At 46.9% G+C, this 100,020-nt stretch carries 88 protein-coding genes, 1 other RNA gene and 1 riboswitch (1 of these 90 only partly in view); of the genes, 38 read left to right on the top strand and 51 right to left on the bottom strand.

Translation table 11 applies throughout. The features are described from left to right. Window positions 1-11: 11 nt before the first annotated feature. The 5 genes from panC to rnpB form a co-directional block, all read right to left on the bottom strand. Window positions 12-836 (bottom strand): pantoate--beta-alanine ligase, encoded by an 825-nt coding sequence (panC, locus tag NIT79A3_RS17595; protein ID WP_013967485.1) that lies wholly within the window; start codon window positions 834-836, stop codon window positions 12-14. Between the two features lie 14 nt (window positions 837-850). Next, complete coding sequence (gene panB, locus NIT79A3_RS17590; RefSeq protein WP_013967484.1) at window positions 851-1,642, bottom strand: 3-methyl-2-oxobutanoate hydroxymethyltransferase; 792 nt, start codon at window positions 1,640-1,642, stop codon at window positions 851-853. Window positions 1,643-1,698: 56 nt separating this feature from the next. Next, window positions 1,699-2,193 carry a 2-amino-4-hydroxy-6-hydroxymethyldihydropteridine diphosphokinase gene (gene folK / locus NIT79A3_RS17585; RefSeq protein ID WP_013967483.1) on the bottom strand — a complete coding sequence of 165 codons (495 nt, stop codon included), beginning with the start codon at window positions 2,191-2,193 and terminating at the stop codon, window positions 1,699-1,701. 12 nt (window positions 2,194-2,205) lie between these two features. Further along, on the bottom strand, window positions 2,206-3,600 hold the full coding sequence (gene pcnB / locus NIT79A3_RS17580; protein WP_013967482.1) for a polynucleotide adenylyltransferase PcnB: 1,395 nt from the start codon (window positions 3,598-3,600) through the stop codon (window positions 2,206-2,208). Between the two features lie 93 nt (window positions 3,601-3,693). Further along, window positions 3,694-3,994, bottom strand: an RNA gene (rnpB, locus tag NIT79A3_RS18070) — RNase P RNA component class A. A 340-nt stretch (window positions 3,995-4,334) separates the two neighbouring features. On the opposite strand from rnpB, the gene NIT79A3_RS17575 reads away from it, so the two are divergent. Then, window positions 4,335-7,748 (top strand): mechanosensitive ion channel domain-containing protein, encoded by a 3,414-nt coding sequence (locus tag NIT79A3_RS17575; RefSeq protein ID WP_013967481.1) that lies wholly within the window; start codon window positions 4,335-4,337, stop codon window positions 7,746-7,748. Window positions 7,749-7,935: 187 nt separating this feature from the next. Here the strand turns inward: NIT79A3_RS17575 and NIT79A3_RS17570 are convergent, their stop codons facing one another. Then, window positions 7,936-9,252 (bottom strand): TolC family outer membrane protein, encoded by a 1,317-nt coding sequence (locus tag NIT79A3_RS17570; protein ID WP_013967480.1) that lies wholly within the window; start codon window positions 9,250-9,252, stop codon window positions 7,936-7,938. Window positions 9,253-9,340: 88 nt separating this feature from the next. Then, window positions 9,341-9,994: a protein-L-isoaspartate O-methyltransferase gene (locus tag NIT79A3_RS17565; protein ID WP_013967479.1), complete on the bottom strand. Its 654-nt coding sequence runs from the start codon at window positions 9,992-9,994 to the stop codon at window positions 9,341-9,343. 65 nt (window positions 9,995-10,059) lie between these two features. Beyond that, window positions 10,060-10,165: riboswitch (TPP riboswitch) on the top strand. A 38-nt stretch (window positions 10,166-10,203) separates the two neighbouring features. Between NIT79A3_RS17565 and thiC the strand changes: the two genes are divergently transcribed. The 12 genes from thiC to NIT79A3_RS17505 all read left to right on the top strand — a co-directional run bounded on the left by thiC (window position 10,204) and on the right by NIT79A3_RS17505 (window position 23,241). After that, window positions 10,204-12,099, top strand: a complete 1,896-nt coding sequence (gene thiC, locus NIT79A3_RS17560) for a phosphomethylpyrimidine synthase ThiC (protein WP_013967478.1) — start codon at window positions 10,204-10,206, stop codon at window positions 12,097-12,099. Between the two features lie 60 nt (window positions 12,100-12,159). Continuing rightward, entirely contained in the window at window positions 12,160-12,984 is an 825-nt protein-coding gene (locus NIT79A3_RS17555) for an undecaprenyl-diphosphate phosphatase (RefSeq protein WP_013967477.1), read from the top strand. Window positions 12,985-13,760: 776 nt separating this feature from the next. Then, entirely contained in the window at window positions 13,761-14,165 is a 405-nt protein-coding gene (locus tag NIT79A3_RS17550; RefSeq protein ID WP_013967476.1) for a copper resistance CopC family protein, read from the top strand. A 6-nt stretch (window positions 14,166-14,171) separates the two neighbouring features. Further along, the gene (locus NIT79A3_RS17545; protein ID WP_013967475.1) at window positions 14,172-16,193 is read left to right on the top strand and encodes a CopD family protein; all 2,022 of its coding nucleotides are present in this window, start codon (window positions 14,172-14,174) and stop codon (window positions 16,191-16,193) included. A 60-nt stretch (window positions 16,194-16,253) separates the two neighbouring features. After that, window positions 16,254-16,706, top strand: a complete 453-nt coding sequence (locus tag NIT79A3_RS17540) for a hypothetical protein (protein WP_013967474.1) — start codon at window positions 16,254-16,256, stop codon at window positions 16,704-16,706. 211 nt (window positions 16,707-16,917) lie between these two features. After that, window positions 16,918-17,193: a hypothetical protein gene (locus NIT79A3_RS17535; RefSeq protein WP_013967473.1), complete on the top strand. Its 276-nt coding sequence runs from the start codon at window positions 16,918-16,920 to the stop codon at window positions 17,191-17,193. A gap of 48 nt (window positions 17,194-17,241) precedes the next feature. Then, the gene (locus NIT79A3_RS17530; RefSeq protein ID WP_013964263.1) at window positions 17,242-17,532 is read left to right on the top strand and encodes a transposase; all 291 of its coding nucleotides are present in this window, start codon (window positions 17,242-17,244) and stop codon (window positions 17,530-17,532) included. Continuing rightward, window positions 17,523-17,870 carry an IS66 family insertion sequence element accessory protein TnpB gene (gene tnpB / locus NIT79A3_RS17525; RefSeq protein ID WP_013964262.1) on the top strand — a complete coding sequence of 116 codons (348 nt, stop codon included), beginning with the start codon at window positions 17,523-17,525 and terminating at the stop codon, window positions 17,868-17,870. The genes NIT79A3_RS17530 and tnpB overlap by 10 nt, the downstream gene beginning before the upstream one ends. A 49-nt stretch (window positions 17,871-17,919) precedes the next feature. Then, entirely contained in the window at window positions 17,920-19,503 is a 1,584-nt protein-coding gene (locus tag NIT79A3_RS17520; protein WP_013964261.1) for an IS66 family transposase, read from the top strand. Next, the gene (locus NIT79A3_RS17515; RefSeq protein ID WP_049785392.1) at window positions 19,496-19,912 is read left to right on the top strand and encodes a PAS domain S-box protein; all 417 of its coding nucleotides are present in this window, start codon (window positions 19,496-19,498) and stop codon (window positions 19,910-19,912) included. Before NIT79A3_RS17520 ends, NIT79A3_RS17515 begins: the two co-directional genes overlap by 8 nt. Window positions 19,913-19,960: 48 nt before the next feature. Then, entirely contained in the window at window positions 19,961-20,572 is a 612-nt protein-coding gene (locus NIT79A3_RS17510; RefSeq protein ID WP_013967472.1) for a Crp/Fnr family transcriptional regulator, read from the top strand. A 71-nt stretch (window positions 20,573-20,643) separates the two neighbouring features. Next, a complete protein-coding gene (locus NIT79A3_RS17505) occupies window positions 20,644-23,241 on the top strand; it encodes a chemotaxis protein CheB (RefSeq protein ID WP_013967471.1) in 2,598 nt (865 codons plus the stop codon). Window positions 23,242-23,357: 116 nt separating this feature from the next. On the opposite strand, the gene ftsZ is transcribed toward NIT79A3_RS17505, so the two are convergent. From ftsZ to mraZ, 16 genes are all read right to left on the bottom strand, one after another. After that, entirely contained in the window at window positions 23,358-24,509 is a 1,152-nt protein-coding gene (gene ftsZ / locus NIT79A3_RS17500) for a cell division protein FtsZ (RefSeq protein ID WP_013967470.1), read from the bottom strand. A gap of 68 nt (window positions 24,510-24,577) precedes the next feature. Beyond that, window positions 24,578-25,816 (bottom strand): cell division protein FtsA, encoded by a 1,239-nt coding sequence (gene ftsA, locus NIT79A3_RS17495; RefSeq protein ID WP_013967469.1) that lies wholly within the window; start codon window positions 25,814-25,816, stop codon window positions 24,578-24,580. A 20-nt stretch (window positions 25,817-25,836) separates the two neighbouring features. Next, window positions 25,837-26,613, bottom strand: a complete 777-nt coding sequence (locus NIT79A3_RS17490) for a cell division protein FtsQ/DivIB (RefSeq protein ID WP_013967468.1) — start codon at window positions 26,611-26,613, stop codon at window positions 25,837-25,839. After that, window positions 26,603-27,520 (bottom strand): D-alanine--D-alanine ligase, encoded by a 918-nt coding sequence (locus tag NIT79A3_RS17485; protein ID WP_013967467.1) that lies wholly within the window; start codon window positions 27,518-27,520, stop codon window positions 26,603-26,605. Before NIT79A3_RS17485 ends, NIT79A3_RS17490 begins: the two co-directional genes overlap by 11 nt. Beyond that, on the bottom strand, window positions 27,520-28,533 hold the full coding sequence (gene murB, locus NIT79A3_RS17480) for a UDP-N-acetylmuramate dehydrogenase (RefSeq protein ID WP_013967466.1): 1,014 nt from the start codon (window positions 28,531-28,533) through the stop codon (window positions 27,520-27,522). The genes NIT79A3_RS17485 and murB overlap by 1 nt, the downstream gene beginning before the upstream one ends. After that, window positions 28,523-29,950 carry a UDP-N-acetylmuramate--L-alanine ligase gene (gene murC, locus NIT79A3_RS17475; protein ID WP_013967465.1) on the bottom strand — a complete coding sequence of 476 codons (1,428 nt, stop codon included), beginning with the start codon at window positions 29,948-29,950 and terminating at the stop codon, window positions 28,523-28,525. Before murC ends, murB begins: the two co-directional genes overlap by 11 nt. Next, the gene (murG, locus tag NIT79A3_RS17470; RefSeq protein WP_013967464.1) at window positions 29,940-31,031 is read right to left on the bottom strand and encodes an undecaprenyldiphospho-muramoylpentapeptide beta-N-acetylglucosaminyltransferase; all 1,092 of its coding nucleotides are present in this window, start codon (window positions 31,029-31,031) and stop codon (window positions 29,940-29,942) included. The genes murC and murG overlap by 11 nt, the downstream gene beginning before the upstream one ends. Then, the gene (gene ftsW / locus NIT79A3_RS17465; RefSeq protein ID WP_013967463.1) at window positions 31,028-32,188 is read right to left on the bottom strand and encodes a putative lipid II flippase FtsW; all 1,161 of its coding nucleotides are present in this window, start codon (window positions 32,186-32,188) and stop codon (window positions 31,028-31,030) included. Before ftsW ends, murG begins: the two co-directional genes overlap by 4 nt. 3 nt (window positions 32,189-32,191) lie before the next feature. Further along, window positions 32,192-33,607 carry a UDP-N-acetylmuramoyl-L-alanine--D-glutamate ligase gene (gene murD / locus NIT79A3_RS17460; RefSeq protein WP_041360404.1) on the bottom strand — a complete coding sequence of 472 codons (1,416 nt, stop codon included), beginning with the start codon at window positions 33,605-33,607 and terminating at the stop codon, window positions 32,192-32,194. Continuing rightward, window positions 33,604-34,689 carry a phospho-N-acetylmuramoyl-pentapeptide-transferase gene (gene mraY, locus NIT79A3_RS17455; RefSeq protein ID WP_013967461.1) on the bottom strand — a complete coding sequence of 362 codons (1,086 nt, stop codon included), beginning with the start codon at window positions 34,687-34,689 and terminating at the stop codon, window positions 33,604-33,606. The genes murD and mraY overlap by 4 nt, the downstream gene beginning before the upstream one ends. Next, complete coding sequence (gene murF / locus NIT79A3_RS17450; RefSeq protein WP_013967460.1) at window positions 34,680-36,083, bottom strand: UDP-N-acetylmuramoyl-tripeptide--D-alanyl-D-alanine ligase; 1,404 nt, start codon at window positions 36,081-36,083, stop codon at window positions 34,680-34,682. The genes mraY and murF overlap by 10 nt, the downstream gene beginning before the upstream one ends. 2 nt (window positions 36,084-36,085) lie before the next feature. Beyond that, entirely contained in the window at window positions 36,086-37,627 is a 1,542-nt protein-coding gene (locus tag NIT79A3_RS17445) for a UDP-N-acetylmuramoyl-L-alanyl-D-glutamate--2,6-diaminopimelate ligase (RefSeq protein WP_013967459.1), read from the bottom strand. A 5-nt stretch (window positions 37,628-37,632) separates the two neighbouring features. Then, window positions 37,633-39,363, bottom strand: a complete 1,731-nt coding sequence (locus NIT79A3_RS17440) for a penicillin-binding transpeptidase domain-containing protein (protein WP_013967458.1) — start codon at window positions 39,361-39,363, stop codon at window positions 37,633-37,635. Next, entirely contained in the window at window positions 39,360-39,662 is a 303-nt protein-coding gene (gene ftsL / locus NIT79A3_RS17435; RefSeq protein WP_013967457.1) for a cell division protein FtsL, read from the bottom strand. The genes NIT79A3_RS17440 and ftsL overlap by 4 nt, the downstream gene beginning before the upstream one ends. A gap of 4 nt (window positions 39,663-39,666) precedes the next feature. Next, window positions 39,667-40,605: a 16S rRNA (cytosine(1402)-N(4))-methyltransferase RsmH gene (gene rsmH / locus NIT79A3_RS17430; RefSeq protein WP_013967456.1), complete on the bottom strand. Its 939-nt coding sequence runs from the start codon at window positions 40,603-40,605 to the stop codon at window positions 39,667-39,669. A 20-nt stretch (window positions 40,606-40,625) separates the two neighbouring features. After that, complete coding sequence (gene mraZ / locus NIT79A3_RS17425; protein WP_013967455.1) at window positions 40,626-41,072, bottom strand: division/cell wall cluster transcriptional repressor MraZ; 447 nt, start codon at window positions 41,070-41,072, stop codon at window positions 40,626-40,628. A gap of 317 nt (window positions 41,073-41,389) precedes the next feature. Between mraZ and NIT79A3_RS17420 the strand changes: the two genes are divergently transcribed. The 6 genes from NIT79A3_RS17420 to NIT79A3_RS17390 all read left to right on the top strand — a co-directional run bounded on the left by NIT79A3_RS17420 (window position 41,390) and on the right by NIT79A3_RS17390 (window position 48,335). Further along, window positions 41,390-42,007: a DNA-3-methyladenine glycosylase gene (locus NIT79A3_RS17420; RefSeq protein ID WP_041361256.1), complete on the top strand. Its 618-nt coding sequence runs from the start codon at window positions 41,390-41,392 to the stop codon at window positions 42,005-42,007. A gap of 430 nt (window positions 42,008-42,437) precedes the next feature. Beyond that, entirely contained in the window at window positions 42,438-44,165 is a 1,728-nt protein-coding gene (locus NIT79A3_RS17410; protein ID WP_013967453.1) for a trypsin-like peptidase domain-containing protein, read from the top strand. A 24-nt stretch (window positions 44,166-44,189) separates the two neighbouring features. Further along, window positions 44,190-45,029 carry a Stp1/IreP family PP2C-type Ser/Thr phosphatase gene (locus tag NIT79A3_RS17405; protein WP_013967452.1) on the top strand — a complete coding sequence of 280 codons (840 nt, stop codon included), beginning with the start codon at window positions 44,190-44,192 and terminating at the stop codon, window positions 45,027-45,029. Between the two features lie 28 nt (window positions 45,030-45,057). Beyond that, window positions 45,058-46,401: a serine/threonine-protein kinase gene (locus NIT79A3_RS18060; protein WP_013967451.1), complete on the top strand. Its 1,344-nt coding sequence runs from the start codon at window positions 45,058-45,060 to the stop codon at window positions 46,399-46,401. Window positions 46,402-46,430: 29 nt separating this feature from the next. Then, window positions 46,431-47,033 (top strand): hypothetical protein, encoded by a 603-nt coding sequence (locus NIT79A3_RS17395; RefSeq protein WP_013967450.1) that lies wholly within the window; start codon window positions 46,431-46,433, stop codon window positions 47,031-47,033. Window positions 47,034-47,306: 273 nt separating this feature from the next. After that, the gene (locus NIT79A3_RS17390; protein ID WP_013967449.1) at window positions 47,307-48,335 is read left to right on the top strand and encodes a toll/interleukin-1 receptor domain-containing protein; all 1,029 of its coding nucleotides are present in this window, start codon (window positions 47,307-47,309) and stop codon (window positions 48,333-48,335) included. 179 nt (window positions 48,336-48,514) lie between these two features. Here the strand turns inward: NIT79A3_RS17390 and NIT79A3_RS17385 are convergent, their stop codons facing one another. The 4 genes from NIT79A3_RS17385 to NIT79A3_RS18050 all read right to left on the bottom strand — a co-directional run bounded on the left by NIT79A3_RS17385 (window position 48,515) and on the right by NIT79A3_RS18050 (window position 54,805). Continuing rightward, on the bottom strand, window positions 48,515-50,596 hold the full coding sequence (locus NIT79A3_RS17385) for a hypothetical protein (protein WP_013967448.1): 2,082 nt from the start codon (window positions 50,594-50,596) through the stop codon (window positions 48,515-48,517). After that, window positions 50,589-52,319: an NAD-binding protein gene (locus NIT79A3_RS17380; RefSeq protein ID WP_083817983.1), complete on the bottom strand. Its 1,731-nt coding sequence runs from the start codon at window positions 52,317-52,319 to the stop codon at window positions 50,589-50,591. Before NIT79A3_RS17380 ends, NIT79A3_RS17385 begins: the two co-directional genes overlap by 8 nt. Window positions 52,320-52,323: 4 nt before the next feature. Continuing rightward, window positions 52,324-53,613 (bottom strand): hypothetical protein, encoded by a 1,290-nt coding sequence (locus tag NIT79A3_RS18055; protein ID WP_013967446.1) that lies wholly within the window; start codon window positions 53,611-53,613, stop codon window positions 52,324-52,326. Window positions 53,614-53,746: 133 nt separating this feature from the next. Further along, window positions 53,747-54,805, bottom strand: coding sequence for a toll/interleukin-1 receptor domain-containing protein (locus tag NIT79A3_RS18050; protein ID WP_013967445.1), 1,059 nt, complete (start codon window positions 54,803-54,805; stop codon window positions 53,747-53,749). A gap of 182 nt (window positions 54,806-54,987) precedes the next feature. Here NIT79A3_RS18050 and NIT79A3_RS17365 point away from each other — a divergent pair, with 182 nt between their 5' ends. The 7 genes from NIT79A3_RS17365 (at window position 54,988) to NIT79A3_RS17335 (ending at window position 61,159) form a co-directional block, all read left to right on the top strand. Beyond that, a complete protein-coding gene (locus tag NIT79A3_RS17365) occupies window positions 54,988-56,145 on the top strand; it encodes a cysteine desulfurase family protein (RefSeq protein WP_041360402.1) in 1,158 nt (385 codons plus the stop codon). A 24-nt stretch (window positions 56,146-56,169) separates the two neighbouring features. Beyond that, complete coding sequence (locus tag NIT79A3_RS17360) at window positions 56,170-56,940, top strand: phosphocholine cytidylyltransferase family protein (protein ID WP_013967443.1); 771 nt, start codon at window positions 56,170-56,172, stop codon at window positions 56,938-56,940. Then, window positions 56,937-57,398, top strand: a complete 462-nt coding sequence (locus tag NIT79A3_RS17355) for an HIT family protein (protein ID WP_013967442.1) — start codon at window positions 56,937-56,939, stop codon at window positions 57,396-57,398. Before NIT79A3_RS17360 ends, NIT79A3_RS17355 begins: the two co-directional genes overlap by 4 nt. A gap of 22 nt (window positions 57,399-57,420) precedes the next feature. Beyond that, entirely contained in the window at window positions 57,421-58,485 is a 1,065-nt protein-coding gene (locus tag NIT79A3_RS17350) for a fatty acid desaturase (RefSeq protein ID WP_013967441.1), read from the top strand. Between the two features lie 5 nt (window positions 58,486-58,490). After that, a complete protein-coding gene (locus NIT79A3_RS17345) occupies window positions 58,491-59,231 on the top strand; it encodes a 2,3-bisphosphoglycerate-dependent phosphoglycerate mutase (RefSeq protein WP_013967440.1) in 741 nt (246 codons plus the stop codon). A gap of 12 nt (window positions 59,232-59,243) precedes the next feature. After that, window positions 59,244-59,774 carry a DNA-deoxyinosine glycosylase gene (locus tag NIT79A3_RS17340; protein WP_013967439.1) on the top strand — a complete coding sequence of 177 codons (531 nt, stop codon included), beginning with the start codon at window positions 59,244-59,246 and terminating at the stop codon, window positions 59,772-59,774. A gap of 362 nt (window positions 59,775-60,136) precedes the next feature. After that, entirely contained in the window at window positions 60,137-61,159 is a 1,023-nt protein-coding gene (locus tag NIT79A3_RS17335; protein ID WP_013967438.1) for a VanZ family protein, read from the top strand. 52 nt (window positions 61,160-61,211) lie between these two features. Here NIT79A3_RS17335 and NIT79A3_RS17330 read toward each other — a convergent pair whose 3' ends face one another. From NIT79A3_RS17330 to NIT79A3_RS17305, 5 genes are all read right to left on the bottom strand, one after another. Further along, on the bottom strand, window positions 61,212-62,357 hold the full coding sequence (locus tag NIT79A3_RS17330) for a diguanylate cyclase (RefSeq protein ID WP_013967437.1): 1,146 nt from the start codon (window positions 62,355-62,357) through the stop codon (window positions 61,212-61,214). Window positions 62,358-62,497: 140 nt separating this feature from the next. Continuing rightward, on the bottom strand, window positions 62,498-63,961 hold the full coding sequence (locus tag NIT79A3_RS17325) for a DUF4139 domain-containing protein (protein WP_013967436.1): 1,464 nt from the start codon (window positions 63,959-63,961) through the stop codon (window positions 62,498-62,500). 89 nt (window positions 63,962-64,050) lie between these two features. Beyond that, entirely contained in the window at window positions 64,051-64,410 is a 360-nt protein-coding gene (locus NIT79A3_RS17320; protein ID WP_013967435.1) for a DUF3135 domain-containing protein, read from the bottom strand. Window positions 64,411-64,850: 440 nt separating this feature from the next. Continuing rightward, window positions 64,851-66,368, bottom strand: a complete 1,518-nt coding sequence (locus tag NIT79A3_RS17310; protein ID WP_013967433.1) for a PAS domain-containing methyl-accepting chemotaxis protein — start codon at window positions 66,366-66,368, stop codon at window positions 64,851-64,853. Window positions 66,369-66,833: 465 nt separating this feature from the next. After that, window positions 66,834-67,301, bottom strand: a complete 468-nt coding sequence (locus tag NIT79A3_RS17305) for a YbaN family protein (RefSeq protein WP_013967431.1) — start codon at window positions 67,299-67,301, stop codon at window positions 66,834-66,836. Window positions 67,302-67,491: 190 nt separating this feature from the next. Here NIT79A3_RS17305 and NIT79A3_RS17300 point away from each other — a divergent pair, with 190 nt between their 5' ends. Both NIT79A3_RS17300 and NIT79A3_RS17295 read left to right on the top strand, forming a co-directional pair. After that, window positions 67,492-67,956: an FKBP-type peptidyl-prolyl cis-trans isomerase gene (locus NIT79A3_RS17300; protein ID WP_013967430.1), complete on the top strand. Its 465-nt coding sequence runs from the start codon at window positions 67,492-67,494 to the stop codon at window positions 67,954-67,956. 181 nt (window positions 67,957-68,137) lie between these two features. After that, window positions 68,138-71,314, top strand: coding sequence for a DUF748 domain-containing protein (locus NIT79A3_RS17295; protein ID WP_013967429.1), 3,177 nt, complete (start codon window positions 68,138-68,140; stop codon window positions 71,312-71,314). Window positions 71,315-71,460: 146 nt separating this feature from the next. Here NIT79A3_RS17295 and NIT79A3_RS17290 read toward each other — a convergent pair whose 3' ends face one another. The 8 genes from NIT79A3_RS17290 to NIT79A3_RS17255 form a co-directional block, all read right to left on the bottom strand. After that, window positions 71,461-72,153: a DUF4276 family protein gene (locus tag NIT79A3_RS17290; RefSeq protein ID WP_041360401.1), complete on the bottom strand. Its 693-nt coding sequence runs from the start codon at window positions 72,151-72,153 to the stop codon at window positions 71,461-71,463. 4 nt (window positions 72,154-72,157) lie between these two features. Then, on the bottom strand, window positions 72,158-73,261 hold the full coding sequence (locus NIT79A3_RS17285; protein ID WP_013967427.1) for an AAA family ATPase: 1,104 nt from the start codon (window positions 73,259-73,261) through the stop codon (window positions 72,158-72,160). Next, entirely contained in the window at window positions 73,239-73,472 is a 234-nt protein-coding gene (locus NIT79A3_RS17280; RefSeq protein WP_013967426.1) for a TraY domain-containing protein, read from the bottom strand. Before NIT79A3_RS17280 ends, NIT79A3_RS17285 begins: the two co-directional genes overlap by 23 nt. Window positions 73,473-73,522: 50 nt before the next feature. After that, a complete protein-coding gene (locus tag NIT79A3_RS17275) occupies window positions 73,523-73,702 on the bottom strand; it encodes a hypothetical protein (protein WP_013967425.1) in 180 nt (59 codons plus the stop codon). Window positions 73,703-73,747: 45 nt separating this feature from the next. Further along, the gene (ettA, locus tag NIT79A3_RS17270; protein WP_013967424.1) at window positions 73,748-75,412 is read right to left on the bottom strand and encodes an energy-dependent translational throttle protein EttA; all 1,665 of its coding nucleotides are present in this window, start codon (window positions 75,410-75,412) and stop codon (window positions 73,748-73,750) included. Window positions 75,413-75,502: 90 nt separating this feature from the next. Continuing rightward, window positions 75,503-75,736 carry a DUF2835 domain-containing protein gene (locus NIT79A3_RS17265; RefSeq protein ID WP_013967423.1) on the bottom strand — a complete coding sequence of 78 codons (234 nt, stop codon included), beginning with the start codon at window positions 75,734-75,736 and terminating at the stop codon, window positions 75,503-75,505. 15 nt (window positions 75,737-75,751) lie between these two features. Further along, entirely contained in the window at window positions 75,752-77,026 is a 1,275-nt protein-coding gene (locus NIT79A3_RS17260) for a class I SAM-dependent methyltransferase (protein WP_013967422.1), read from the bottom strand. Between the two features lie 67 nt (window positions 77,027-77,093). Further along, a complete protein-coding gene (locus NIT79A3_RS17255; RefSeq protein WP_013967421.1) occupies window positions 77,094-77,825 on the bottom strand; it encodes a pseudouridine synthase in 732 nt (243 codons plus the stop codon). Window positions 77,826-77,931: 106 nt separating this feature from the next. Between NIT79A3_RS17255 and NIT79A3_RS17250 the strand changes: the two genes are divergently transcribed. Next, the gene (locus NIT79A3_RS17250) at window positions 77,932-78,384 is read left to right on the top strand and encodes a rhodanese-like domain-containing protein (protein WP_013967420.1); all 453 of its coding nucleotides are present in this window, start codon (window positions 77,932-77,934) and stop codon (window positions 78,382-78,384) included. Window positions 78,385-78,530: 146 nt separating this feature from the next. On the opposite strand, the gene NIT79A3_RS17245 is transcribed toward NIT79A3_RS17250, so the two are convergent. Both NIT79A3_RS17245 and NIT79A3_RS17240 read right to left on the bottom strand, forming a co-directional pair. Continuing rightward, a complete protein-coding gene (locus NIT79A3_RS17245) occupies window positions 78,531-78,869 on the bottom strand; it encodes a protealysin inhibitor emfourin (protein WP_013967419.1) in 339 nt (112 codons plus the stop codon). Window positions 78,870-78,893: 24 nt separating this feature from the next. Next, on the bottom strand, window positions 78,894-79,970 hold the full coding sequence (locus tag NIT79A3_RS17240) for a M4 family metallopeptidase (protein ID WP_013967418.1): 1,077 nt from the start codon (window positions 79,968-79,970) through the stop codon (window positions 78,894-78,896). 392 nt (window positions 79,971-80,362) lie between these two features. Between NIT79A3_RS17240 and NIT79A3_RS17235 the strand changes: the two genes are divergently transcribed. The 9 genes from NIT79A3_RS17235 to mutS all read left to right on the top strand — a co-directional run bounded on the left by NIT79A3_RS17235 (window position 80,363) and on the right by mutS (window position 91,546). Then, a complete protein-coding gene (locus NIT79A3_RS17235) occupies window positions 80,363-81,745 on the top strand; it encodes a hypothetical protein (RefSeq protein ID WP_013967417.1) in 1,383 nt (460 codons plus the stop codon). Between the two features lie 496 nt (window positions 81,746-82,241). Beyond that, complete coding sequence (locus NIT79A3_RS17230; protein WP_013967416.1) at window positions 82,242-83,951, top strand: hypothetical protein; 1,710 nt, start codon at window positions 82,242-82,244, stop codon at window positions 83,949-83,951. A gap of 209 nt (window positions 83,952-84,160) precedes the next feature. Further along, window positions 84,161-85,000 carry a hypothetical protein gene (locus tag NIT79A3_RS17225; protein ID WP_013967415.1) on the top strand — a complete coding sequence of 280 codons (840 nt, stop codon included), beginning with the start codon at window positions 84,161-84,163 and terminating at the stop codon, window positions 84,998-85,000. A 182-nt stretch (window positions 85,001-85,182) separates the two neighbouring features. Beyond that, a complete protein-coding gene (locus tag NIT79A3_RS17220) occupies window positions 85,183-86,235 on the top strand; it encodes a cytochrome-c peroxidase (RefSeq protein ID WP_013967414.1) in 1,053 nt (350 codons plus the stop codon). A gap of 142 nt (window positions 86,236-86,377) precedes the next feature. Continuing rightward, window positions 86,378-86,887, top strand: coding sequence for a membrane protein (locus tag NIT79A3_RS17215; RefSeq protein WP_013967413.1), 510 nt, complete (start codon window positions 86,378-86,380; stop codon window positions 86,885-86,887). An 87-nt stretch (window positions 86,888-86,974) separates the two neighbouring features. Beyond that, window positions 86,975-87,124: a hypothetical protein gene (locus NIT79A3_RS18955; protein WP_156797129.1), complete on the top strand. Its 150-nt coding sequence runs from the start codon at window positions 86,975-86,977 to the stop codon at window positions 87,122-87,124. 259 nt (window positions 87,125-87,383) lie between these two features. Then, window positions 87,384-88,490: a glutaredoxin domain-containing protein gene (locus NIT79A3_RS17210; protein ID WP_013967412.1), complete on the top strand. Its 1,107-nt coding sequence runs from the start codon at window positions 87,384-87,386 to the stop codon at window positions 88,488-88,490. A gap of 62 nt (window positions 88,491-88,552) precedes the next feature. After that, the gene (locus tag NIT79A3_RS17205) at window positions 88,553-88,696 is read left to right on the top strand and encodes a hypothetical protein (protein WP_156797128.1); all 144 of its coding nucleotides are present in this window, start codon (window positions 88,553-88,555) and stop codon (window positions 88,694-88,696) included. A 249-nt stretch (window positions 88,697-88,945) separates the two neighbouring features. Continuing rightward, window positions 88,946-91,546 (top strand): DNA mismatch repair protein MutS, encoded by a 2,601-nt coding sequence (mutS, locus tag NIT79A3_RS17200; protein WP_013967411.1) that lies wholly within the window; start codon window positions 88,946-88,948, stop codon window positions 91,544-91,546. 30 nt (window positions 91,547-91,576) lie between these two features. On the opposite strand, the gene NIT79A3_RS17195 is transcribed toward mutS, so the two are convergent. The 9 genes from NIT79A3_RS17195 to uppS form a co-directional block, all read right to left on the bottom strand. Then, window positions 91,577-92,056 carry a peptidylprolyl isomerase gene (locus tag NIT79A3_RS17195; protein ID WP_013967410.1) on the bottom strand — a complete coding sequence of 160 codons (480 nt, stop codon included), beginning with the start codon at window positions 92,054-92,056 and terminating at the stop codon, window positions 91,577-91,579. A 159-nt stretch (window positions 92,057-92,215) separates the two neighbouring features. Continuing rightward, entirely contained in the window at window positions 92,216-92,824 is a 609-nt protein-coding gene (gene rnhB, locus NIT79A3_RS17190; RefSeq protein WP_013967409.1) for a ribonuclease HII, read from the bottom strand. Window positions 92,825-93,025: 201 nt separating this feature from the next. Continuing rightward, complete coding sequence (gene fabZ / locus NIT79A3_RS17185) at window positions 93,026-93,469, bottom strand: 3-hydroxyacyl-ACP dehydratase FabZ (protein ID WP_013967408.1); 444 nt, start codon at window positions 93,467-93,469, stop codon at window positions 93,026-93,028. A gap of 65 nt (window positions 93,470-93,534) precedes the next feature. Continuing rightward, window positions 93,535-94,062, bottom strand: a complete 528-nt coding sequence (locus NIT79A3_RS17180) for an OmpH family outer membrane protein (RefSeq protein WP_013967407.1) — start codon at window positions 94,060-94,062, stop codon at window positions 93,535-93,537. 30 nt (window positions 94,063-94,092) lie between these two features. Next, window positions 94,093-96,366, bottom strand: coding sequence for an outer membrane protein assembly factor BamA (gene bamA, locus NIT79A3_RS17175; protein WP_013967406.1), 2,274 nt, complete (start codon window positions 96,364-96,366; stop codon window positions 94,093-94,095). Between the two features lie 3 nt (window positions 96,367-96,369). Then, complete coding sequence (rseP, locus tag NIT79A3_RS17170) at window positions 96,370-97,737, bottom strand: RIP metalloprotease RseP (protein ID WP_013967405.1); 1,368 nt, start codon at window positions 97,735-97,737, stop codon at window positions 96,370-96,372. A gap of 111 nt (window positions 97,738-97,848) precedes the next feature. Then, entirely contained in the window at window positions 97,849-99,036 is a 1,188-nt protein-coding gene (gene ispC / locus NIT79A3_RS17165) for a 1-deoxy-D-xylulose-5-phosphate reductoisomerase (protein ID WP_013967404.1), read from the bottom strand. Next, window positions 99,036-99,857, bottom strand: a complete 822-nt coding sequence (locus NIT79A3_RS17160; protein WP_013967403.1) for a phosphatidate cytidylyltransferase — start codon at window positions 99,855-99,857, stop codon at window positions 99,036-99,038. Before NIT79A3_RS17160 ends, ispC begins: the two co-directional genes overlap by 1 nt. 14 nt (window positions 99,858-99,871) lie before the next feature. Then, window positions 99,872-100,020: the final stretch of a polyprenyl diphosphate synthase gene (uppS, locus tag NIT79A3_RS17155; RefSeq protein WP_013967402.1), read on the bottom strand. The gene runs 619 nt beyond the window's last position; only the last 149 of its 768 coding nucleotides appear in the window; the start codon falls outside the window, past its right edge; its stop codon occupies window positions 99,872-99,874.

Below are 100,020 nucleotides of genomic sequence, written 5' to 3'. Positions count from 1 at the left end.
AATGTCTGATCTTATATTTCCAGATTATCGATCAATCGTGTTTTATCCAGCCAAGCTGCACCCAAAATTACCAAATCTACATCGTCAGCATGCGCGGGTAGCAGTGAGCTGCGTTTATGAATACTGATGTAATCAACTTTCCAGCCGCGTTGAACAAGATTGTTGGTTGCATTTTTTTGTAATGTCAGAAAATCTTTGCAACCGGAAATAATTTCTTGTTTGATCTGAAGGAGCGTTTGATAAAGATTGCAAGCTTCTGCACGCTGTACTTCGTTCAAATATTGATTGCGTGAACTCAGTGCTAACCCATCCGCTGCCCGGACGGTTTCACCTGCAACAATTTCAACGGGTAAATTCAATTGTCTTACCATTTCACGCACGATATGCAATTGCTGATAATCCTTTTTCCCGAATACAGCCAGATTCGGTTGGATAATATTGAATAATTTCAGTACTATCGTTGCAACGCCGCGAAAAAATCCCGGACGAAATGCACCTTCCAAAGTATCTGCTACAGGGGGTAATGCTAGCAAGAATTCTTGTGGTGTAGGGAAAAGAATTTTTTCATTGGGTGCAAAAACAGTCTTGACATTTAGTTCAGAAAGCAATCTGCAATCATTGTCAAAAGTCCGCGGATACCGGACGAAATCTTCATGTGGCAAGAATTGCAGCCGGTTGACAAAGATACTGACGACTACGCAATCGGATAACTGTTTTGCTTGCTTTATCAGCGCCAGGTGACCGGCGTGTAAATTTCCCATGGTTGGAACAAAAGCAATCGGTTGTTCACTTTTGAGACTGTTGCGTAGCGCGGTAATGTCATTAATTATGTTCACGCTCAGATTAGCAATTAAAATTCATGTTCTTTACCTGGAAACTGCCCGGTTTTGACAGCAGTGACATAATTTGCAATCGCTTCCTGGATGCTTTTTGCATCGGCCATAAAATCTTTCACAAAGCGGGGTTTTTTACCCTGGGACAATCCCAGCATATCATGCAGCACCAGGACCTGGCCTGAGCAATCGGCGCCTGCACCGATACCGACCGTGGGAATAGCAAGCGCCTGAGTGATCTTTTTCGCGAGTTTTGCCGGCACAACTTCCATTACCAACAGGCTTGCTCCCGATTTTTCCAGTAATTTTGCGTCACTGAGCAACTGTTTTGCTGATTTCTCCGAATTACCTTGTAATTTGTATCCGCCCAGTTGGTGAATCGATTGCGGCATCAAGCCAATATGAGCGCAAACCGGAATACCGCGCTGAGTCAAAAATTGGATTGTATCCGCCATGATTTGACCCCCTTCAATTTTAACCATTTGCGCGCCCGCAGCAAGAATTTTGGAAGCATTCTCAAAAGCTTGTTCGGGTGAAACTTGATAGCTGCCGAAGGGCATATCGGTAATGATGAATGCTTTGCTGACGCCGCGCGCAACACAACGTGTATGATAAATCATGTCGTTCAGCGAGACGGATAAGGTGGTGTTTTCTCCGTGCAAAACATTCCCTAAAGAGTCACCTACTAGCAAGACATCGATGCCCGCATTTTCCAGGATGGTTGCAAAAGTGGCATCGTAACAGGTCAGAACAGTGAATTTTTCATTGTTCTCAAGCATTTTTTGCAGAGTGGTCTGTGTAATTCTCATACTTTATACGGATGGCAAATTTTATCGAGAAAAACCAAGTAACATGATGAATTATTTCAAGCTTTGATTTGTTCTAGTTTTTGTTCATTGCACGCGGTTAGCAGTGAGGCAATGTGGCCGTGACCAGGAATGTGACAATCCGGAGCGATTTCTATCAGCGGCCTCAAGACAAAAGCGCGTTGCCACATGCGCGGGTGCGGTAAAGTCAATCCTGCATCATGATACTGCAGCGCATCATACAGCAGAATATCGAGATCCAGAGTACGCGGCGCATTCAAAGATTCGCGTACGCGCCCATGCCGGTGTTCAATAGCCAGCAATGCGTTGAGCAGCTCATGCGGTGCCAGATGCGTTTCAATCAATGCTACCGCATTGATAAAATCGGGCTGATCCAATCGTCCAACGGGAGCACTTTTATACAGCGAAGAATGGCTTATTAAGCGAGTACCTGGAAGTTGTTTTAATTCATCAAATGCTTGCTGTATCTGGGAAATCGGATTTTCCAGATTACTGCCCAAAGCAATAAAAGCCTGGCTCGGTGTTTTGCTCATGGGAAATATAAATTAACCGTCTTCATTTTTGGCGGAATCATCCGGAGGAACAGCGAGACTGGATGAAGATTTTTTACGGCTGCGTTTTCTCTTGCGTTTTATAGGCGAAGTTTGGTTGAGCAACAATTTTTCCCGGTCTGCGTTATCCGCGGATAGAAATGATTTCCACCATTCACCGAGTTCCATGTTCAATTCACCGCTTTCACAACGCAGCAGCATGAAATCATAAGCCGCGCGAAAACGCGGATGAGTGATCAACCGGAAGGGTTTACGCCCGCTGCGGGCTTCAAAGCGCGGCTGCATGGACCAAATTTCTTGGATGATTGCATCAAAGCGGCGAGGAATCGCAAGTTTCTTATGTTGTATCGCAAGGATCTGATCCATTGCCTTAAATAAGGCAGGTAAAGGTTTCTCACCGGCAGCCTGGAATGAATCCCAAGCGGAAAGCACTTCATGCCATAGCAGTATGGCAAACAAGAATCCGGGAGAAACCGGTTTATCTTGTCTGATCCGCTCGTCGGTATTCTTCAGGGCAATGGTGATGAAGCGTTCGCCCAAAGGTTGTTCGAGTATGACGTCCAGCATCGGCAGAAGACCGTGATGCAAACCACGCGCCCGTAATTCAACAACACAAGCCAGCGCATGTCCCGACAATAACAGCTTCAACATTTCATCAAACAAGCGGGACGGCGGGACGTTTTGCAGTAGCGGTGCCAGATCGCCAATGGGTTTGGCGGTTTCCGTTTCTATTTGCATGTCCAGTTTAGAGGCCAGACGGACGGCGCGTAACATGCGTACCGGATCTTCGCGGAAGCGTATTATCGGATCTCCGATAATACGCATCTTTTTAGCTTTGATATCTTCATAACCATTCAGGTAATCAAGAATCTCTTCCTTGGCAGGGTCATAGAACAGCGCATTGACTGTGAAATCACGGCGAACGGCATCTTCTTCCTGGCTGCCAAAAACATTATCATGTAAAAGACGGCCGTGTTGGTCAGTTAGTTGCACCGATGCGTGATCATTACCATCGTCGGGAGATTGTCCGCGAAAAGTTGAAACTTCCACGGTTTCGGCGCCACACATCACGTGCACCAAGCGAAAACGCCGCCCGATAATGCGCGACCGGCGAAAAAGCTGGTATACCTGCTCGGGTGTCGCATTGGTCGCCACATCGAAATCTTTCGGTGTCAATCCCAATAGCAAATCCCGCACGGCGCCGCCGACGATATAAGCTGAAAATCCCGCCTGCTGAAGGGCGGTGGCAGTTTTAAGTGCACAGGGAGTGATCTGGTTGCGCCGGATGCCGTGGTGTTTGAAAGGAATAATACTCAGACTCAGCTTTGCGTTCGGTTCGGAAGCAGGCGCTTTGCGGCTGAATACTTTACGGAGAAATTTACGGATCATTGCGATTGTTAAAAGTATCCGGCGCTAATCGTGTAACGGATATCTGATTTGCATGAGAGTTTCAATCTATTTGGGTCAGTTAAATAATAAATTTGGTGAAGCCAGCCGGTAAGCCGGGTTCTGTCGTGGACAGTCATTCCTCTAGATGTACAGTTACCTGTACACTCAAGCAACCTACCCGCAGGCTCTGCGAGCAACATCATCGCCTGCCTATTTGGTCTTGCTCCGGATGGAGGTTACCGCGTTTCACCGTAACTAAATACGCTCGTCTCTGTGGCCCTATTCCTCACCTCACGGTGGACGGCCGTTAGCCGTCATCCTGCTCTATGGAGCCCGGACTTTCCTCCCCCTGCGTTCTAAACGAACGACAAGCGGCGACTGTCTAGCCAGCTTCGCCGGTCATTTTATCACTTGCAAGAATGATAAGTTAGCGAAATAATCAGCCTATAGTTCGTACGGCATCTGGACAAAATATAAAGCAAGCTGCTTGCGTGCAGGTGAAATGATGTGCCGGATTGGATGATACACAATTGTTTTTTTACTTTTGCGCAGATTAGAATTATATTGAGCGCTACGCTTCTCAGTTTTCTTGCTAAGATTTTGAGTTTTTAGAGATGCTTTTCAAAAGAAGCATTTGCAATTCTTATCTGTTGCTCAGTGTACGGTAGAACAGCCTTATCGGGCTAGTAATACGCTCCGGATAACTACTCCCTCTTTTCCACGATTATACATTCATGCTGTTAAAACCCTTGTTGAACTTTAAATCGTTTTTTTACATTCTCTGGTTCAGCGCGCTAGTGCTTCCGTTATTGTCACCTGCAACTGCCGGCGCAAAAACTCAGCCATCGGTGTTTAATGCTATTGATACCGCACGCACGGCTATTGATCGCAGTAAGATGGAAGAAACCCAGCGGCAGGCAGCCATTGATCATCTTGAAGCCGCACGTGCTTACGAGCGTGAAGCAGAAACGCTGAAAGAGCGTTTGACAGCGCTACGTGCTGAGACTGTTGATCAGCCAAAAAGAATAGAGCGCTTACAAAAAGCTCTGACAATAAATCGTGAACAGGAGTTACTTGAATGGTCCAAGCGTATACCGGCTGATACCGATGGAGAAACGCTCGAACAGTTCTTGGAGCAGGAACGTACGGTTATTAGCGATCTGCGTGCGCAGATCGATGCGGTTGGTACCGATTTGGCTCAAGCGTTATCGCGTCCGGCTCAAGCCACAGATGAAATTACCGCATTACGCCGCCGTATCGAAGAGCTGTCAGTGTCTTTCTTGGCTCAGAAAGATGAACCTACCGTATTGTTTGAAGCGCGGCGCTTGCGTCGTAGCGGTGAGCAACATCAGCTACAAGTAACTCTGGAATTACGCCTCGCTGAGCAGGATACCGCCACGCAGCGCCAGAATTTTTACGAACTGACGCTACGTGAGCTACGCTATCGGCTGGGATTACATGAAAAACGGGTAAAACATTTACAGCAACGTATCGCCAATCGCGGCCGGAATGAACTGGAGTCGCTGGTTGAGCGATTAATTAAACGAGAGCGAGAGCTGGCAGGCGCCGCTGCGATTCTGGCATCCGCAGCCACTACGAATCGTGCGATGGGTGAGGAACTCATACAACAAAATGAAAATTTGGCACATGATCGTGCTGCTTTGGCCAGTATCGAAGGAGCTCGCGAACGCACTGCAGTAGCCTTGCGTGATAGCCGAACCAGGCTTGATGTGGGGGGTGCCAGCGAACGCGTTGGCCGCTGGTTGTGGAGTGAGCGACGACGGCTGGAATCTCTGGTTCGACTTGAAAACCGGTTGAAATTGATTCGCAATGACTTGGCTGATTTACGCTTGGAACGGGTCGTGCTAAGCGAACAGCAACGAAGCCTGGTCGATATTGATGCTGTTGCCCGGACATTGACGGAGGCGCGCCCGGAAACAAGCGACGAGGGTCACGCCGAAGAAAATGCTAATAACCAGTTACTCCCTTTGCTGCAAAAACGTGCCGAACTTTTAGTCTTGCTGGAGCCTTTACTGCAACGGCGTATCTCGGCACTGGAAAAGAGCGAGCAAACCCTGCAGGAGCAGATCCAGGCTACCGAAGAATTGCAACAAATGCTCGATCGCCACCTGTTATGGATTCCAAGCCATAGTGCCATCGATGCAGACTGGCTGCAACGGCTCCCCGAAGGATTCCTCGACTTGGTCAAGCCATCGCGTTTTATTACCACGGCCAAGCTCGGTCTGCGCAGCTTCCGCCAGCAACCCCTAACCTGGCTTGGCAGCCTGCTGTTAATGCTGGTCTTGCTGGAACTGCGGCGCCGCGCCCCAGCGCATATTGAGACCTTAGCAATTGATACCTATCAGATTCGCAAAGATAGCTACCAGACGACTATTAAAGCCTTAGGATGGACACTGCTGGCTGCTTTGCCAGGACCTGTCATGTTGCTCTTGCTGGGGCAATTGCTACAAGGTATCGGTGATCCCGGACGATTCAGTCATTCCGTGGGCCAGGCTTGCATGTTGCTGGTAATTCCGTTACTGGTAGTGCAACTGCTGCGCTGGATCAGTATTGAACGTGGCCTTGGTCACGCGCATTTTCGCTGGACCCGGCAACGCCGTGCCGCATTGCGCGATGGTTTGCCGAGAATTGCTGTGGTAGTGCTACCGCTGTATTTCATCGATTCGCTGGCATTCATCCGTAAACTCGACTTGGCTATTGATGTGCAGGCGCGCGTTGCTATCGTGCTTTGTTGCGTGGGACTTGCTTGGTCCCTCTGGCGCCTGCTGGATGTTGGACGTCTCTGGGTTGTTCGAGGCGAAACCGGTGAATCGTCGAAGCTGCGCAAGCTGCTGCGTCTGATTCTGCCGGTGTTATTGCTGGCTATCGCAACATTGGCGCTAGCCGGTTATATCTATTCTGCGGGTATGATGCTGCAGTCGTTATTGGCAAGCTTTGGTGTAATCGTAACGATTGCTATCGTGCAGGGAATGCTCTCGCGCTGGTTTCTGCTTGGAGAACGGCGTCTTATGTTGCAGCGGCTAGAGGAACGCCGCGCAAAGGCAGCTCAAGATAGCGTGGTAGCCGGCGAGGTAACAGCAGAGCCAGAAGAAAATATCACGCTCGAACAAGTTAACGCGCAAACCCGGCGGCTGCTGCGGACGCTGCGTTTGAGCCTGCTCGCGCTGGGTCTGATTTGGGTCTGGTCTGGAGTGCTGCCAGCCATCGCGCGTTTAGACGAGATCGCGCTGTGGTACTTCAGTGACAGCGGTCCGGATGGAACCACGATCCAGCAACCGGTTACTTTGATGGCTGTATTGCTGGGTATTTTTACTTTGATTCTGACTACGGTTGGTGCCAGAAACCTGCCGGGATTGATCGAGATTAGCCTATTGTCACATATCAGCATCGATGCAGCTTCACGTTATGCCATCACCAGCGTGTTACGCTACGCTATCGTTATTGGAGGAACCCTGGTGGGATTCGGTTTTCTGGGCATGCGTTGGTCACAGTTGCAGTGGATGGCGGCAGCTTTAACGGTCGGACTTGGATTTGGCCTGCAGGAAATCTTTGCTAACTTTGTGTCCGGCATCATTTTGTTGTTTGAGCGGCCGTTCCGGGTGGGTGATGTAATCACGGTCGGCGATCTTTCCGGCCGGGTCACCCGTATCCGTACCCGCGCGACCACTGTTCTTGATTTCGATAACAAAGAAATCGTGATTCCTAATAAAACCTTCATTACTGGCCAGATCATCAACTGGACATTGACTGATACGATTACTCGTGTTGTTATCCGGGTTGGGGTTGCTTACAGCGCTGATGCTGACAAAGTACGTACGTTGCTATTGCAGGCCGCCAGGGAAGATGAGCGGGTGCTGGCGGAACCAGAACCTTCATGCTGGTTATTGACTTTCGGTGCAAGCTCTCTCGATTTTGAGCTTCGCGTATTCGTTAACACAGTAATTCATCGGCTGGAAGTCCAGAATGCGCTGAATACAAGAATCATGGCATTATTTGCCGAGCATGGCGTTGAAATTGCTTTTCCACAACTCGATTTGCATGTGCGTGATCTGCCAGCTGAATTGACACGTAGCCAAACTTCTAATGCAATAAGGCAGGAAGAAGCGAAGACAGATCAATCGGGCTAACAAGGCCGTTGAAAACTATCGGATTTGTCGTTGTGATGCTAAAAACAAGCTAGAATTCTCATTTATCGCGATCAACTACACTTTTTCACCTGCTTTTTCCGTGCTCGTTTGGCAGGTTTAACCGCCCAGAGATTGTCCTCGTTAGCGTGTTTGGAATCATCCTGCCTTCATTTCGAGGAATTGCCGATTACTTGGTCAGCATCGCGTTAATTTGCGTCAGCATATCCTCGTCCAGTTCACCCGCTTCCGCGCTCAGACGTAATCTGGACATTAAATAGCTGTGATAAGCTTTGGCTAAGTCGCGTTTGGCAGAGTAAAGTTGTTGCTGTACATTCAGCACATCCACTTCGGTTCTAACGCCGACTTGTTGTCCAAGAATAGTTGAATCTAACTGGCTTTGACTGGATATCAAAGCTTGTTTAAGTGCTTTTACCTGCGCAATACCATTCGTGACATTCAGATATTGCTGGCGTATTTGGAGCGTGATGTTACGCCGGGTGTTCTCCAGATCGTGTAATGCTCTATTCTGTAGAGCCAATGCCTCGCGCACTTGGGACTGCACAGAAAAGCCCTGGAATATGGGAAAATTAAGTTGAACACCGATTGATTTTGATGTGAGATCAATTCCACGGCCAGTAATCGCACCACCAACACCGGTCTGATCACTGTATTGAGCGACCAGATCCACTGTCGGGTAATGTTGCGCCCAGACTTTTTTTACATCCTGTTGCGCTATTTCATACGCAGCTTGCTGGATTTTCAGAGCAAAGTTCTTTTCTTCAGCCACACGCACCCATTCGTCCATGCTGCTATAGCGCAAATTAGTCAAATCGGCGGCAATTTCTTTAGCGCCCACGAGATTTTCAGGGAAGCGGTCAATAATGCCTTGTAACGTGCGTTTCTTGATTTCAAGTGCATTGCGCGCAGCGATTTCTTGCGAAATAATCAGATCATGACGTGCTTGCGCTTCATTGGTATCCACAATGGTGGATACGCCTACTTCAAAGTTACGCTTGGCTTGTTCCAGTTGTATCAGAATCGCTTTTTTCTGTGCCTCGGCGACTTCGACATCAATCTGAGCATCCAAAACATCAAAATACGCTTGCGCAACCCGCAAAATCAAATCCTGTGCAGCAACGACAAATTGCGCATCGGCTTTGCTAACTTCTATTTTTGATTGCTGATAAATGACAATATTCTGCATCCGGAAGAGCGGTTGCGTCGCGGAAAGCACTAGACCCCGATTTTGAATAATATTAGTACCGGCGAAACTGGTTTCCACTTCCTGCACCTGGCGTGTTGCGGAGAAAGTAATATTCGGTAAAAATCCAGCTCTACCTTGCGGTAATTTTTCTTCTGCAGCTTGATAAGCAGCCCGTGCCGATCGATACTGCGGATCCTGGGATAAAGCCTCCTGATAGATATCCATCAAATCGGCAGCTTGCAGAGCGGGATGCCATATAAAGCTTATAAAGACAGCAAAAACAAATTGCAAGAGTTTCATGGGTTGTTCCGATAGGAATTCGGAGCTGATGAGACTTCAGCGATTAGTTGCATGCTGCGTTGGATGACACACGTAATTTCTTTTATACTCAAAAGGTAAACCTTGACGGTTGCAGTACATTGATGAGCGGTGCTGTACTGGTTTCAAACAGCTTGGTTGTGGTGAATTCGCCAGGCGCTACACAAGTGATCAGCAAAGCTTCCATGACCGGATCTTCTCCGACAATCGCAAATAACCGTCCGCCCGGATACAGACTTTTCTGAAAAGCATCGGGTAAAACAGGTGTCGATGCGGTTAAAACAATCACATCATAAGGTTCATGCTTCGGCCATCCGCGCGCAGCATCACCTTGTTCGACAGTTACATTCGTAATTTCATGCGCTTTAAGATTATTTTCTGCCATTGCTTTCAGTTCTGGAATAATTTCAACACTGTAAACATGTGCGCCTCTATCAGCCAGTAGCGCCGTTAAGTACCCGCTGCCGCTGCCGACTTCCAGAATTTTGTCTGTTTTCTTAACATGAAGTTCCTGTACTATGCGCGCTTCCATTTTGGGGGTAAGCATTACTTGGCCATAACCCAGCGGAATTTCCATATCCACAAAAGCCATTGCGCGATTTTCGGCTGGAACAAATTCTTCACGCTTTATTTTGTACAGTAAATCCAGTACGTTGTCATCCAATACACTCCATGTCCGGATTTGCTGGGCAACCATATTAAACCGAGTTTGTTCGAGATTCATTTCTTGATCCATATTCTTAAATTGGTGTAAGACTTGCAATTATTTCACATTTCCATTAGCTTCACAGCATCAGCTAGGGGTCCGTTTTCAGAATTGTCTGATATTTGGTGAGATAGTCCCTTAATACCTGACGCGGATAATGCCGCCGTAGGGAAGCTGGGATTTATCTTCCCGCTCTTTATGGCATTTAACTAAGGAGCAACATTATTATGAGCATTACAGTTTTAAATCCCAAAAGTTTTTCCAATACAACCGCCGAAGTCGATGCGGCAGCCGTAAAACCGCTACCGAATTCACGCAAAATCTATGTACAAGGCTCGCGAACCGACATTCAGATACCGATGCGGGAAATCCGGCAGAGCGATACTACCACTAGTACCGGCGCGGAAAAAAATCCGCCGATCTGGGTTTACGATACTTCCGGTCCTTATTCCGATCCGGCAACAAAGATAGATATCCGCTCCGGATTGCCTGCGCTGCGTGAAAAGTGGGTCGCAGAGCGTAATGATACCGAAATATTATCCGGCCTTAATTCGGCATACAGCTTGGAACGTTTAAATGACCCTAAGCTTGCGGACATGCGTTTTAATTTGCAACGGCAGCCGCGCCGCAGCAAGGCTGGATTGAATGTTACGCAGATGCATTATGCGCGCCGTGGCATCATTACACCAGAAATGGAGTTTATCGCCATTCGTGAGAATCAGTGCGTTGAGGCTTTCAGTGCGCAAAATCATGAGCTGTTTACACGCCAGCATCCCGGGCAGGATTTTGGCGCATCACTTCCCAAACGGATAACACCGGAGTTTGTGCGCGATGAAGTAGCACGCGGGCGCGCCATCATTCCAGCGAATATCAACCACCCTGAATCCGAACCAATGATTATCGGACGTAATTTTCTGGTGAAGATCAACGCGAATATCGGTAATTCCGCATTGGGTTCCAGTATTCAGGAAGAAGTGGAAAAAATGACCTGGGCGATCCGTTGGGGCGGTGACACGGTGATGGATCTGTCTACCGGCAAGAACATTCATGAAACGCGCGAATGGATTATCCGCAACAGCCCGGTCCCGATTGGCACAGTGCCTATTTATCAGGCATTGGAAAAAGTTGACGGCAAAGCGGAGGAATTAACCTGGGAAATTTTCCGTGACACGCTGATCGAACAGGCCGAGCAGGGTGTTGATTACTTTACTATCCATGCCGGTGTGCGCCTCGCGTATGTGCCAATGACCGCAAAACGCATGACCGGCATCGTTTCCCGCGGCGGCTCGATTATGGCCAAATGGTGTTTGTCGCATCATCAAGAAAGTTTCCTGTACACGCACTTTGAAGAAATTTGCGAGATCATGAAGGCTTATGATGTCAGTTTCTCGCTCGGCGATGGGTTACGTCCCGGTTCAATCTATGACGCCAATGATGAAGCGCAATTTGCCGAACTGAAAACCTTGGGTGAATTAACTAAGGTAGCTTGGAAACATGATGTGCAAACCATGATCGAAGGACCCGGCCATGTGCCGATGCACTTGATCAAGGAAAATATGGAATTGCAATTGAAGTATTGCGATGAGGCGCCTTTTTATACGCTGGGTCCGCTAACGACGGACATTGCTCCTGGTTATGATCACATTACTTCTGCCATCGGTGCGGCCATGATTGGCTGGTACGGTACAGCGATGTTGTGTTATGTAACGCCTAAAGAGCATCTGGGCCTTCCGGACAAGGATGATGTCAAGGACGGTATCATTACCTACAAGATCGCCGCGCATGCAGCGGATCTGGCAAAAGGACATCCCGGCGCGCAAATTCGGGATAACGCGCTGTCCAAAGCACGTTTTGAATTCCGTTGGGAAGACCAATTTAATCTCAGTCTTGATCCGGATAAAGCGCAACAGTTCCATGATGAGACCTTGCCACAGGATGGCGCAAAGGTGGCGCATTTCTGTTCTATGTGCGGCCCGCATTTCTGTTCCATGAAAATTACTCAGGATGTGCGGGAGTATGCGGCGAATCAGGGGGTTGCTGAAGAAGAAGCCTTGAAGCTGGGGCTGGCGCAAAAATCAGCAGAGTTTAAGGAAAAGGGTGCGGAAATTTACAGTAAATTGTAAATTTGGCCTGCTTATCTTATTGTCAATTTTAATTTTATAAAAGCATAACAACAACGCGATATGGATTTAATTTTACTGTTTAAAGCGTTGATCCTGGGCGTTGTTGAGGGATTGACCGAGTTTCTGCCGGTTTCTTCTACCGGTCATCTGATTTTGGTTGGTGATTTGCTTGATTTTAACGATGAACGTGCTATGGTTTTTACTATCGCGATTCAATTGGGTGCGATTTTGGCGGTTTGTTGGGAATATCGCAGTAAGATCATAGACGTGATTCGTGGTATCGGGTCCAATCCGGCAGCCAATCGTTTTGTGATCAACTTGCTGATTGCGTTTCTGCCGGCTGCGATCATGGGTTTACTGTTCATTAAAACCATCAAATACTATTTGTTTCATCCGGTACCGGTTGCGCTGGCGTTGATCATCGGCGGTTTCCTAATTTTGTGGGCGGAGCGCAGGAAACATGTGATTGAAGTGGAACAAGTCGATGATATGGATTGGAAGCACGCATTGAAAGTCGGTCTGGCCCAATGCCTCGCATTGATTCCGGGCACTTCGCGCTCGGGTGCTACGATTATTGGCGGGTTGTTTTTTGGTTTGTCGCGCAAAGCTGCTACCGAATTCTCATTTTTCCTGGCAATTCCCATCATGTTTGCAGCCACCTTTTATGATGTCTATAAACACCGCGAGTTTTTAGAATGGGATGATTTAGGTCTGTTTGCAGTGGGTTTTGTTGCTGCATTCCTCAGTGCGCTGTTGGCGGTGCGCGGGCTGCTCCGCTTTATCAGTAATCATGATTTTACTGTATTTGCCTGGTATCGCATTGTGTTTGGCATCATCATTCTGCTAACAGCTTATACAGGTGTCATTGGTTGGTCAGAGATGTAAGCATACTGCATTATTAAGAAAGCGGTGATCGTGTCAGAGCGAGTTCGCACTGCACGTAAGTCTTATTCCTAATGGCAGGAAAAATAGGCCATCGCCATTAAATGGCGAAAGCGGTGTGCTTAATTCTCTGGCAACACTATGATAGCTATGAAGGTAAGCTGACATGTGTTTTCAGTAATTCCGAAAGCTTCATATTTCAAAATGTTAGCGAATAATGGAATTGTCCACTTTCACTCTTCGTGTATTCTTACATTCCCATAATCGTTTTGACAGTCCCATGCCAAGGTTGCAATTATGGATAAAGTTGTTGACGATTATAATATTCAGCTAGTAAATTAGCTATTCTGTTTGGAACTTAAGTCACTGTTCACGCAGAGTAACTTTCTGCAAGATATCGCGAGTGCTTTTGGACCGGAGAAACGGCTTCAGGACAATATTTACCGGTGAGTAATGTACTTTATTGCAAATAAAGGGAATATGTACCGCAGAAATGTACGGCTATTTGCGGATATTGTGGAACTTGGGGATCATTCCACTATTTACAGATTAGTTGGGAAAGATCATTATGTATCATGACTTCTTACTGTAAGTATGAATAGGGTAAACGCCGAATTTATTTTATATTTTTAAGGTGTTTGTTTTGGATCGCCGCTGGTGAATTATTCTGGCTTACAGTAATCAAATCCAACAAAAGCTATTTGGTTTTAGCTATTTGTAACTAAATTAAAACTGTTCTCGCACAAGATAATATAACAAATCTGAAAGGAATATTTCGAATGAAAATAATAGGGACTGTCCACATTATTAAGCGATTTATAGCACTATCTGTAATAGTAGTGGCAATGACGCTTATGCATGCAAATCAAGTATTAGCGCATGCTTCCCTGGTTAAAGCCGAACCTGCTCGCCGTGCAGTGCTTTCCACACCGCCCGCACGGATTCATCTCTGGTTCAATGAGGAAATTGAACCCGCGTATGCAGCTCTTTCGGTACTCAATGAGGATAAAAAATCGATAACAGATAACAAAGTGGAAGTTGATTCAAAGGATCCGAAGTCCGTTGTGTTGGAATTACCGGATATGCAACCGGGACGCTATACAGTTAAATTCCGGGTGCTTTCTGTAGATGGCCACGTGGTTGATTCAGAATACAATTTTACAATTTCAGACATAAAAAAGTAAAATAAGATGATTGAGATCGTTGCTACATTTGCTCGCTGGTCACAGCTTATTGCCAATCTGATATTGTTCGGTAGCTGTATTTTTCTTGCTATCGCTGGGCAACAAAAAGCTGTATTTGAAAGCATTTGGGTAATCCGGCTGGAAAAAATATTTCCATGGCTGGGTGGCGTCATTTTACTGGGATTGCTAGTTATTCTAGCGACAACAACAGGCGAAGCAACCGGTATTGCGGCTAATACCTGGCGGCCTGAAGCTTGGCTGGAAGTCGTGCAACAGACTCGCGTAGGAAAAATATGGGCGGCTCGTGCGGTATTTGCAGCAGTTTTGTTAGGAGTCGCGCTATATATTCAGTATGCTTACAGAGTGAGGTGGCATTACATCCTATGCGCGTTTGTAGCGTCTTTACCTTTGATTATAGGGTCGCTGGTAAGCCATTCTGCAGCCGATGAAATGTCTGTCGTTTCAATACTTCCCTATGCGCTGCATATTCTTTTCGCGGGTATCTGGTTTGGCGCTTTGCCTGCTTTTCTATTAATCATATTTAGTAAGAAAGGCTCAGATAAAGCATGGGATTTGCTGAGCATAGATAGCCTGAAAAAGTTTTCGTCGCTGGCTTTGCCAGTTATGGCCGTGATCATGCTTACAGGTATTATTGTTGCCGACCGCATGATTGAGGAAGACTACCATGCGCTGGTTGCCAGTTCGTATGGCTGGTTATTAAACATAAAACTCACCTTATTAGCGATCATTCTAATCATTGCGTATCAAGCACGTTCCAGATGGCTGCCCTTGTTGATCCGGGCTAATAATGGCGAGGAAACTCAAAGCGGCGGCCCGCAAATGAAGCGGTGGGTAAGCGTTGAATTTGTTTTAGCGATGATCTTGGTATTATTGGCGACGATCATATCGAATACCAAACCAGCAAAGCATGCTATGGTTGAAAACTGGCCATATCCTTTTAGATTCTCAATCGATGCTACCTGGGAAGAATCCAATGTTCAGATATTTTTCTGGGCGGGTGTGACACTCTTTATAATGGCAGCAGGCTCAATAGGGTTAGGTATTAAAAGCAAATGGGATATAAAAAAACGGATTGGAGTACCGCTTGTATTAATAATTGCATCCTTCGCAATAGCATTACCAAAACTAGCGGTGGTTGCTTATCCGGAAACTTACCAAAGTACGCCTGTTCCCTTTGATGCGATCTCTATCTCTAATGGATCGAAATTGTTCTCGCAGAATTGTACGACTTGTCATGGTCCGCAAGGTAAAGGCAACGGAATAATTGCTAAAACTTTTAATCCGCCACCCACTGATTTATTGACAGAAGCGCACACGGCAAAACATACCGCCGGAGATTTCTTCCATTGGTTAACGCACGGAATAAGTGAGCGGGGTATGCCTAGTTTCTCCAGTAAATTGTCTGAAGAGGATCGCTGGGATGTTGTCAATTACATTCATGCCATGTCGCGTGGCTATAAAGCACGCTTACAGAGCCCTGAGGTTGTTCCTGAGAGACCATCCATCGGTCCGCCCATTTTTTCATATTTTGCACATGACGGTTCCAGTGGTGTTCTAAAGGATTTTCGTCAGAAGCAAAATGTAATGCTAGTATTATTCACTTGGCCGCAATCACAAGAACGACTGCAAGAGTTGAAAGCAACTTATGATCGGCTGCAGAAACTCAATACGATTATTCTGGCCGTCCCGATGAATAATCTGGATAAACAAGAAATCATGGGTATTGCAGCAGATATTCCTTTTCCGGTTGTAACAGAGGGCTCGTTAGAGATAAAAAATAGCTATGCGTTATTTCGGCGAACGCTAACTAATCCGGATATATTAAATGAAGGCGTGATTCCGGAGCACCTTGAGTTTTTGATAGATCGCTTTGGCTATTTGCGTGCCAGGTGGATACCTGCGATAGACGAAAGCGGATGGGCAGATATCAGTGTTCTAACAAAACAGCTCATTCAACTGAATAGTGAAAAGGAAATTCTTCCGCCACCGAGCGACCATGTGCATTAATGCAGTAAATTTATATGGCTTTGACTATCTTTACCTTAATTAATAGTCTATGAGAAATTGATGACTAGACAAATCATTACATCAATTCTGCTAAGCGCTATGGTGATGTTGTCACATCTCGTTTGGGCGCATACTGATGTGTATTTAACTACAGTTGAAGCACCTCATGGCGGTCAACTTCGTGCAGCAGGTCCTTTTCATTTAGAGCTAGTCGCCAGGGATGGCGAATTGACATTGTATGTAACCGATCATCGGGATATACCAATTCCAGTGCAGGGTGGGCACGGTAAAGCAAATATTCAAGCAGGCAAGGATGGTGAGCGGATAGCCGTTTCACTTAAGCCGGAGAATGGAAATATAATGAGAGCTAGCGGTGCGTTTAAAATTACACCAGACACTTCAATTGCTATTTTTATAGCAATTCCGGAATATGAAACGCAAGGCGCACGTTTTACCCCGCTCGTGTTTAAAGGAGAGGGTGGTGATCGCGGTCATGACCACGAGGATCATTAAGTAGAGTCACCTCAGAAAGTCAGCAAACTTAGTGACTATAATCAAATCTATCCTTGAGATTTTGAAATAGTTTTAAGCAGCAACGAACCATCAAATGGCAATATTGATAGCGCATGTGCAAAGGCAATAAAAGCCTTCAAAAACACCCCCAAATTCATAATCAGAATTTGATAAAAAAGTTGTTTATACTTTCTATATCTCCGGAGTTTATATGAACGGCCCCCCCATTCAAAACGTCAAACTTGAACACCAAACGAATCTGCGCCAACGGGCTGAAGCTTTAATTAAAGAAGGCACTGCTAAACCCATGCTGGGATGGTTGCCCGGTATCAATGCACTGTCAACGCTGTATGACCTGGCTAGGACTCCAGAAACCGCTGGCGATGCACTCAAATTTCTTCACGAGCTACAGGTCCATCAAGTGGAACTGGATCTGCAGCATGAACAGATGGAACAGAACCGTAAGCCTCCAATCCATCCACATTAACACCCTGATACGTCATCGCTATCCTCAAACCTTTTACAAGGAGGGACGATGTCATCATCAGAAGCGCGACGAATTCATATCGAAGCATGGCAAACCAGCGGTAAGTCTCAGGCGGCTTATTGCCGGGAACATGGTTTGAATACCAAGACGTTTGGCAATTGGGTTCGCAAGCATCGTGCCGGTCAGGTTATCCGGCCGCCTGCGTTGGTCCCGGTCACGATCAAACCGATGCCTGCACCGACGAGCACGCTACGTCTTCGCGGTCAAGGCAATCATGTGTTGGAGCTGCCATCGACGGTTTCGCCGCATTGGCTGGGGGAGTTGTTGAAGTGTCTTTGATTGCGAATCCAGGGAAGATTTGGTTGATGGTTGAGCCGGTGGATATGCGTCGCGGCATTGACGGATTGTCGGTATTGGTGGAGCAGGCGTTGCAGCGCTCGCCTTGTGCGGGTTCGGCGTTTGTGTTTTGCAATCGCGCGGGCAATCGCATCAAAGTGCTGCTGTGGGACGGCACCGGCGTGTGGTTGTGCCAGCGGCGCTTGCATCAGGGACGGTTCGTTTGGGGGCGTTCGGATACGGGCGGGATGGAACTGACTGCGTTGCAATGGGAGTGGTTGATTGCCGGGGTGGATTGGTGTCGTTTGGGGTTGCAATCCTGCGCAAGAAAATATAGCTGAAAGCCAATACTGGAATCACTTTGCGCAAGTTTTGCAGTATAATAACGCCATGAAAACGCACGCAAAACAGTCAATCGAATTAGATCATTTGAACCTCACGCCGGAAGCTAAAACCGAGGTATCGAACCTTATTCAATCACTGCTTACGCAAGCACAAAACGAGCTCAAACTGCTGGAAGCGAAGAATCAGGCACTGAAGCTGGAACTGGCACATTTGCGCCGCATTCGTTTCGGCGCGAAGAGCGAAGCACTGTCGCAGCCACAATTCAGCCTGTTCGAAGAAGACTGGCAAACTGATGCGGCGGCGATCGAAGCGGAAATCGAGCAACTGCCGCTGCCGGTTCCGCAAAAACCCAAGCGTGCACGCGCTGGGCGCCAACCTCTGCCGGATCACCTGCCACGCATCGAACACCGGCATGAACCGGAATCTTGCCAATGCAAACAGTGCGGCAGCGATCTGGTAAAAATCGGCGAAGACGTCAGCGAACAACTGGACGTCAAACCCGCCGAATTCTTCGTGCACCGTCACATCCGCCCGCAATACGCCTGCCGGGCTTGCGAAACCGTGGTCGCGGAACCGGTTCCGCCCGCGGTGATCGACGGCAGTATGGCAACACCCGGACTGCTTGCTTGGATCACGATCTGCAAATACCTCGATCACCTGCCGCTGTATCGCATCGCACAAATCGCCGCCCGGGAAGGTGTCACTTTATCGCTTTCCACGTTGGCGGAATGGATCGGACGTGTAGGCGTGGCACTACAACCGCTGGTTGACCGGCTGATTTTGCACTTATTGCATGGCTCTGTGTTACACGCCGACGAAACCCCGGTGGCGCAACTTGATCCCGGCAGCGGAAGAACGCAACGCGCCTATCTGTGGGCGTATCGCAGTAACGATTTTGAGTTGGGGCCGCGCATCATCGTATTCGACTACCAAACCAGCCGTAGTGGCAAACATGCGCAAAACTTCCTCAACAGCTGGCAAGGCCACTTGCTGGTAGACGACTATGGCGGTTACAAGGCTTTATTCTCCAAAACAGCATCACCCTGCACTGAATTAGGGTGCTGGGCGCACGCGCGCCGCAAATTCTTCGACCTGCACCAAGCCAATGCCAGCACCGTCGCGTATGAGGTGTTGCAGCGCATAGGCGGACTTTACGCCGTCGAAGCCGAAGGCAAGCACTTATCGACCGAAGCCCGGCAGATACTACGTGCAGAAAAAAGCCTGCCGATCCTGCAATCGTTGCACGACTGGTTACTGCAAACTCGCGCCCAAACTGCCAATGGCGGCGGCACCGCCAAAGCCATCGACTACACCTTGAAGCGCTGGCAAAGCCTAATCCGCTACGCCAGCAGCGGACACCTGCCGATTGACAACAACCCCGTCGAAAACACTATTCGCCCCATCGCGCTCGGCAAGAAAAACTGGCTGTTCACCGGCTCCGAACGCGCCGGAAAACGTGCCGCCGCCATTCAAACCCTACTCGGCACCGCAAAACTCAACGGCCTCAACCCCGCACAATGGCTAGCCGACACCCTCGAAAAACTCCCCACCTGGCCTAATAGCCGAATCGATGAATTGCTACCGCTTGCACCGGAGGATATTGAAGCATTGTTGAAGGAATGTGAGTAGATGGTGGGGTTGGAGGGATACACAGAACCGGAGTGAGCTTGCGGAAGAGCTGACGCATTATGCCGAGTTGTATGATTTTGCACCGGTCGCATACTTCACTGTTGATTCCGGCGACAGGATCAGCAAATGCAATCGCGCCGGTACCAGCCTATTTGGCGTCGCCTGCGGCGAATTGAGCGGGAAACGGCTCGACAGTTTCTTTACACCCGCAAGCGGATTGCTGCTGCTTGCATTGCTGAAGAGGCTGCGCTCCGGCAGTTCCAGAGAAACCTGTGCAGTGAAAATTGACAATGGTGAAGGTGTTTCACGCGACTTTCAGGTCGTGGCCAGCGTCTCACCAAGCAGCGGGTATCTTCTGCTGGTCCTTATGGATACAAGCGATCACCGGGAACCTGACCCGCGCACTTGAGCTTTGGCCACACGATTCATCATTTTGTATCCCAACCCTAAAGTATGAATGACTACACAACAGTTATCAATTCTCTCGACCTGCCAAGAAGACCTGCAGCTGAACCGGCTGCTTGCGGTTCTGCCTGACGATGCTTTGAAGCGTTTGTCGCCACACCTGGAAAAGATAGAACTTCCCGCTGGCAAGGTGCTCTATGAGCCGGGCAGCGAATTGAAGAACCTCTATTTTCCGCTCGACTCAATCGTCGTGCTGCTGTGCCAGATGGAAAATGGCGCTTCCACCGAGACAGCGGTTATTGGCAACGATGGCCTCGTCGGCGTATTGCTGTTCATGGGCGGCGCCACCGTGTCACAAGCGGTGGTGCAAAGTGCGGGTTGTGCGTTCAGAATTAAGGCTGCTCCAATGAAAACTGAGTTTGACCTGAATGGTGCCGTGATACACCTGCTGCTTCGCTACATACAGGCGCTCATCACAAAGGTAGCCCAGACGGCGGTGTGCAACCGTCATCATTTGCTGGAACAGCAGCTATACCGCTGGCTGTTGCTGAGTCTGGATCGCCTGCCGGGTAACGAGTTGGTAGTCACCGCAGGAAGTCATCGCCTATCGGTGTGGACACATCACGGCGCTCGATCGTCCCGGTTTGGAAGCCAGAGTTTGTGAGTGCTATGCCGTGGTGAAGCGCGAGTCACAACGTCTGCTGCCGGAACGGCTGGCGCTCTGAAAGCTGCCGCATGGTCTCTCTGCCTGACATCAATCAATCCGCTAATCCACCGGCGAAAACGCGCATCGTCGGCATCGGTGCTTCGGCCGGAGGTCTTGCGGCACTGGAACAATTTATGGAGCAGGTGCCGCTGGAGAGTGGCTTGGCCTACGTTGTGGTGCAGCATCTCGATCCTACGCAAAAAGCTTTGTTGGCTGAGTTACTTCAGCGTGTCACCAAGCTGCCGGTACGAGAGGCTGAAAATAGGATGCGCATCGAGCCGGATTGCGTGTATGTAATCCCTCCGAACACGGAGCTTAGCGTAGTTGACGGTGTGCTGAATCTGGAAAAGCCCACCGAGCCACGCGGCTTGCGGCTGCCAATCAACGTCTTGTTTTCTTCCCTGGCGCGCGACCAGGGTGAGCGTGCGATTGCGGTGATTTTGTCCGGTATGGGATCGGACGGCACACTGGGTTTGCAGGCGGTCAGGGCATTGGGCGGTCTAACCGTTGTACAACAGCCCGATTCGGCGCAGTTCGACTCGATGCCCAGGAGTGCCATCGCTGCGGAGTGCGCCGACATTATCGCACCACCTGCGGAGTTACCAGCGCGCATTCTGGCCTATACTGCCCAGGCACCCAAGCTGCAGGAGCCGGGCATCGCTGCCGAGGAAGTGGTTCAAGCATCTTCGGAACTCCCGGCTTTGCCGGTGAATCCACTGCAAAGCATTTTCAGCTTATTACGCCAGCAAACTCGGCACGATTTTTCCGTGTACAAACCCAGCACCCTGCATCGCCGCATCGAGCGGCGCATGGCTATCCACGGGATCACCACGCTGGCGCTGTACGCAGAATACATGCAACAGAATACACAAGAGATTGATTTGCTGTTCAAGGAGTTGCTGATCGGCGTAACCAGCTTTTTTCGTGACCCCGCAGTCTGGCAGCAATTGGCGGATTTCACTTTGCCGGAACTGCTGGCGCGGCAGACCATCGAGCAAAAGCTGCGCGCTTGGGTTGTCGGCTGCTCAACCGGGGAGGAGGCCTATTCACTGGCCATCCTATTCAACGAGGTAGTGCAGCGGCTGTCACTACGCCACGATTACACGCTGCAAATTTTCGCTACAGATCTGAACCCGGATGCCATTGCCACGGCACGCCGCGGGCTATATCCCACCGCGATCAGCGCTGACGTGTCAGCGGAAAGATTGGCGCGTTTTTTCAGCGCACATGATAAATATTACCGGATCAACAAGAACATCCGCGATATGGTGTTGTTTGCGCAGCACGATGTGGTGCTCGATCCGCCTTTCACCAAGCTCAACTTGCTTTCTTGCCGCAATCTGATGATCTACTTCGATGCCGCGCTTCAGCGCAGGTTATTGCCCTTGTTTCACTACAGCCTGCGTCCAGGCGGCGTGCTGCTTTTGGGAAGTTCGGAGACAGTCGGGCGATTCAAACAGCTGTTCACCCCGATCGAGTCGAGATTGCGGTTATATTTGCGTCAAGACAACGCCTCCAACACCGGCCCGGATCTGTTGGTGAAGTCGTTTCCACCCCTGTCCAAGATTAAAAAGGAACTTCCAGTGCCCCATCCCACCGATACTTCCCAACCTGCTGAGAATTTACAAACGGCCGCCGATCAGGTGTTATTGCAGATGTATACGCCTGCTGCCGTGGTCGTCAATAATGCCGGCGACATCGTCTACATCAGCGGGCGCACCGGAAAATACCTGGAACCGGCCGCCGGTAAGGTCAACTGGAACTTCCACGCCATGGTGCGCGAGGGTTTGCGCGCACCGCTTGCCGATGCATTGAAAAAGGCTGTCACGGAAAACGAACCGGTACAATTGCGCGGTTTGCAAGTACAAAGCGCGGAAGGTGTTCAGTGTGTCGATGTTACCGTGCAGGCATTCCGCGAATCTTCCGTTTTGCAAGGTATGATGCTGATCGTATTCCGCGATGTAGTGATGCCCACGCCACGGCGTGGGCGACGCAAGGGAAAAAGCGCGGTGGAGGCATCTCATGAGTATGAATTGCAACAGTATCAGGACGAAATCTTGAAGCTGCGCGAGGAGACGCATGCATCAAACGAAGAATTACAATCGACCAATGAAGAATTGCAGTCCACCAACGAAGAGCTGCAATCAGCCAACGAGGAGCTAACCTCTTCGAAAGAAGAAATGCAATCTATGAACGAGGAGCTGCAAACGATCAATGCTGAGCTGCAGAACAAACTCGACGCTCTCGCGCTCGCCGAGAGCGACATGAAAAATCTGCTCAACAGCACTGATATCGCGATACTGTTCCTTGATCAAGAATTAAACGTGAGGCGCTATACCGAGCAGGCATCGAAGATCATCAATGTCCGGGAAAGCGACATTGGCCGGCCGCTCAGCGACCTTACCACCATCTTGCAATACCCGGCTTTGCAAGACGATGTGAAAGAAACGCTGCGTACTTTAATTTTTTCCGAAAAACAGATCTCCGCCGGAGATGACCGTTGGTTTTCTGTGCGAATTATGCCTTATCGAAGACTGGACAATGTAATCGACGGCGCCGTAATCACCTTTGTCGACATCTCTGCGACGAAGCGATTGGAATCGAAACTCTGCCAAGATCTGGATTAATGACTGTCCGATCAAATATCGGACAGTGCACATAAACAACGTATTGCAAGTATTTGATTACATTGATAACCCTGTAGAATTACCAACAGGGTCTCGGCTTTCAACTTAATCAGACTCTAATCCGCTTGCCTTCTCAAGAAAGCCGGTATATCCATTGGGTCAACACCGGATTGACGCATTGCTGCTACGGTGGCATTGCTTCTTCTACCTGTACGCATGACTGCTGGCTCTTCTGATGAATAGATTGAATCTCTGTCATCGGTTCCAGTACGGTTATGGATAACAGTCAATGGTGTATTCTGGCTCTGACTGACTAAACTGCCAAGCCCGGTAGCAACCATGGTCACGCGCAAATTATCGGCCATATTTTCATCAATCACTGTGCCCACAATAATTGTTGCATCTTCAGCGGTGAGATCTTTAATCGTATTCATCACTTCATGGACTTCGCGCATTTTCAATGATTGACTGGCGGTAATATTTACCAAAATACCGCGCGCGCCAGCCAGGGAAATATCTTCTAACAGCGGACTTGAAACGGCACGCTCTGCTGCAACACGCGCGCGATCAACACCCATCGCTATTGCGGATCCCATCATTGCCATACCCATTTCTGACATCACGGTTTTGACGTCAGCAAAGTCGACGTTAACCAAACCAGGACAATTAATGACTTCCGCGATACCGGCTACTGCACCATACAGCACATCGTTGGCGGCTTTAAATGCATCCAGCATGGAGATATCATTACCTAACACCATCATCAGCTTATCGTTAGGAATCACGATCAATGAATCAACATGCTGTGACAGTGCTTCCATTCCTGCTTTGGCGGCTACCAGGCGTTTTCCTTCAAATGCAAAGGGCTTACTGACAACAGCGACAGTTAGAATACCCATTTCTTTGGCAACTTGTGCGACAACCGGCGCAGCGCCTGTCCCGGTTCCACCTCCCATCCCTGCGGTGATAAACAGCATATCCGCGCCTTGAATCATCTCCGCAATCCGGTCACGATCTTCCAGCGCGGCTTCACGTCCAATTTCAGGATTTGCTCCTGCACCCAATCCTTTGGTAATACCCGTACCCAGTTGCAATATCGTTGGTGCTTTATTACTTTTCAATGCCTGCGCATCAGTATTCATACTGATGAACTCAACGCCTTGCATGCCATTCTGGATCATATGATCCACTGCATTGCTTCCGCAGCCACCAACACCAACCACTTTGATGACCGCCTCTTGAGTTTCGTTATTCATGATTTCGAACATAGTGTTTCTCCTTTAGTACATTGAAATTAAAGCCGCTTGACTGCAAATACAACCCTTGAAATTTCTAATTAAAAATTTCTTTGAAACCACCCCTTCATTCTGGAAAAAATCTGCTTGGCAGAACCACCCTGCATTCTTGAACCTTGTTGATGCTGCATCTGCTCGATACCGGCCAGAATTAAACCAATACCTGTCGAGTATCGAGGCGTATGGATCACTTCCTTTAAATTACCATGATAATTGGGCAAGCCCAATCGCACAGGCATATGAAAGATCTCTTCGCCTAATTCCACCATGCCGCGTAATGAGGCAGATCCGCCCGTTATTACGATTCCTGATGAAAGTAATTCTTCAAACCCGCTCCGGCGTAACTCGGCTTGCACCAGACAGTAGAGTTCCTCCGCACGCGGCTCAATCACTTCAGCCAGGGTTTGTTTGGATAACTGGCGCGAACCGCGATTTCCCACATCGGGCACTTCCACCATCTCTTGCGTATCGGCAAGACTTCTTAATGCACAGCCGTAGCGGCACTTGATATCTTCAGCACTTTTTGTCGGGGTGCGTAATGCCATCGCAATATCATTGGTTATTTGATCTCCGGCGATTGGAATGACTGCGGTATGCCGGATTGCCCCATGTGTAAATACCGCGATATCTGTCGTTCCGCCGCCGATATCTACCAAGCAGACACCCAGATCTTTTTCATCGTCGGACAGAACGGCCATCGCAGAGGCCAATGGTTGTAATATCAGATCGCGAACTTCCAGGCCGCATCGATGAACGCATTTCACGATATTCTGCGCGGCAGATACTGCACCGGTCACAATATGCACTTTTACTTCCAGTCGGATGCCGCTCATTCCCACCGGTTCACGTACATCTTCCTGGCCGTCAATAATGAATTCCTGATTCAGGATGTGCAGGATTTGTTGATCAGCCGGTATGTTCACAGCCTTTGCCGCTTCCATCACCCGTTCCACGTCTTTTTCGGTGACTTCCTTGTCCTTAATGGGAACCATGCCATCTGAATTAAAGCCTTTGATATGGCTGCCGGCTATTCCAGTATAAACTTCATGAATCTTACAATCCGCCATCAATTCCGCTTCTTCTAAGGCGCGCTGAATGGCATTCACCGTTGTTTCGATATTGGCCACCACACCTTTTTTCAATCCGCGTGAGGGGTGGCTGCCCAAACCAATCACCTCAAAGCCGCCTTCGGGAATAACCTCCGCGACGATGGCCACAATTTTCGATGTGCCAATGTCTAGGCCGACAATCAAGTTTCTATTTTCTCTAGCTTTATTCATCTAGCTCCATCTCCCTGGTCTCACGTTTCTCTCCTCGTGCCGGATTTACGTGGTACATGCTGCATTACTTCAGGCATGCGAATAGCAAAACCATTTGGATAACGCAAATCGACATATGCCAACGGTTCTTGCTGATTTAGCCGAGCAATACTGTGGTTATATACTGAAACATAGCGAGTAAGTCTTTCCTCTACCTCATTGCGCCCTAACTCCAGTATTGTTCCGGTGTTTAGTTGAATACGCCAAGCATAGCGTGGAGTCAGATTTATCTCCGCAATATGCTGTTGTAATGGCACCAGTATTTTATTGAAACGCGCATATTGCAGCGCCACTTCGTGCGCACTGGCTTCATTGGGGCCTGTAAAAACAGGCAGATCCATTTCTACGCTAACCCGGAATACCTCGCCGTAAGTATTGACCAGTGCATGACTTCCCCAATAGGCCAATGCCTGATGCTCTTCCAGTATTACATTCAAACCATGGGGCCATTTTCTGTTTACTCTGGCATCACGAACCCAGGGTAATTTCGCAAATGCCTCTCGCACTTCAGTGAGATTGACCGAAATAAAGTTTCCTTCAATTTCATTTCTAACAAGTTGCTCGATCTGTTCATGAGTAATATTATGTAATTCCGTCTCATCTTTCTTTGCACCCTGAACAACCTGCACATTGATTTCTTTAATTGGGAATAAGGGCGGCTTGATAAGCTGTAAACTGATTGCATACAACACCGCTATCGCCACTAAGGCAAACAATATCTTTGCTAACAAATCCAAAGCGTGATGGTTATTCCACATGAGACAAATCCAATATTCTCAAAACCAGATCCTCAAACGAAATTCTGGCAGTTCTGGCTGCCATCGGTACCAGACTGTGGTTAGTCATTCCAGGCGAGGTGTTCGCTTCAAGAAAATAAAACTGATTGGTTTGACTTAAGATTAAATCAACTCTTCCCCAACCCTGACAACCCAATACCTGATAAGCCCGCAATGCCTGATTCTGTATTATCGACTCCAATTCATCCGGTAAGCCGCTGGGACAGAAGTACTTCGTTTCATTCGAGAAATACTTAGCCTGATAATCATAAAGCTCACCGGCAATTTCAATTCTCACAACTGGCAGCGATGTTTCTCCCAGAATAGCAACCGTCAATTCCGTTCCTGCAATAAATTCTTCAGCGAGTACCAAGGCATCGTGCTGCGCGGCCAATCGATACGCTTCTGCCAAATCCTGCTTGTGGTGCACTTTACTCAAACCAATCGTGGATCCTTCCCGTGCAGGTTTAACAATCAGCGGTAATCCCAAGGTTTCAGCGACTTGTTCAAAATTACTGTCAGCTTGCAACAATTCATAGCGCGGCGATTGGATGCCTGTCGCCTGCCAGATTAATTTGGTGCGCCATTTATCCATGGCCAGCGCGCTCGCCATGACACCACTGCCGGTATAAGGCAATCCCAGCCATTCCAGTACGCCCTGGATTGTGCCATCTTCACCAAAACGTCCGTGCAGTGCGATAAATGCTCTCTTGAAGTCTTGATGTACAAGTTCTTCCAATGCTTGTTCTGCCGGATCAAATGGATAAGCATCAACACCGCTTCTACGTAGCGCATCCAGCACCGCTTGCCCGCTTTGCAGTGATATTTCACGCTCTGCAGAACGGCCGCCGAGTAGAACTGCTACTTTGCCGAAGTTATGCGTTATCACTACGTAAGCCTCCTGGCATCGCCGATTATCCGGACTTCCTGGCGCAACTCGATAGCCGTTGCTTTCTTAACCCTGCTTTGCACCATCAGGATCAAGGCTTCAATATCCGATGCAGTGGCAGTTCCGGTATTGACAATAAAATTGGCATGTTTGGGGGAAACCATGGCACCGCCAATACGACATCCCTTCAAACCGCAGGCTTCAATTAAACGCGCTGCATAATCTCCCGGGGGGTTGCGAAATACTGAACCTGCGTTTGGTTGGTTGAGCGGTTGACTGTCAACGCGTTGCGCCAGCAATTGTTTAATGCGCTGCTGTGATTCTGCTTGCTCCCCATGCGGCAATCTGAAATACCCGCCGGCAAACCATTCTGGTTCAACCGTGCCGGTTAATTCGTGTTGCAGTTCTACGCTGCGATAGCCAATCGTGTACTCACCCGCTTGGCGAATAAAGACTCGTCCACTGTGATTGATAATCTGTGCCTGTGCAACAATTTCCCAAGCCTCTGATCCATAGCACCCGGCATTCATTGCCAGTGCGCCGCCCACTGTGCCGGGTATCCCTGCCAGGAACTCTGCGCCGGCCAGATTATGCCGGGCGGCAAATCGTGCAACTTTCGCACAGGCCACACCGGCGCCAGCATAAATGAGTCCGCCGGACTGATTCTGCTCAAGCAATCGCAAATCATTTAGTTGCGCATGCAGTGCTACCACCGTGCCGCGCAAACCGCCATCCCTAACCAATAAATTGCTGCCCAATCCGATGACAGTAATGGATTCATGTGGCGATACTTGCAGGAAATTTGCAAAATCATCCAAATCCGCCGGTACGTAATAGTGATCCGCATGTCCCCCGGCACGCCAGGAAGTATGCTTGCTCATGGATTCATGGGTACGCATCTCTCCACGCAGAACAGGCACACTCGCATTACCGGTCAAAAGTTCAGTTACTGACATGGCAAAACTTGTATTTGGCGACAAGTTGATCATTTCCCATTGATTCTCAGTATTCATAACCATTAACAACAATCAATTTATTCCCCATTTGGGCAATATGCGGTGCTACTTTTGCCACAGAACCAGCCCCCATCACCAGTACAACATCACCATCCTGCACAACATCCAGGATGGCAGCCGGTAAATCATCCACTTCTTCAATATAAATGGGCTCCACTTTTCCCTGCACGCGGATTGAGCGTGCCAATGATTTACTGTCCGCTGCAACGATAGGATCTTCACCCGCCGGATATACCTCTGTGAGCAACAACACATCAACTTGAGATAAAACCCGGGTGAAATCCTCAAATACATCTCGGGTACGTGTGTAGCGATGCGGCTGAAATGCCACTACCAATCGCCGGCCTGGAAAGGCGCCGCGAGCCGCTTTGATGGTTGCTTCCATTTCAGCCGGATGGTGGCCATAGTCATCAACAAGCGTAAAGCTCTTCTGTATCGATAATTTAATTTCTTCGTATAGCTGAAAACGCCTTTCCACTCCTTTGAATTCTGATAGCGCCTTGACAATCGCCACATCCGGCACACCGATTTCATTGGCAACCGCAATCGCCGCCAATGCATTCTGTATATTATGTAAGCCGGGTAAATTCAGCGTGATCTCCAGATTACGGGCTGAACCATTTACGCCAACCACCGCGGTAAATCGCATCTGATGATTGTCATGCTGAATGTTGATTGCGCGGACCTGCGCATCTTCGGACAACCCATACGTAGTAATAGGTTTCGTAATAGCCGGCATCACTTCTCGCACATTGGCATCATCCACACACACCACGGCCATCCCGTAAAAGGGCAGGTGCTGTACAAATTCTACAAATGTTTGCTTTAACCGGTTGAAGTCATGACCATAAGTTTCCATATGATCCGCATCGATATTTGTCACCACGGTCAGTACCGGCTGCAAATACAAAAACGAAGCATCCGATTCATCCGCTTCGACAACAATGAATTCACCGCTTCCTAATTTCGCGTGACAACCTGCCGCTTCCAGTTTTCCACCGATCACAAATGTCGGATCCATATCTGCCGCTGCCAGTATGCTGGCAATCAAACTGGTGGTAGTGGTTTTGCCATGTGTGCCAGCTATCGCTATGCCGCTGCGTAGCCTGAGCAATTCCGCCAGCATCAATGCACGCGGCACAACGGGAATATTCTTGTTTTTGGCTGCGATCACTTCAGGATTGTCCGGTTTGACCGCTGTCGAGATAACTACCACGTCTGCACCGGCTATCTGCTGGCTGGTATGCCCGGCATACACCTTTATACCCAGCCTGGCCAAGCGTTGAGTTACCTGATTATCCATCAAATCTGAGCCGCTGACCTGATAACCCAAATTAACGAAAACTTCAGCAATACCGCTCATCCCCGCGCCACCGATGCCGACAAAATGAATGTGTTTAACTTTATGCTTCATGCAGCGCTCCACTCAATTCAATACAGGCCTCAGCAACTATCCGGGTTGCTTCCGGTTTTGCCTGACTACGCGCAGCTATTGCCATAGCGAGCAATTTTTCCCGTGTCAAATTTGCCAGCAATTGCGCCAGATTTTGCGCAGTCAATTCACTTTGTGGTAATAATACGGCGGCGCCATGGCTAGAAAGAAATCTGGCATTACTGGTCTGATGGTCATCAACTGCATGCGGATACGGCACCAGTATGCTGGCGACGCCTGCTGCACTTAATTCTGCAATGGTCAGAGCACCGGCACGGCACAGCACCAGATCGCAGGCAGCGTAGCGTTTTGCCATATCATCGATAAATGCAATTACTTCTTCTTCCAGTTGTAGATCTGCATAAACTTTCTTAACCGACTCAGAATGTGCAGTGCCCGCTTGATGAACCACCGCTGGACGTAGATTTTCGGGTATCAATTTAAGTGCCTGTGGTACGACTGTATTTAAAATTTGCGCACCCAGACTACCGCCCACGATCAGCAACTGCAGTTTTCCTTCCCGTCCTTGGAAGCGTTTCTCAGGTGCTTCTATCGCCGAAATCTCGGAGCGTACCGGATTACCTGAACATACTGTTTTTTCTTGATCAGCCAGAATGATATCTGGGAAGCCCAGAAAAATTCTATCTGCCAGTTTCGCCAGAATTTTATTGGTTAATCCTGGCACCGAGTTCTGCTCATGAATGATCAGCGGTTTATTTAATAATGATGCCATCATGCCGCCGGGGAATGCCGGATAACCACCCATGCCTAGAACCACATTAGGTTTCACGCGCTGAATAATCCTGACACTTTGCCAGAACGCTTTGAGCAAGCGTAGCGGTAGCATTAACCAGGTAGCCAAACGCTTACCCCTTAACCCGGAAAAACTAATCACTTCAGTTTCATAGCCCTGTTGCGGTACCAGTTTTAATTCCATCCCTGCTTCAGTTCCTAGCCAAACGACGCGCCATCCGGCTTGCCGCAGATAATTGGCCACTGCCAATCCCGGAAACACATGTCCGCCTGTGCCACCTGCCATAATCAGAATGGTGTGCGTGCTCATACGTTAAGTCCCCGCAAACGCTGACGGTTTTCCCAATCAATCCGTAGTATTACTGCTAATGCAATACAATTTGCCGTGATACTGCTGCCGCCAAAACTTAACAATGGTAACGTTAACCCCTTGGTGGGCAAAACGCCCATATTGACACCCATATTGATCAATGCCTGTACACCGATCCAGATACCAATTCCTTGCGCTACCAATGCCGAAAAAGTGTTACCCAGTTTTGCCGCCAGCCTGCCGATGACAAAAGTGCGCATGATGAGCCAAATAAATAATAGGATAACTGCAGCCACCCCAACAAACCCAAGCTCTTCCGCCAGTACCGAAAGTAAGAAATCAGTGTGCGCTTCAGGCAAATAGAATAGTTTTTCGACACTGCCTCCCAAACCGACACCAAACCATTCCCCGCGTCCAAATGCTATGAGTGCATGACTCAACTGATAGCCTTTTCCATAGGGATCCGCCCAGGGATCCATAAATGCAACTACTCGAGCCATCCGGTATTCTGAACTCAAAATTAGTTCGTACAAACCAATTGCCAGAATACCGATCAGCGCAATGAATATTTTTAAACTGACGCCACCCATAAACAGGATAGACATAACCAGCGCGGTCACTACAAAAAATGCGCCGAAATCGGGTTCCAGTAACAATAAAAATCCCACGATCGATAGCACTACTGTGATTGGAAGAAACCCTTTCAGGAAAGAATTTAAATCGGCTGCCTTGCGGCTGACATAGTCAGCGGCGTACATCACCATGAAAAGTTTCACAAATTCAGAAGGTTGAATATTCACCACATAAAGTGAAATCCAGCGCTGGCTGCCATTAACTTCATGACCAATACCGGGAACCAGAACCAGTGCCAGCAGCAAGACACTGATCATAAACAAATAGGTGACATATTTCTGCCATATCCGCATAGGCACCTGAAAGGTAACCAATCCCAATAGCAAACCGACAGCCAGGTAAGCACTATGCCGCAACAAATAATAACTGGCGCGGTCGGCACCAAATTGTGCTTCTGCAATCGCAATGGAGGCTGAATAGATCATGATCAATCCAATACTTAACAACAGCACAACCGACCAGACCAGCGCCTGATCAAAATCGGCCAGAACTCTTTGCTTCTGATTGTTTGCTTGATAGATCATCAGTTAATGTTTTTTCTGTCCAAAACTAAAGAATTTGTTCTCAATATCTCTGACGGCTGCGACGAATACTTCTGCGCGGTGTATATAATTTCTAAACATATCGAAGCTGGCACAGGCGGGGGACAGTAATACCACATCTCCCGCTTGTGCCAGCAAAAAGCTTTTCTGCATGGCTTCTTCCATCGTAACTGCAAAATGTAACGGAACGCCGCAATCTTTCAATTCGCCAGCAATGATTTTCGCATCACGACCAATCAGAACTACTGCCCGGGCATTATTGGCAACCGCCTGCTTCATATGTGAGAAATCCTGCCCCTTTCCATCTCCACCGGCAATTAATATGACATTTTGCTTCATACCGTTTAATGCGGCCACCGTTGCGCCGACATTCGTGCTTTTGGAATCATCATAAAAAGTAACGCCATTAAACGCAGCAACCTTTTCCATCCGGTGCGGTAATCCACGAAATTCCAGTAGCGCTGACAACAGCGGATCCATCGATACGCCTAATGCGCGGCACAGGGCCAATGCCGCCAGCGCATTGATTGCATTATGCAAACCATTGACAACCAGCTCGGAGGTTTTCATTAATTGCAAATCTCCTTCCATCAACCACAAATCATCTCCATCGTGGATGATGCCAAAATCGGTTTGCGTAGGAGGTTCATCCAAACCAAAAGTAATTTGCTTCCTGCCTGCCAATGCCATGGCACAGACACCCGGATCATTGCGGTTTAAAATCTGTATGCCTTCACCGCGCTTTTCATGTAAAAAAACTCTTGCTTTTGCTGCCACATAATCTTGCATACTGGGATAGCGATCTAAATGATCTTCACTCAAATTAAGCACTGTAGCCACATCGGCATTTAGATTATGAGTTGTTTCCAATTGAAAGCTGGATGTTTCCAAAACCCATGCCTGCGGCCAATTACCTGCATCCATTTGTTGCATGAGCGCATTTAAAACGGCTGGGCCAATATTCCCGGCTACTTCTACGTTCCAGCCTGACTTCTTCAACATAGCGCCGACCATTGCGGTGACCGTTGTTTTGCCATTCGAACCGGTAATAGCCACAACCTTGGGCTTTGGCAAGCCACTTTGCTCGAGTGCCCAGGTAAAAAGAACCATATCACCGATCACGGGTATGCCACGCTGAACGGCTTGTTGCACAAAAGGATCCGCCAATGGAACACCAGGACTGATGGCAATCATTTCGATGCCGTCAAAAATTTTGCCTTCAAATTTTCCTTTGTACGCCTTTACAGTTGGATGTATTTCCATGATTTCTTTCCAGTGCGGCGGCTCCAAACGGCTATCTGCAGCCCGTACTGTTGCGCCCTGACGAACTAACCATTTCGCCATGGACAAACCCGTTTCGCCCATTCCTAGCACCAGTACTGTTTTACCTTGCAAAATCATCTTAATTTTAATGTTGATAATCCAATTAACACCAAGATGATGGTAATAATCCAAAATCTAACCACCACCTGATTTTCTTTCCAGCCTTTTAATTCAAAATGATGATGCAATGGCGCCATGCGAAAAACGCGCTTGCCCAGCAATTTGAATGATACTACCTGTAACATCACGGACAGCGCTTCCACCACAAAAACACCGCCCATAATGACTAGCACAATCTCCTGGCGGACTATGACGGTAACGATCCCCAATGCAGCACCTAAAGCCAACGCACCCACATCGCCCATGAATACTTCGGCGGGATAGGCGTTAAACCACAAAAAGGCAAGCCCTGCGCCTGCCATGGCACCACAAAACACGGATAATTCTCCCGCATTGGGGATATAGGGAATTCCCAGATACTTTGCAAATACGACATGCCCAGCTACATAGGCAAAAACAGCCAGTGCGCTGCTGATCATGACAGTCGGCATAATGGCTAAACCGTCCAGCCCATCGGTAAGATTTACTGCATTGCTGGTGCCGACAATAACAAAATAGGTCAATATCACAAACCCTGTGACTCCCAATGGAATTGCTACTTCCTTGAAGAATGGCACGATCATATCCGTTTGCGCCGGTATTTCGGCAGTTGAAGCCAGATATAGCGCAACGGCAATGGCAATCAACGATTGCCAAAAGAATTTGACCCTTGCAGAGAGCCCCTTTGGATTGCGGTGGACTACTTTCCGGTAGTCGTCTACCCAACCAATTGCACCAAATCCCAGAGTAGTCAGCAACACTACCCAGATGTACGGATTGCCTAAATCAGACCATAACAAGGTAGTGAGTACAATGGACATCAGAATCAAGGCGCCGCCCATCGTCGGTGTGCCCATTTTCACAAGATGCGTTTGTGGACCATCATCACGCACGGATTGGCCAATTTTGTAGGCAGTCAACTTGCGTATCATCGTCGGGCCAATAATGAAAGAAATAATCAATGCCGTCAGAGCAGCCAACATAGTACGTAAGGTAATATAATTAAACACATTGAAAGCGCGGATATCCTGGGCCAGCCATTGGGAAAGCGTCAGCAGCATGGAAACCTCTTGGGTTGTTCCAGTTGCCGGACCACTCGTTCCATATGCATAAAACGCGACCCTTTCACCAGCAGAGTGACATCATCGGCAAGCAAACTTTCGGTCGCATTGAGCAATTCATCGATAGTTTTAAAATGCTGCCCGCCTTTACCAAATTCCTCCGTTGCGTAAGCGCTAAGTTCACCCAAAGTTAGTAATTGATCGAGTCCTGCATTGCGCGCGTCTCTTCCGATTGTGCGATGTAAATCGATGGCTGATTTGCCCAGTTCTCCCATATCGCCGAGCACCAGTATTTTTTTCCCTCCGGTTGCGGCCAGGACAGCCAGAGCAGCACGCACCGACTCCGGATTTGCGTTGTAGGTATCATCGATTAATAGTGCGTGATGCAGTCCCTGCTTTTTTTGCATCCGTCCCTGCACACTTCGAAATTGTTCTAAACCAGCTGCAATCATTTCTTTACTGATGCCCAGTGCACTGGCTGCGGCTGCCGCCGCCAGTGCGTTATAGACGTTATGCACGCCGGGTGCCTGTAACTTTAATTCGACGACACCATCCGGCAATTTCAAGCGGATTTTATTGACCAGTAAATCGACCTGATACTCGGCGCTTACTTGCGCTTTTTCCCGCAAACCAAAATCGACTATTTTACGTGTACCGGCACATTCACGCCACAATGTCGCATACTGGTCATCCGCATTAATAACAGCCGTTCCTTGCTGATCGAGTCCTGTAAATATTTCAGCTTTGGCACGTGCTACTGCTTCGACCGAACCTAACCCTTCAATATGCGCAGCGCCTGCATTGGTAATCAGTGCAATGCCGGGCTTTACTAATTGTGTCAAATAGGCAATCTCGCCAACATGATTCATGCCCATTTCAATCACCGCATAGCGATACTGCTGCCGCAACCGCAATAACATCTGTGGCACACCGATGTCGTTATTCAGATTACCTTCGGTTGCCAATACATAATCCGTCTTTTCATTGACTTCTGCTTTGCTGTTTGCTGCCGCCTGACGTAGTATCGCTGCAATCATTTCCTTGACTGTAGTCTTGCCGTTACTGCCCGTGACTCCAATCACCGGTAGCGCAAAACGGCTTCTCCAGTGCGCCGCCAATTGCCCCAATCCCAATCTCGTATCCTTGACACGAATCAAGGGAAGCCCGGCTGGCAGGTCATTGCCATCAACTGCTTGTTGGATCATCGCGGCAACGGCACCTTTCTCCGCAGCGCTATCAACAAATCTGCTGCCATCAAATTTTTCCCCGGTTAAAGCTACGAATAAATCACCTTCCCTAAGTGTGCGGCTATCCGTGCTCACCCCGGTAAATAGCACATCCTCTCCGCGCCAGTCGGCGTGCAATACGTCAGCAGCTTCCTTAACCGTCATCATGATCACACTCGCACTTTCATGGTTAAATCCTTCAGCACTTGCTGCACAACGTCGGCATCGTTAAGAGGAATTTTCTGTCCTTTTATTTCTTGAAATTTTTCATGGCCTTTACCCGCGATCAGAACAATATCGCCGGGTTGGGCATTATCGATTGCCTGATAAATGGCTAACGTCCGATCGACCTCTATCTGATAATTCTTGGCGCTTGCGCCAGCAACAATATCTTTAATAATGCTCAGCGGATCTTCCATACGCGGATTGTCGCTGGTAAAAATGACTTCATCCGCCAGGCGTGTCGCCACTTCACCGACCATCGCACGCTTGCCTTTGTCGCGATCACCGCCACAGCCCACAACACAAAACAAACGCGCATTTTGTCCGGCTGCGCCTTTATTTTGGCTGGCATTGCGCGAAAGTTCACGCAATGTGCACAGCACTTTTTCCAATGCATCGGGCGTGTGTGCGTAGTCCACGATAATAATAGGCTGGTCAACCCCTTCGTATTTTTCCATCCGGCCCGGAATGGGTTGTACGCTTTGAAGTGACCGGATAGCATCCGGTAAACGAATTCCACTTGCCAACAAAGTTGCAACGACAGCCAGCAAGTTTGATGCATTGAATTTACCCAGCAAACCAATTCTCAAATGTTCGTGATTATCCTCATATTCAATATCGAACTCCATACCCTGGATATCAACCTTGAGATTTGAACCATAGACCATTTTAAATTGATTAGAATAGCGTTCTTCCGGATAACGAAATCCATAGCCGATGGTTCTAATCGATTTATTAGCGAGCTGACGCGATAACTCAACACCCAGTACATCATCCATATTGATGACCGCATACTTTAATTCCGGCCAAAAAAACAAGCGTGCTTTGGCGGCAGCATAACTATCCATATCCTGGTGATAATCCAGGTGATCACGCGATAAATTAGTCAGTACAGCAATTGCGAGCGTTGTTCCGTTGAGCCGCCCTTGCACCAGGCCGTGTGAAGATACTTCCATTGCTACACTCTGCGCACCTTGTTCGACAAATTTTGCCAGCGAGCGCTGCAGCACTGTGGCTTCGGGTGTTGTATTTTCAGCAATCTCCAATTCGCCGCTAAAACCATTTCCCAATGTCCCCAGCACGGCCGTTTTCTTATCCAGGCTTGTCATGGCTTGTGCGTACCAATGACTGCAGGATGTTTTTCCGTTGGTTCCGGTAATTCCGACCATCCATAATTTTTGTGATGGATTACCATAAACATAACTGGCTATCAGCCCTGCTTTAGCCCGCAATTCATTGATCGCCAATGCAGGGATATGCCATTCCGGATCCCATGAAAAATTTTGCGGATCCCAGAGAACGGCATTGGCACCGGCAGCGATTGCCTGCGGGATAAATTTGCGCCCGTCAGTCACTTCACCTGCATAGGCTAGAAACGTATCACCGCGTTTTATCAGGCGGCTATCCGTGACGAGATTCTCAATAGGAACCCCGATCTCATCCAGAAGATGATTATCAAATAATTTTGATGCTTTCTTTTTGACAGTCATCAAACTCATCCTTCTTCATCCATCTCGGGTGTTGCTGTAAAGGTAACTACATTATTGGCAGGCGCATCGGGTGGAATATTCATAATGCGTAAAGCGCCTGACATTACCTTGTTAAAGACTGGTGCAGCCACAGCGCCCCCAAAATATTTTCCTGCGGAGGGCTCATCGATCATCACCGCAATGATCAAGCGGGGATTTGATGCGGGCGCATAGCCCACAAAAGTTGAAATATAGCGCTTATTGGCGTACTGACCATCGATCAGTTTATGTGCCGTCCCCGTTTTACCGGCAACGCGGTAGCCACTAATCTGCGCCAATGGCGCCGTGCCACCGGGCTTGGTTGCCATTTCCAGCATACGGCTCATCGCCAACGCAGTATGACGTGAGATCACGCGTTGCCCCATGACGGGCATCGTTTGCTTCAACAACGAGATGGGTTTTAATTCGCCCCCGCTCGCAAAGATTGTATAGGCGCGGGCTAATTGCATCAGACTGGTTGAGATACCATGACCATATGACATAGTGGCTTGTTCAATCGTGCGCCATTTATTATAGGGCCGCAGTATTCCGCTGGCTTCTCCGGGAAAACCCGAGTTCGTTAGCATGCCAAACCCGGAACGATTAAACATCTCCCACATTGTTTGCGACTCAAGTGACAAAGCTATTTTTGCCGTCCCGACATTACTCGATTGTTGGATTACCTGGGCAACAGTCAATTCCCCCTTATTACTGACATCCCGTATGGTTTTTCTGCCCACTTGCAGCGTTCCTGGCGATGTCTGCATGAGCGTATCCGCATTGACTTTTCCCACTTCCAGTGCGATTGCCACAGTAAATGGCTTTAGTGTGGAGCCTGGTTCGAAAGTATCAATCAATGCGCGATTGCGAATTCTTTCATTATTGATCGTTGATCTTCGGTTTGGGTTATAAGCCGGTAAATTGGTCAACGCCAGAATTTCTCCCGTCTGCGCATCCAGCACAACAACGCTGCCAGCCTTGGCTTTGTTGATTTTTACCGCGTCTTTTAATTCGACATGCGCACGATACTGAATTCTTCTATCGATTGACAAAACCAGATCCTGGCCTGGTTTGGGCGTGCGAATATTTTCAATATCTTCAATGATGCGCCCTTTGTTATCTTTAATAACACGACGGCTACCCAACTCACCAGCGAGTGTTTCCTGCCAACCCCGTTCGACACCTTCTTGACCTTCGTCGTTAATATCAGTAAAACCCAGGACATGCGCGGCAAACTCACTTTCCGGATAGTATCGCTTGGATTCGCTGCTTAAAAAAATACCCGGAATCTTTAACTTCATGATCTTCTCGGCGGTATCCGGAACCACTTGCCGTTTTAGATAAACAAAACGGCTGTTCTCTCTTTTAATCCGGTCATCTATTTCAGCCATACTGGTTTCAAGTAAGCCAGATAACTGTTTTAGCTGATCGGGGGTGATCTTTACCACTTTCGGATCGGCATATACCGATGCGATCGGTGAGCTGATCGCCAGGATTTGTCCATTCCGGTCTGTAATCATTCCTCGGTCTGCATTCATTTCTACAACCCGGCTATAGCGCAATTCTCCCTTCTGCTGCAAAAAATCATGGTGCATTCCCTGCAAGTAGGCCGCACGTCCTGCCAAACTGACTAAACCCAGCACCAGTAAACTGAGCAATAGGATTGAGCGCCATGCCGATAATTTGATTTGCGGTATCTCGGGTTTTATTTTTATCATGGTTCAAGGCTTTTCGGACTTAACCGATCCTCGGCATTGCTGATCGAAACAATTTGTATACTGGAGGCCACTGGCACAGTCATATTCAAATTTTCTTTCGCAATCTGTTCGATGCGTCCGTGCATAATCAGTGTGCTTTGCTCCAGTTGCAATCTTCCCCATTCCACTTCCAGTTTCCGCTCTATTCCTTTTTCGTTCTCCAGTGCCATAAAAAGCTTGCGGGCTGTATGCTGCGAGGTCACCACGCCCAATGCGCAAGCAATCAACACAAAAATAAAGAAAATGTTCAGTTTGAACATTCGATTACCCGTTTAATGTCATTCTTTCGGCCACCCGCATTACCGCACTCCTTGACCGTACATTCTCTGCCACTTCCAGCTTGCCCGGACGAACTGCTTTGCCAATCACGCGCAATGTCTGTTTACTGAACCGTTGCAGCTCCTTCTCCCGCAGCGGTACGCCACGCGGAAGTTCGTCCGTACTGGCTCCTGCTCGCATAAACTGTTTGACCATGCGATCTTCCAAAGAATGAAAACTGATGACCACCAACCTTCCTCCCGGATTTAATAATTCAACGCACTGCGGCAAAACTAGCGACAGCTCCTCAAGCTCCTGATTGAGATAAATCCGTATCGCCTGAAAAGCGCGCGTCGCCGGATGCCGCATATTTTCCCGCTGGCGCGGACGAATGACCGCGGCGATAATCTCGGCAAGTTGCAATGTGGTAACAATAGGCTGCCGCGTTCTTGCCATAATAATCGCTCTTGCAATCTGCCTAGCAAACCGTTCTTCGCCATATTCTTTTATCACCCATTCCAGTTGATCTTCGGTAACCGTTGCCAGCCACTCTGCCGCAGTCTGCCCGCTACTTGTATCCATGCGCATATCGAGCGGTCCTGCAGAACGAAAGCTAAATCCGCGTGAAATTTCTTCCAATTGCGGTGAAGACACTCCCAAATCCAGTAACACCCCATCAATCTTTGTGATACCCATTTCCTGCAAAATCTGCCGCATTCCGGAAAAACTGCTATGCCGGATACAAAATCGCTTGTCTGCAATCGCTTCGCCTGATTTAACTGCAGCAGGATCTCGATCCAAGGCGATTAACCGGCCCTGCTCACCCAGTCGCGACAGTATCAAGCGGCTATGTCCGCCACGCCCAAACGTTGCATCCACATAGACACCATCCGGTTTTATCGCCAATGCATCGACCGCTTCCTGCAACAACACTGCAATGTGCATCTGCGCGATTTACCGCTTTATCACAGGGAAAAGCCATCCAGCTCAGGCGGCATATCGCCATCCTTGAAAGCCAATGTATTTTCTATCTGTAAATTCCATTGCGTTTCATCCCACAATTCAAATTTTGCGCCTTGACCAACCAAAACCACATCTTTGGACAAACCAGCAAACTGTCTCAGTGGCGGCGACACCAGAATACGGCCGGCAGCATCCATCTCGACATCGCAGGCATTACCCACCAGCAACCTTTGTAAGTTGCGAGTTTTGGATTCAAAACTGGAAAGATTATTGAGTTTTTGTTCTATCGGTTCCCAGGCTGGCTGAGGATAAATCAACAAACACTTTGAAGGATCAACAGTGACTATCAAGTGTCCTGTGCAGGAAGACATCAGTTCGCCACGGTATCTTGCGGGTATCGCAAGCCTACCTTTTGCATCCAGACTGAGCTGCGTGATGCCACGGAACATGCTGTCTCCTTTCATAAAGGGAAAATTAATCGAGGTCCACCAAATTTTCCCACATTCTCCCACCAGACCCCACTTTAATCAAAAAATAGACGATAGTCAAGCAAGAATTGGGAAGTTTATAGTTATATGACAAAGACTTAATGGGAAAGCCGGTTGCAATCCAATAAGCAATAAAATGTTCAAATAAATAAGAGAGATAGAAGAAATACTCAATGTGAATTGTTAATTTCAATTTGAGAATGACTCTAAACAAGCTTGTTTTACCACCGGAAAAATTGCACACTCTCTGCGTTCAACAATCCCACTTCGGCAAAGAGATGACGCCGTTATACTGGACACAAGCGATACAGGAACTGGCTGCATGCGATAAAGTCATGCATCAGTTAATCCGGCAATTTGAAGATGCTACGCTCACTTCACGCGGCTGTGCTTTCACCACCCTGGCGCGCTCCATCGTCGGACAGCAGATTTCCGTCAAAGCTGCCGAAAGCGTCTGGCAGAAAGTAATCCGCGCCATTCCGGACATGACGCCGCACACGATTGCTGCAGTGGAACAGGATTTATTGCGCGCCTGCGGATTGTCCGCAAGAAAAATAACTTACTTGCAGGATTTGTCGCGGCACTTTATCGAAGAAAGTTTGAATGAAACTATTTGGATAGAAATGGATGATGAAGCCATCATCCAACAACTTACTGAAGTGAAAGGCATAGGACGCTGGACTGCGGAAATGTTTTTGATTTTTCACCTGCAGCGCCCGGATGTGCTGCCGCTGGACGATATCGGATTGCAACGCGCGATCAGTCAACACTATTATGACAAGCAACCGGTAGACAAAAAAACCATGCTCGAACTCGCCAAACCCTGGCAACCCTGGCGCTCGGTGGCTACGTGGTATTTGTGGCGCAGTTTGGATCCTGTGCCGGTTGAATATTGATAGTACACACAAAAGCAAAAAAGAATCCGATCGTATCTTTTGTTGACCATAAACCGGCAAATTCTCTGCTGCTGTATGTAACACAAAAATCCCAGAAAAATATCGAAACACAGAAGCATTCAGCAAGTCGTGAAAAACTCTATTTAAATTATAAAATCAAATGCTTTTCTAAAATTAGCAGCTTTATTTTGAGTTTACTGCTGTTAACATAATGGGTTATGATATTGACCGTAATTGGATTAAGGAAATGCTGGTTAAGTCCGTTCACACGCTCCCTTTGACAAATTAAGAGTGAACGGTAAAGAGTTGATGGCTTTCGTGGCAAGTCTGCCGCGCCATAAATGTACTCGGCTTGTTCAGTGTCTCCTTAATGCCATGCCGCTTTCACATTGTGAATCTGACACGAATCTTAGTCAACAAGGGAAAATCAATGCAAAAAATAATCATAAAGCACCTGACGGGTACAAAAGCTAATCAGACTGAAAGTTTTGAATTGCCGTTTGATGCCATCACTTTCGGACGAAACACCAATTGTCAGGTGAATTATGATCCTGAAAAAGAAGATTTGGTCAGCCGGAATCATTTAAAAATAACCCCTCAGGGTGAAGATACTTTTTTACTGACCGATTTAAACAGCAGCAATGGAACCTTTGTCAATGATAAGCAAGTAACCGAGCCGGTAACCTTGAATGCCGGAGATACTGTGCAATTGGGTAAAGGCGGCCCTAAATTCATTTTTGAGCTAGATCCGCCTCCAGCTGCAAAGAAAACCCGCGAAGCGGGAAGTTTCTCGGATTCAAAATCAACACGTGAAAATGAACGCCAAGCACAATCTGGAGAAACGCGTACCAAAACAGCTGAGCCTAAAAAACAGGGCATCGGTCATGAAACATTAGAACGCCGGATTCATGAAACTGAAACAACAACCCGGCGCAAAATGATTAATATCAGCGTAGGAATATTTACGGTCATAGCGCTTGTCGTAGGTTATTTTGTATATCAAGGCCAAGTTGATAAGCAAGAAATGCTTAATACAGTCGGTTCGAGCTTGACTGCAGTAAAATCTGATCAGGATAAGCAACTTGCAGAAATGAAAGCTAGCGCACCAATGTCTGCAGCAGATATATCTCGCTTATATGGTTCATCCACCGTTTTAATTGAAACCAGTTGGAAGTTGATTCATGTTCAAACGGGTAAGCAGATTGGTCATAAAAAAGATTGCCATCGTAATTCCAAGAATGCTTGTATTACTGATCCAAAAGAGCCGTTGCCTGTCTATATATATATTGCTGATAATGACAGTATCGAACCCTTTCTGGATTTGGAATCAGATACTCCTATTGGAGGAAGTAGCATTGGTAGTGGTTTTGTCGTCCAGGAGAATGGTTTTATTTTGACGAACCGCCATGTTGCTACAGGCTGGCATACCAGCTATACCAAATTGCCGTTGCCCGGCATAATCCGGAGATGCGCGGATAACGGCTGTAAAGATGACAAGCAACTTGCTGATAAGGAGCATACTTTGGTTAAAAAGTCGCTATCTAAATGGGTACCGATAGATTCTAAAATGTTAGGTGGAAAGCTTCTACAAGGTAAAAATGCAGAAGGACGGAATGATTACCTTGATATCACTTTTCCAAGAACAAATCTGAGGGTTCCTGCGCGTCTGGCGCGTATCTCCGATACTGCAGATGTTGCTCTTATTAAAGTGGATGTTCCGCAAGCGTTGCATTTTGTACAGATGGATGCAACCACCCCTGTATCAGCGGGGGAACAAATCACAGTTATGGGTTATCCAGAAATTTCACCTAATCTGTTCGTCAAAGTTGATTCACAGGATCCCTTTAACCGCAAAGGAGAAGTACGTATCATACCTGAACCCACAATAACCACTGGTAATATAGGCAAGGTGTTAAATAGCTCGGCAAATATAACTTCGGACTCAATCAGTGTATATATAAGCGAGATGGGCGATGCTTATCAATTGACTGTTAACGCAACTGGCGCTGGCAACAGCGGTGGTCCAGTATTTAATGACAAAGGGCGTGTTATCGGGATATTTACATCAATGAAACAAGAGCAAGGCACTATAATTACTTTTGCTGTACCAATTGCACATGGATTGGATATTATGGGAATTCAAAAGGCTATCGAATAAGTCGCACCGAGTTTACCCGGTATCATGTGGAAAAGTTTTTTAAGAAAAATTGCCCGATTCAGTGTGGTCAAGCCTGAGCCGATTTCCTATCAACTGGAAATCGGCTCATTAACTGACACAGGCCGCAGCAGACCTGTTAACCAGGATTATATCGGTCTTTTTCATTCTTCCGGCAAGCGTGACTTTATTGCTGTCGTGGCGGATGGCATGGGTGGACATCAGGCGGGAGATATTGCCAGCCGCCTGGCAGTAGAGGAAATTCAACACAACTTTTTTATCCAGATAGAGCGACAATCTCCTGAACGAGCTTTGCGCCGGGTTTTTGAGGCCGCCAATTCCACCATCTATGCACACGCTCAGCATTCTCCCGAATATCAGGGCATGGGAACAACGCTGGTTGCGCTGGCTCTCTATGAATCGGCGGCTTATTTTGCTTATACGGGAGATAGCCGGATTTATCTCGTGCGGGAAAATGAGATAAAGCAACTGACAAAGGACCATACCCTGGTTGCGGAAATGCTGCGGCAAGGGTTGATTGATCAGAATCAAGCAAAAAACCACCCGGATAGAAATATTATTACGCACGCAGTTGGCACGCGGAAAGAAGTTTTTGTAGACACTTCTGACTCACCAATACCGCTACAAATCGGCGATTGTTTTTTGCTCTGCTCGGATGGGCTGTACGATCTGGTGGATGAAACGGAAATGATTCATCAAGTAGTCACCCATGCGGCACAACCAGCGTGTCAGGAATTAGTACGGTTGGCAAATGGCAGGGGGGGGCATGACAATATTTCAGTGATTATTGTAAAAATCCTGAAAATGCCTGCAGACAATAAAAAAATGCCCATTACCCGGGTGTAAAAATTCTTAATTATTAAAAAATACAACCATGGATCAAATTGATAATTACAAAATCATCGAAAAAATCGGCGAAGGTGGCATGGGAGAGGTTTACAAAGGCATCGACACCATGCTGGAGCGCGAAGTCGCCATTAAACTGATGCGCCCGGAACTGATTAACCGCCAGGAAATTGTAGACCGTTTCAAATCAGAAGCCGTAGCCACAGGCCGGTTGAATCATTCCAATATTACAACCCTTTATAATTTCGGCCAGACACAGAATCAGTATTATATGGCGCTGGAATTTGTTAGAGGCGAAACACTGGAAAGCATCATAAAGAAACGCGGTGCACTCCCTTGGCGCGAAGCCCTGAATTATGCGGTTGCAGCTTTGGAAGGCCTGGAATACGCGCATCAATTAAAAGTTGTCCATCGTGACTTAAAACCCAGCAACATTATGGTCAATGAACAGGACAACATTAAAATCATGGATTTTGGCATTGCCAGAATTTTGGGAAAAGCGCGCCTGACAAAAACCGGGAATTTTATTGGCACAGTGGAATACACGCCGCCTGAACAGATTCAGGGAAAAGAAGGCGATGCGCGCTCGGATATTTACTCTCTGAGCGCAGTCCTGTATGAAATGTTGACTGGGCGCGCGCTGTTCAAAGGCGATACCGAATTCGAGTTAATGAACGCGCAAATCAAAGAAAAACCAACATCTCCGCGCCAATTTAATCAGGAAATCCCGGCCAGGCTGGAAAAAATCGTGTTAAAGGCATTGGAAAAAGATCCCGAAAAGCGATTCTTCAGCGCGCGGGAGTTCGGTCAAGCTTTGCGCAACGTGGCGCTGACCGAAAAAGATCCGGAACCGACCGGAGAAAATTTTTTCATGCTTTTTGCAAGAAATTATCCGGTCGTGATGATCGCTGCTGCGCTTCTGGTTCCCGCAGGAGGCTATGTCTTCTGGCAAATGGATATGACAGAACCATCACAAGTTGCACCTGTGGCATCAGCTCCGGCTCCAGCACCACAAATGGTTAATCTGCCACCAGCAGAAACGCAACCGGCCAATCAACTTCCGGAAGCCAGTAGCCAGCCGGTTGCTGTCAGGGTACCTGCACAGCCCATCCAACAAGAAACCAGACTTCCGCAGATTGAGTTCCCGGTAGAAAAGCCTGCTGCGCTAGGACCTTTTGAATCGGAAGTGCCTGACCAAGTAGAAAAACCAAAAACCAAAAATAAGGAACCGGTCCGGACGGCCGACAAAACAACACAAGCGCCGTCAAAACCATCCGGCAGTCAAAAAGAACCCAGTCAAAATAAGGCATCGGCAACTGATGAAGATCCTGATATAGACGACTGGGCAATAGATTTTTTCAACAAAAAATAAATTAATAATCAACCAATAAGGAGAGAATAATGCGGAAGTTCATTACGATCATCACCTTGATGACATTTATGCTAAGCGGCTGCGCGAATATGACCAAAGAACAGCAGGCCATGATGGGCAGTAGCTTAGGCGCGCTAGCAGGCGCAGGAATAGGCGCAGCAATTGGCGGCGGGCAGGGCGCGGCAATTGGCGCAGGTCTGGGGGCACTCGCCGGCGGGGCGGCAGCTTATGCATTCGCCAGCGACCCATTCACGCAATCCGTCAATCAGCAGTCTGAAACCTGGAAAAAACAGACTGGCGTACAACCGGAAGCGGTCAAAGTTTCTGAGGTCGTCGAGAATGGCGAGCAAAAGCAGCAGATTGACGTGCAGAAAATGGCGCTCTCCAGCGACACAATGGTCGTCAATAATCGCCTCTCCCCCATGGTTAAGCAGCAATTAACCATCGCAAAACAAGAATCGGAAAAAAACAATGGAATGGTTCAAGTTCTTTTTCCACCCAATACACCGCCGTTGGTGGTGCAGGATATCCTCAGCACAGGCGTCAGCATAGCGCAGGATGACACGCTCAAAGATGGTTATGTGATACTGCTGGCCAGAAGCAGAAGCGACTTGAGTACAGTCAAGATTTAAATAGTTCCAGATGTCAGATAGTTAAGGAAATTCTGATTAAGTTGATTACACTCGTGGTTCGATACGCTCACCACGAACGTAATCAATATATTACTGTTCGTCCTTAGTTAGTTTGTTGAAGGATCTAATTAGTGGTTCCTTAACCATCTGGCATCGATTTTATTGCCATTCACACCATTTGCCATGACAAAATTCCGACATGCAAATGAGAAACTCAAAAGGCGAGCTATCAATCGCCCCGCAAATTTCGATTGAACCACTAAGAACTAAATTATGAGCGATATATTTTTGAGTTATGCGCGGGAAGATTTGGTGTATGCGAGACAGCTTACTAAGGCGCTTGAAGCCCAGGGTTGGTCAGTTTTCTGGGATCAGGAAATACCCCCGGGCAAATCTTGGCATGATTTTATTGGAAAAGCTCTCCAAGGAGCGCGCTGTGTAGTCGTAATTTGGTCTAAGACTTCAATTCATAAAGATTGGGTGCGTGAGGAAGCGGAGGATGGAAACAAACGAAAAATATTGGTACCAGTAATAATTGATAAGATTGAACCTCCAATTGGTTTTCGCTCCATTCAGGCCGCAAACTTGATCGGCTGGAATGGAAACCAAAATGTCATGCAATATCAGCATCTTATTAGTGCCATAGCCGGTATTCTCGGCTTACCAAAACAGCCGCCTATATCGCGACCACATTCTCAGGATTCACCTAAAACTTTATGGATTGTCGGTCTTACGCTTGTATCGATAGTCATTGTATTTTTAAGTTTCCAGATGAATGCTACGAAGTCGTTACAATTGCTTCCTTCGACCGAAGAAGTATCCATAGGAAAACAAAAATCAGCTAAAGATCATACGTTATCAAATATAGGTAACCTCAGTGCATTAGTGCCAAAGATTTCTGCAGAAATAGTGGGCACCTATTGGTGGACGAAAGGTCAAACAGTGGATTTGAAAGGAAATCCCTATATGCAAATGCATCCAGAGATCAAAGGAAAGCTTGTCATAGAAGCACGGGGTAATGACACTTATCTCATAATTGGAGCTGTGACACTGAGAGGCCTTGGAACAAAGAGTAGGGGTCCTTATCACATTAGTTATATTGAGTATAAGAAGGATGGATCTCTCACTTCAAAAAAGGGTACTAATTTCGAGATTAAGTTGCATGGCGATGTTCTCACTACGTTCGAAAAAGGCAAGGATTACGAACGTTTATATGAGTGGAGGAAAGCTGTAGGTAAAGGAGGAGTAAAAGACGACTATCTCGATCGAGAAATTCAAAGGTTGCGAGATCGTGAGAAATAAACATTAAACTGCTTACTGCTGTGCTCGGAAGTTTGTTGTACTTCGATGATGTACAAGTATATGTATTATGTCACTAATGTCATGAACTGATTGCAATAGGAAGGGACAGGGGCATTGTTTAGGACTGGAAATAGAAGCTAAGCCCAAGCGCTTAACCACACGATAATTCTGCTTCTGAATCAACACTCAGACTGCTTCACTTTAAATATTTCCAGCCAGTTGGTATTTTCCTGTGTGGTGATGTCAGCAATTTCTTTCATGTCTGCAGCGAGTTGATTGGAAATCAAGGCGGGTTGATCGTTTATCACGTGGTTACGTTTTAGAATCAACGCTTCGCCCAGAGTGATTGAGCGCTGCGCCAAGATGTCAAACTCTGCGTGGTGGCGGATTGCAAAGGTAGTGGTTGCACAAATGGGGAGGACAATGACTAATAGTGCCAGTGGGTAAGCTATTTCTCCCGGAAAGATCATCGTTTGAATAGCTTGATGAACCAATTGTTGGTGTAGCAGATCGATCAAGACGGTGATTAGTTTGAAGCACACAACGAGGATCGTAGTGGTAAACAAGCCGTGATTCCATTTTTCTAGTGTTTGCGCCGATACACTCATCATCGCAGCATTTTTGCGGTGATAATTGATTTGCCCATCCACCCAAGTAGTGGTTAAGAACGTGCGGATGTGTTTTTGGTAGGATTGACTCAACTGACAGACACTAAAACCCGCCCAGCGATTGATTGTATGGGTATAGATCGATTGCCAAGTTCTTCCTGCAGTGCTGTGATCGATCTCAGTGCGACTTGAAATTTTTGAGTTGTCGTGTGGCGGTTGCTCAATGGAATAAGTTCTACCCAGCAGTGACAGGTAGTGCATGGGTCGCAGTACTTCGGACAGATGCCGGTATTCAAGCCAATGTTTATGGTATTTCTGGTCATGGCGATCTTGTTGATAAAGCTTGGAAATTGTAAGCAACAAAGCCAGTTCGATCAGCACTAGAACAAGCATCGGCCAGGTAACAGGGCTTGTTTTAAACGCCAGTGCAAAGACTGCTGCCGTCAAAGCCGCTGCACCCAGCAGATAAATCAAAACAAACGTACTGCGATGCGAGCGCGAATAATAGTTAGCTAGCCGATCTGCGTACAGATAAGCCGCATAATATCGATCCTGACTCGGTGTTGCCTTTTTTTCGGGCAAACCTTCTTGATTCTGAGTATCCCCTCGATGGTTCTCTGTTTCAGAAAATAGGCGTTTTTGCATATCGTCCACTTTTTCTTTACGGGCGATCATGCGTTTGAAGGTATCAAATGCTTGGGTGGCGAAACTTTTATATTCCTTCTTGAGTTTGATTGGACCGGCGTTGTCATAATCGGGTGATTCATCGGCGATCAAACACAAGTGCTTATCGGCTTGATAATGTTTAAAACGGGAAAAAATTTCCTGCTTGAAAGCGCTATTGGATTCATTCGAGTCATTCAGCAAGTCAGTGAATAGCAATGCGCGGCTTAATTCATCCTGCAATATTTCTGCTGTGTATGTCTGGCTCTTTTTATTGCTGGATTGATCGCAGCGATAGATCCGGCGTTCTTCCATCGGCAAGGTGGAAATATGAATCACAGGTATACCTTTCAACCAGGCGGCTTGGACCGCGGCGGCTGTGCCTTTGTCTTCGCTATTGTCGCCATCATATACAGCAATCAAGATATCGCTATGGGTAACCAATAAACGGCTGCAGTCGATATAAGCCTGTGTGCGACGGTTGGGATCGCCGTCCAGTTCGATTACTTGGGCTTTACGATTGTAGTGAACGCGGCTTTTATGCGTGTAATATCCGAAGCGCTGCAGGATGCTATAGAACTCAGCGACTGTTCCCGATTTTTTACCTGTGGCTTCGTTTTCTCTGGGTAAAAAATCCTGTGCATATTGCTTTGCGGGGAACGGAAGAATACACGCCAGCTCCGCGTGCGGTGGCATGATGTCCGGTTCGATACAAAGCCTATCCGCGCCTTCAGCCAGTGAAGAAATAATGCGCATGATCGGCTCGATGTCATTGTCATACAGCATTTTGGCAATGATATTTTTTGATTCGACCGGTGATATTGCTTGGAGGGCACGACGGATATCCGCATAAGTGGCTTCAATTTCCTCTCGCAGCCGTTGTAATTCAACTTCGGGAAGATCGAGATGCCCCGCCACGCCGATACGCAATGTCATTGGCACCAGTGGATTGGCGACCATCGTTGTATAACTATCCTGGTGGTTATTCATGATTTGTTGTACTCGATTCGATCCATCGCAAAAGGTGGGGAATATTGTGTACCGAGTCGCGATCTTTCTGCCGCTCGGATTCAGGTAACTGTTCCCATGAAATCAAACTGGGAGACAAACGCGCGGCGATATTTTTTGCGCCCTCGGTATAATGCCAGCCATCCAGCCGTTTTTCCGCCACCCAGCGGTCATGTTCCATGCGCGCGAGGCGCTCCAGGGTTTTCTTGTCGTTCAATGCTTGTTCGATTTGTTCCGGCGTGTAATGCAGTGAGCCGGTGATGACGCGGCATTTGATTTGCAGGTGATCGGCCTGGTTGCGGTTGGCGTCTTTCAAGGTTTCGGGCAGATCTTCCCAGCGTACCAGCGAGGTATTGTTCGCCGCCGTATCGCCTGCTGCAATTTGCGATTCGACATAATGATTGTGAATGGCGATTGCCAGTTGATCCTGCGTTGCGTTGAAAATAGCCGCCACAGTGAAAATTTCCTGGGTGGGATAAACAAATTTAAACTGAGCGTAGGAATGGAATGCGGGTTCAATACTTCGGGTCAGCAAATCATCGGCAAACTGGCACACCATGACCGGGCAGTGCAACGTCAACCGCGCCAGCGCTTTTGCGCCGATCAACGTGGACTCGGTATCGGCGGCGCACAGATAAATTAAATGGGGCTTGAAACTGTTGATCAGTTGCTGCGCATTTTGCGCACTCAAGAAACTTAACGCGATGTCTTTCGCCTTGATACTGATGATTTCAGACAAAACCGGCCAGCGTTTATTGATTGCCTCAAGTTGAACGGCTGCTTGCGGGCCTGCCAAGGTGATGTGAACGGGGTGCGCGGTGCCATAATGTCCCAGCTTGGTCAGCCGCACAATCAAATCCTCCACAAACGCATGGTTGCCCAGCAACAGAATTCTGATCTCCTCCAGCCGGGGGATGTCATTGACAAGCTCGGTATCCGGGCCATGCTGCAACAACAACCAGCGCGCCGCCAGTTGCTGCCGGTTGATGATGCGAGCGGAGAAATGGGCAAAATCCTGCGAGAAAACCGCGTCGTCATACAACACCGCCGCCAATTCATGGCTTTGTACATGCGCGATGCATTTTAATAGCGGTGACTCTGGATCTGCTTGCTTCAGTTGATAAGCCTGAACAATTATCTCAGTATTGGCGGCATCGTCTTCAGTCACTGCCAGCAAGTATTTTGCCTGCGTCACATTGACTTTCACCAGATTATTCGCGTCGCGGGCATTGCCGGGCAACACATAAACCCCCGTATTATCGGCCCAACCCAAATGGCTATTCATCGGATCGGGTTCAATCACCACCGTGGGAATATCCTTGGCCGCCAACGCTTGCACGATCGGCCAGCCATACTCCCCCAAGCCGCAGACCACAGCATGATTTTGTAAACGCCGGATTCGCAGCAACAGCAATTGCCCGCGCAGCATCAACAGAATAGTTTTAACCGCCGCGTAGCTGAGTAAAGCTGGCGCTAACCAACGCGCCACATTCAGTTGCCAGGGAATGTTTCCTGTCGGTGCGGAAAAACCAAAGGTAAACAATCCCAGGGTTTTATAGAGTTGATCGGATAGCGAGGCATCGGGATGCAAAGCCGAATAACCCGCCGTTCCTAACCCGATGATCAGTACTGCACAGATACCAATCATTCCCCATTCCTTGCGGGAGAAAAGATTGTGGGCTGGATGCGGCGGTAGGTTTAGCATGGACTTATTGTTCTGCGCGCTTCTGCAATTCTTCGATCATCCAAGCATCGCGGGGTGCCAGGATTTTTCTTTTTTGCATACCCAATGCGACATGCAGTGCTTTGGTCATATAAGTTTTATCGCCTGTGACTTCACTCAATTTCACATAGCTGACAATCAAGTCCCGCTGCCACTCGGCATTGCCTGGGTCGGATTGAGCCAGACGCTCACGAATAGCCAGGGAATTCTGAAAGCTTTTAAGCGCGGCGGGCAAGTCACCCTGAGCGGTTTGTATGTCGCCTATTCTGTCAAAGGAGACCGACAAATCGCGCTGCCACCCGGCATTGCCTGGGTCGGATTGAGCCAGGCGCTCAAATATGGCATGAGAAGCTTGATAGCTTTTAAGCGCGGCGGGCAAGTCACCCTGAGCGGTTTGTATGCCGCCTATTTTGCTATAGGAGATCGACAAATCGCGCTGCCACCCGGCATTGCCTGGGTCGGATTGAGCCAGACGCTCAGCTATAGCCAGGGAATTCTGAAAGCTTTTAAGCGCAGCGGTCAAATCGCCCTGTACAGTCTGAATATCACCCAGAGCACTCATTGCGACTGAACGTTCCCTGTCATCCATTGCGGTTTCGGCTGATTTTTGCGCTGCATGTAACCTATCGGACAATCTGCCAGCATCCCGGTACAAACGACCCAGTTCCACCCAATCCCAATGCACGCCGGGATCGAGGCGAGTGATCTCTTCATAACGCGCAATTACCTGGGCTGTAGTCATTTTGCCTTTACTACGCGCTTCCAGCGCTAATAGTGCAATGTTACGACCTTCTGCAGCGCTTTCGATGTCGATGCGCTTCTGGCGCGCGGCATCACGGGCTGCGCGTAAATCATCCAGCACGGCCAAAGCGCCGATTTCATCACCGGCATTAAAACGCGCCAAGGCCGCCGCGCCTTCCGGTGTTGCCGCGATATTTTCAACGGCTGTGCGGAATATCGCAATTTCATGCGCATAGGTCCGGTCAAGTGCGGCTAGGGCGGCGATATAGCTTTCTTCCGCTGTGCTGAGCGCATCATTCAAACGTTTTTCCCCGGCTTGGATTTTGGCGCGCAGCGTATCAATTTCTTTGCGCTGCATGCGCATTTTTTCATCCGCCATACGCTCGGTAGCAGCCAGCGTTGCCGATGCGGCATATAGCGCCGCGTTGACTTCCGCGCGCACATCCACCTGTGCCACGGCGGTTGCGGACGATGGTGCCGCAATCAGCATGGGCAGACACAGTAACAACGCGATGATGAACAACAGTTTTTTCATGCGGATTCCTTGTATTTATTTTGTAGGTTGGGGTGAGCTTGTGAACCCCAACACTATCATTCTATCTTTGGTTGATCATCGTTGGGGTTCGCTGGCTTACCCCAACACACGGTGTTACGGGGGCTATGGCGGGCTAATTGCCGCAATTTTCGGTCTCCACGATGTGGCGTTCTTCCACTTCGCAAACCGCATCGCCTTCAAAACCGCATGCGATACCTCCCGTGACTGCGTCGCAGTGCCAGACTTGCGGCGTCGATGCCGATGCGATCAGACGGAAGGTGTTGGTGGCGGCAAAACCTTTGCAGAGTTGCCCGGCTCTGGTTTGGGCGCGCAGGGTTGCAGCCGCCTGCGCAGCAGACTGATCAGAATGAGCCTCGCCGCCATGCGTGACGAACAGAGTCAGTTCGCGTGTTGCGGGGATCCAGGTTTCTGTTTGCGTGATGCGGCGGGCGGTGAGCAGGTCGGCGGCTTCACTGCGATGAAAGCCTTGCGGAAATTGCGTGATATGCGTGCGCAAGGCAGCGCAACTGCCGCGTTCACGATTTTCCCAGGCGATTCGTTCTTCCCGGGTAGGCCGGTTGCTCAGTCCTAGTGCACCGCATAGGTCGGAAATTCGCGGTTGGAAAAAGGAGGTTGTGCACATCTGGTCATTGACGCTGAATAAATTGAACCCGATGGTAATGCTACCGGCGCCCATCATGCTGGCAAAACCACTCCAAGCGAGCCGCCGAACCAGACGCGACATGGGCGCTTTCGCGGGCGGAACCGGACGGCCTTCAAGCTTGGCGGTGATCGCGTCACACAGATCCCGGAAGAAAGGATCGCGTGGGTTATCTTTCCAATGGCTCAGATCAATCGATTGAATTTCCCTAAATCCCAAGGGCGGATCAACCTTGTCCAGCATAACGGGAATCAAGATGCCACGGCGTTTTGCCTGCATGGCTTCATCCCGCACAAAATCCCCGGCGGGACCAATGCTTTCCTGTGTCCATACCACGATCACGCATTTGGCAGCATCCAACGCCGCACGAATTTGTGCGTGCCAGCTCTCCCCGGGGGCAAGATGCCGATCCCACCACACGGAATGCCCGGCATCTTGCAGCGCTAGCGCCAGCCGTGCAACCCGCGTTTCGTCCTCGCGTTTGTATGAAATAAATATCTCATGCATTGATTCATGCGCCGTTTCAGTCATGCCATAACTCCGATACGCTATCTGGTTATATTTAACCATAATATAACCCGCTATTCAGAAATATTCCTAGTAAGCTGGCACATTCCTTCGCATCATTATTCGTTTATAATTTCCCAGCATTCCCTATGCTTACACGATAAGTATTATCATACTGTCCTCTATCAATGGATCACACAAGATTAATGGAACCCGTCTATTTCGACCACAATGCCACCACGCGCATTGATGATGCGGTGCTGGAAGCGATGCTGCCGTATTTCCAGCAGGAATTCGGCAATGCCTCCAGCCGCCACAGTTATGGCATTACCGCCCGGCGGGCGATTGATAAGGCGCGTAAACAAGTCGCGGATGCGGTGGGAGTGCAGCCGGTGCAGGTGATTTTTACCAGTGGTGGCTCGGAAGCCAATAACCTGTTTATTCGCGGCGCGGCGGATAGTTTGAAGCCGGGGAATCTTTTTATCAGTGCGATTGAGCATCCTTGTGTATTGAAACCGGCGCAAGCGCTGGCACGTCGTAGTTGTGATGCGTGGGCAGTGCATCAATTAGCGGTGAATCCATCGGGGCAGGTTGATTTGGATGCGGCCGGTAACGCCATGCGTGAACATAAACCGGGATTGGTTTCTGTGATGCTGGCGAATAATGAAACCGGCGTGATTCAAGATGTCGCAAGCATCGCTGAGCTGGCGCGCTCGCAGGGTGCAGTCATGCATACCGATGCCATTCAGGGATTGGGGAAAATCCCGGTGGATTTTGCCGCGCTGAAAGTGCATGCGATGACCTTGTCGGCACACAAGATTTGTGGGCCCAAAGGCGCGGCGGCTTTGATTGTGGACAAACGGTTGTTATTAAAACCGCTGATCTATGGCGGCGGGCATGAAAACGGGTTGCGTTCCGGTACCGAGAATGTGCCTGCGATTGTGGGTTTTGGTGTTGCCTGCGAATTAGCCCGATCTCGCTTGGCAGAAACCGTGCAGCCAATTTCGCAACTGCGGAATCATCTGGAAAAAGGGCTGGTTGGTATGGGTGCGGTGATTTTCGGCGCCGGGGCGGCACGCATTCCGAACACATGTTATTTTGCCTTGCCGGATATCGAAGGCGACACGTTGGTGGTTAAACTGGATAAAGCCGGTTTTGCTGTCGCTGCCGGGGCGGCTTGTTCCAGCGTCAATCCGGGGCAAAGCCATGTATTGAGCGCGATGCAGGTTGATCCGATGCTCGCGCGTTGCGCAGTGCGCATCAGTCTGGGTAGTAGCAATACCGGTGAGCAAGTCGAGGATTTTCTGCGCGCAATCCAACGCATTGTTGCAGAATTACGGCAGATCAGCAGTCTTTCCATCTAAAAGTGCCCTATAATCAATCCATCTATGACGAATAATCCCATCACACGACCGGCCAGACACACCAAGGCCATCATTCTCAGCGCAGGGCAGGGGCGGCGGTTGTTGCCGCTGACCGAAAGTACGCCGAAGTGCCTGTTGCCGGTTGCCGATAAACCCGTGCTGGCGTGGCAGATTGATGCGTTGCTGACGGTGGGCATTGAGGAAATCACGATAGTCGCGGGTTTTCAGGTGGGTTTGATTGAAACGCTGTTACAACAGCGTTATGCGAATCATCCCAAGATTAAAATACTGTTCAATCCATTTTTTGAAGTGGCGGATAATCTGGCGAGTTGCTGGATTGCGCGCGGTGAGATGACGGGCGATTTTCTGATTCTGAACGGTGATACCGTGATCGAAGCCGCGCTCATCGCGCAGGTCTTGAATTCAAAACCGGCGCCCATTACACTCAGCGTGGATTATAAAAACGCTTACGATGCCGACGATATGAAAGTGCAATTGGATACGGACGGATGGGTGAAACAGGTCAGCAAAATAATTCCCCCGCATCAGGTGGATGCGGAATCCATTGGCTTGATTTACTTTCGCGAACAGGGTCCAGAGCGCTTTAGTCAAGCCGTCGAATCGGCATTGCGTCATCCGGCAGAATTGAAATCATGGTATTTGTCGATTATTGATCGGCTTGCCAAGCAGCATCTGGTGAATTCCTGTTCGGTGAAAGGGTTTCGCTGGTGTGAAATCGATTTCATAGAAGACTTGGCCAAAGCAGGCATCATCTTTGATGAAAATCCATCATGAACAAACCAGCGACACCGGAATCCACAAGCCTGAATGCCACCATGCGCAAATTTGGCGCGCCGCAGACGATTATTCGGCAATATCAATACTGGTCGGTGATGCTGCGCCCGGCGCAAGCGACGCTCGGCGCGCTGGTTTTAGCCGCGCATGAACCTGCTGAAGCCTTTTCACAACTCAGTCCAGCGAGTTTTACGGAACTCCATACCATCACCGGGCATATTGAATCCGCGCTGACTAAAGCGTTTCAATATGACAAAATCAACTATCTGATGCTGATGATGGTCGATCCGGATGTGCATTTTCACGTTATTCCGCGTTATGCACAGCCCAGGCAGTTTGCGGATATGGAATTTATCGATGCAGGCTGGCCGACCATGCCGAACCTGGGGCAAATCAACAAAACCGATGCGGCGATCAATCAGCGCATTATGAATTACATTCAATCCTGCTGGTCTTAAGTGAAATGATACGAGTCGCCAAGTGACTGAAGAAAAACCACCCTACATTAAAGAATTTCCACTCCGTGAAGCCCATCATTTGGTACGCGACCTGATGACGCCGATTCCGTGGATTTATTGGACTGATTTTCTGTTTCATATTACCTTGGGCTGGGCTGCTTTTTTCACCACATTGTTGTCACCGGCGTTTTCGCTCTGGCAACTGAGCGGATTTGTTGTGGCAGTGCTGGCGTTGTATCGCTCGGCCATTTTTGTGCATGAACTGGCGCATTTAAAGAAAGGCTCATTCACGAACTTTCGTCTGGCGTGGAATATCCTCTGCGGCGTGCCGTTCATGATCCCGTCGTTTACCTATGACGGTGTGCATAATGATCATCATAAGCCGGATGTCTACGGCACCAGCGCGGATGGCGAATACCTTCCGTTTGCAACGCGCAGACCCGCAGAAATGGTTGCTTATGTCTTATTGTCCTTTTTAATACCGGTCTTTCTGTTGGCGCGGTTCGTAGTGCTGACACCCTTGTGTTACTTGATTCCACCATTACGCAGGATCGTCTGGGAACGCGCTTCGTCACTCACGATTGACCCCAACTACCGGCGCGCTGCTGATGCGATTCGCAATGATCTGAATTGGCGCCAGCAGGAAATCGCTGCTTGTTTGCTTGGTGCGGTTATTATTACGCTGGTTGTGCTGGACGTACTGCCCTATTCACTGTTGATACTCTGGTATCTGGTTGCCGTAACCGTTTTCTTCCTCAATTCACTGCGCACGCTGGCTGCCCATGCCTATCGTAATCCCGGCGACCGTAAAATGACACTGGCTGAGCAGTACCTGGATTCTATCAACATACCCGGAAATTTTCTGATTACACCGCTCTGGGCACCGGTCGGGCTGCGTTACCATGCCACACACCATCTTTTCATGAGCATGCCCTATCATAATCTGGGCAAAGCACAACGCCGTTTGGTCAATGGTTTGACCGACAATTCGCAATACATTAAAACCATACGTAGCGGTTTGTGGGATGCACTCAGGCGCATCTGGCATGAATCATCATCCGTGTCGGATACCACCCAACGCCAATAACCGTAATGCTTCGAGCCATTACTTCACCAGCAAGCGCGCAGAAAAAGGTCACGCAACTTGTCCTGCTGCGCCATGGCCAAAGTATCTGGAATCGCGATAAGATTTTTACCGGCTGGAGTGATGTTCCTTTGAGTCCCAAGGGTGAAAAAGAAGCTGAGCAGGCCGCTTATTTGCTGAAGCAGGCGGGCTTTACATTTGATCTGTGTTTTTCCTCTACATTGCAACGCGCGAGAACCACATCACGGATCGTTTTGGCTTCAATGCAGTTAAATGAAATACCGGTTCATGAAAGCTGGCGATTGAACGAACGTCATTATGGCGCACTGGAAGGCATGGCGCGTTGGCAAGCCATCAAGAAATTTGGTATCTGGCCCATCCTAGGCTGCCAAATTAAATTTGATGCTGCACCTCCGTATCTGGATTCCCAAGATCCACGATTCCCTGGAAATCAACCCGGCTACACCGGCATTAATAAAGATGAGCTGCCTCTGGGGGAGAGTATGCAACAAACCCTCGCGCGCTTTCAGCCTTACTGGAAGAAGACCATCCAACCGGAAATACAACAAGGGAGGCGAATACTCATCGTTTCCCACAAAAATACCCTGCGCACGTTAATGATGCTATTGGATCAACTCACCCCCAGACAGGTCATGAAATTATCACTGGCCACCGGCCGGCCTTTGGTTTACGAACTGGATCAGCAATACAACGCTATTCGGCATTACTACGTGGACCATCTCAAATAATCTACCTGCAGCATGTCGACCCTCTATAGTTTTCAACCCATCGTCGACAACCATGCGAAAATTCTGATACTGGGCAGTATGCCGGGACAGGCTTCATTAGCGGCAAACCAATATTATGCACATCCCCGAAACGCCTTCTGGCCGATCATGGCGCAATTGCTGCAATTCAATCCGGATGTATCGTACGCAGAGAAGATTACGGCGCTAAAATCATCGCAGATAGCCTTATGGGATGTGCTCAGATCCTGTCATCGCATAGGAAGCCTGGATTCAAGTATTGAGGCGGATACGCAAACAATCAATGATTTTCAATCTTTTTTTTCTTCGCACAGTAATATTACCCATGTGTTTTTTAACGGCGGGAAAGCGGAAGCTTGTTTTAAGCGCCATGTCTTACAAGCAAATGACTTGGGCTTGCTGAGATTTACTCGCTTGCCTTCCACAAGCCCTGCCAATGCCCGATTGTCTTTTGAAGATAAATGCAAAATATGGCATGAAATGATTCACTCGGCGTTTGGATCAGATCAGCCATTCCAAAAATAGAACTCCGCAAAGATACTTGACGGCAATGCATGGGATGCGTTTTACTTATGTTGTGTCAGTCCGCTGAGACTATTCGATATTTAACTGAAAGGGGTCAATTCGATGAAAAAGCTTGTTATTATTGCTCTGGTTATTTTTGCAGCTGGATATATCACCTTAATGGTTCAATATTTCTAGGAAGATCCGGGACCAGAGATAACGTAAAAATAACCTTAACTCCGGGCATAAAAAAATCCATGAGAACAAATTGAAGAAGGATTTGATCCTTACAGCGTGCCGGTTAGATGAAAAACAGTGTTTATATTTCCTAACTCCAAAAACTTCGCAGCAGCGCTGAGTTTGCTACGTGCCGGTATCTATCTATGCCTTTGCTAAAAACAAATTGCTTTCTTTTCATTCTTCTGGCCGCTGCAACTCTAATTTCCTATACCTGGATTAACCAGTACGAACAGGCCGGATCTGAGCTATTAACCACCCACTGGAAATTCAAAACATCAGAAAGCAACCGGGTTGATATCACGGAAAACGGGTTGATCCTTTCAGCCAATGATGCAAAAACAGGTGTCAGCATTCATCAAGATCTTCCGCTGGTTAATCCTGGCACTACCTTACTCGTATCCGCTGATGTGAAAGTTACTGATGTAGTGGCGGGCGAAAAATCATGGAACTTGGCCAGAATTTTTCTGGAACAAAATGACGGGGAAAAAGGCCGATGGGGTCGCCCGCATACAGTAGTCGCCTTGATTGGAACCGCTGATTGGAAGCATTACCGCACAGCTTTTACCATTTCCCCGGAAACCAAAAGCATCCGATTGTTTGCTCAACTGAGCAAATCTACTGGCTTATTTCAGATAAAAAATTTACAGATTTATCCTGTCCATGTGAATCAAGCATATATATGGGCAAGAGCTAGTATTCTTTTTGCATGGGGTGCTTTTTTCCTGCTGCTGGCGGGCTCATGTCTTTTCATACGCGGGAAAACTGTTCTCTTCCGTGCATTGTTGCTAATTACCTTCATCGCCATTATCGCCGGGATATCTCTGCCGGGTGATTTGAAAAACCAGGTTTCCGATGAAGTTAAAATTCAGATTGATGCGGAAAGCGAATCATTTAAAACTGCTATTCCATGGGATTTATCCAAAGTCTGGCATTTCTGCTTTTTTTTCTTGTTTGGCCTGGTCCTGTGTCTAATGATGACAGAGAAACCTGTTTTCCAAGTGGCGGCTATCATGCTTATGCTGGCCGGTAGCACTGAGTTCGTGCAACTCTATATTGACGGGCGGTCGCCGCTTGTCACCGATTTTTTTATTGATGCGACAGGCGGGCTGTTAGGTATTACTTTAATCAAATTAAGCGGTGTGAATAAAAATACTGCTGCAATCTGAATGCAATCAATGATCATGCCCCTGAAAAGATCTTATCACTTCTGATAAAAAATTATTCGCCGGTAACGGCTTGATTGCGTCCCAGTTCTTTTGCCTTATATAAGCGCGCATCAGCGAGGGCCATATAATTGTCAACGGTATCTGTTTCATCAGGCACCTTAGTAATTGTGCCGATAGAAACTGTCAAATGTTTAACGCTATCGCTATTACCATTTTGAATGTTCAGATCTTCTATACCCTTTCTGATGATCTCAGCAAATTCCACGGTCCCTTGATAATCCAGGTTAGCCGCTAATACACCGAATTCTTCCCCGCCGAGGCGAAAAGCATAGTCACCGGGACGTTGGCAAAGATCTTTTAATTTGCGGCTTACTTGGACTAATACTCGATCACCTTCGCTGTGGCCATAGTTATCATTAATTTTTTTGAAGAAATCGATATCAATTATGATAAGAGCAAGGCAAATATTGTGCCGGCAAGCCCTTTTGAGCTCACGTGTGAATACATTCTTAAAATGGCGGCGATTAAATAGGCCTGTTAGCTGATCGGTCATGGCTAGCGCCTCTAACCTCAAATTGGCTTTCCGCAGCTGCTTATTGGCTTTATGAAGTTCTTCTTCAATTTTTTTGCGCTCATGGCTTTCACGCATTAAAATCAGCGTTCTTGAAGATAAACTATCGTACATACTCATAACAGTCTCGATGAGCACTCTGATCGAACCGCTCATATTCTTATCTGAAACGATTTTTGCTTCCTCGAAAGACAGCCCTTTATTAACATTTTGAACGACAAAAGCCATTCGTTTATCATTATCCAGGATATGGAAGGCCAGCCAGCGAATGAGGAATAGAATAATACTTTCAATAATCTCATTACGGGGCTTATTAGTCTCCCCCTCTTTGATTTCTATTACTTTAGGTAAGAAAGAGGAATGGTTTAATTGGTGAGATAATAGCCAGGAATCATCACCGAAATATTCCACCCAGATAGCTTCTTCAGTTTGAAAATGAAATTCAGCATATTTTGCCAATGCATCAAAAAAATAATTTATTTCAAGCTGGTTCCCGCGCACTAAGGCTCCAGCGAGTTCATTTAACAGCGAAATAAGTTTTTGGTGTTGCTCATCGATTATTTCTATCCCTGTTTCAAAATTTTTATTCCATGGAAATACTTCTAATTGATCTATAAGTTTAATCATATAGTCTTATTTGTTAAAAGATAACAAATGAATCCCGTATTAAGTTTGCAGCCAAGATGTATCTTAGATTATTACAATAATTCTTGTATGTATTATTCTTGACAACAGATTTCTGGAAAGCAGAAAATCGTGTGCGTGTATCAATATTTTACCTGCACACGGTATTTGAGCGTTGTTGACCCTTCGGCAGGTACATTGACTTTCCACATAGCTGTGTTGCTGGCGGGTTTGCTGTGCGGCTGGCTTTCATCCACTATTTTCCAATCACCCGGTATAGGTTCTTGCACAACAACTGTGGCCAGTTCCTTTTTAGCATTTTTAAGTGTGATTTCATAGGCACTTTCAAAGCGATTAATGCCACTGGCACCGCCGGTACTTAATTGTTTAAACTCGGTTTGTTTTTTATCCGCAGTCACATCAAACGATTTGCCCAGTTTCAAGCGTACAGTCTCGTTTTTAGCAGTGTGGTCTATGTGATCTTCACCGACAAACTGCGCATTGCCGGTTTTATCACGCTTGTATACGCGTATGATGCCTTTAGGCAACGGCATGCCTAATCGGGCCGATTCTTTATTATCAAACTGTACGAATACATCCACTTTCATTTTTTGCCCCAGATCACCATAGCTGGCTGCATAATAGTAATCGCTGCCTGCCAGTACAAGTTCTTTGTTTGCAGGCACGGCGGAAGCATTGAGTAGTGCAACTTGTTTTGTTTGGTTTTCGGCGATGGTTGTTAATCGATCCAGACTATATAAATGGTATTCCATCAGCGCTTCTTCGCGCATTGGTGCCGCAGCGGCATCAGTCATTATCTTGGCTCTCAGTGCCCTGGGTGCGGCAAATTCTCGCTGTACCCGATTGATATCGCCCGCGACTAATTGTAATTTTGCATTGGGAAAGCTGGTACCGCTGGTATTGATCAATGTTACCCAGCCGGATAAATCCAGTTGATCATCTTTATCATTCAGTTCTGCAACATAATCCGCTTTCCAGGATAAGCCGCCCGTTAAGTAACTCAGCTCTAAATCTTGCGCAGCTTTGCCGCTATTGTCCCCGCCAATCACCAGTGTAGGGCGATCACGCAAATTGCTCGGTACATTATCAAAAGTAATACGACCAGGCATGCCCGTTTCGATGCGATCAGCCATTTTAAGCACCACGCCGTTGCTGGCTGCGAGTACGATGGCATTTTCTTTGCTTTCAACGCCAGTCGCTGGATTGCTTTTAACGACCGATACCGTTTGACCAATGTATTTGTTCAGTAGACTTTGCGGGGTGAGCAAATCAAAGTTAAAATTTTGTTCCAATACTTCCACACTGCCTGGGTTGGTGATACTGCGCAGCAGTACAGTTTCTGGCCGCATTTGCGCACTGACATCACGCCACGCCAAATTAAAATTACCGCTGTCTAAGGTAACCTGCCGTAAATCCTTGATCAGTGCTAAGTCGTCGTTGTATATGGTCACTGCGACGGATTTTTGTTCTTTGAGTGTACTCAATTGCTCAACGGTATCCGCGGCGATTACCTTGGTGTTACTAAAAAGAAATAGGCAGCTTATCGTTAGCAGGGCTAGATTATGGGTGCGGCGTGTAGTGTGCATGGGATTTTCCTATAGTAATTACAGGCTACTACAATAGCGATAGAAGCTGCAAGGTGCAGCTGGCTAAAAGGGGAGGCTCAACCCCGGCTTTACTTACCGGATTTAGGCCGTTCAAACGATAGAATCTTACCGGCAGGCGCCTTTTCTAAAGTGCGTATTATCTTTTTGGGCTCTTGGAGCGCATTAAGCAATCCATTTTCACCAAGCACATTGTTCCACATTTTCTGTGAAATCTGTAGACAGGCAGCCATTGGATTACTGGCTTGTTTGCGGACTTGATCGACCTGCCACTGCAAGCCAATCATTCGCGGTTTGAAATGCGCAGGTGCTTGAGCTATCAGATCATCAATCAATTGTTGGCGCATGGACTCAAATTTCTCAGGCTCCTCCTGAGCAAGTCTAGACCATAGGTCAAAGTCAAAATCCGATGTTTTTTCTTCTTCGTTCATATAAATATTTTAGCATCCTTCATCAGCGCATATGTACTCGTAATTAACACGCTAGCTGTTGGAGCTGAAAATGATCTAACAGGCCGTTGAAAAACTATCTGCGTTGCCGCTACGGTGTTAAAAACAGACTCAAAATGCTCATTTATCATGCATAAACTGCGCTTTTTCGCCTGTTTTTGCCTTGCATCGGCTGCCTCGAAAACGCTTTTCAACAGCCCGCTACGCCACATTGTTGACCCAGTTATGCCACAAGATATCGAATAGTAAGAGATTCATAGACTAAAAGATACTGGGCGAATTCATGCTATGTATCAGACAGATTCTGCGAAGACTAATAAATTTAATAAGAATATTAAATTTATTATATGCGAAAAATGAAAAAAGCCGGAATCAGCATTGCGACCATTCCGGCTCATTAGCTAATTCAAGCAGCGGCTTTGTTACTTGAATTGATCTGCCAGCCCAGAAATCATTTTGACTTTCTCAGTCATCGCACGGCTGGACGTTGATAATTTCTCTACTAACTGTCCATTCTGTTGTGTCACTTCATCAATTTGTGAGATAGCCTGGTTAATCTGCTCAATACCGTTTGCCTGCTCTTGTGAAGATTGGGAAATTTCACCGACAATATCAGAAATCTTTTTGACACTATCGGTAATCAATTTTAATGATTCCGCCGATTGATTGACTAATTGTGTGCCATCTTCTACCTTGGCTACACTGTCGTTGATAAGATCTTTGATTTGTTTTGCAGATTCTGCACTGCGTCCTGCCAGGGTACGCACCTCGTTAGCAACTACCGCAAAACCCCGGCCTTGCTCACCGGCGCGGGCAGCCTCGACGGCTGCATTGAGTGCCAGCAAGTTTGTTTGGAAAGCAATTTCATCAATAACGTTAGTAATGTCTGCAATTTTCTTGCTGCTATCGTTGATTTGTGACATGGCTTGTATGGTACTGGAAACCACCGCACCGCTTTTTTCCGCTTGCTTACGCGCTTCCAGGACCAAGACATTGGCCTGTTTGGCATTTTCCGCATTTTGCTGCACAGTAGAAGTAATTTCTTCCATACTGGATGCTGTTTCTTCCAAACTGGAGGCTTGATTTTCCGTGCGGCTGGAAAGATCGATATTGCCGGAAGCGATTTCTTCAGAAGCATGTTCCAATACTTCAGATGATTCTTTGACACGACCAATTGCGGTACGGAGTTTAGCCGCCTGGAATATCTGCGCATATTCCAATTGACCTATTTCATCATTTCTTCCCGTATAAACATAGCGAGCAACCGGATCGTTCGCAATTTTTTCTGATTTTTTCGCCAAATCACGCAGCCCGCTCAACATTTGATGCACGATTGCAAAGCTGCATAAGCTACCAGCAAAAAAACCAGACAAAGCAAAGATCACTGAAATCTGTCCGGTTAGTGCGAGACCTGTAAAAATCAAGCCGAAAATACCGGTAATTGCCAATGCAATTTGACCAGCTAGATTGATGGGAAATTGGGTTAATTTAACCTCATCCAGTTTTGAGCGCCGTTTATCATCTGCCGATTTTTTCGACATAATTTTGGCATACAAACCCTCTGCCCGGTCAACCCAGGCTTTTTCAGGTTTAACGCGGACCGATTGATAACCGATAATTTTACCGTCCTCGAATTGCGGACTGGCAAAGGCATCTACCCAATAGTGGTCACCACCTTTATGACGATTTTTTACCATGCCCATCCACGGATTTCCCGCTTTGAGCGCTGTCCATAGCATTGCATAAGCTTCTGGCGGCACATCGGGGTGGCGAATAATATTGTGATTTTTGTTATCAAGTTCTTCCCAGGTGAAACCACTCATCCGGATAAAATCTTCATTAACTGATGTGAGAGCACCTTTTAAATTTGTAGTTGAGATGATCACACAATCATTATTCATACCCATATCGCGTTGGGTAACTGGCTCATTAACTCTCATTGTAAACTCACTGTAGTGATTAAAAAGATAGGATTTTTCTTACGGCGAAAACTTCAAGTGCTTTAGTTTTTTTTATGATTTTATATGAAATATCAATAAACCAATGAGGTGAATAAGGGGATAGAATAAGCACTTTTCTTATAAGATAATTCTGTTCTTTTGTGGAAATAATGGCGCATAAAATAGACAGAATTAATTACATTAATCTCTTCATTAATTTTCAAGGAAAGAGTAATAATAGAATTGAAACTATAGGAAAAATTAACCAATAACGTAATTTTGTAATGAGAATTTGATCCCGGCATGCGAATCCGAGATCAAGAGTCTTCATTTAAAAGGCCGTTGAAAAACGTAATCGAGGCAGCCCGATGCAAGGCAAAAACAGGCGAAAAAGCGCAGTTTATGCGTGATAAATGAGCATTTTAAGGTTGTTTTTAACACCGCAGCGGCAATGCAGATAATTTTTCAACGGACAGTTGGAGATTCTCGCACCGGAACACGCCAGATATAGAAGGCCAATATACTGCCGATCATAATCAGCATGATCTTTTGCCATAGCTCGGGCACTATTAAAATAGAGCTGCCAAATGACAATGCCATCAATAAATAAGCCCAGCGTTTGGCGCGTCGCGGGATGCTGTGATAAATGCACCATTCGCGAATAATTGGACCGGCGATTCGATTTTCCAGTAATTTGCGATGAAAATACTCAGAACCGCGGGCAAAACAAGCTGCGGCAAGAAGCACAAAGGGTGTCGTAGGTAATACCGGTAAAAATGCGCCTAACGCGCCCAGCAACAATGCCAAAAAACCCGCTCCCAGATACAGTGCGCGTACCAACGGTGAATCGTGCAGGCATAACAAATCAGCCATTTGCTGATCTACTGTCTGCTGCTCATTCTGGTTTGTTTCACGTTGTTCAGATGCTGGCATAGTTTTGATGGATACAGAATTCGCAGTGTGAGATCAAAAGAATTTATGCTATTTAGGTCCTTATGACCAAACTTATGTGGAAACGATCAATTCGAACACAGTCGCTGATAAAGAACGGATGTTACCAGTTATAATACCTGAGAGTTAATTGTTAGAATTAACCGGATTTAACTTTTTTCTTGAGGAAACCATGCATAAAATGAAAACACTGTTTAATTTAAGTATCATCCTGCTGGCGTTGGCGCTGCTTCCCCAGACAGCCTTCTCTTATAAAGAACATGCCGCTGCTGATGAATCGGCGTTTAAAAAAATCGATGTCAAAGTCGGTGCCGGAGAGGAAGCGGAAATCGGAAAAACTGTCAATGTTCATTATACCGGCTGGCTTTATGATGAAAGCGCTCCAGACAAGAAAGGACCAAAGTTTGACAGCTCATATGACCGGAAAGAACATTTTTCATTCATGCTCGGCGCGGGACGCGTGATTAAAGGCTGGGACAAAGGCGTCGTCGGGATGAAAGTGGGCGGCCAGCGCACGTTGATTATTCCGCCATCCATGGCTTATGGCGCACGCGGCGCAGGCAATATTATTCCGCCGGATGCAACCTTGATTTTTGATGTTGAATTAATCGGTCTGAAAGCAAGCTCGCACTATTAAATCTATCATTTACCAGGTTTTTCAGGTGAATTGTATCCATTGAGCTATTTGGTTGACCGCGCTGCTACTAAATAGCTCAATCTGCATTTTGGTTTAGAAATTCTGTAATTTACAACGTACCATTATTTAAAATGTTTTGAGCAACTCGCTAACCCGTTGTAGAAATTAACAGGGCAATGCTATGACTTCGACCATACAGCCACGTTTTATTCGATACAAACGTCTGATTATCAGTCTCGGCGTGATAGCGATCCTGATCGCCACTGTGGGGGCGCTCATCACGTTTTGGTTACCGGGTTATGCCAAGTCTCAACTTGAGATCCGACTGTCTGAAGTCCTGCAACGTCCTGTCACTGTAACATCGATCGAAATAAAACCGCGTACGCTTGAGTTGCTCGTAATGGGTTTCCGTGTCGACGAGAAAATTACCTCCGATAAAAATAATACAGCGCTTTTTTCTTTCAATAAGCTGTCCGTCGCTTTGAGTATTGAATCTCTCAAGCAGCGCGCGCCCGTCCTAACAGCAATTACTCTGACAGATCCGCATTTGCGCCTGGTCCGGGAAAGCAAGGAGCAACTGAATATTTCTGATTTGCTGGAAAAATTCAGTCAACCCGCAGATGAAGAAAAAGCCGCAAGTGATCAACGCGGCCAATTCTCTATCAGCAATATCCGCATTGAGGGCGGCCGCTTTGAATTTATTGATCGATACAAAAATGCTGAGCACATAATTAACGAAATAAACCTGGGCATCCCGGTTGTCGCCAATTTCAATAGCGCCCCGGCTGATTGGATAGAACCGCACTTCAGCGCAAAGATTAACGGAGCACCTTTTTTACTCGATGGCAAATTGCGTCCTTTTGCGGCAAATCAGGAAGCAACGCTGGCTGTTAAACTCAGTAATATTGATTTAACCCAATTTGATCAATATGCAGACCTGCCAAAGGGAATCCATCTGCTTTCAGGTTATTTCGACAGCGATCTGCTGCTCACATTTACCCAGGAACCCACGAAAGCACCAGACATTACCTTAACCGGTGCAACCACATTCCGCCAAATTGCGATCAAAAATAGCGCAGTCGCCGCACCGTATCAAGCCGAGCTTAAGAAACTGAAAATCGATTTGACGCAAGCCGATTTGACGGGGAAGAAACCATCGCGGGTCAAGCTGGCTATGGATCAAGTCGCCATCACGCGTGACGGCGAGAACGAACCGGCATTAGCGCTGGCAAAGCTGGCTATCGATTCCATCACGGTCAATACAGCGGCACAGCGGATTGCATTAGGTAATATCACGCTGGATCGTTTGAGCGCCACGTTGCGTCGAGATGCCAGCGGCACGATTGATTTAACGCGCTTGTTTAATTCCCTGGACACTCAGAATCCGGCAGAGCCTCAGATTCAAGTTCATGTAGGCATTCCTATTCCTGCTAGAAAACCGGGGCATGCCAATGCCGGTATTAAACTGGCTGAAAAAGAACCCAAATTGCCCGCACCCGCACGCACAGACAATAAACCTTGGACTCCACAGATCAAAAGCATTCAACTCAAAGCAGCTACGCTACGCTATGAAGATCTTACGTTGACAAAAATTTCACCGATGATTGTCGATTCGCTGGATTTAACTCTGGAAAACATTGATCTGGATGGCGTCAATCCGTTGAATCTGGTGCTGCAGGCGCAGGTTAACCAACATGGTAACTTTAAAGCCAATGGCTCGCTGGCCTGGACGCCCCTTTCGGCTGATTTAATGCTAAACCTTGACGCGATTGATTTGGTGTCTTTACAAGGCTGGCTGGGCGATAGGCTGACGGCGCTTCTGACCAGCGGCGACATTTCCTTTAACGGAAATATCAAAGCCAGTGGCAGCCCGCTGAAAATTCTGGCAAACGGGCAGGGGAAGCTCGCCAACTTTAATATCTTTGATAGCAAAAATGCCTATGATTTGCTGCGCTGGAAGAAGCTGGATATCAGTCATCTAAATTTTGTCAATGAGCCATTGCTGCTGGATATCAGCACAATAAACTTGAGCGATTTTTATGCGCGCATGACGATTCTTCCGGATGGCAGCCTCAATCTCAAGCAAATCATTCAATCCGAAAAAACGGCAGAGTCTGGCATTGCCGTTGCCGCCGTTGAATCCACCGGTAACACCCCGGCCGCCTCAAAAGGTGAGACGCCCGTTCATATCGATAAGATTTTCCTGAAGAATGGCAATATCAATTTCAATGACCGGTTTATTAAACCGAATTACCGCGCAAATCTGACCGCGCTCTCGGGCCAGGTTGGCCCATTGTATCCCGGCAAATCCGGAAAAATAGACATACACGGCATGGTCAGCAAAACAGCGCCGCTACAAATTAGTGGAACGATAGATCCGTTCAGTGCCGAATTGCTACTGGATATCGTTGCAAAAGTTAAAGATATCGATCTGCCACCGTTTAGCCCTTATTCTGGAAAATACATCGGTTACGCGATTGAGAAGGGAAAATTGTCAGCCGATGTGAATTACCAGATCGAGAATGGTGCGTTGATAGCAGACAACAAAATCTTTCTGGATCAATTTACCCTCGGCGATAAAGTCGACAGTGAAGATGCCGTGTCTCTTCCGCTCAGCTTGGCGATTACGCTGCTTAAAAACCGCCGCGGCGAAATTAATCTCCATCTGCCGCTCAAAGGATCCATTAATGATCCCCAATTTAACCTCGGGGATGTCATTTTCACCGCATTCACTAATCTGATCACCAAAGCGATCACCTCGCCATTTACATTACTGGGTGCAGTATTTGAAGGCGGCGAAGAATTATCCAAGATTTCCTTTACTCCCGGTTTTGCAGATATCGATGCGGAAGCATTACAACGCTTGCAAACCTTGTCTCAGGTTCTAAAAGATCGCCCATCACTGCAACTGGAAATTTCCGGTCACGTTGATCCGGCTGAAGACTATGAGGGACTTAAGCTTGCCATGCTGCAAAACAAAGTGAAAGCGCAGAAATTAGCCGACGACGCCAAAAAAGGCATCGCCAGCGGTGCCATAACGGATATGACATTAACCTCGGAAGAATATAGCAAATACCTTGAAATCGCCTACAAAAAAGAAACTTTTGAAAAGCCCAAGAATGCGATCGGCCTGGCTAAGAGCCTTCCCAACGCTGAAATGGAACAACTCATACTTTCTCATACCGTAATCACGGACAATGACTTGCAAGCACTGGCAGAAAACCGCGCCAGCGCAGCGCGCAACTGGCTGGTTGAAAAAGGTGAAATTTCCAGTGAGCGTATTTTTGTCGTGGGTATCGATGAAGCGGAAGAAAGCGATCAGAAGAGAGGCAGTTGGGCGGAATTTTCACTGAAATAAGAAGCTGCTTTTTATAGAAACAGGATTCTTCATGCTTGCACAAGAATACGTCTTAATCAGTGATTCTGGTTTGCCAATTACTTGGAAAGGATTTTGATGAACAGCTTTTATTGGAATAATGAATCTGAGAGTACAGCAATATACTGCTATCGCGGCCACTGTTCGAGTCTCTCTATCCACTTCCGGAAAAGCGGACATTCTTTACGAATAGCGTCGAGTCCAATTTCAAGTATTGCCAAGGTTCCCATTAGCGGTTTCTCATAATTTGGAACCAAATTTATAATTCGCTTGGATGGTGCTGTTAGTGGAGAGTCGTTGATTTCCTCGGGGGTTGTAAACTGGTCGCGGATAGCCTGAAACTTCGGCGACAATTCAGGCTTCCCAATACCTAACCCAAGTTTATCAGCATCACTGAATAATAATCCCTCAAACTCATACATCATGACGTAGGGTACAAAACGCGCTTGTTCAAATCCGTTACCCATCTCATTGCAAATATCTGCCAGCAACGCGCGTTCGACTGAAGCTGCCTTTTCAGAGAAAGCCAATTGCGCTGCTCCAGCGCGTCCCGGCCATGCTCTTTCGCCTGCTTGAGGTAGCGCATAAAAATCCACCATCATCGTTGAAAAACACTCAACATCTTCTTTAAGGTGATTCAGAATATCCTTGCGTACCGAGTTCCAGGCTCGAATACCGCCTCGCCGATCACGCTGGCGTGCATTGCCGATAAGTCGTGCGCTGATCTTCGTGTATCCATATCCGTAAAGATAAGAAGCCAATACTTCGTTCACAAAGGTTTCTTCTGTTTCCCCCTCGACATGAATTAACAACCTAGACATGAATTCACTCGGCTCCAGGGCGACCGCCCAGTTCATTTTTCTCCCACAGCTGACCCAGACTATAATCTTGCAACCATCCTTCCAGTTTAACTGGATCAAGTCGAGTGAACTGTGTACCTCCATCCACCCGATCTGCCACCAAAACGTCCTCCGGTTGGAAATGATCAAGCAAGAACGGGGATTGTGTAGATATGATTACTTGTTTACCAGAAATCTGCTTAATCAGTGATGCTAGCAAAGTAATGGCATAAGGATGCAACCCGAGTTCAGGCTCATCAACCAAAATCACCGATGGTTGATAATTTGCTGGCTGAAGAAATAACGTTGCCAACGCAATAAAACGTAGCGTTCCATCCGAAAGCGCAGGTGCATCGAAATAAGCCTCTGAGCCCTTATGTCGCCATTCCAATCGGATTTTTTCCGGATTCAATTTTTGTGGTTCCAATTGAAAATCTTCGAAAAATGGTGCTACTCGTTGCACGATACGACGGATAAGACTGTAGGAAATACTATGTTTCTCGCGCAAAAAATAAAGAAATGCAGCCAGATTCGAACCATCTGGACGCAGATAGCGGTTGTCATTGACATCCGTAGTCATCTTCATTGGCGATGTGGAACTGGTATCATGAAAATGATAGAGCCTCCAGCGATCTAGGTGAACACGTACATGATTGGCTATTGATGTGGATTTTTGTGCGCTGATGCCAGCTTCTTTTCCAATTCTGGGAAGGCTTTTATCCATAGGGCCTCGATATCTTGATTGGTTCCAGTAATAAACTGATTCTGAGAGTGGAACGAGTTCATCTGCACTAGTAGGCACAAGTTTAATTTCGTATTCATTAGTTTCATCTTGGAATGAAATACGGATCTGAAGAAGCTTCGTTGTTTTCGCACCAAAATGCAACACTTTGTCAGCCCCCCCTGCCTTGATGACATAGTCCTGCAAGTGCCCTTCTCTGATAGCATGCAAAAAGGAAAACACGCCAATGAAGTTAGATTTACCGGAACCATTTGGTCCGATAACTACATTGATAGTTCCAAGCTTCAGCTTCTCGATGGAAGCAATGCTCTTGAAACCTTTAACGCTAATTGTGTTTAGTTGTGGCATGAGTTTCTGTTTTTTGTATCGATTCTATTTGATCCAGTGTCCAACATTTGCCCGATTTTTCCAGGCGATCCACAGCCAAGTACTTTTCTTCTAATTCATCGAGATGCTCAAGAATCGCTTCGCGCACATAATAGGTTTTAGTGCGCCCGGTTTTAGCAGCCAACTCAGCCAGACCATGCTCAATTTCTTCAGGTAGTCTAATTGCAAGCATGATTATCCTCTTTTGCTAGAAATAGTTACTTCATCTATCATCCGATCAGATTACCACGCATCAATTTCTTGTTTGAGTTTCTCACTTGACAGGGTTTTGCACTGCTCTACGGCTTCCTGCCCTTTCCTAATCTTATCCAGTACATAAAGCCGGTACATGATTTCATCCATGTCAGCATCCTCAGGCAATTGATTAATGACTTTCAATACCTCCTGCTTTATTGCCAGCATATCGTTCACCTCCCTTGATAAAAGAACTCAGCAATTTGATACCCGTTACCTACTAATCGGCTTATACCGTATCCGCTTCGGTTTCGCGCCTTCTTCACCCAGGCGTTTTTTCTTGTCGGCTTCGTATTCCTGATAGTTGCCATTGAAGAAAGTCCATTGCGAATTGCCTTCGGCGGCGAGGATGTGCGTGGCGATGCGGTCGAGAAACCAGCGGTCGTGCGAGATGACCAGTACGCAACCGGCAAATTCCAGCAGCGCATCTTCCAGGGCGCGCAGCGTTTCCACGTCGAGATCGTTGGACGGCTCATCGAGGAGCAGCACGTTTCCACCGGAAATCAGTGTTTGTGCCAGGTGTAGGCGGCCGCGTTCTCCGCCGGACAGTTGTCCGATGATTTTTTGTTGATCGCCTCCTTTGAAGTTAAAACGCCCCAAGTAAGCACGCGCTGGCGTCGTGTATTTGCCCACGACCAGGAGATCGTTGCCGCCGGAGATGGCATCGAAAACGGTCTTGTCGTTTTCCAGTGAATCGCGCGCCTGATCGACGTGCGCTATCTGGACCGTGTGCCCGATTTTAACTTCACCGGAATCCGGTTGTTCCTTGCCGGTAATCAGTTTGAACAGGGTGGATTTACCCGCGCCGTTCGGGCCGATAATGCCGACAATCGCGCCCGGCGGCACGATGAAGCTGAGATTGTCGATCAGCAAGCGGTCGCCAAAGGATTTGGAGACGCCGTTAAACTCAATCACTTCATTACCCAGGCGCTCGCCGACGGGGATGAAAATTTCCTGGGTTTCATTGCGTTTCTGATATTCCTGCGAGTTGAGTTCTTCAAAACGGGCGAGTCGCGCTTTGGATTTCGCTTGGCGTCCTTTCGGATTTTGCCTCACCCACTCCAGCTCTTTCTTCATCGATTTCATATGTTCATCGATCTGCTTGTTTTCCTGCTCCAACCGCGCTTCTTTCTGCTCCAGCCAGTTGGAATAATTACCTTTCCACGGAATGCCATGACCGCGGTCAAGTTCCAGTATCCATTCCGCTGCGTTGTCGAGGAAGTAGCGGTCGTGGGTCACCGCCACCACGGTACCGGGAAAACGCACCAGGAATTGTTCCAGCCATTCCACCGATTCGGCATCCAGATGGTTGGTCGGCTCGTCCAGTAACAACATATCCGGTTTTTCCAGTAACAGCTTGCACAGCGCAACGCGGCGTTTTTCACCGCCGGAAAGATTTTTGGTTATCGCATCCCACGGCGGTAAACGCAGTGCATCGGCGGCTATCTCCATCTGGTTTGAGGTATCGCTGCCGGCAGTTGCCAGAATGGCCTCCAGCCGCGCTTGTTCGGTTGCCAATGCGTCAAAGTCGGCGCCTTCTTCGGCATAAGCAGCATACACTTCGTCCAGCTTTTTCTGTGCCTGCATCACCTCGCCCAAGGCTTCTTCCACCTCCTGGCGCACGGTGTGCTCGGGATTCAGTTGCGGTTCTTGCGGTAAATAACCGATGCGAATGTTGGGCTGACGCTGCACCTCACCGTCAAATTCCTTATCCACACCGGCCATGATGCGCAGCACAGTGGATTTGCCGGAGCCATTCAAGCCGAGCAAGCCGATCTTTGCACCGGGGAAAAAGCTGAGCGAAATATCTTTGATAATTTGACGCTTGGGAGGAACCATTTTGCTCACACGGAGCATAGACATTACATATTGGGCCATGGGTTTAATCTTTGTTTGATAGGTAAAAATTGATAGATAGATAGAGAGTTTAACGCACGTCTTCCGGCAATGAAAGCCAATCCGCGTAGATTAGGATTTATCACCGATGCGGGTGATCGACACAAATTTATGGTTTTCATCGAAAACTAATTCAAACTTGCCATACACGCCATGACTTTGCACTACTGAACGCAGGATATTAGCGGGAAAGCGGAGGATGCGCCCATCGGTTGTTTTTGCTACGACGACGTCGACTGCGCCTTCGTAATAATACAACAGTTGGTGCGAAGGGATATTAAGGACAACGTGCAAACGTTGATACATGGGCGAACATACGATTTATGGCCGTTGAAGATAGATGCAGCCCATGGGATAAAGATCTTCAAAAATGGATCGCAATTCCAATCGAATTTTTTGCTCACTGGCACCGCATTTCATTTTTACTTTGCGAATAATACTGCTAATGGGCGTTTTTCCATCCATATACCGGAAGCAAGCTTTATTGACTTTATTGCCCATTATCTGAAAAACCGTTTTTTCATTGTTAATCGTAAAAGTAATGCTAAGCGTTTCTTCTGGCTTTATCGCGTCATGGATGGCCATATTTTGATTCGCAAGTTCGTGCTCAAGAATAATCGCATTGTCTTCATCGTCTATGGAAGCCGTACAAGACGCTTGTCGAGAAAGGTAAAACTGATGCTTGATATGATTGGAAAACAGTTTTTCTGCAATGGATTGCTGCTCTTGGATACTTTTTCCACGCCACAACAATCGAATACTTTGATCGGCGACCAGTTGAGCCGGATCGTAAAATCGTTTATTCGGCCCAAGAAAGGTCACCAGCTTTAATTCTGACGCTGCGGCAAGTGCATAGACTTCATTGACGTTATAACACCGGTCAACGCTATGCAGCAGCAAATCATACAGGCCTGAATCTCCGTATCCGCTGGCAGTAATCTCATTCGTCCATTTTTCCAAATCTTTGATAAAGGCATGATCGATAGGCAAAGCGCCGATTATGCGGCGTGCTAGGATCACTTTTTCCGGAATGCTCAGGTGTTGCGGAATCATTTCCCGGAATAAAGTCTGCAGTAAATAGATGGAGTGCCTGCCATACTCGGCATACAACATCAGATAAATAGCGCCGTCATCCTTCAGAACACTTGCGAGTGCGCGCGCGCCTTCCTGAGGATCGCTTAAGTGATGTAATACTCCTGAGCAGTTAATGTAATCAAATGGTCCGATGCCCAGTTCCGGGATGGATAATAAGGATTCGGTCAGCCAGGTGATATTGTTCAATCCGCGGACTGCGGCACGCTGTTCGGCAATACGGCGCGATGCCGCAGACATATCCAGATAAACGATTTCCGCCGAAGTTTCGCGCAATTGTTCAGCCAGATTAATGACACTGTCTCCTGTTCCACCGCCTGCGACCAGGCAACGGAAATCCTGGTTAAAATTTCTTTGTCCCTTAAAACAGCAATGATTTAACTCACTCAGGGAATCTCCCACTGTGCGCAGCAATCGGACTTTTTCATCTTCCGGGTTTCTGGGAGGATACGGCAATGCCTCATACTGCTGCTTTACCGAGGAAATCATTTTTGATTCGTCCATCGTCTATCCTCGCAAGAAAGGAATTAATGAGATTCTTAAAAATTACAATGAAGGCTAAAATACCATACTAAAAATTCTCACCATCTTGCAAATAACGCCACTTTCCTTCCGGTAAATCCCGCAATCCAATGTTACCGATACGCACTCGTTTCAAGCCGGTTACTTTCAGATTTACCAGTTCACACATGCGGCGGATCTGGCGTTTTTTGCCTTCGCGCAGGATAAAGCGCAATTGATTTTGGTTCTGCCAGCTCACTTGCGCCGGTTTTAACGCCTTGCCGTCCAGGCTTAAGCCATGATTCAGCAACGCCAGCTTATCTTTCGGCAAGGCGCCTTCGACCCGCACCAGATATTCTTTTTCTATTTCAGACTCCGCGCCGATCAATTGTTTCGCAATACGGCCATCCTGCGTCAGGATCAGCAAGCCTTGGGAATCAATATCCAGCCGTCCGGCTGGCGCCAGATTTTTCAAATGCACAGGTTGAAAGCGCTTGGTAGATCGCGGATGGATAAACTGATTTTCCGGTTTGATCAATACAACGGCGGGCCGGTAGCCCGGTTCCGGCTGTCCCGAGACATAACCAATGGGCTTGTTGAGTATTATCGTAACCAAACTGGTCTGCTGCGATTGTGCTGCTCTGTTCAGTTTGATTTTCTGCGTGGGATAAATTTTTGTTCCCAGCTCGGAAATCTGTACGCCATCGACAAACACCCAGCCGAGTTCGATATACCGGTCCGCTTCCCGGCGCGAGCATAGCCCTTGTTCCGACATGAGCTTGGATAAACGAATTTTTTCCATGAGGCGCTATAATGATTGAAAATAAAAAGAATGAATGTGAGGATGGCTTGGCGCTATTATAAAGCTAATCAATCGATCATTTTTAATAACATCAATGGGATATTTTATGGAAACTACCACGGCTATACTGGAAAAAGCGCAACAACGCGCCAAAGAAATGGGGCTTCCCTACAAGGGCGCATTGCTTCCCATCGAAGCGTATCGGATCTTGCAAGAATCTGCTCAGGCGCAATTGGTGGATGTACGTTCTCGTGCTGAATTAGATTGGGTCGGGCGCATTCCCGGTGCAACGGAAATCGAATTGCGTTCGTATCCCAGCATGCAGCCCAACCCCGGCTTTCTCGATCAACTGGCAGGGCAAGTCGATAAAAAACTGCCGGTGCTGTTCATTTGCCGGAGTGGTGCGCGATCAAATCAGGCTGCGGCAATGGCCAGCCAATCCGATTTTACCGATTGTTACAACATTCTCGAAGGCTTTGAGGGCGATAAAGATGAAAAAGGGCAACGCGGAAAATTGTCCGGCTGGAAAGCGGCTGGATTGCCGTGGGTGCAGAGCTAATAAACCGCTAGACCGCTGAAAACTATCTGCGTTGCCGTTGCGGTGTTAAAAACAGACTCAAAATGCTCATTTATTAAGCATAAACTGCGCTTTTTCACCTGTTTTTCCTTCCATCGGCTGCCTCGAATACGTTTTTCAGCGGCTTGTTAAGGGTGTTCTGAGCGGCTTTTAGTGCGAATTGCATTAACATGCTTCTGAACTACCTGAATCAAGTCCAGCAGCGCCGGATCCTCGACAGGCACAAGGATCCGGACACTGTGTTGACGATCGTTATCTGAAATGGCCAAGGTGTAAAATTGATAATCCGCCATCCCCTTTGCTGGTATGCCGATTGCGGCGGGCAGATCGAAGAAATGACTCGCATCAACTAATCGCTTAAGTTCTTCCGCATCTTTTACATCGAGTTGATCGACTTCAACCATGATGGGTTTATTCAAACCGGGAAAATAAGCAATCCCACCCGCTTGAGAAAATTCTATTCGCACCGTATACCTCCTTCGCTTCTCGCGTCAGGTCGCGATTCCGACTGCCGACCATCCGCCACGAACCGCTTGCTGCTCGGCACTTTTTAGACCGTAAAGCCGTCCGGCAACATCATTGGTGATTTTTGCGAAGCGTTTAAATCCCGTATTGGGTCTAAGGCGGTCATCACGCAAAGCATCGTACCAAATACGGCCTGCTTTGTCCCAAGCGTGGCCGCCTATTCGCGTAGCAACCTGGTAAAAGGCGTGATTCGGTATTCCTGAGTTAATATGAACCCCGCCATTATCGTCAAATGTTTGGACAAAGTCCTTCATATGCTTGGGTTGAGGGTCTTTTCCCAAAATCGGATCATCAAATGCCGAGCCAGGGTCCTTCATTGAACGCAATGCGACGCCGTTAATTCCTGAAGCCAATAACCCTTCACCAATAAGCCAGTCAGCTTGATCGGCAGTTTGTTTTTTGACAAATTGCTTGATTAAAGAGCCGAATACATCGGACATAGATTCATTCAGCGCACCTGATTGATTAAAATACTGCAATCTTGATTCGTCTTCGGTAACGCCATGAGCAAGCTCGTGGCCAATCACATCCAACGCAATGGTAAACCGGTTAAAAATTTGACCATCCCCATCGCCGAAAACCATCTGGACCGAGTTCCAGAAAGCATTGTTGTAATCTTTACCAAAATGCACCGTGGCAGTCAGCGGCATTCCAGAATCGTCTATCGAATTTCGATCAAAAATCTGATCAAAAAAATCAAAAGTTGCTCCAAGTCCTTCATACGCTTCGTCCGCAGCAATATCACCGGTTGGGCCTTGGCCTTCAGAACGAACTAGCGTTCCTGGCAAGTTTTGTGTGCTGTTAGCAGTGTAGATCGTTCTTTGCTTTACTGGATTCACTGACTGCGCCAAAGTAGCATTTCTGCTTGGCGCGTAGCGTTCAGCTTGGCTGGCTAATCGCAGAGAACGAAAAGTATTGTCTACCGATTTGGTTCGCAAAGCCGCTTCTCGCTGCTGCGTTGTTCCTTTTTTCGCAATAACATCAAGAACATAGGGGGGGATAATGCAAAAAATCGGGTTTCGATGCTTAGTATGTTGACACATAACGACACCTCCAAATGACAAGCGAAATTACTGCCGAAGAAGTCTAGCACCTGCATGTGGCAGCGGCATGCAGTTTAAGCGTTAAAAATTAAGCCGGGATTTTATTAGTATTGTCACCTAATACATCACTCTTTCGATCTATTGATCCGACCATTAAAAAGATTGATTAGAATCTCTGTATTCCAGCCTTTTCTATAATACTTCCAAGTTGACCACCTAATAAGTTATTTATATCACAAATCATGGAAGAAAATAGTAAGAGGTATCTTTAATTTTATATATACGGGTTACGGGTGACAAGCGGCAGGTAGGCAATTATCTCTTTGCTTGATTCATTAGGGTTATTTATCTTTAAGTTACCATAGCTTAATAAATTCACAGATTTGTTGTTGATGAAAAAATTAGCACGCATATTACTTGTTTTCTTTGTTATTTCAACACTCTCAGGCTGTTTGTCGCCCATTGTGCTGAATCGGGCGGTCGAAGTTTATGACAATGCCGCTATCCGTGCAGAATCCAGGCAGCTTCTGACCAATATCGCGCGCGCTCAACATCATGAACCGCTGCATTTCACACGGGTTTCGAGCATTGCGGCAACTTTCAATTTTAGCGCCAATGCGGGCGCTACGCCTGCACTGACCGGAGAAAGCGGTGGTTTGCTGGTACCGATATTTGGCGCTGGCATTTCAGAGAACCCCACTTTCAGCATTGAACCAATCGCTAGCGAAGAATTTACCAAACGCCTGCTGACGCCATTCAGTCAACATAAGCTGACCCTTTTGCTGCGCCAGCACTTTGATGTTGATCTTATGTTGCGGATGATGGGGCAAGAAGTGCACTTGCATCAAACCGGGCAACAGGGAACTACTGGCATTACTCCGATTGGAGGACAGGAGTACAAGTATCGCCCGCGTCGTGACTCTGTGAAACTTGCTGCTTTTCCGGCCGCAGACCCTGAAGAACAGAATGACAACGAACAGTTTCTTCCCGGCGCTCAACTGACGAAAGAACAAGAGCATCGCCTACGCAACAAGCAACGCAGGCATTTGCAACAAATTGTTTATCACAATAATCCATCGGACCGTGCAGGATACGAGATGTTCCGGCGTATCGTGTTACATCTCTCGGCCATTCAGGACGAAAAGCAACTGTATGCTGAACCACTGACATTCGAACGTAGCTGGACAATTCCTTCCCGCGCAATTTCGCCGGAAGGTGTCTTTCAGGCTATCGAGAAAGATTTTACTGTAAGTCATGACCCCCAAAAGGGTACCTATACGCTAAGCAAACAATTGCCAGGCCCCATACTGATTACCAACTATGATCCCGATATTCTTTGCTGCGAAGAGCGGGCAGCGTTATATGATCTTATCAACCCTTGGATAGAGAACGATGTTGCTTTCGATATCCGCCCCGGTTATCCCGGCGGAGAATGGCCCATCCGAGGTGCATTCCGCTTACGAAGCTTTCATACGATTTTAAATTTTCTCGGTCATGCACTGGGTGAGCAGGCTGAATATTACGTTGAAAAAGATCCACGTACGCCACCCATTGCCAAAGATGAGAATCCCAGTCATACCTTGGGGCTTATCATCGCCGATGAACTCCCTTCCGACGTTAATCTGTCCATTTATTCACATGACAAATATTATGCGGTGGATACGACAGGATCTTTACACTGGAATCGCAATGCATTTCAATTGCTCTACATCCTATTCCGATTGACGGTCACTGATGCAAAATCACTCGGCTTACCCATTACTATTTCCAAGTGATTTTTACAAAGTGATTGTAATCTGCTCCTAGTTACGTTTGAGCAGGTAGATGATAAAAGTTACTCGCTGCTTAACCTTCAGATTGTCCATTTGAGAAGCGCACCTAATCGCAGAGAGACTTAAAACAAAACTTTTATTGGCCTGGCGATTAGTATTATTGAAAAGTGTTATTATTTATCAAAAACTTACGAGAGTATCCGTTTTTACGCATACTGTAACAATCCCATCATCTTCAGCGCTTTAGCCTACCTGTTCTCGCGTAGATTTCCTGCATGATCGGTTCCTTGCCAGCCTATGTTAATACGACAAACCTATCAGCCTAAATTATAAAAAATAAGCATTTTGCTTATTTACTTGAGAAAAATATTCAACAATAATGAAATATGTTTTTATTAACCGATGTGCTATGTAATCGGTTCAGATGATAATAAAGTGTGTCTAGTTAATGAAACATTTAGGTTAAAGCCTTTCTATTATTTTTATGGAGTAGTCAGCAATGAAGAACTTACCTCGAACTGCTTTAAGTATCATCATCGGCGCTCAAGTGTTATTCGCGGCGCAGCTAGTTCTCGCCGAAAATATAAATTTTAATTGGAGTACTGTAGTGGATAACAACGCAAGTCCGCCAGGTATCGCGACTGAGAAATTCTTCAGTTATAACCAACCGTCGTTAAATGATAATGCTCTTGTTGTATTTCGCGGTCGAGCCAAACCATCCACAGGTGGAGGGGGAGAGCCGACACGTGGAGTATTTACCCGTAACATGTTGTTGAGTAATGAATCTGTCAAAGTGATAGCCAGTACTGCCCCCCCCTCGGATGTTGTTCCAGCACCAAACAATATTACTAATCCGAAACCAGCAACTTTTAACGAATTCCCTTCATTCCCACGTATTGACAAAGTTGCCAATACGGTAGCTTTTCGGGGGCAATCACAACCAACCTGGACCGATCCAGTATTGGGTAAACTAGGAGGGACAACCGGTGTTTATGCCAACCCATTTGGCGGATTAAAAACTGGCGTCAGAAACCTTGAAGTCACTGCCGGTTTTACCATTTATCAAGTACCTAGTGTCGCTCTAGATGCAGGCAGTCCTGCTACACGGTTTGATCAATTTCCGGGGGCACCAGCAATTTCTGAAACCAATAGAGTGACTTTCAAAGGTAACTACTCGGATAACTCAGTTTCCAAAACAGGTATCTTCTACCGTAACAACCCAGCTACAGCGTTAGTCAAAGCAATCGCATGGACTGGTTTACCGATGCCTGATAAGTTTGGCGTCCCCACATCGTCTGTTTTTGGATCAACAGCACCGCCTAGCAGCGCAAATAAGCAAGTCGTATTTGCAGGATTTGATAATGAAGAAACACCCACAGCCGGTGGAATTTATCATGCGCGGTTCGAAACCAATCCAAAACTCAAGGCATTGGTGACAATAGGCATGCCGGTACCTGGTGTCAGCCAAGAGAAATTTACTCGCTTTGGTGAGGCATTGTCTTTTGATGGCAGATATGTTTCATTCTGGGGTGCATGGGGTACGGGAGCGCTTAACCCTGCTAGCGGTGGGCCAGGATGGAAACCGGTAACACTCACATGTCCTATCGATGGCAACCAAGATGTCATTCAGTCTTGTTTGGATCAAGATAATAATGGCACTTCCAATGACGGCATCTATACCCTCTACGAGCCTATAAACCAAGGAATATTTGTTCATGACCTCTTGGAAAAGAAAACAAGGATGATTGCCCGTACCAACGATGCCAATACCTTTGCTGATTTTCTATTCTGGAGCTTTACAGGCGCACCTCCTGGTGTAGGTGGCGGGGATGAAGGTAGTACAGACGATCGTGAACCACCCAGATGGCGCTCTTCCGCATTCGCCGCGGTCAATAAGGAAAATGTTGCTTTCAAGGCAACAAAATCAGACGGCAGTAACGGCATTTATGTCAGGCATGAGAATGATCCAATTACAACCATTTTGGATACCAAAATGACTGGTGATGTTCTGGATAAGATAACGGTTATCGTTGCTGAGAACGAAGACGGCACTACTGCCAATGTACCACTGTCCCAGCTTTATATCGTTACTTTAGGTCTGGAAAGGGATGGGTATAGAAATAAAAGATTAGCAATTAGCGCGAGCATGGCTGATGTCAGTGCCACATACAGTTGGGCTGGTATCTATATAGGCCAACCAGTTGATTAACTTGAGTTTGGCATTACTCTACAACTATAAATTTAGCCTCTTAAAATCTGATTTTCGTTTTATTGCAAAGAATCAGTAAATAAGCAATGTCATCAACATCCCGCTGCTTGCGGCGGGGTGTTTTACTTCAGTAGTTAAAACAATATAACAAAATCAATCTATTAAACACAACAAGCTTGTTGTGCCTCTAACATGAATGGAGATTTACCATGAAGCAAATATTTTTTCCTATTCTACTAATCAGTATGTTGACAGGCCTGCCTGCTGCGGTTACGCAAGCTGACGATTCACCGCATTGTGGAATCAATTGCGAAGTTAATTTCACAACAACCAAGGATGTTGAGGATGCCGTTAGTGCGTTCTTTGGCAGCGATTCTGTACCTGTAGCAGTTATTAAAGATGCAGAAACCGGAGTTTTTACTATTACCTTACCGGATGGCAGAATATTCAGTGTAGTTCCAGACGGACTTACATTGCGGCACAAGAATACGGTTCAGCAACAAGTGATGGAAACAGAAGAAGGCCATCTGCGCTTACGCGCACAGTCAGGTCTAGAAATACAGTTGCGTAGCGAGTTCCATCAACAAGTTCAGGCAATGGGGGAATTACTGCGGTTAGGATGGGACAATATCGGATGGTTCGGTGACCGGATCGAGATTGACTCACCGGCAGGAGAAAGGATGTGTTTTGCACCGGATATGGAGATCATTGCTGGATCAGCTGACGGAGCGACCAGTATTTCCACTGATGCAGACGGCAATCTGCAAGTGAGGTATCAAGACGGTATTCAACAACGGCTGCATGCTTGTGCTCACGATATGGTGCAATTACGCGATCAGGTGAGGAGTACGCTTCGCCTGCAATTACAAACTCACACCGATGGCACAGTCTCAGTTCAGCAGGACGACGGGCTACAGCATCGGTATCGCTTGACAGCGACACTGCGCTGGAGCGGCATTCTTGATCAACCGGGTTTTTTTACAGAGGAAAACAGGTTGCGCTTTCGTTACAGAGATGGATGGGAACAAGAGATTGTTTCTATACCGTAAGTTTGTAAATATCGGAAAACAATTCTTCAATTAGAAAACACCACTTTTTACAGTTGATGTGAAGAAAGGATATGCCGGTAATTTATATAGATTTTTTTCCTTCGACAATTTTTTTAGAAATAAGCATTTTGCTTATTTAGCTCTTTTGATAAGGGTGTTAAAGTTAAATTTTTGGAGGTTATATGAAAATATTCTTATTCTTAGCGTTTGTATTGAGTTCCTATAGTTATGCTCAAACTAGTCATGATCATCAAGAGGACACGAAGAAGGCTGATCACCATGGTGGAATGCACGATGGCGATCATCACGGTGGAATGGGCGGCATGCATGGCGGTCATCACAAACTGGACCAAACCACTTTAAAACAATTTTTTGAACCGTTACCTGCATCAATTATTGATGAGAAAAAGAATGCAGCTTTGATCAAGCTTGGCAAGAAACTGTATCTGGATCCCCGGCTTTCGATCAATGATCAGATTTCCTGTAATTCTTGTCATCGGCTGGATAATTTCGGCGTAGACAGTCAGCCAACTTCACCAGGCCATGAAGGAAAACGCGGCGGCAGAAATTCGCCAACCACGATGAATGCGGCGCTGCATATCGCACAATTCTGGGACGGACGAGCAAAAGATGTGGAAGAACAAGCACTTGGTCCCATTTTGAACCCCATCGAAATGGGTATGCCGAATGAAGCAGCTGTTGTCAGCAAGTTGAAAAAAATAGAGGAATATAAGGCTCTCTTTGCAGAAGCTTTTAAAGATGAAAAAGATCCATTCCAATACAAAAATATAGGTAAGGCAATTGGTGCTTTTGAGCGTACGCTGCTAACGCCTTCCCGGTTTGATGACTATCTCAAAGGCGACGAGAGCGCTCTGAATGACAATGAGAAAAGAGGCCTGCAGAAATTTATCCACATGGGATGCGCCACTTGCCACAATGGCGTAGCGCTTGGCGGGAATTCATATAAAAGGATAGGCGTTGTTAAACCTTATGAAACCAAAGATATGGGGCGATTTGAAATAACCGGGATCGAAACTGACAAGAAAGTGTTCAAGGTGCCAAGCCTGAGAAATATTACCAAAACAGCCCCGTATTTCCATGACGGCTCAGTTGCTACATTGGATAAAGCAATCGAAGAAATGGCTGAGCACCAACTGGGCCGGGAAGTTGGCCCTGGATTTATTAACGATGTTAAAGCATTTCTAGGTTCCTTAACCAGTAAGGGTAAGGAATAAATTAAAGAATCTAGTTGTGATCGAGATCAGTTTTTATAATGGGCAAAAATACACTACTTCCATGAATAATAAGATGAATAAAGAATATTCTGCTTATCTCTACTGGGTGTTAGTGTAACCCATGTTTTTTTAGGAGGTTATTATGCGAAGAATCTATTTTCTTGTTCCTGATATTGCTACTACTAATCGTATCGTCGATGATTTACTGATGGCAAAAATTGAGGAGCGGCATCTCCACGTGCTTGCTAAACGTGGTACGCCGCTCGAAGATTTGCCAGAAGCTAATCTGTTACAAAAAAGTGATTTTGTTCCTGCTGTACAGCAGGGGTTGGCACTTGGAGGGACAGCCGGTCTGTTGGCCGGGCTGGTCGCCGTCGTGCTTCCTCCCGCATCAACTGTTATTGCAGGTGGCGTCTTGCTGGCAACTACGCTTGCGGGTGCGAGTGTCGGTGCATGGCTAAGTGGTATGGTGGGTATGAGTATTGGTAACCGGAGGACTAAAGAGTTCGAGGAGGCAATTGAGGCAGGTCAACTTTTGTTGCTGGCTGATGTACCGGCTGATCGAGTGCTAGAGATAGAGAGGCGCGTAAAACAACATCTACCCGAAGTGGAAATTGAAGGCACAGAACCGAATATACCTGCGTTTCCTTGATAAGAGATAGCGATTCAGTTTCACTACTTATAGCGCGAATGGCCGCTTAGCTGGGCATCGCCCACTAATGGATTGCATTGATGTGTAGTGGCACAAGCCAGTGGAATAATGAATTTGCGCGGTGTCAGGAAGCTCAGTGTATTCAATCTTGATCCGACTGGGTTTGGCCGTTTTCAATTCAGCCAAGCCTGTGGCACGTCTTTGCCATGGATCTGCGCCGGTTTAGCAGGACATTGAAAAACTATCTGCGTTGCCGCTGCGGTGTTAAAAACAAGCTCAAAATGCTCATTTATCACGCATAAACTGCGCTTTTTCGCCTGTTTTTGCCTTGCATCGGCTGCCTCGAAAACTTTTTCAGCGGCCTGTTAGAGAAATCACCTTGTCTGAATTCTCCAAAATAAGGTGAAAAATGATTCTAAAGCCTGAGTCAGGATTTTTTGGCAGTTTTTATATCAATAAGCGGTATCTTCAACCACTACCAAATCTTCGGAGGTTGATGCTGTTATTATTGCTGGTTGTAACACCATGGGTAACAGCAAGTGAAGTAAAGCAGGTTCCAGGCGGAGATCAGGTACTCGAAGTTTTCGTGCGCGACGGTTGCCCGCACTGTGCACGGGCTAAAGAATTTCTCCTGAAATTTGGCAGCGAACGACCATGGCTGCAGATCATGTACTATTCGGTCGACCATGATCAGATCGCTCTCAATGGATTGACCCGATATTCCCAGGAGGCTGGGATTTGGCCACCCGGCGTGCCAACTTTTGTCATGAATGGCAAGGTACTTGCAGGATTTGATAATGCAGAAAACTCCGGGCCTTTACTGATTAATCTGGTTGAGCAGGCCTCGCTCTCTCCTCAGCAAACCGAAATCGAATCAAAGTTGTTTGGAACACTCAGTGTTGCTCGCCTGGGACTTCCGTTATTCACACTGACTATTGGTCTGCTTGATGGCTTTAACCCGTGTGCGATGTGGGTGTTGTTGTTTTTGCTCTCGCTACTTGTACACCAGCGGAATCGTAAAAGAATGGCATTAATCGCTGGCACATTTGTGCTGGTGAGTGGCGGAGTCTATTATGCGTTTATGGCTGCCTGGCTGAACATATTCCAGATGATCGGTATTACTACTGCTTTGTACTGGGCGCTGGGAGGCGCGGCCCTGATTATCGGCGGGATCAATGTGAAGGATTTTTTTATCTGGCAGCGGGGTTTCTCATTATCCATCCCGGATTCTGCCAAACCTGCCTTGTATGTCCGGATGCGAGCTGTCCTGGCAGCCGATAGGTTATGGCCGACGCTGACAGCCGTTGCTTTTCTGGCCGTAATGGTCAATTTCATCGAATTACTGTGCACTGCAGGTTTTCCAGCAATCTACACGGCTATATTAACGCAACATGCGTTGAATCCAGCAGTCTACTATGCATACCTAGGACTTTATATCCTCGGTTATATAGCCGACGACTCCCTTATGGTAGCCATTGCAGTGTTCGCGTTAAGCAATCATAAGCTTACGGAATCTACGGGTCGCTGGCTCAAGCTCCTGAGTGGCGTTGTAATGCTGGCACTTGGTTTCATAATGATTCTACATCCTGAATGGCTTGTTTAGCAGGCCGCTGAAAACTATCTGCGGTGTTAAAAACAGCCTACAAAATGTATTATGATATTTGCATGGCCCAAGCTAATGGAAACGAAAAAGCCGCAAAAATAGAGAGCAAAGTTAACTGCAAACCTTCTAACAGGCCGTTGAAAAACTATCTGCGTTGCCGCTGCGGTGTTAAAAACAAGCTCAAAATGCTCATTTATCACGCATAAACTGCGCTTTTTCGCCCGTTTTTGCCTTGCATCGGCTGCCTCGAAAACTTTTTCAACGGCCTGCTAAAATCAATATCGATTTGCTACTAAATGCTTTGCTGAAGTGCATGGATACCCCAGCTTCCATGCTCATCAAGATATTCCAGTTATCATCGACTTTCAGGATAATATTTTGGGGTGTTTAGTAGACGAGATTATTCCAGCACAATAATGTATTCTCCACTGCGTAAATAATCTGACGTAGAGCCAATGAAAACCCAGAAAGATCAGCATACCCCCATGATGCAGCAGTACCTGCGCATCAAGGCACAACACCCAGACATGCTGATGTTTTATCGCATGGGGGATTTTTATGAGTTGTTTTTTGACGATGCGGAGAAAGCGGCAAAGCTCTTGGGAATAACTTTAACGCAACGCGGCGCTTCTGCCGGGGAACCGATTAAAATGGCGGGAGTGCCCTATCATGCAGCAGAGCAGTATCTGGCAAAACTGGTCAAGTCAGGTGAATCCGTAGCCATTTGCGAGCAGGTGGGTGATCCGGCGACCAGCAAAGGCCCGGTTGCACGTGAAGTCACCCGTATCATCACGCCTGGAACATTGACGGATGCGGCATTGCTTGAGGATAAGCGCGACTGCATATTATTGGCTTTATGGGTGCACGAATCGATTCTGGGTCTGGCTTGGCTGAATCTGGCAGCGGGGCAATTACGCGTGATGGAGACATCACCACAAAATCTGCTGAGTGAGCTGGAGCGTCTGCAACCATCTGAGATCCTATTGCCAGAATCACTTAAACAAGCTGAAATACAAGGTAAAAATTGGGCGCTAAAGCGATTGCCGTTGTGGCAGTTTGATCGTGATACTGCAATCAATAATCTTACGCGGCAATTTGAAACGCATGATCTGTCTGGCTTTGGTTGTGAGGATTTGCCTATTGCGCTGTGCGCTGCCGGTGCCCTACTGGAATACGCCCGCCTGACTCAAGGATCTGCTGCGCTTCCTATCACATCATTACAAGCTGAGCGGGATAGTATTTATATTCGGATGGATGCTGCCACACGCCGCAATCTGGAAATTTCTGAAACCATACGCGGTGAACGCTCACCTACGTTGTTGTCATTACTGGATACATGCTCAACCAATATGGGCAGCCGTTTGTTGCAATTTTGGCTGCATCATCCATTACGGGATCATGCAGCAATACAAAAGCGGCTTGATAGCGTTGCAGCCTTAATCGGAGAAAGTGAGCAGAATAATTATTGGGTCGCGCGAGACCTGCTTCGGCAATTTGTAGATGTTGAACGGATTACTGCCCGCATTGCACTCAAATCAGCGCGCCCGAGAGACTTATCGGGTTTGCGTGATAGCCTGAAACTATTGCCAGAAGTCATTCAAGCCATGGCAAATGGTTCCAGTGAGAGAATTAGTCAATTGATTCAGGCTATGCAGATAGAACCTGCGCTCTTTGAGTTATTGAGAAAATCTTTGTTGGAAGAACCTGGTGTGGTGTTGCGTGAGGGCAATGTGATTGCCGATGGTTATGATGCCGAACTGGACGAATTACGTGCCCTGCAAAATAATTGCGGTGAATTCTTACTGCAGTTGGAGATTCGTGAAAAAGAACGCACCGGCATTCCTAATCTCAAGGTGGAATATAACCGTGTGCATGGTTTCTATATTGAAGTCACGCACGCACACAGCGAGAAAATTCCCGCTGATTACCGGCGCAGACAAACACTAAAAAGTGCTGAGCGTTATATCACGCCGGAACTAAAAGCTTTCGAAGATAAAGCATTATCCGCGCAAGACCGGGCATTGGCGCGGGAGAAGTATTTATACGATGAACTTTTGAATGTACTTCTGGGTTATATCCATCCATTGCAGAAAATGGCTGCGAGCGTTGCGGAAATTGATGTTTTATGTGCATTTGCTGAGCGTGCACAAGCGCTTGACTATACTGCACCATATTTGTCGCATGAGGAAATTTTTGAGATAGATACCGGTCGCCACCCGGTTGTGGAAAGTCAGGTAGAAAACTTTGTTGCCAATGATGTTCAGTTAGGTGCTGACTATACCGGGAAACCGCAAATGTTGATAATTACTGGCCCCAATATGGGCGGTAAATCAACCTATATGCGGCAAATCGCGCTGATCGCTTTACTTGCACATTGCGGCAGTTATGTGCCTGCCAAAAGAGTACGTCTGGGTAGGCTGGATCAGATCTTTACCCGTATTGGCGCTGCCGATGATCTTGCCAGCGGGCGTTCCACATTTATGGTGGAAATGACGGAAACCGCCAATATACTCCATAACGCAACAGCGCAAAGCCTAGTGCTTATGGATGAAGTCGGGCGCGGCACTTCCACTTTTGACGGCTTGGCCCTAGCGTTTGCCATTGCCCGGTATCTATTGAGTAAAAATCGCAGCTTTACACTTTTTGCCACGCATTACTTTGAATTAACGAAACTGGCTGAGGAGTTTAAACAAATCCAAAATGTCCATTTGGACGCCGTGGAGTATAAACATCGCATTGTTTTTCTGCATAAAGTAGCCGAGGGTCCGGCCAGTCAAAGCTACGGTTTGCAAGTTGCTGCACTGGCAGGTGTTCCAGAGTCAGTGATCAAAGTGGCCAGAAAGCACTTGATTAAACTGGAGCAGGAAAGTGTAAAAAAGAAACCTCAGTTGGATCTGTTTTCCTTTTCCATTCCAGAACCGGAAGAAGATATTACGCAGGAACATCCATTGATTGCAATGTTACAAAACCTCTCGCCGGATGAACTAAGCCCCAGGCAAGCGCTGGAGCAGCTTTATTTATTGAAGAAAGCGATAGATGCGACAAATAACAGCTAATCTGTTGAATAATAGAATACCTTTATTTCATCAATGCTCATGCCCATGTGCACCATGCACATGTTGATGGGTAATTTCTTCCGCTGTGGCTGGGCGGACTTCGGTTACTGTGCAAGCAAAAATCAATCTTAAACCCGCAAATGGATGATTTCCATCGACAATGACGGTATCGTCAGCAACTTCTGTAACTTGGTAGATGATGATGTCGTCAGAACCTTCAGCCCCCCCTTCAAAATGCATGCCAACTGCTACATTATCTGGAAAAGAGCTGCGCGGTTCCACTCGAATCAATTCGGCATCATATTCGCCGAAAGTATCTTCCGGTTCCATTGAAACCGAGCAAGAATAACCAACTTCCATTTCATGAAGCGCTTCTTCAACGAGAGGGAAAATGCCTCCGTAGCCGCCATGCAAATAACTAATCGGTGTATCCGTTTTCTCCAGAATTTTTCCGGTATCATCTGTCAATTCATAATTAAGTGAGACCACGGTATTTTTTTCAATGCGCATTTTAAGTTTATCCTTGTTTAGTGAGTTCAAAAATTTAAATTTTATTAATAATCAGGGTTGTTATCTGTTAGCAGAACTGAATTGAATAGCTGTCATTATACTCACAAAGTGATTTTCTTCCTTGCTTTGAGATAAGCACAGTTTGGCGTTATCGTTGTTCTAGAAATATTTTTTACTCAATTTTAATGCATGGACAGGCGCAAAACTTTGCCGATGTATCTCACATGCACCGTGCATTTGTAATGCAGCCAAATGCTTTATCGTTGGATACCCTTTGTGTTGATCAAATCCATAGAGTGGAAAACATTGATGCAGTCTTAGCATTTCTTTATCCCGTGCCGTCTTAGCTAAAATAGAGGCTGCTGAGATTTCGGGTATTAGACTGTCACCTCTAATGATTGTACGTACTGAGCATTTTAGCTGTGGACTCTGATTCCCATCGACCAGCGCCATATCCGGTACGAAAGGTAAACTTTCTACAGCACGTTTCATCGCGAGCAAACTTGCTTGCAGAATATTTAGCTGATCAATTTCTTGCACTGAGGCGGAAGCAATTGCCCATGCTTTAGCATATTTTTTGATAGCGATTGCCAGCACTTCACGCTTCTTCTCGCTCAGTTCCTTGGAATCGGCTAATCCGGCTATTTTGTGGTCAACATCGAGCACAACACATGCTGCATAGACGGGGCCAGCCAATGGCCCTCTGCCAGCCTCGTCTACACCGCAAATAACAGCATTTGCACTGAAAGTGTCAATATCTTTCTCCACCAATTGCGCTGTTGATATGCGCCAGCATCATACAAATTACAAACTGATTGCTTAACAGGCCGTTGAAAATTATCTGCGTTGCCGCTAAGGTGTTAAAAACAGACTCAGAATGCTCATTTATTAAGCATAAACTGCGCTTTCTCGTCTATTTTTGCCTTGCATCGGCTGCCTCGAAAACATTTTTCAACGGCCTGTTAACGATTATACATTTCTTGCAGTGCACATCAGCGTAGCTTCAGTGACAAGCTGCTCATCGACTTCAGCGCGAGCTGAATATTTCCATAACCCCTTTATTTGCCGCTCTATGGCAACCTTGAGAATTAATTGATCACCAGCCATAACGGGTTTTTTAAAACGAACGCCGTCAATTCCGACAAAATAATAAACTGTATTATCTTTGTTGATCGTATCTACTGTTCTGAGCGTTAGAATGGCTGCCGCCTGGGCTAAAGCTTCAACAATCAGGACGCCCGGCATGACCGGATAATGCGGGAAATGCCCCGAAAAGAATGGTTCATTGATGGAAACATTTTTTAATGCAACGATATCCTTGCCCACTTCGTAAGAAATCACTTTGTCCACCAATAAAAGCGGATAGCGATGCGGCAGGTATTTTAAAATTTCGTGAATATTCATGGTATTCATACTTTTTTCCTTTTAGCCCTAGATCTTTATTGATGGCACTTGAATAGATTATGTTGAATTCTGTCCTATTCATTTTCGAGTGCTTTAATAACTTTATCTGTAATATCAATTCGTTGACTTCTATAAACTGAATCCTGGAGCTGCAATATCAGATCATACTTTTCTGTTTCAGCAATTTTGCTGATTGCCCGATTGGTGCGATCCAGAATTACACTGTATTCTTCATTTTGACGCACACTAAAATCTTCCCGCATTTGTCTTTGCGCGCGCTGATATTCACGGCTAAGATTGGCAAGATTCCTTTCTAAGTTACGCCGTTCCGTTTCATCCATGCTAATGCTGTCTTTCTCAAGCTTGTCTTGTAATGTTTTGGCCTGAACAGCCATTTTCTTGATTTCTTCATCACGCGGCACAAATTCTTGATCAATTTTCTTTTGCGCCTGTACCGCTGGCAGCGATTCGCGCAAAATCTTTTCAGTATTCACTACGCCAATTTTGATATCACCGGCAAGAACCATAGCGGATCCACTGGTTGAAACAATGGTTATAAGAACTATAACCGTAATGCACCACCATCGATTGATTCGTTTCAAGTTATTCACCGGATAGGATCTCAATTAAATTTAGAATTGTTGTCCAAACATAAATTGGAAAGCTTGCAATCTATCAACAGGTTGATCGTTTAAGGGTTCGGCTATACTGACTTTCAGTGGCCCCATAGGCGAAACCCAAGTGAGCGCAATACCGGCCGAATAACGCATTAAATTAAAGTCAATATTTCTTGCAAATACGGTACCGCCATCAAGGAACGCGCTTAAACGAAGTGATCTATCATCTTTCATGAAGGGAACCGGGAAGAGCACTTCGATATTACCGACTATGCGTTTGCTGCCGCCTAATGAAAGATTTCTATCATCACGGGGACCTAAGGAATTCAGATCATACCCTCTCACGGAGTTATTACCCCCGGCAAAGAAGTTTTTGAAAAAAGGGAGTGAACGTCCCGTATACCCGTCTCCATAACCAAACTCACCATTCAGCATGAGTGTAAGATTATCTGTAATGGGGTAGAACCATTTTTGATGGTAACTTATTTTATAATAATCCAAATCTCCACCGGGTACACTGACTTCACCAAATAGACGGTGCGTCGTTCCTGAAGTGGTCCAAATTGCACTGTCACGGCGATCACGCGCCCAACTGAGCGTGAGTGGAAAATTATTGGTCGACTTTCCAAATTCGGTAACGAAATCTTTGTTGCGTTGCGGGCTGTCAGCAAAAACACCTAACACTGTATTTTCTGCCGCCAGACCTAAAGATACAATATCATTTTCAGCGATCGGTATACCGAGCCGGACACCTGCACCGACAGTTTCGGTTTTGAATGTGCCAACCCGGGATAGCGGACGTGTATCCAGGTCACGTTTGTAGACATCAAACCCGAGACTGACTCCGTTCACAGTAAAATAGGGATTGGTAAATGATGCTGCATAAGTTTTGTTGATCGCACCTGTATTTACATCAAGGCTAAAAAAGTTACCGGTACCAAAAATATTGTTTTGTGAAATGGAGCCGTTCAAAATAATACCTTGACGATCTGAATAACCCGCACCAAACATGATAGATCCGGTTGGCCGCTCTTCTACTTTGACATTGACATCAACCTGATCGGTTTTATTGGGTACAGCAGGTGTTTCCACATTGACGCTATTAAAGAAGAATAATCGATCAACGCGTTGTTTGGAAATATTAATATTTTTAGTGGAATGCCAGGCACCTTCCATTTGACGAAACTCACGACGTATCACTTCATCGCGTGTACGATCATTGCCGGTTATATTGATGCGCCGGATATAGACACGCCGGCCGGGGTCAATAAAGAATGTAAATGCAGCTTGGCGGTTTTCATGATCCAACTCCGGTGCAGCATTGACATTGGCAAATGCATATCCATCATCGCCTAAGCGATCGGTAATTAATTTAACGGATTCGGTTAGTTTTTGGCGTGCAAATACCTGTCCACTTTTCAGTAATATCAGTTTACGTATTTCTTCTTCCGGCAACAGGGGTTCTCCAGCTACTTTGATATCGGAGACTGTATATTGAGCACCCTCGGTAATATTGATCGTGATATAGATATCGCGCAAGTCAGGTGTTATGGATACCTGAGTGGATTCAATATTGAATTCGAGATAACCTCGATCAAGATAATAAGATCGAAGTGTCTCTAAATCGGCTGATAGCTTCTGTTTTGAATATTGATCATTTTTGGTGAACCAGCTTAATAAGTCAGGTTTTCTGAGTACAAGTATGCCGCGCAACTCGCTATCTTTAAATTTCTCGTTACCGACAAAACTTACTTTCTTAATTCTGGCTGTCCGGCCTTCATTAATATCAAAATTAATTGCAACACGATTACGTTCCAATGGCGTAGTCGTTGTTGTGATTTTGACAGCATATTTCCCTCGGCTGATATACTGGCGCTTTAACTCCTGTTCGGCTCTATCCAAAAGCGAACGGCTGAAAATCCGGGACTCCGATATGCCGGCTTGTTTAAGACCTTCAAGCAATTTGTCTTTCTCAAATTCTTTGGCGCCATTAATACTGATTTGTGCAATAGCCGGACGTTCATCAACCTCCACGATTAGAACACCATTCTCAGATTTTAATTTTACGTCTTTGAAGAAACCGGTTGCATAGAGCGCCTTGATAGCTTCGGTTGCTTTTTCTTCATCAAGTGTATCGCCAACTTTAACAGGGAGATAGCTAAATACTGTGCCAGCTTCAGTGCGCTGTATGCCTTCGACGCGAATATCCTTAACAATGAAAGAATCGCTGGCCCAGGATGAGAAAGCATGGAAGAGGCTTACAAACGCAACAAGATACCGGAATTTCATTATCTAACCAGTAATAAGCCGATTAATATCGTTATATATGGCAAATGTCATGAGTGTAAACAGCAAGGCCAGGCCGATTTTCTGCCCGATCAAAATGGCCTGGTCGGAGAGAGGGTTTCCTCTAATTATTTCAATGAGATAATACATTAAATGCCCGCCATCGAGAATTGGGATCGGCAATAAGTTCAGAACACCGATACTGACACTGATCAGCGCCAGAAAAGCCAAATAGGATACCAATCCCATCTGCGCAGACTGGCCTGCATAGTCGGCAATTGAAATCGGTCCGCTGACATTCTTCCAAGATACATCGCCGGTAATCATTTTGGATAGCATTTGTAATGTCAGTATGGTTGTTTCCCAAGTCTTCTCAATGGCTTTCTGGAATGCTTTGCCAGGAGGATAACTGACTGTAACGAGCAATTCTTCAAATTCTGCTTGATTGACAACGGGTGCAACGCCGATCTTGCCTATTTGTTTGCCATTTTCTGTGGTTGCTTCCGGTGTGATGGCAATTATTGTCACTTGATTATTACGCAAAATTTCGAGTTCCAGAGTATGCTCCGGGTTTGTGCGTATCTGTTGCACAAAGTCCATCCAGGTGTGGATTTCAGTATCATTGACGGCTAAAATTTCATCTCCTGCTAACAAGCCAGCATGCTGACCAGCGCCATCGGCAACCACTTGCCCGATAACGGGCTTTAGAATAGGCTGATAACTATTAAGGCCAATAATTCCAAGGAAATTTCCATTGAGATTATCCGGGTCAATTTGACTTAAATCTAATTGCCGCCAATTGATCTCGCCATTTTTATTAATGGTTTGTACTTTTACGTTTGCCGATTGATCAATGGCATATCGTAATAAGGTCCAGCGAGCATCTTGCCAACTGGCTACCGGTTCATTCTCGATAGTGACAATGGTTTCACCTTGCTCAAATTTTGCATGCGCAGCAGGAGAGGCGGGTTCAATTGGGCCAAGTACCGGTTTCATTCCATTGACACCCAGAATGAAGAGTAGCCAGTATAAGACAATAGCTAGCAAAAAATTGGCAATGGGACCGGCTGCAACAATGGCAAAACGGCGTGCTACCGGTTGACGGTTAAATGCGCGAGGTAAATCTTCATGCGCTACTTTCCCTTCATTCTCATCCAGCATCTTGACATAGCCACCCAATGGAATCGCCGCAATTACCCATTCTGTTTTGTCTTTTCCCCAACGCTTGCGAAAAATCGGTTGACCAAAACCGATACAGAATCGTAATACTTTAACGCCATTCCAGCGTGCTACCAGATAATGACCAAATTCATGAAATGTAATCAGTATGCCTAAGGCAATAATGAAAGAAATGATTGTATAAGCTATTGTCATATCAGGTCAGGGTGTGTAAGAAGTGCACTGAGGGGAAGGTTTTATCTGCACGATACTCTCATTAATTAAGAAAAATTGAATCTTGTCATGGTGAGCGGTTTCCTGACTTTTTTACTGCAGATTTGCAAGCCACTCTCGCGCAACGTCACGAGCCAATGCATCTGTTCTCAATACATCATCCAGTGTTGCCATATCTTCTTGTTGTACTGTTTGCATAACATGTTCAATCATAGCCGGGATAGCTGTAAATTTCATGCGCACTTTAAGAAAGGATTCTACAGCAATCTCATTTGCGGCATTGAGAACTGCAGGCATATTCCCGCCCGCGGCAAGCGCTTGGTAGGCTAATCCCAGGCATGGGAATCTTTCAAAATCAGGTTCTTCAAAATCAAGATGCGCCACTTTGAACATATCTAAAGCGGATACTCCGCTTGCTATCCGATCGGGATAACCCATCGCGTGCGCAATCGGCGTACGCATATCAGGGTTGCCCAATTGCGCTATGACTGAACCATCGACATAGGCAACCATCGAGTGGATTACACTTTGGGGATGAATTACAACCTGAATATTGTCCGGAGGTGCGTCAAACAACCAATGCGCTTCAATTACTTCCAATCCTTTATTCATCATGGTGGCAGAATCAACAGAAATTTTTTGCCCCATATCCCAATTCGGATGCGCACAAGCCTGTTCTGGAGTCACTTTCTCTAACGATGCTAACGGCGCGCATCGAAATGGTCCGCCCGAAGCAGTGAGCAGTATGCGGCTGATGCCTGCCGCAGCCAAGTTACCATTGAAATGATGCGGCAGAGATTGATAAATCGCATTATGCTCGCTATCAATGGGCAGCAGTGTGGCGTTGTGCTTTTTTACCAGATCTATGAAAATACGCCCGGCCATAACCAGAGTTTCTTTATTGGCGAGCAATACAAGTTTTCCGGTTCGAGCCGCTGCAAAGGTTGGACGGATACCGGCAGCTCCAACAATTGCTGCCATCACAGCATCCACTTCTGGAAGAGAAGCTACCCTTTCCAATGACTCAATACCAGATAATACTTCCGTATCTATCCTGGCTGCTTGAATTGCGCTGGTCAATTGCTCCGCACTTTTCATATCCAGCATTACCGCATAACGCGGCTGGAAGCGTTGGCATTGTGACAACATTTTTTCAACATTTTTATTGGCTGTTAGCGCAAATGCCTGAAAACGGTCAGGATGGCGTGCTATGACATCCAGTGTGCTCTCTCCAATGCTGCCGGTGGAGCCGAGTATAGTTATTTGGCGGATGGTTTTCATTAAGCGGGCGAATAAAAAATAAGTAAAGCCAATATGGCGAATGGCAGTGAAGAAGTCAAAGCATCGATCCGATCCAATATTCCACCATGCCCTGGCAAAATATTTCCGCTATCCTTCACATTAGCATGACGTTTTATCAATGATTCGTACAAATCGCCAATGATACCCAATATGGCCATAAATAACAGCAAGGGTATCAACGTTAAAGCTAAAGATTCTTCATTAAGCCAATAATCCCAAACCAAGCCATAAACCAATACCGCAATTAAAGCACCGGCTACACCCTCCCAAGTTTTATTCGGACTAATAGTGGGTGCAAGTTTGTGCTTGCCAAACGATCGTCCGGTAAAATAAGCGGCGGTATCCGAGATCCAAATGGTCGCCATAAAACCTAGTAAAAGCAATGGGCTGATAGTGCGTAACTGATAGAGAGCAAGACAGGTTGGTAGCAACAGTATCCAGCCGATTAGCATCCAGATGTATGGGTTTTTAACAACATAGAGTTGCTTAAGATATAGCGGTGCACCTACTAGCCAAAATGCAGCCGACAAAATATATACCCACATTGGATCTGACGAATAGGCATCGATTTTTACTGATTCACTTAATTGAAACAATAATTCTCCACCCACCAAAGCCGTGAGTAACATAAAAAGTATCGTCTTTCTGACAGAAAGTCTGGCTAATTGACTCCATTCGCGGGAACCGATAACCGCTAGTGCGAGTAAGAAAGTAGCCCAAAAAATGTTTTGCAGGAAAAATAATGCCGAGAGAAATAAAGGCAATACTACAATTGCAGTGAGGATGCGGGCTTTAAGCATTTAAAATAATCTTCTTAACCTTTAGCAGATATTGCCATTTGAAGTTGCTCGCTCGTGCGACCAAACCGGCGTTCCCGCTGCTGATACGATTGAATAGCTAACTCAAGTTCATGCTCGTCAAAGTCAGGCCATAGTGTATTGGTGAAATACAATTCAGTATAAG

Origin of the sequence: Nitrosomonas sp. Is79A3, assembly GCF_000219585.1 — a bacterium.
GTDB lineage: Bacteria > Pseudomonadota > Gammaproteobacteria > Burkholderiales > Nitrosomonadaceae > Nitrosomonas.
Note: the sequence above shows the minus strand (reverse complement) of the source record. Positions and strands in the feature narration are given on the sequence as shown.

Coding starts and splice junctions, on each gene's coding strand:
- panB (WP_013967484.1), bottom strand. CDS start 1,642: ATGAGAATTACACAGACCACTCTGCAAAAAATGCTTGAGAACAATGAA.
- folK (WP_013967483.1), bottom strand. CDS start 2,193: ATGAGCAAAACACCGAGCCAGGCTTTTATTGCTTTGGGCAGTAATCTG.
- pcnB (WP_013967482.1), bottom strand. CDS start 3,600: ATGATCCGTAAATTTCTCCGTAAAGTATTCAGCCGCAAAGCGCCTGCT.
- NIT79A3_RS17575 (WP_013967481.1), top strand. CDS start 4,335: ATGCTGTTAAAACCCTTGTTGAACTTTAAATCGTTTTTTTACATTCTC.
- NIT79A3_RS17570 (WP_013967480.1), bottom strand. CDS start 9,252: ATGAAACTCTTGCAATTTGTTTTTGCTGTCTTTATAAGCTTTATATGG.
- NIT79A3_RS17565 (WP_013967479.1), bottom strand. CDS start 9,994: ATGAATCTCGAACAAACTCGGTTTAATATGGTTGCCCAGCAAATCCGG.
- thiC (WP_013967478.1), top strand. CDS start 10,204: ATGAGCATTACAGTTTTAAATCCCAAAAGTTTTTCCAATACAACCGCC.
- NIT79A3_RS17555 (WP_013967477.1), top strand. CDS start 12,160: ATGGATTTAATTTTACTGTTTAAAGCGTTGATCCTGGGCGTTGTTGAG.
- NIT79A3_RS17550 (WP_013967476.1), top strand. CDS start 13,761: ATGAAAATAATAGGGACTGTCCACATTATTAAGCGATTTATAGCACTA.
- NIT79A3_RS17545 (WP_013967475.1), top strand. CDS start 14,172: ATGATTGAGATCGTTGCTACATTTGCTCGCTGGTCACAGCTTATTGCC.
- NIT79A3_RS17540 (WP_013967474.1), top strand. CDS start 16,254: ATGACTAGACAAATCATTACATCAATTCTGCTAAGCGCTATGGTGATG.
- NIT79A3_RS17535 (WP_013967473.1), top strand. CDS start 16,918: ATGAACGGCCCCCCCATTCAAAACGTCAAACTTGAACACCAAACGAAT.
- NIT79A3_RS17530 (WP_013964263.1), top strand. CDS start 17,242: ATGTCATCATCAGAAGCGCGACGAATTCATATCGAAGCATGGCAAACC.
- NIT79A3_RS17520 (WP_013964261.1), top strand. CDS start 17,920: ATGAAAACGCACGCAAAACAGTCAATCGAATTAGATCATTTGAACCTC.
- NIT79A3_RS17510 (WP_013967472.1), top strand. CDS start 19,961: ATGACTACACAACAGTTATCAATTCTCTCGACCTGCCAAGAAGACCTG.
- NIT79A3_RS17505 (WP_013967471.1), top strand. CDS start 20,644: ATGGTCTCTCTGCCTGACATCAATCAATCCGCTAATCCACCGGCGAAA.
- ftsZ (WP_013967470.1), bottom strand. CDS start 24,509: ATGTTCGAAATCATGAATAACGAAACTCAAGAGGCGGTCATCAAAGTG.
- ftsA (WP_013967469.1), bottom strand. CDS start 25,816: ATGAATAAAGCTAGAGAAAATAGAAACTTGATTGTCGGCCTAGACATT.
- NIT79A3_RS17490 (WP_013967468.1), bottom strand. CDS start 26,613: ATGTGGAATAACCATCACGCTTTGGATTTGTTAGCAAAGATATTGTTT.
- murB (WP_013967466.1), bottom strand. CDS start 28,533: ATGAATACTGAGAATCAATGGGAAATGATCAACTTGTCGCCAAATACA.
- murC (WP_013967465.1), bottom strand. CDS start 29,950: ATGAAGCATAAAGTTAAACACATTCATTTTGTCGGCATCGGTGGCGCG.
- murG (WP_013967464.1), bottom strand. CDS start 31,031: ATGAGCACGCACACCATTCTGATTATGGCAGGTGGCACAGGCGGACAT.
- ftsW (WP_013967463.1), bottom strand. CDS start 32,188: ATGATCTATCAAGCAAACAATCAGAAGCAAAGAGTTCTGGCCGATTTT.
- murD (WP_041360404.1), bottom strand. CDS start 33,607: ATGATTTTGCAAGGTAAAACAGTACTGGTGCTAGGAATGGGCGAAACG.
- mraY (WP_013967461.1), bottom strand. CDS start 34,689: ATGCTGCTGACGCTTTCCCAATGGCTGGCCCAGGATATCCGCGCTTTC.
- murF (WP_013967460.1), bottom strand. CDS start 36,083: ATGATGACGGTTAAGGAAGCTGCTGACGTATTGCACGCCGACTGGCGC.
- NIT79A3_RS17445 (WP_013967459.1), bottom strand. CDS start 37,627: ATGACTGTCAAAAAGAAAGCATCAAAATTATTTGATAATCATCTTCTG.
- NIT79A3_RS17440 (WP_013967458.1), bottom strand. CDS start 39,363: ATGATAAAAATAAAACCCGAGATACCGCAAATCAAATTATCGGCATGG.
- ftsL (WP_013967457.1), bottom strand. CDS start 39,662: ATGTTCAAACTGAACATTTTCTTTATTTTTGTGTTGATTGCTTGCGCA.
- rsmH (WP_013967456.1), bottom strand. CDS start 40,605: ATGCACATTGCAGTGTTGTTGCAGGAAGCGGTCGATGCATTGGCGATA.
- mraZ (WP_013967455.1), bottom strand. CDS start 41,072: ATGTTCCGTGGCATCACGCAGCTCAGTCTGGATGCAAAAGGTAGGCTT.
- NIT79A3_RS17420 (WP_041361256.1), top strand. CDS start 41,390: ATGACGCCGTTATACTGGACACAAGCGATACAGGAACTGGCTGCATGC.
- NIT79A3_RS17410 (WP_013967453.1), top strand. CDS start 42,438: ATGCAAAAAATAATCATAAAGCACCTGACGGGTACAAAAGCTAATCAG.
- NIT79A3_RS17405 (WP_013967452.1), top strand. CDS start 44,190: ATGTGGAAAAGTTTTTTAAGAAAAATTGCCCGATTCAGTGTGGTCAAG.
- NIT79A3_RS18060 (WP_013967451.1), top strand. CDS start 45,058: ATGGATCAAATTGATAATTACAAAATCATCGAAAAAATCGGCGAAGGT.
- NIT79A3_RS17395 (WP_013967450.1), top strand. CDS start 46,431: ATGCGGAAGTTCATTACGATCATCACCTTGATGACATTTATGCTAAGC.
- NIT79A3_RS17390 (WP_013967449.1), top strand. CDS start 47,307: ATGAGCGATATATTTTTGAGTTATGCGCGGGAAGATTTGGTGTATGCG.
- NIT79A3_RS17385 (WP_013967448.1), bottom strand. CDS start 50,596: ATGAATAACCACCAGGATAGTTATACAACGATGGTCGCCAATCCACTG.
- NIT79A3_RS17380 (WP_083817983.1), bottom strand. CDS start 52,319: ATGCTAAACCTACCGCCGCATCCAGCCCACAATCTTTTCTCCCGCAAG.
- NIT79A3_RS18055 (WP_013967446.1), bottom strand. CDS start 53,613: ATGAAAAAACTGTTGTTCATCATCGCGTTGTTACTGTGTCTGCCCATG.
- NIT79A3_RS18050 (WP_013967445.1), bottom strand. CDS start 54,805: ATGACTGAAACGGCGCATGAATCAATGCATGAGATATTTATTTCATAC.
- NIT79A3_RS17365 (WP_041360402.1), top strand. CDS start 54,988: ATGGAACCCGTCTATTTCGACCACAATGCCACCACGCGCATTGATGAT.
- NIT79A3_RS17360 (WP_013967443.1), top strand. CDS start 56,170: ATGACGAATAATCCCATCACACGACCGGCCAGACACACCAAGGCCATC.
- NIT79A3_RS17355 (WP_013967442.1), top strand. CDS start 56,937: ATGAACAAACCAGCGACACCGGAATCCACAAGCCTGAATGCCACCATG.
- NIT79A3_RS17345 (WP_013967440.1), top strand. CDS start 58,491: ATGCTTCGAGCCATTACTTCACCAGCAAGCGCGCAGAAAAAGGTCACG.
- NIT79A3_RS17340 (WP_013967439.1), top strand. CDS start 59,244: ATGTCGACCCTCTATAGTTTTCAACCCATCGTCGACAACCATGCGAAA.
- NIT79A3_RS17335 (WP_013967438.1), top strand. CDS start 60,137: ATGCCTTTGCTAAAAACAAATTGCTTTCTTTTCATTCTTCTGGCCGCT.
- NIT79A3_RS17330 (WP_013967437.1), bottom strand. CDS start 62,357: ATGATTAAACTTATAGATCAATTAGAAGTATTTCCATGGAATAAAAAT.
- NIT79A3_RS17325 (WP_013967436.1), bottom strand. CDS start 63,961: ATGCACACTACACGCCGCACCCATAATCTAGCCCTGCTAACGATAAGC.
- NIT79A3_RS17320 (WP_013967435.1), bottom strand. CDS start 64,410: ATGAACGAAGAAGAAAAAACATCGGATTTTGACTTTGACCTATGGTCT.
- NIT79A3_RS17310 (WP_013967433.1), bottom strand. CDS start 66,368: ATGAGAGTTAATGAGCCAGTTACCCAACGCGATATGGGTATGAATAAT.
- NIT79A3_RS17305 (WP_013967431.1), bottom strand. CDS start 67,301: ATGCCAGCATCTGAACAACGTGAAACAAACCAGAATGAGCAGCAGACA.
- NIT79A3_RS17300 (WP_013967430.1), top strand. CDS start 67,492: ATGCATAAAATGAAAACACTGTTTAATTTAAGTATCATCCTGCTGGCG.
- NIT79A3_RS17295 (WP_013967429.1), top strand. CDS start 68,138: ATGACTTCGACCATACAGCCACGTTTTATTCGATACAAACGTCTGATT.
- NIT79A3_RS17290 (WP_041360401.1), bottom strand. CDS start 72,153: ATGTCTAGGTTGTTAATTCATGTCGAGGGGGAAACAGAAGAAACCTTT.
- NIT79A3_RS17285 (WP_013967427.1), bottom strand. CDS start 73,261: ATGCCACAACTAAACACAATTAGCGTTAAAGGTTTCAAGAGCATTGCT.
- NIT79A3_RS17280 (WP_013967426.1), bottom strand. CDS start 73,472: ATGCTTGCAATTAGACTACCTGAAGAAATTGAGCATGGTCTGGCTGAG.
- NIT79A3_RS17275 (WP_013967425.1), bottom strand. CDS start 73,702: ATGCTGGCAATAAAGCAGGAGGTATTGAAAGTCATTAATCAATTGCCT.
- ettA (WP_013967424.1), bottom strand. CDS start 75,412: ATGGCCCAATATGTAATGTCTATGCTCCGTGTGAGCAAAATGGTTCCT.
- NIT79A3_RS17265 (WP_013967423.1), bottom strand. CDS start 75,736: ATGTATCAACGTTTGCACGTTGTCCTTAATATCCCTTCGCACCAACTG.
- NIT79A3_RS17260 (WP_013967422.1), bottom strand. CDS start 77,026: ATGGACGAATCAAAAATGATTTCCTCGGTAAAGCAGCAGTATGAGGCA.
- NIT79A3_RS17255 (WP_013967421.1), bottom strand. CDS start 77,825: ATGGAAAAAATTCGTTTATCCAAGCTCATGTCGGAACAAGGGCTATGC.
- NIT79A3_RS17250 (WP_013967420.1), top strand. CDS start 77,932: ATGGAAACTACCACGGCTATACTGGAAAAAGCGCAACAACGCGCCAAA.
- NIT79A3_RS17240 (WP_013967418.1), bottom strand. CDS start 79,970: ATGTGTCAACATACTAAGCATCGAAACCCGATTTTTTGCATTATCCCC.
- NIT79A3_RS17235 (WP_013967417.1), top strand. CDS start 80,363: ATGAAAAAATTAGCACGCATATTACTTGTTTTCTTTGTTATTTCAACA.
- NIT79A3_RS17230 (WP_013967416.1), top strand. CDS start 82,242: ATGAAGAACTTACCTCGAACTGCTTTAAGTATCATCATCGGCGCTCAA.
- NIT79A3_RS17225 (WP_013967415.1), top strand. CDS start 84,161: ATGAAGCAAATATTTTTTCCTATTCTACTAATCAGTATGTTGACAGGC.
- NIT79A3_RS17220 (WP_013967414.1), top strand. CDS start 85,183: ATGAAAATATTCTTATTCTTAGCGTTTGTATTGAGTTCCTATAGTTAT.
- NIT79A3_RS17215 (WP_013967413.1), top strand. CDS start 86,378: ATGCGAAGAATCTATTTTCTTGTTCCTGATATTGCTACTACTAATCGT.
- NIT79A3_RS17210 (WP_013967412.1), top strand. CDS start 87,384: ATGCTGTTATTATTGCTGGTTGTAACACCATGGGTAACAGCAAGTGAA.
- NIT79A3_RS17205 (WP_156797128.1), top strand. CDS start 88,553: ATGGCCCAAGCTAATGGAAACGAAAAAGCCGCAAAAATAGAGAGCAAA.
- mutS (WP_013967411.1), top strand. CDS start 88,946: ATGAAAACCCAGAAAGATCAGCATACCCCCATGATGCAGCAGTACCTG.
- NIT79A3_RS17195 (WP_013967410.1), bottom strand. CDS start 92,056: ATGCGCATTGAAAAAAATACCGTGGTCTCACTTAATTATGAATTGACA.
- fabZ (WP_013967408.1), bottom strand. CDS start 93,469: ATGAATACCATGAATATTCACGAAATTTTAAAATACCTGCCGCATCGC.
- bamA (WP_013967406.1), bottom strand. CDS start 96,366: ATGAAATTCCGGTATCTTGTTGCGTTTGTAAGCCTCTTCCATGCTTTC.
- rseP (WP_013967405.1), bottom strand. CDS start 97,737: ATGACAATAGCTTATACAATCATTTCTTTCATTATTGCCTTAGGCATA.
- ispC (WP_013967404.1), bottom strand. CDS start 99,036: ATGAAAACCATCCGCCAAATAACTATACTCGGCTCCACCGGCAGCATT.
- NIT79A3_RS17160 (WP_013967403.1), bottom strand. CDS start 99,857: ATGCTTAAAGCCCGCATCCTCACTGCAATTGTAGTATTGCCTTTATTT.